The following is a 111,708-nucleotide window of genomic DNA, read 5'->3' on the forward strand; positions in this document are numbered from 1 at the left end:
ATCCGATCGTCTATCGGTTCGATATGTCCAATCCCGACAGCCTGATCGTGGGACAGACTTTCCCCGTCAAGAGCCGCGACGTCATCTACGTGTCGCGCCATCCTTCCGTCGACATCAGGAAGTTCTTGAATCTTATCGGTACGCCGCTAGGTATCGCGTCCCAGGGAGCAGCAACAGCGGTGAATCTGGGACAGTAATCCTGGAAAAATGAAGGGCAGCGGTTCCATCTGGTCTCCTGCGCTCCTATTCGTTGGCAAATGCCGACATCTGTATGATTGTGACGGATCGTGCCTTGTCGGCAACGGAAATTCATCGCGAACTGACTTGTCGAAAACACGACAATCGTCGCAAGCAATAGCTGCGATCTTCGACTTGGATTGAAGGGTGTAAGAGATCGCATATTGCATCGGTTGTTGCGCTGCCGCATATTGGTTGCACACGCAATTTTTTTGTCGATAACAACCACAGATAATAACGTGTGCAGTTGATATTGAATTCGGCCAGTTTGGTGCCCTTCTTTGAGTATTGCTGAGAGAACATGACAGTTGAAATTATCGGACGCGCAAGCGTTGCCCCAGGGGCGAGTTCGATTGAAGAACTGCAGCTTGTCCTCAAGGAGGGGCGTTGTACCGTAAGCCGCATACCAGAGGAGCGCTGGGATCTCGCGCGCTTTTGGCATCCGGCTGTTGGTATTCAGGGGAAGACTTACAGTTTTGCAGCTGGCGTTTTCGATAATGTCTACGCCTTCGATCCCGCGGTTTTCGGCCTTTCCCAGCGCGAAGCGATGCAGATGGACCCGCAGCAGCGCATCCTTCTGAATATAGTCTGGCGCGCTTTGGAAGATGCAAACCTGCCGATCGATGGATTCGAGGGACAGCGCGTCGGCGTCTATGTCGGGGCATCCTCCCTTGAATATGGCAATCTGACGCTGGAAGACCCCGCCTCGGGCAGCCCATATTTCATGACGGGCAATACGCTTTCCATCGTTTCCAACCGTATCTCCCACATATTCGGATTGCGCGGACCGAGCATGACGATCGACACGGCCTGTTCGTCGTCGCTGGTCGCGCTCGATCAGGCAGTGAAGGCGCTGGAGAACGGCGAGATCGATACGGCGATCGTCGGCGGCATCAACATCCTACTCAACCCCATGTCCTTCGTGGGCTTTGCCCAGGCGCGCATGCTATCGCCGGAAGGGCTCTGCCGCGCCTATGACGACAACGGCCGCGGTTACGTCCGTGCAGAAGGTGGCGCGGCGATCGTATTGCGCCGGACGGACGTTGCACTGCGCGAGAAGGACCGCAGCTATGCCAGGATACATGCCGTGGGCGTCAATTCTTCGGGACGAACCAACGGCATCTCCATGCCGTCGCGTGAGGCGCAGGCCGCCTTGCTTCAGTCGATCTATGAAGGGCGCAATATCGACGTCAATCGCATCGCCTTCATCGAAGGGCATGGAACGGGAACGAAGGTCGGCGACCCCGCCGAAATCTGGGCGATCGGCGAAGTCATAGGCCGCAATCGGCGGGCGCCGGTACCGATCGGCTCGATCAAGACGAATATCGGCCATACCGAACCGGCATCCGGTCTTTTCGGGTTGTTGAAGGCCGTGATTGCGCTCGAAAATAATTTCCTGCCAGCCTCGTTGCATTTCGATCATCCGAACGAGTCCATAGACTTCGAGGGACTGAACGTTAGGGTCAACACATCAACAATCGAGCTTCTTCCGGCCAAGCAGGTGCGCTTTGCCGGGATCAATTCCTTCGGCTTCGGCGGAACCAACGCCCACGTCGTCATTAGCGATCCCGATCCGATTGCGCCGCCGGAGCCGCCAATCCGGGGCGAGGGGATTGTTTTTGCCGTCAGCGCTCACACTGCGTCCGCTCTTTCGACATTGCTCGAGGAATACAGGACCCGTCTTGAAACTGCCGAGCCCAAGGAAGCACGTCAGATCGTTGCTTCCGCCGCGGCCAATCGCGAACCCATGCGCCATCGTTTTGCTGCCCGCGCGAGGGACAGCGCGGCCGTGCTTGCCGCGATCGATGCGCATCTCGCAGGCAAAAATTCGGTCGGCGAGGCGGGTGAGGCTCCGGCGCAGGCCGCCAAGATCGCTTTCGTCTTTTCCGGCAACGGTTCACAATGGGCGGGAATGGGTGTCGGTGCCTATCAGGAAAACCGCCATTTCCGGCAATGCTTCCAGTCCTTCAGCGCGCTCTTTGAATATTATCTCGGAGAGAAGCTGACCGATGTCCTGGTCGCTTCCGATCTTACCGCGCGCTTGGCTGATACAAAGATCGCGCAGCCGCTGTTGTTCGCCATCCAGGCTTCCCTTTCGGATTGTCTGTGGTCCATGGGGGTCAAGCCCGATGCGGTCTTCGGCCATTCGGTCGGCGAAATTGCCGCCGCTTATGCCGCCAAGGCGTTGACGGCTGCCGAAGCGGTTGCCATCGTCGCCAAGCGCTCGCTGCATCAGGATCTCCTCGCCGGCGAGGGCAAGATGGCCGCCGTGGTGCTAGGCGAGGATGCCGCGCTGGCCTTTGCGAAATCCAGAGGTCTCGACAACATATGCATCGCGGCGATCAACGCGCCGAATTCGGTAACGATCTCCGGTCCGGCCGATGAGATAGAGGCCTACAGGGACGCAGCGCGCAAATCCCAGATCGTCGCGCATATTCTCGATATCAATTATCCGTTCCATCATCCGATTATCGACCGCGCCAAAGAGGCCTTTTTCGCGGACTTGCCCGATCTCGCACCCGATAGCGGCACGGGGATCTTCATTTCGACGGTAACAGGTGAATTGCGTGACGGGCGCCTGCTGGATACGCAATATTGGTGGCGCAATGTTCGCGATCCCGTGCTCTTCAAGGCCGGTTGTCAGGCCGCGATGGCGATGGGATGCAACCTCTTCATCGAGATTTCGCCGCGCCCGATCCTGTCGAACTATGTGGCGGAGATCGCCAAACAGACATCGGTTCAGGTCATTGCGATACCGACCTTGCTACGGGAGGCGCCCGTCGCTGACCATGATCCGGTTTCGCAATCATTTGCGCGGGCAGTCGCCAATGGAGCGCCTGCGCTGCGTGCTCGCGGCAGCGCCACCCGCAACGCCTTCGTCAAGCTGCCGCCTCTGCCTTTCGAGCCAGTGGAGCTTCGCACCCCTCCGACGACGGATGAGATCGATATCTTCGGTCGGGATCGCAAGAGCCCATATACGCTGCTCGGTTGGCGCGCCGATCTCAATGGTTCGAATTGGAAGAACCATCTCGACGCCCGTCTCTTCCCCGATCTTGCGGAACATATGGTCGACGGCAAGGCAATCATGCCGGGCAGTGGCTTCGTCGAGATCGCGGTAACGGCGGCGCAACGCTATTACGGGGCGGATGAGGTTGAAATCGGCAATCTCGAAATCATCCGGCCGCTCGAATTGTCCCAGGATCGAATGGTCGAGCTATCGACGATCCTGTCGCCGGAGACCGGAGATATCGAGATCCGGTCGCGCGAACGCCTAAGCCATGACGAATGGACGGTTCACGTAGTTGGACGTTGCCGCAAGCCCTTGGCGAGCGAGGGGGACGGCAAGCCCTTCGAGCGATCGGGTACAGAGCGCAAATCGACGTTGACCTCCGATGTGACCTACGAAACGGCGGAACGTTTCGGATTGCATTATGGCCCGCATTTCCAACTTCTGTCGAAAGCCGTGGCCTTTGGTCATCATGCGATCGAAGTGGATCTGAAGCCGGCTACCCCGCCGTCTCATCCCTTCGCCAGCTATAATCTCAACCCGATGTCGGTCGATGCGGCGTTTCACGGCCTCGTAGCATTGTTTGATCAATTCTCCGGCGACGAAACCGGTGCTCCCTATATTCCCGTTCATTTCGGCACAGTGAGAGCTTTCGGCAAGGGAAGACCGATCGTCAAAGCCGTTATCGAGATCGAGCGGTTTAGCGCGAATTCAATCAAGGCCCGTTTCACTCTGTTCGATGCAGACGGCAGGCCGGTCGTCGTTCTTGACGATTGCCGTTTCCGCCGCACGCAGCTGCGCCGCAGGGCAACGCTCGATTCCGTCGCCTTTCATTATGAGGGAGTGCCTTCAGCTCATTTCGCCCGCGGAGACAGACCTAGCGCCGGTACACGGTGGATTTCATCGCATGGCGCCTCCGATGGGAACCATGCACTCAACAATGCAAGTCTTCTTCTTGACGCCGCGATCTATCGGGCCTGCCATGATATCGCGCTGAAGGTTGCGGACCGCAACGGTACTGTCGCATTCTCCGGCCTTCCCGGTGATCCCGAGTTCAGGTCTTTCCTCGTCAATTGCCTTTACATTTTGGAGGACGCCGGCATCGCGGAGACGGGGGACGGCAGGTGGCATGTACCCCTGGAGCCGACGCTGCCGCCGGTGGCGGAGCTGGTGCAGGAAATCTATCGCGAGGACGCCGGGCGCGTAGCCGAGAGTGTCCTCGTTGGCGATGCCTATCGCGAGACGATCGAGCATCTGGCGGTGATACGTCCGCATGTGCTGGGGCGTGAGCCTGTGAGCCAGGGTGCAAATATGCCGGGTGGGGCGACGCTGGAGCATGTGCTTGTTCATTCTCCGTTGAGCCGGAGACGGCTTTCGATGCTGGCAGAGGCATTGGCTTCCTCCATCGAGGCCATTGACAGGCCGATCGGGCACGTTCTTGAGGTCGGCTCGGTATCGGTTGCTTTCAGTCGAAAGCTGGCAACGATCGCTGCGGCCGCAGGCGCATGTCTCGTGATCGCCGAGCCGCGCGAGCAAGCCCGCCGAGCATTGGAGATCGCCTTCGAGCGTGATGTACATGTTATTGTGGCCGATCCAACCAGGCTGAAGGATCGCCCTGTCGCCGACATCGTGATTGCCTCCGGCGATCAGAGCCAGCATTTGATGCGCCACAATGATGATATCAAGCGGATGGTTCGGTCGGTCGCCGCCAGCGGCGCGCAGTTGCTGCTCGCCGATCGCGCGCCGAGCGCCTTCAACGATTTCGTCTTCGGCCTTTCCGCAGGCTGGTTTGCCGATAGCCAGTCGCCCGAATTTCCGGTCGGACGGCTCGGTACACCCCAGCAGATTGCCGATCTCGTCGGAACTCTGGGCTTTGCCAAGCCTCTGATCCATGAACAGACCTTTTCCGAAGGCGCGCTGATTACGGTGTCGGCCGTCTCCGAGCGGCAGCCGGCAGAGGATATTGTCGTGGAAGCCGTCGATCCGATCCTGATCTTGTCGGAGCAGGGCCGGAAGGGTCTCGGCAAGCTGGGCAGGAATATAACGGTGATCGATCTTGGTGCATCGTCTCCGGATATTGTCGACGCTCTCGATACCATTGACCCGGCTACGCGCCGCGTCGTTTATCTTGCGGATATGAAGCGTGGCGATGCAGCGGAACTCTCGTTGTCACGTCTCGCCGCCTTCATGCAATTGGCGAACCTGCTGTCTCAGCACGCCGATGGAACACGGCCTCGACTCGTCATCGTGGCGCCCGGCGGCTCTCCGCTGTCGGCTAGCTCTATCGATGGTGCCAATGCCGGCCTGTGGGCTTTCGGACGCGTCCTTCAGAATGAATACGATGCCTTTGACGTGCACCTGCTGGATGCCGATATGGCTGGCAGTCGAGTGCTATCGGTGATCGATACCCTGATGGTCGCGGAAACGGACAATAGGGAATGGTTGCTGGATCGCGTGACCGGAAGGGTCCGGGAAATCCGGGCTGTGGCTGGTCCCTTCGATGCCATCGAAGCGAGCGGCAGTGATTTCACGGCAGCAACGATCCGCCAGCATGTGAGCGGGCGTCTGGATAGCGTAGCCTGGGAGGAGACGAGCCTTCCCGCGCCCGACCAAGGCGAGGTTGTTGTCTCCGTCGAAGCCACCGGCCTCAATTTCCGGGATGTCATGTGGGCTATGGGCGTTCTGCCCGAAGAAGCATTGGAAGACGGCTTTGCCGGTGCCACCATTGGCATGGAATTCGCTGGGCGAATTCTTGCCGTTGGCGATGCCGTCGATGATCTTAAGCCGGGTGACAAGGTGATGGGGATCGGGCCTGCTGCGTTCTCGACCCATGTGCGTGTTCGCCGCGATGGCGTGACAAAGCTGCCACAGCAGATGGAAACCGTTGCCGCCGCCACCGTGCCGGTGGCCTTTTTGACCGCCTATTATGCGATGGTCGAGCTTGGGCGCATTCAGCCGGGTGAAACCATACTAATTCATGGAGCTGCCGGCGGCGTCGGTCTGGCGGCGCTCCAGATTGCCAAGCTTAAGGGTGCCAAGGTGATCGCCACCGCCGGTACGGTCGAGAAGCGTGGCTTCCTCGAAATGCTCGGCGCCGATCATGTGCTTGATTCCCGCTCTCTGGATTTCGTTTCCGGCGTGCGGCGGCTTACGGGCGGCGAGGGTGTCGATCTTGTTCTCAATTCGCTCTTTTCGGAAGCGATGGAGCGAAGCATCGAGCTGGTCAAGCCATTCGGCCGCTTCCTAGAGCTTGGCAAGCGTGACTATTACGCCGATCGTAAGATCGGCCTGCGTCCATTCCGGCGCAATGTCAGCTATTTTGGTATCGACGCCGATCAGCTTCTGGTCAATGTACCCGACCTGACACGGCGCATCTTCAGGGAGATCGGCCAGCTTTTCGCCGAGGAAAAGCTGACGCCCTTACCATATCGCGCCTTCGCTTATGACGAGATCGGCAACGCTTTCCGGCTGATGCAGAATGCCGGCCATATCGGCAAGATCGTGGTGCGTCCACCTGTTGCGGGTGTCGACAATGTCCTGCGGACACCTGCGAAATCTCTGCGCTTCGATGCCAGGGGCGTTTTCCTGGTTGCCGGCGGCATTGGCGGCTTCGGCCTATCCGCCGCCGATTGGCTTGTTTCCAGGGGTGCGCGCCGCGTAGCGCTGTGCTCGCGCCGAGGCATTGCCGATGCGGAAACGAAAAAGGCGATAGCCGATTGGGCCAGGCGCGGTGTCGTGACGACGCTGCATGCCTGCGATGTCACCGATGCTGTCGCGGTCGAGACGCTGCTTGCCTCGCTTCGCGCCGAAGGCGCGCTGAAGGGTATCGTTCATGCCGCCATGGTTCTGGATGACGCGCTGCTTGCCAACCTGACGCCGGAGCGCAATCGTCCCGTTATCGAGGTCAAGATCCGCGGTGCGGAAAATCTGGATCGCCTGACACGAGATGACAAGCTGGAACTCTTCCTGCTGTTCTCCTCGGCAACGACCATGCTCGGCAATCCCGGCCAGGCGAATTATGTGATGGCAAACGGCTACCTGGAGGGCCTGGCGCGCGCTCGCCGCGCTGCCGGCAAGCCCGCGCTCGCCGTCGGTTTCGGCGCCATTGCCGACAAGGGCTTCCTTGCCCGCAATATCGAGGTCAATGATCTGCTCTCCAAGCGCATCGGTAAGGCAGCGCTGAAGGCGCGCGACGCTCTGGAGCAGGTCGAGCGTTATATGCTGGCGGACAGAGGCGCGGTCGATGCGGCGGCAGTCATGATCGCCGAGATCGATTGGAATGCCGTTCGCCTGCTGCCAATCTCCGGCCGGTCGCTGTTCGAACCGCTGATGCGGCATACAGGCAGCCATCAGGCTTTGAACGAGGGAGATGGCATCGATCTCAAGGAGCTGATCAAAGGGAAATCGGAAGAGGAGGCTCAGGCCGTCCTGCATGCGCTCGTCGCTGCGGAGATTGCCGCCATCCTGCGCGTGACGGAAGACACGGTGACGCCCGACAAGGTTTTGAAGGATATCGGCCTCGATAGCCTGATGGCCATGGAGCTCGGCATGAGCTTCCAGCAGAAGACCGGCTTCGATATTCCTTTGAGCGGCGTAGGCGAGGGCACGACCGTGGGCGATGTCGTCAGCCGCTTGCGTGATCGAGTCATGAATCGCAATGATGATGATGCTAGTGGTGACGCGGCCGGAGACGAGGTGGTCGAGCGTCTGGCGCGCAGCCATGCCTCAGACCAGGAAAAAAGGGCCGTCCAGTGACCACATATGATGCCGATGATGGCAATCCGGCGGAGCAGAAGAAAAGCAAGTTGCTCGAACAGATGCGCCGAGTTGGCGAATCCTCCGGCCGTAATCGAACCGAACGGCTGAACCGGCAGCCGCAGGCACAGCCGCGCCATGTGACGCGCTTCGAGGATCTGCCGGAGTACAAGCGTGTTGCAACGCAACGTACGGCAGGCGAGTTGCTCGGTGTCGCCAATCCCTTCTACCGGTCGCATGATGCCGCTGCCGGCGCGACGACGCGCATCGGCGGGCGCGAGTTCGTCAATTTTGCTTCTTATGACTATCTGGCGACCAATACCGATCCGCATGTCGCCACACGTGCCAAAGAGGCGATCGACCGCTTCGGAATTTCGGCTTCGGCGAGTCGCCTCGTGGCAGGAGAGCGGCCTGGTCACGTCGAGCTCGAACGCAGGCTCGCCTCAGTCTATGGCGTCGATGCTGCCGTCTGCTTCGTCAGCGGCTACCTGACCAATGTCGCCGCGATCGGCTGCCTGATGGGGCCACAAGATCTGGTGATCCATGATGAATTCATTCACAACAGCGCGCTTGCCGGCATCAAGCTTTCCGGCGCGGCACGCCGGCTGTTTCAGCATAATGATGTCGACAGCCTCGAAAATATCCTGAAGACGCTCTCATCGGATTTTCGGCGCGTCCTCGTCATCGTCGAAGGCATCTATTCGATGGATGGCGATATCGCCGATCTGCCCGCTCTGCTGGAATTGAAGACGCGCTACGGTTTTTGGCTGATGGTCGACGAAGCGCATGCACTTGGCATTCTCGGCAAGAGGGGTCGCGGCACGTTCGAGCATTTCGATCTCGATCCGCGTGACGTCGATATTTGGATGGGCACCCTGTCGAAGACGACCTCCAGCTGTGGCGGCTATATTGCCGGCAGCAGCGCGCTCGCCGATATTCTGAAAGCGGAAGCCGGCGGTTTCGTCTATAGCGTCGGTCTTTCACCGGTTCTCGCCGCCGCTGCCATCGCTGGCCTCGATATCCTCAAGTCCGAACCGGAGCGAACCGAACGCCTCAGGCGCAACGGCCACCTTTTTCTTGAAGAAGCAAAAGCGGCAGGACTCGATACCGGCCTCAGCATGGGCCATTCGGTCGTGCCCGTCATCGTCGGCGATTCGCTTCGTGCGGCGCAGCTTTCGAACGACCTGCTCGCCGAAGGCATCAATGTGTTGCCCATCATCCATCCCGCGGTACCGGAGGGCATGGCTCGGCTCCGTTTCTTCATCACCTGCGATCACACCGAGGAGCAGATCCGGCGCGCCGTCAGGCTGACAGCGGAAAAACTCAAGAGTTTGAAGGACCGCAATTTCGGTCTCGCCTCGCTGGATATGGACAAGATGATGCAGCTGCTGCCCCTGGCCCAGGCTCCAGGCGGCTCATAAGTTCGGGCGGTCGTCTCATGCACGTTATCGTCACGGGAGGTTCAAGCGGAATTGGTCTGGCGGTAGCGAAGCTTTACGCGGCGCGGGGGGCTCGAGTTTCGCTCCTTGCTCGCGATACGCGGCGCCTCGAAGACGCACGTGCCGAAATCGCAGCGCTTCCCGGTGTCGACGGCGCCTTTATCCGAACGGCTTCCGTTGATGTGGCTTCGGCCGAGCAGACCACGGAGGCGGTAAAGCTTTGCGAGGCGTCCTTCGGCCCTTGCGATATCCTCATAGTTTCTGCGGGCATCGTCGAGCCCCGCGCCTTCGATGCGATGCCGGCATCGGTTTTCGATGAGCAGATCTCCATCAATGTCCTTGGGACGGCCAACGCGGTTCGCGCTGTTTATAAGGGTATGAAGAGCCGGCGCAGCGGCCGGATCATGATGATCTCCTCGGGCGCGGCCTTGATCGGCATATTCGGCTATACCGCCTATTGCGCATCCAAATCGGCGCTGATTGGCTTTGCCGAAGCTTTGAGCGCCGAGGCTGCCGCTTCAGGCGTAAAGATTTCCATCTGTTTCCCACCCGATACGATGACGCCGCAATATCGTCGGGAAATCTCTCTCAGACCTCGCGAAGCGGACATGTTGATGGGGACCGTCAAACCGTGGAGTGCCGAGGCGGTCGCGGAAAAAATCGTCCAAGGATTGGATCGCGGCAAGCAAAGAATCCATTTCGGATTTTTGCTGACGGCGCTTGCATTTTTCGGACCAGTGATAAAACCGCCGCTACTATGGTGGTTTTCGCGCAAGACGCGAAAAATATTTGGTGGGGAGGGGGATCGCGGTCTTGCCGATACCGCCGAGCAAGGCTTTGATAGCGATAAGTAATACGAAACAACTACCGGTGTTGCGCTGTCGGTGAAACACGTGCAAGAGAAACTAAGTCAGGGAATTGGCGGCCCGTTCCTCGCGGATATGAGAAATGTCATAGAGGCGGCGGGCATTTGGATGGCGCAATCTTGAAGCTTCATGATTTTCCAGTTCTTTTGACGCTTGCCTGCTTCGCGTTTTCCTGCGTCATCGTCCTGCTAACCGATCCTTTCGCCATGCCGGCTGCCGTCACCGCCGAGAATCGCCCGAAAAGAAGCTGGCGGCGGGTAGCTTGCGACTGGGTGGCCAGGATTCCGGTCATCATATTGATCTATGTCGCCTTCTTCGCCATTTCCTGGCGCCCGCTCTACAGCACGCAGGCTGTCATCAGCTTCTTCGTCATCTTCACGGGCATATCGAGGGCGAAGTTCGAGTTTATCCGTGAGCCTCTGGTTTTTTCGGACATCGCGCTGGTCGTGGATGTTTTCAAATACAAGGAGATCTTCTACGCGACCTCGCTGAACATCGTCTTCTGGATTATCGCCTTCGCTTATGTTTTCGGCCTCAGCGGCCTCTATATGTATCTCGAGCCATCGGTTTTGCCGGCGTCGAACCAATTGTTATGGGTTCTGTTGATGTTGGTCGTCGCCTTCGCGCCATGGCTCGCGCTGTTCAGCAGGGTCGTCAGCGAGCCGGTCTGCCGTTTCACACAGAAGTTTCTCGGCAAGGTTGACGTAAAGATCGATACGGTGAGGTTCGGCACCTTCGCCTCCGTCGTCTTTCATTTCGTCATCTGGGTCGGTGTCCGGCGCGAGGCGATCGTCGCGGAATTGTCCGGGCGCTTCATGTCGGCGCTTCAGGAGCTTTGGGAGCATGGTGAAGACGAACCGCTCATCGTCGTCTGGCAATCCGAATCCTTCATCGACCTCAGACATTTCGGTGTCGACAATATCAAGCTTCCCAATCTCGACCGCCTGCGTGAGCAGGCCGCACAATGGGGCCGCATGACCAGTGTCTTCGAGGGTGGCTATACGCTGCGAACCGAATTTGCCGTCTTGAGCGGACTGCTGCCCGAAAATGTGCATATCGATGCCAGCTACCCCTATCTGCGCGCCAGCCACTATAAGGATGTGGTCTGGCCGGCGCGGCTGAAGAAGGCGGGCTGGAAGACGCAGTTCATCCATCCTTACGATAAGACATTCTTCCTTCGTCACAAGGCATTGCCGCAGCTCGGCTTCGACCGGATGATGATGCTGGACGAGTTCGATCACAATCCGGAACGCGATGGCCCCTATGTCAGCGACCTCTCGCTGACGAAGAGCGTGATTCGGACGATCGACGACGATGGTACCGGCAAGAATTTCCTCTTTGTCGCATCCATGGCGAATCACGGCCCCTGGGAGCCGGGTCGCTGCGGTGACCTCGTCAATCCGGTGGATATCTATGGCGAGCTCCTGATGCGCGCCGATCATGCGCTCGGCAATCTCGCCCATCATCTCGACAGGCTGGATCGCCCGGTCTGGCTGCTCTTCTATGGTGATCATGCACCCTTGCTGAAGGCCTTTGCGGATCCGTTCCCCGACCCGCGCACCGATTACGTCATCGTTCCGCTTGGCCGCGCGCGCTCGCACTCCCAAAAGCCACAGCCGCCGCAGGAAGAGGCGCCCTGGAACTTGTTCGGTACGTTGCTGCACTATGCCGGCCTTGCCACCGAGGTTGCGGAGTGATGCTGAGCGGGGAGGGCATCGCCCCCGCGCGCATATTCCTGTTCCTGCAGGGGCCATCCTCGCCATTGTTCGTCGAGATCGCCAGGATTCTGGAGATGGCCGGCAGCCGCTGTATCCGCATCAACCTGAATGCCGGGGACTGGATTTCTTGGCGCCGGCGCGGCGTCTCCAATTATCGCGGCGATTTTGCTGGATGGCGCGCCTATGTCAGACAGCGAATCGAGGCCGAGAACCTCACCGACTTGATTCTGCATGGCGAGGAGCGCCCCTATCATCAGGTTGCCATCGAGGAGGCGCGGCGTGCCGGCGTTACCGTCAATGTCGTCGAGATGGGATATTTGCGGCCGGACTGGGTGACGCTCGAACGGGACGGCCTCTCTTCGAATTCGCACTTTCCGGCCGATCCGGCCCATATATTGAAGGCGGCGTCCAAGCTGCCGGAACCTGATTGGACGCGTCGTTACAACCAGACTTTCCTAGCGGAAGCGCTTTACGATCTCGCCTATTATCTGCCGACGGTTTTTCTGTGGTTTCTCTATCCCGGCTATCGGCGGCATGGGCTCTACCATCCCCTAATGGAATATGCCGGCTGGCTGAGGAAGCTTCCTTCCAGGGGCAGGAGGGCACGAGAGGCAGAGGGTGTGATCAAGGATCTGATTGCCGGCGGCAAACGATTCTTCGTCTATCCCCTACAGCTTCAGACCGATTTTCAGTTGCGAGCACACTCGCCTTTCCATCTGCAGCAGGATGCGATCCGGCTGATTCTCCGTTCCTTCGCGGAGAATGCCGCGCCCGACGCGCATCTCGTCCTCAAGCTTCATCCGCTCGACAACGGGCTCGTGGACTGGCGGACCTATGTCGAGCACATCGGCGCTTCTTACGGATTGCCATCTCGCCTCCATCTGATCGATGGCGGCAGTCTTGACCGGCTGATTGCCGCCAGCCAGGGCATGGTAACTGTCAACTCGACTGCGGCACTTTCAGCGCTGCAGGTGGGAAAGCCGGTCAAAGCGCTGGGAGCGGCGATCTACGATATCGATGGTTTGAGCGATCAAGGCAGCCTGGATCGATTCTGGCTGGAGCCGACGCCACCGTCGTCGGAACTGCGCGGCGCGTTCTTTCGCCTGCTGGCCGCGGCTGTACAGGTGCGCGGCAACTTTTGTTCCAGGGAGGGCGCGCGTGCCGCCGCCGCGCAGATCGCGGAGAGATTACTGTCGCGGACGGTCAATCTGCCAGATGCCTATATAGACCCACCGCCAAGGCGGCGACCGGCGAAGCGCCATGTGCCATAAGGGCGACGAAATACAATGGAAGAAGAACTGTTGTCCCTGCGAGGATCTTCAGGCTGAAATTGACAACGAGGCCACTTACATGTGGACTGATACCGAACTCAGCGCGTCGATTCGACGTTGGGAATGAATGTGGTAACGGTTTGCGGGAGCAAACGGCATGGATGACAGCAAGATGGAACGATTCATGTTGAAGGAGCTGCTGATGATTATCGCAGCCCTCGTACTTGTTTCCGTGGTACTTCTGGCCGTCATTATCCTCGGCAACTACTGAGCCACACGTATTGGTCGCGCAAAGTCGCTCATCGTGATTGCAGCAGCGAACAGCCGGCGATCTCAAACTGACAATTGAATACGTGAAGAATGGTGGGCGATGAGAGACTCGAACTCCCGACATCCTCGGTGTAAACGAGGCGCTCTACCAACTGAGCTAATCGCCCCTCTGCGAAGCGGGTCATTGGCCCGCCGCGTTCGGTGGCCGTGATCTATGCGGAACGACGACAAACCGCAAGAGTGTTTGTGAAGATTTTTTGATTTTTTTGAATTTTACACCTCTCCGATCGTGGTCATCCACATGAGCGGATGGGAGGCCTGCCTAATTATTCCTACGCATATCAGGCTCGAATGAAATGCGTGGGGCGGGAACCTGCTATGTGAAATCGAGGGGATCGAAAACTACGGGAGTGCTCGTCCAAAACAATTCGCATTCTGTCATCGATTTGTATTCAAACCTGCTTGACACCCAAACACGAACCCCGTAGTTAGCCGCTCATCGAACGGCGAGGGCCGCTTTGATGGGTGCGGAAGCATCTGGAATGCTTGAAATGAAATGCGGGTGTAGCTCAGTCGGTTAGAGTGCCGGCCTGTCACGCCGGAGGTCGCGGGTTCGAGCCCCGTCACTCGCGCCATTTCAAGGCAAATTTCAGATCTGCATCGGCTGAAAGGCCAAACAATGCGCGGGTGTAGCTCAGTCGGTTAGAGTGCCGGCCTGTCACGCCGGAGGTCGCGGGTTCGAGCCCCGTCACTCGCGCCATTCTCTCCAAGCCCTTACAATCAAACATCAATTTATTGCGATTGCGAAGGAGCCTTTTCGCGCCAGCGCTGATTTGTCGCGTTGCCGTCGCAACACATTGATATCTACCGCTCGATAGTACCCTAACAGACAGATTCAAAAGGCTTGCGCCCGCGCTCCGGCTGCGCTAACCACGGCTCTGTTGCAACGCTCTTTCGCTTGCTGGGCATTTGCTCAGATGCGCCGCCCCGGCGCTGACGCAAGCAGGGATGGACATGATGACTGGACTGCTCAGTTCCTATATTCCGATAGCGATTTTCATTGGTATTGCCTTGGTAATCGGCCTGGCGCTGTTGATCACGCCGTTTGCCGTCGCCTTCAAGGCGCCTGACTCGGAAAAGCTGTCGGCTTACGAATGCGGCTTCAATGCATTCGATGACGCCCGCATGAAGTTCGATATCCGCTTCTACCTGGTATCGATTCTCTTCATCATCTTCGATCTGGAAGTCGCCTTCCTCTTCCCGTGGGCCGTATCCTTCGGTGCGATCGGCTGGTTCGGGTTCTGGTCGATGATGGTGTTCCTCGCGGTGCTGACCATCGGCTTTATCTATGAATGGAAGAAGGGAGCCCTGGAATGGGAGTAGCCCCAAGCAACACGACGCTCGTTGCGCCGCAGCCGAAGGGGATTATCGATCCCGCAACCGGCAAGCCCGTTGGCAGCAACGATCCGTTCTTCGGCGAGATCAACAACGAGCTCGCCGACAAGGGTTTTCTGGTCACCTCCACCGATGAGCTGATCAACTGGGCCCGCACCGGCTCCCTGATGTGGATGACTTTCGGTCTCGCCTGCTGCGCCGTGGAGATGATGCAGGTTTCCATGCCGCGTTATGACGTCGAGCGCTTCGGCTTTGCGCCGCGCGCTTCGCCGCGTCAGTCCGACGTCATGATCGTCGCCGGCACGCTCACCAACAAGATGGCGCCCGCGCTGCGCAAGGTCTACGACCAGATGCCGGAGCCGCGTTACGTCATCTCGATGGGCTCCTGCGCCAACGGCGGCGGTTACTATCACTATTCCTATTCCGTCGTTCGCGGATGCGACCGTGTCGTTCCGATCGACATCTATATTCCGGGCTGTCCTCCCACGGCGGAGGCGCTGCTTTACGGCGTGCTTCTGCTGCAGAAGAAGATCCGGCGCACCGGCACGATCGAACGGTAAGGCAGGGGACAAGGTATTATGAGTGAAGCCCTGAACGAACTCGCCGCCTACCTCACGGAAGTTCGCAGCGCCCTGATTTCTTCGAGCGAGATCAAGTACGGCGAGCTGAACGTGACGACGACGACCGAAAACGTTATCGCCCTGCTGACCTTCCTGCGTGACGACGCCAAGTGCGGCTTTGTCAACATGACGGATATTTGCGGCGTCGACTGGCCGCAGCGCGCCGAGCGTTTTGATGTGGTGTATCATCTGCTGTCGCCCAAGAAGAACTTGCGCATTCGCGTCAAGGTTCCTGTCGGCGAAGATCAGCCTGTTCCCTCCGCTTGCGGCGTCTATCCCGGCGCAGATTGGTTCGAGCGTGAAACCTGGGACATGTACGGCGTTCTCTTCACAGGTCATCCCGATCTACGTCGCCTGCTGACGGATTACGGCTTCGAAGGTCATCCGCTGCGCAAGGACTTCCCGACGACCGGTTTCGTCGAAGTCCGCTACGATGATGCCGCCAAGCGCGTCGTCTACGAGCCGGTGGAACTGAAGCAGGAATTCCGCAACTTCGACTTCCTTTCGCCGTGGGAGGGCACCGACTACGTGCTCCCGGGCGACGAAAAGGCGAAGGCCTGATTGTTGGCGTGTGGCGGGCTTCGGCCTGCCATCCTCTGAAATTCCGAAAACGCGAGCATCGCCGTCATGACAGAACATAACGTTCGCAACTTCAACATCAATTTCGGTCCGCAGCATCCGGCTGCGCACGGCGTTTTGCGTCTTGTCCTCGAACTGGACGGCGAAATTGTGGAACGCGTCGATCCCCATATCGGCCTGCTGCATCGCGGCACGGAAAAGCTGATCGAGACGAAGACCTATCTTCAGGCCGTTCCTTATTTCGACCGCCTCGACTATGTCGCGCCGATGAACCAGGAACACGCCTATGCGCTGGCCGTCGAAAAGCTGCTCGGCATCGATATCCCGATCCGCGGCCAGCTGATCCGCGTGCTCTATTCGGAAATCGGCCGCATCCTGTCGCATCTTCTGAACGTCACGACGCAGGCTATGGACGTCGGCGCGCTGACGCCGCCGCTGTGGGGCTTCGAAGAGCGCGAAAAGCTAATGGTGTTCTACGAGCGCGCCTCCGGCTCGCGCATGCACGCAGCTTACGTCCGTCCGGGTGGTGTTCACCAGGATCTTCCGGAAAAGCTCGTTCAGGATATTGGCGATTGGTGCGATCCCTTCCTCAAGGCGCTCGATGACATCGACGATCTTCTGACCGGTAACCGTATCTTCAAGCAGCGCAACGTCGATATCGGCGTGGTTTCGCTGGAAGACTGTTGGGCCTGGGGTTTCTCCGGCGTCATGGTCCGCGGCTCCGGTGCTGCCTGGGACTTGCGCAAGGCGCAGCCCTACGAATGCTATTCCGATCTCGAATTCGATATTCCGATCGGCAAGAACGGCGATTGCTACGACCGTTACCTCATCCGCATGATCGAAATGCGCGAATCTGTCCGCATTATGAAGCAGTGCGTCAATCGCCTGCTCGGCGATGCCAGGACCGGACCGGTTTCATCGCTCGATGGTAAGGTGGTTCCGCCGAAGCGCGGTGAGATGAAGCGCTCCATGGAAGCGCTGATCCACCATTTCAAGCTTTACACTGAAGGCTATCACGTGCCGGCGGGCGAGGTTTATGCGGCTGTCGAGGCGCCGAAGGGCGAGTTCGGCGTCTATCTCGTCTCGGACGGCTCCAACAAGCCGTATCGCTGCAAGATCCGTGCGCCGGGCTATGCGCATCTCCAGGCCATGGACTTCATGTGCCGCGGCCACCAGCTCGCCGACGTCGCGGCCGTGCTCGGCTCGCTCGATATCGTGTTCGGTGAGGTGGATCGTTGATGCGAGCCTGGCAGGTCGTCATTCCAGCGCTTCTGGTCGCCTGCGGTGCCTCTGCACAGCAGACCGGCAAGACGCAGGGCCTGCCGAGCATCAACCTGCAGAATTCGAATTCGATCAATTCGAATTCTGCGAAAAGTGGAAGTGAGATTGCGTCGGGCGGAGATTCGACCATGGGTGATCTCCTTTCCCGCGGTTACGAGATCAAGGCCGCTGTGCCGAATGGCGGCAAGTTTGTTGTGTTTATGCAGAAAGACCAGTCGGCCTATGCCTGCGAATTCTCGTCTCTGACGAATACGCGGTGTGGGTCCTTAAACTGAGATAAGGCGTGAAAGATGTCCGTTCGTCGACTAGCCGAAGATCAATTCCAGCCTGCCGCCTTCGCTTTCAATGCGGAGAATGCGGTCTGGGCTGAAAAGACGATTCAGAAATATCCTGATGGTCGTCAGCAATCCGCGATCATCCCGCTGATGATGCGCGCGCAGGAGCAGGAAGGCTGGGTCACCAAGGCGGCTATCGAAACGATCGCCGACATGCTCGATATGGCCTATATCCGTGCGCTCGAAGTCGCGACCTTCTATACGCAGTTCCAGTTGCATCCGGTCGGCACCCGCGCCCACGTCCAGGTCTGCGGCACGACGCCCTGCATGCTGCGCGGCGCCGAGGGACTGATCAAGATCTGCAAGAGCCGGATCAACGATCATGCTTTCGAGCGCAATGCCGACGGCACGCTCTCCTGGGAAGAAGTCGAATGTCAGGGCGCCTGCGTCAACGCACCGATGGTGGTGATCGGCAAGGATACCTATGAAGATCTGACGCCGGCACGTCTCGAAGAGATCATCGATGCATTCGCCGCAGGCAAGGGCCATAAGATTCAGACCGGCCCGCAGATCGATCGCGTTTTCTCCGCTCCGGAAGGCGGTTTGACGTCGCTGCTTTCGGATGAGGCGAAGGCAAAGAGTGTTGCAAGCAAGACGGCCAAGGCCACTGCCGAAGCCGTATCGATCCCGCCGTCGGAAGCCGGCCGCGCGAAAAGCACGGACGCCGAAACCAATCCCAGCCTGAAGACGCCGGCAACGGCGCCGAAGGAAGCAGCCAAGAATGCCAAAGCGGCCGAAACGCAGCCGCTTTCGGGCACTGCAGCTGCGGAGCCCGTTGCGGGCAAGCCGTCGCTCGACGACAAGGATCGGCCCGCAGGTATCGAAAGACCCGCGCAGCCGGATAATCTGCAACTCATTTCAGGCGTGGGCCCGAAGATCGAAGGGACCTTGCACGAGCTCGGTATCTTCACCTTCGCGCAGATTGCCAGCTGGAATGAGGCGGAGCGCCGCTGGGTCGATGGCTATCTGAATTTCAGGGGCCGGATCGAACGTGACGACTGGGTCAGGCAGGCTGAGGCACTCGCTAAGGGTGGCGAAGCGGAATATATCAAGGTCTTCGGCAAGAAGCCGCGGTAAGAGGTGAAGCATGTTACAGGATCAGGATCGCATCTTTACCAATATCTACGGCCTCAAGGATAAGTCTCTGAAGGGCGCGATGTCGCGCGGCCATTGGGACGGCACGAAGCAAATCCTCGAAAAGGGTCGTGACTGGATCATCAACGAGATGAAGGCTTCCGGCCTTCGCGGTCGCGGCGGCGCGGGCTTCCCGACCGGCCTCAAGTGGTCCTTCATGCCGAAGGAAAGCGACGGTCGTCCGCATTATCTCGTCGTCAACGCCGACGAGTCGGAACCCGGCACCTGCAAGGACCGCGACATCATGCGCCACGATCCGCATACGCTGATCGAAGGTTGCGTCATCGCCGGTTTCGCCATGGGTGCCAACACCGCTTACATCTATGTCCGCGGCGAGTACATGCGCGAGCGCGAAGCCCTACAGGCTGCGATCGACGAATGCTACGATGCTGGATTGCTGGGCAAAAACAACAAGCTCGGCTGGGATTTTGATGTTTTCGTTCATCACGGCGCCGGCGCTTATATCTGCGGCGAAGAAACCGCGCTGCTCGAAAGCCTCGAAGGCAAGAAGGGCCAGCCGCGCCTGAAGCCGCCGTTCCCGGCCAATATGGGTCTCTACGGCTGCCCCACGACGGTCAACAATGTCGAGTCGATCGCCGTTGCCCCGACGATCCTGCGCCGCGGCGCCGGCTGGTTCTCCTCCTTCGGCCGCCCGAACAATGTCGGCACGAAGCTGTTCATGCTCTCCGGTCACGTCAACCGTCCCTGCACGGTCGAGGAGACGATGGGCATCACCTTCCGCGAACTGGTCGAAAAGCACGGCGGCGGCATTCGCGGCGGCTGGGACAACCTGCTTGCCGTCATTCCCGGCGGCGCATCTTGCCCGGTCGTTCCGGCCGCCGATATCATCGACTGCCCGATGGATTTCGACGGCCTGCGCGAAGTCAAGTCGTCCTTCGGCACGGCTGCGGCGATCGTCATGGACAAGTCGACCGACATCATCAAGGCGATTGCCCGCATCTCGGCCTTCTTCAAGCACGAGAGCTGCGGCCAGTGCACGCCGTGCCGTGAAGGCACCGGCTGGATGTGGCGCGTTCTTGAGCGCATGGCTCGTGGCAACGCCCAGAAGCGCGAGATCGACATGCTGTTCCAGGTGACGAAGCAGATCGAAGGTCATACCATCTGTGCGCTCGGTGACGCAGCAGCATGGCCGGTTCAGGGCCTGATCCGCAATTTCCGTCCGGAGATCGAAAAGCGCATCGACCAGTACACCGCCAACGCGACGAGCCACGGCGCGGTTCTGGAAGCAGCCGAGTAAGGATCGAAGATGGCGAAGACCAACGATATCAGGCAGGAAAGCGGAGCGGCCGGCAATGCATCGGCCGATTTTGGCCGTGCCGCTGCCGATATGTTTGGGAACGCGCCGATCATGCCGATCCATCCGCTGATGGCCCATCCTGCCGCAGCCATTGCTGCGGTTACTGCGATCGGCTTCGGCTTTACCTCGCAGCTGGCGGGTGCATTCTTCGGTGCTTTCCAAGGCGCCGTTGAAGCGACCACCAAATTGGCCGAAGCCCTGGACGACGAAAAGCATCAGGCTGAAGTTGCTGCGAAGCCGACTGCTGCGAATGGCGGGGCAGGGGACGCAAAGCCTGTAAAGGCAGCGACCGTTGCCAAGGCAGCTGCGCCGAAGCCGGTTGCTGCCAAGCAGAAGGCGGTTGGCGTAAAGAAGGCTGAGCCGAAGCCTGTCGTTGCCGCGCCCAAGGCCGCGACGACAACTGCAAAGAAGACGGTGAAGGTAAAAGTCGCTGCGCCGGCTGCCGCAAAGAAGGTTGAAGTTGCCGCATCAGTTGCAGCCAAGCCCGCCCCTCCGCGCGGTCGCAAGGTGGCTGAGAAGACTGACGACCTGAAGCGGATTTCCGGCATAGGTCCGAAGCTGGAGCAGGTGCTGAACGGACGTGGCATCAAGCGGTTTGCCGATATTGCCGGCTGGAGCGATGCGGATATCGATCGGATCGATGGCGAACTCGGTTTCGAAGGTCGCATCCGGCGCGATGACTGGGTTGGCCAGGCGAAGGCGCTGCTGCCGAAGGGCCGCAGTTGAGGATTTCCCCGGCTGGATCGCGGCCGGGGAGCGTGAATGACGGCGATGGAGACGATGCAGGTGACCCGCATGGCTCGATCGCAAAGCTGGTCTTGCGGGGACAAGGCTCGGCAAAGCTTATTGTGAGCGAACCGGTGCCATCAGGCGTTTGAGCCGCCCCGATGGCAATCCGGTTTGCGATCATGAAATTGTCTGCGGCCAGGTTGGGCTGGAGACGTGACATAGGACTGAGTGGACGATGGCTAAACTGAAGATTGACGGTAAAGAGATCGAAGTTCCGGATCACTACACGCTTATCCAGGCGTGCGAGGAAGCCGGCGCCGAAGTCCCGCGCTTCTGCTTCCATGAACGACTGTCGGTGGCCGGCAATTGCCGCATGTGCCTCGTAGAGGTGAAGGGCGGACCGCCGAAGCCGCAGGCATCCTGCGCCATGGGCGTTCGCGATATTCGCGGCGGCCCGAATGGCGAGCTTCCGGAAGTCTTCACCAACACGCCGATGGTCAAGAAGGCCCGCGAAGGCGTGATGGAATTCCTGCTGATCAACCACCCGCTGGATTGCCCGATCTGCGACCAGGGCGGCGAATGCGACCTGCAGGATCAGGCCATGGCCTTCGGCATCGACAGCTCGCGTTATCAGGAAGATAAGCGTGCCGTCGAAGACAAGTATATCGGCCCGCTCGTCAAGACAGTGATGAACCGCTGCATCCACTGCACGCGCTGCGTTCGCTTCACGACGGAAGTTGCCGGCATTTCCGAACTCGGCCTCATCGGCCGCGGTGAAGATGCTGAAATCACCACCTATCTCGAGCACGCAATGACCTCCGAGCTGCAGGGCAACGTCGTTGACCTTTGCCCGGTCGGCGCGCTGACCTCGAAGCCCTTCGCCTTCACGGCTCGTCCGTGGGAACTGAACAAAACCGAATCGATCGACGTCATGGACGCCCTTGGCTCGGCGATCCGTGTCGACACGCGCGGCCGCGAAGTCATGCGCGTTCTGCCCCGCGTCAACGAACAGATCAACGAAGAGTGGATCTCCGACAAGACTCGCTTCATCTGGGACGGCCTGAAGACGCAGCGCCTCGACAAGCCCTATGTCCGCAAGGACGGCCGTCTGCAGCCGGCAAGCTGGAGCGACGCTTTCGCAGCCATCAAGTCGGCCGTTTCCGCCACCAGCGGCGACAAGATCGGCGCGATCGTCGGCGATCTTGCCTCGGTCGAGGAAATGTACGCTCTTGGCGAACTGCTGAAATCGCTCGGATCGGAAAATCTCGACTGTCGCCAGGACGGGGCGGCGCTTGATCCGTCGCTCGGCCGCGCAAGCTACATCTTCAATCCGACCATTCAGGGCATTGAAGCCGCCGACGCGCTGCTGATCGTCGGGGCCAATCCGCGCTTCGAAGCGGCCGTGCTGAACTCGCGCATCCGTAAGCGCTGGCGCCGCGGTAAGTTCCCGATCGGCGTAATCGGCGAAGCCGCCGACCTTCGCTACTCCTATGATTATCTCGGCGCTGGGCCAGATACGCTGGCCGATCTCGTCAGCGGCTCGCACAGCTTCGCAGACGTGCTGAAGAATGCTCAGAAGCCGATGATCATCATCGGCCAGGGCGCCCTGATCCGCGAAGAGGGTGCCGAGGTTCTGGCAAATGCCGCTAAGCTCGCTGCCGCTGCTGGCGTCGTCAAGGAAGACTGGAACGGTTTTGCCGTGCTGCACACCGCAGCCGCGCGGGTCGGCGGCCTTGATCTCGGCTTCGTGCCGGGCGCAAAGGGCGTCAATGCCGCTGCTATGCTCTCGTCGATGGACGTCCTCTTCCTGTTGGGCGCCGATGAGCTCGACTTCAGCCGCAAGGGCGCGAAATTGACTGTTTATATCGGCTCGCACGGCGACAATGGTGCACAGAATGCCGACGTCATCCTTCCGGCAGCCGCCTACACCGAAAAGTCGGGCACTTGGGTCAACACGGAAGGCCGCGTCCAGATGGGCAACCGCGCCGGTTTCGCGCCGGGCGACGCCCGCGAGGACTGGGCGATCATCCGAGCCCTTTCCGACGTGCTCGGCAAGAAGCTTCCCTTTGATTCGCTGAGAGAATTGCGCGCGAAGCTCTATGCAGCCTTCCCCCATTTCGCCGGCATCGACGAGATTGCCGAAGGCGATAGCGCCCAAATTGCCGCACTTGCGAAAAAAGCCGGCGCGATGGGCAAATCGGCATTTGCTTCGCCGATCAAAGACTTCTATTTGACGAACCCGATAACGCGCGCATCGGCTGTCATGGCCGAGTGCTCGGCATTGGCCCGCAACAATTTCCGCGTTGCGGCAGAGTAAGGGCAGAGGACTATGGATTCATTCGTTTCGACCTATCTCTGGCCGGCGCTGATCATGATTGGCCAGTCCCTGCTGCTCCTGGTCTGCCTGCTGATCTTCATCGCTTACATTCTGCTTGCCGACCGCAAGATCTGGGCGGCCGTCCAGCTACGCCGCGGCCCGAACGTCGTCGGTCCCTTCGGCCTGTTCCAGTCCTTCGCCGACTTGCTGAAGTTCATGTTCAAGGAGCCGATCATTCCGGCCGGTGCCAACAAGACCGTGTTCCTGCTGGCCCCGCTGGTTTCCGTGGTGCTGGCGCTCTCCACCTGGGCCGTCGTGCCTGTCGCGCAGAACTGGGTCGTCGCAGACATCAATGTCGGCATCCTCTACATTCTGGCGATCTCGTCGCTTGAAGTGTACGGTATCATCATGGGCGGTTGGGCTTCGAACTCGAAGTACCCGTTCCTCGGCGCGCTCCGCTCGGCCGCGCAGATGGTGTCCTACGAAGTCTCGATCGGCCTCGTCATCGTCACCGTGCTGCTCTGCGTCGGTTCGCTGAACTTGACGGATATCGTGCTCTCGCAGCAGACCGGCCTCGGCACCAAGCTCGGCCTGCCGGCCTCGTTCCTCGACTGGCACTGGCTGTCGCTCTTCCCGATGTTCATCGTGTTCTTCATTTCGGCTCTGGCTGAAACGAACCGTCCGCCCTTCGATCTTCCGGAAGCGGAATCGGAACTGGTTGCCGGCTTCATGGTCGAATACGGCTCTTCGCCCTACATGATGTTCATGCTCGGCGAATATGCCGCCGTCGTCCTGATGTGCTCGCTGACGACGATCCTCTTCCTCGGCGGCTGGCTGCCTCCGGTCGATATCTGGATCCTGAACTGGGTTCCGGGCATCATCTGGTTCCTGCTGAAGTCGTGCCTTGTGTTCTTCATGTTCGCGATGGTGAAGGCATTCGTGCCGCGCTACCGCTACGACCAGCTCATGCGCCTTGGCTGGAAGGTTTTCCTGCCGCTGTCGCTCGCGATGGTCGTTATCGTTGCATTCGTGCTGAAGCTGACGGGATGGGCATGATGATGTCGATCCTCGCTTCAAGCAGATTTGGAGGTTGAAGATGGCCGGAATTTCCAACGCCGTCAGCTCGCTGTTCCTCAAGGAATTTGTCGGCGCATTCTTTTTGTCGATGCGTTACTTCTTCAAGCAGAAGGCAACGATCAACTATCCCTTTGAAAAGGGGCCGGTCAGCCCGCGCTTCCGTGGCGAACACGCGCTGCGCCGTTATCCGAACGGCGAAGAGCGCTGCATCGCCTGCAAGCTCTGTGAAGCCATCTGTCCTGCCCAGGCCATCACCATCGAGGCCGGGCCGCGCCGCAACGACGGCACCCGCCGCACGGTGCGTTACGACATCGACATGGTGAAGTGCATCTATTGCGGCTTCTGCCAGGAAGCCTGCCCGGTCGACGCCATCGTCGAAGGGCCGAACTTCGAATTCGCCACCGAGACCCGCGAAGAGCTCTACTTCGACAAGGCGCGGCTTTTGGACAATGGCGACCGCTGGGAACGCGAAATCGCGCAGAATATCGCGATCGATTCGCCGTACCGCTGAGCGGAATTTTGAATATGCCGTGACGGGCGGCCAAGCGTTGCCGTCGCGGTTGAATCTAGACCGGGGCTTTGCCGGACATGGGTCCGACCGAGCCCCATCGGGCAGGGGAAACACCTCGCTGCCCGGGGGAAGACGAAAAAGGCACCAACATGGGTCTGCAGGCTCTTTTTTTCTATATCTTCGCCTTTGTCGCTGTGGCGTCGGCGTTCATGGTCATCTCGGCGCGGAATCCGGTCCATTCGGTCCTGTTCCTCATCCTGGTTTTCTTCAACGCGGCCGGCCTCTTCCTGCTGATGGGGGCTGAATTCCTGGCGATGATCCTGCTGGTCGTTTATGTCGGCGCCGTGGCGGTTCTCTTCCTCTTCGTCGTCATGATGCTGGATATCGATTTCTCCGAGCTCAGGGCCGGCATTCTGGAATACGCACCCATCGGCGCTTTGATCGGTGTCATTCTCGCCGCCGAGCTTATCGTGGTGATCGGCGGCAGCGTGATTTCGCCGACCGTTGCCAAGACCGTCGCCATGCCGATCCCGGCCGTGACGCAGCGGACAAACACCGCCGCTCTCGGCGACGTGCTTTATACCAACTACGTTTATTTCTTCGAGATCGCTGGCCTCGTTCTGCTGGTCGCGATGATCGGCGCAATCGTGCTGACGCTGAAGCATCGCACGCACATCAAGCGCCAGAACATTTCCCAACAGGTCGCCCGCACGCCCGCGACCGCCGTCGAGGTGGTCAAGGTCAAGCCGGGGCAGGGCGTCTGAGGCGAGGCACGAGGATCAAAGGAACAACAACATGGTCATCGGACTTTCCCATTACCTCACGGTCAGCGCCATCCTCTTCGTGCTCGGCGTCTTCGGTATCTTTCTGAACCGCAAGAACGTCATCATCATCCTGATGTCGGTCGAACTCATATTGCTCGCGGTCAATATCAACATGGTCGCCTTCTCGTCGTTCCTCAACGACATCGTCGGCCAGGTTTTCGCTCTGTTCATTTTGACCGTCGCTGCGGCTGAAGCAGCGATCGGTCTTGCAATTCTCGTCGTCTTCTATCGCAACCGCGGCTCGATCGCGGTCGAAGACGTCAACGTGATGAAGGGCTGATAAAGCTATGTTTTTATATAAGGCTATCGTCTTTCTTCCCCTGATTGGCGCGATCATAGCCGGCCTTTTCGGCCGTGCGATCGGCGCCAAGGCTTCGGAATATGTTACCACCGGCCTGATGATCATCGCGGCCGTCCTCTCTTGGATCGTCTTCTTCACGGTGGCGCTCGGCCATACGGATGGCCCGATCAAGGTTGAAGTCCTGCGCTGGATCCAGTCCGGCGGCATCGACGTTTCCTGGGCGCTGCGCGTCGACACGCTGACCTCGGTGATGCTGATCGTCGTGAACTCGGTCTCGACCCTAGTTCACGTCTATTCGATCGGATACATGCATCACGATCCGCATCGTCCGCGCTTCTTCGCCTATCTCTCGCTCTTCACCTTCGCCATGCTGATGCTGGTGACCTCCGATAACCTCGCCCAGATGTTCTTCGGCTGGGAAGGCGTCGGTCTCGCCTCCTATCTGCTGATCGGCTTCTGGTTCAAGAAGCCGTCCGCTTCGGCCGCTGCGATGAAGGCCTTCATTGTCAACCGTGTCGGCGACTTCGGCTTCGTTCTCGGCATCGCCGGCGTCTTCGTCCTCTTCGGATCGATCAATTTCGATGTCATCTTCGGCAATGCCCAGAGCTTCGCTTCCGGGCAGGGCGGCCAGCCGACCGATATCGTGCTCAATTTCCTTGGCATGCATCTCGATCGTGGCCACGCGCTGACGGCCGTCTGCCTGCTGCTGTTCATGGGCGCGATGGGTAAATCCGCGCAGTTCCTGCTGCACACCTGGCTGCCGGACGCCATGGAAGGCCCGACGCCGGTCTCCGCACTCATCCATGCCGCAACTATGGTCACCGCCGGAGTCTTCCTCGTCGCCCGCATGTCGCCGATCTTCGAATTGTCGCAGGATGCGCTGACGTTCGTCACCATCATCGGCGCGATTACGGCCTTCTTCGCCGCGACCGTCGGCCTCGTGCAGAACGACATCAAGCGCGTCATCGCCTACTCGACCTGTTCGCAGCTCGGTTACATGTTCGTCGCTCTCGGCGTCGGTGCTTATGGCGCTGCAATCTTCCATCTCTTCACCCACGCCTTCTTCAAGGCTCTGCTCTTCCTCTGCGCCGGCTCGGTCATTCACGCCGTCGATGGCGAGCAGGACATGCGTCATATGGGTGGCCTGCGTCCGCATATCCAGAAGACCTTCTGGATGATGGTCATCGGCACGCTGGCGATCACCGGCGTCGGCATTCCGCTGACCCATATCGGTTTCGCCGGCTTCCTCTCGAAGGATGCGATCATCCTGGCGGCCTTCGCTTCGCACAATGCAGCTGCCGGCTTCGCCTTCACGCTGCTGGTTATCGCGGCGATGTTCACCAGCTTCTATTCCTGGCGCCTGATCTTCATGACCTTCTTCGGCAAGCCGCGCGCTTCGCACGAGGTCATGCACCACGTGCATGAATCGCCGAACGTCATGCTGATCCCGCTTTATCTGCTGGCGATCGGCGCTGTTGCCGCCGGCATGTATTTCAACGCTGACTTCGTCGGCCACGCCTACGAGGAATTCTGGAAGCATGCGCTGTTCACGCTCCCGGACAACAAGATCCTCGAGGAAATGGAACATGCGCCTGTCTGGGTTGAGCTCAGCCCCTTCATCGCCATGCTCCTCGGCCTCGTCACCGCCTGGTACTTCTACATCCGGTCGCCGGAAACGCCGCGTCGCCTCGCTCAGCAGCAGCGCGTGCTCTACGAGTTCCTGCTGAACAAGTGGTATTTCGACGAACTCTATGACTTCCTCTTCGTCCGCTCCGCCAAGGCGCTTGGCCGCTTCCTGTGGAAGAAGGGCGATATCGGGGTCATCGACACCATCGGCCCGAACGGCATTGCCGCCCGCGTCGTCGATGTCACCAACCGCGTCGTGCGCCTGCAGACCGGCTACCTCTATCACTATGCCTTCGCGATGCTGCTCGGTATCGCAGCCCTCGTTACCTGGATGATGCTCGGGAGTTCCCTCTGATGACCGATTGGCCCATTCTTTCAACGGTCACATTCCTGCCGCTGGTAGGTGTCGTTCTCCTGCTGTTTACGCAGGACAATGGTGCCAATGGCCGTCGGAACGTCCTGAACATTTCGCTGGCGACCACCATCGTCACCTTCATCGTGTCGCTGTTCGTCTGGATCTGGTTCGACAACGCCAATCCGGGCTTCCAGCTGGTCGAAAAGCATGAGTGGCTGACGGGCGGCATCAGCTATCACATGGGCGTCGACGGCATTTCCATGCTGTTCGTCATCCTGTCGACCTTCCTGATGCCCTTCTGCGTGCTCGCGAGCTGGCTCTCGGTCGAAAAGCGTCTGAAGGACTACATGATCGCATTCCTCGTCCTCGAGACGATGATGGTCGGCGTGTTCGTGTCGCTGGATATCGTGCTGTTCTACGTCTTCTTCGAAGCCGGCCTCATCCCGATGTTCCTGATCATCGGCGTCTGGGGCGGCAAGGATCGCGTCTACGCCAGCTACAAGTTCTTCCTCTACACGCTGCTCGGCTCGGTGCTGATGTTGCTCGCTATCATGGCGATGTACTGGCAGGCCGGTACGACCGACATCCCGACGCTGCTCGCTTACAAGTTCCCGCCGCAGCTGCAGACTTGGCTATGGCTCGCCTTCTTCGCCTCCTTCGCGGTGAAGATGCCGATGTGGCCTGTTCATACCTGGCTTCCCGACGCGCACGTTCAGGCGCCGACGGCAGGCTCGGTCATCCTGGCAGGCGTGCTCCTGAAGCTCGGCGGCTACGGCCTCATCCGCTTCTCGCTCGGCATGTTCCCGAACGCTTCGGAATACTTCGCGCCGCTCGTTTTTGCCCTTTCGGTCATCGCCATCATCTACACCTCGCTGGTCGCGATGATGCAGGACGACATCAAGAAGCTGATCGCCTATTCGTCGGTCGCCCACATGGGCTATGTGACGATGGGTATCTTTGCGGCCAACCAGCAGGGCGTCCAGGGTGCGATCTTCCAGATGCTGTCGCACGGCATCGTCTCGGGCGCGCTCTTCCTTTGCGTCGGCGTGATCTATGACCGCACCCATACCCGCGAAATCGCGGCTTACGGCGGTCTGGTCAACAACATGCCGAAATATGCCGTCGCCATGATGGTCTTCACCATGGCGAACGTTGGTCTGCCCGGTACCTCCGGCTTCATCGGCGAATTCCTGACCCTTATCGGCGTCTTCCGCGCCAATACCTGGGTTGCGCTCTTTGCGGCGACCGGTGTGATCCTGTCGGCAGCTTATGCGCTCTGGCTCTACCGCCGCGTGATTTTCGGTGCGCTGGAAAAGGAAAACCTGAAGAAGCTTCTGGATCTGTCGCCGCGTGAACAGCTGATCCTCTATCCGCTGATCGCGCTGACGATCCTCTTCGGTGTCTATCCGGCTCCGATCTTCGATGCCACGGCGGCTTCGGTGGATCTGCTGGTGAACAACTATACCGCTGCCCTGCACGCTGCGCAGAATGTTGCGCTGTCGATGAATTGATGACGGGACCTATTCGACATGACTGCTGACACAATTCTTGCAAGCCTGCATCTTTCCATTCCGGAGCTCATCCTCGCGGTCGGTGCACTTGCGTTGCTCATGATCGGCGTCTTCTCGGGCGAGCGGTCTGGCCCCACAGTCACCGGTCTTGCCATCGCGGTCCTCGCGGTGGCAGGTCTCTGGATCATATTCGTGCCGGGCGAGGGCCTCGCCTATGGCGGCGCCTACCTTGCCGACGGCTTCTCCCGCTTCATGAAGATCGTCGCGCTGGTCGGCTCGATCGTCGCCATGTTCCTCAGCATTGGCCAGGCGCGCGAGCAGCAGCTCGATCGCTTCGAGTTCCCGGTGCTCCTTTTGCTCGCGACCCTCGGCATCCTGCTGATGATCTCGGCGCATGACCTGATCTCGCTCTACCTGTCGCTGGAACTGCAGTCGCTGGCCCTTTACGTCGTTGCCGCCATCAACCGCGACAGCCTGAAGTCGACCGAAGCCGGCCTGAAGTATTTCGTCCTCGGTGCGCTGTCCTCCGGTATGCTGCTCTACGGTATGTCGCTGGTCTATGGCTTCACCGGGCACACGACCTTCGAAGCCATCGCGACGGCGCTCAGCGCCGAGACCCGCTCGCTCGGTCTCGTCTTCGGTCTGGTCTTCGTGCTTGCCGGTCTAGCCTTCAAGATCTCCGCCGTACCGTTCCACATGTGGACGCCGGATGTCTACGAAGGCGCTCCGACGCCGGTTACCGCCTTCTTTGCGGGGGCGCCGAAGGTTGCGGCCATGGCGATCCTCACTCGCATCGTCGTCACCGCGTTCCACCCGGTGCTTGCCGATTGGCAGCAGATCATCGTGTTCATCTCTATCGCTTCGATGCTGCTCGGCTCGTTCGCGGCGATCGGACAGCGCAACTTCAAGCGACTGATGGCCTATTCCTCGATCGGTCACATGGGCTATGCGCTCGTTGGCCTCGCCGCCGGCACCAAGACGGGCGTCTCCGGCGTCATGCTCTATATGGTCATCTACATGGTCATGACGCTCGGCTCCTTCGCCATCATCATGGCGATGCGCCGCAAGGATGGCCGTCAGGTCGAAAACATCGACGATCTCGCCGGCCTTTCGACGACCAATCCTTTCATGGCGGTCGTCCTGACGGCGCTGATGTTCTCGCTGGCCGGCATTCCGCCGCTCGCAGGCTTCTTCGGAAAGTATTTCGTCTTCGTCGCTGCCATCCAGGCGCATCTCTATGCGCTCGCCATCATCGGCGTTCTGGCTTCGGTCGTCGGCGCTTACTACTATCTGCGCGTCATCAAGGTGATGTGGTTCGATGAAGCCAAGGATGAATTCGCACGCACCGCTGGTTCGCTGCGCCTCGTCTTCGGTCTCTCCGGCCTGTTCGTCATCGCCTATGTCTTCTTCGGCGGCGCAATCGGTGGTGCTGCCGATCTGGCCGCCGCGACGCTGTTTTGATGGCGTCTGACATGAATAACCGGAAGTCGCTCGCCGACTTCCGGCACGATGCTCTTCAGGAAACCTCGTCCACAAACAGCATCTGCCTCGAACGGGCGCGTGCAGGCGACCCGGGAAATCTTTGGGTGACCGCCGAACGCCAGACGGGTGGACGCGGCCGCCGCGGTCGCGCCTGGGCGTCGGAAGCCGGCAATCTCTACGCATCTCTCCTTCTGATCGACCCCGCTCCCATGGACCGTCTCGGCTCTCTGCCGCTCGCGGTCGCGGTCGCCGTGCATCAGGCGGTACGCGGCGTGCTGCCGCTCGCCGCCGAGCCGGTCGAGATCAAATGGCCGAACGATATCCTGATCGGCCGCAAGAAGACCTGCGGCATTCTGATCGAGGGCGAGGCGCTGCCGGATGGCCGGTATGCGCTTGTCATCGGCATCGGCATCAACATTGCCGTCGTGCCTGACAATCCGATGTATCCCGTCACATGCCTGAGACAGCAGGGTTCCATGGTGTCGCCGGAGGAGTTGTTTGCCCATCTCTATGCCGCGATGTCGGAGGCACTCGACGTCTGGAGCCGCGGCAAGGGCGTTCGGGAAATCACCGCGCGCTGGCGTGAATTTGCGTGCGGCATCGGGGAAAAGATCACGGTAAACTTGCCGGATCGCTCGATTTTGGGCCATTTCTCGGGAATCGATGATAATGGCTTGTTGATGCTCGAAACCGAGGACGGCAGGATCATGCCGATCGCGGCGGGCGACGTTTTCTTTAGATAATGGTTGGGGATCACATGGCGAAACAAGACGAACTAGTGTTTCTGCCACTCGGCGGCGTCGGCGAAATCGGCATGAACCTCGCGCTCTACGGCTACGGTCCGGCGGAGCAGCGCCAATGGATCATGGTCGATTGCGGCGTCACCTTCCCAGGGCCGGATCTGCCGGGTGTCGATCTCGTTCTGCCGGATATCCGTTTCCTCGCCAAGGAACGCAAGAACCTCAAGGGCATCATCATCACCCACGCGCACGAGGATCACTACGGCGCGCTGAATGATCTTTGGCCCGGGCTGAACGTTCCGATCTACGCCTCCGCCTTCACCGCGGGCCTTCTCGAAGCCAAGCGCGATTACGAGAAATCGATGGGCGAGATCCCGGTGACGCTGTTCAAGGCCGGCGACCGCATCAATGTCGGCCCCTTCGAGATCGAAGGCGTGGCTGTCAACCACTCGATCCCCGAGCCGATGTCGTTGATGATCCGCACGCCGCTCGGCAATGTCGTTCATACCGGTGACTGGAAGATCGATCACGAGCCGTCGCTTGGGCCGCTGACCGACGAGGCCCGCTTCCGCCAGCTCGGCGAAGAAGGCGTTTTGGCGCTGATGTGCGATTCCACCAACGCGCTGCGCGACGGCGTTTCGCCTTCGGAAAAGGATGTGTCGGAAAGCCTGCGCAAGATCATCGAGGATGCCGAGGGCAGGGTGGCAATCACCACTTTCTCGTCGAATGTCGGCCGCATCCGCACCATTGCCGAGGCCGCCGAGGCTGCAGGTCGCGAAATACTGTTGCTCGGCAGCTCGCTGAAGCGTGTCGTCGACGTCGCCCGCGATATCGGCATCATGGAAGGCATCAAGCCTTTCATCGCTGAAGACGAATATGGCTATATCCCGCGCGACAAGGTCGTGGTGATCCTGACCGGCAGCCAGGGCGAGCCGCGCGCAGCGCTTGCCAAGCTTTCCAGGGACGAGATGCGCAACGTTGCATTGGCGGCTGGCGATATCGTCGTCTTTTCCTCGCGCGCCATTCCCGGCAATGAGAAAGCGATTCAGGACATCAAGAACGGCCTGATCGAACAGGGCGTGCATGTGGTGACGGACGCAGAAGCGCTTGTGCATGTCTCCGGCCACCCCCGGCGCAACGAATTGCAGAAGATGTACGAGTGGACGCGCCCGAAGGTCGTCATCCCCGTGCACGGCGAAGCGACGCATCTGACCGCGCACAAGGAACTGGCCGAGCAAAGCGGCATTGCCACCGTGCCGCGCGTGCGCAATGGCGATGTCGTGCGCCTTGCACCGGGTCCCGTCGAGGTGATCGGTGAGGCGCCGCATGGACGCATCTTCAAGGATGGCATATTGATCGGCGATTTCGACGAAATGGGCATCGGCGAGCGCAAGAAGCTTTCCTATGTCGGCCATGTCGCCGTTAACGTCGTGCTCGATGCCCGTTATGATATCGTCGGCGATCCCGACCTCGTGCCGATCGGCCTGCCGGCCTATGATGATGAAGGCGAGGAGATGGAGGACACGCTCTTCGACGCCATCGTCAGCGCCATCGAGAGCATTCCGCGCGCCCGCCGCAAGGATCTGAATATGCTGCAGGAGGCTGTACGCCGAGCAGTGCGCGCCGCTGCCAATCAGGGCTGGGGCAAGAAGCCGATGGTGACCGTATTCGTCACGCGCACCGGCAGCTGAGATCTGATCGAGGAGGAGAGAGCCATGTTGGGACGCATCAATCACATCGCGATCGCCGTTCCCGATATCGCCGTGGCTTCCCGAGCCTATCGTGAAATGCTTGGCGCAACTGTATCTGCGCCTCAGGCGTTGCCGGAACACGGCGTAACCGTCGTTTTCGTCGAGCTGCCGAACAGCAAGGTCGAGCTGCTCGAGCCCTTGGGCGAAGCTTCGCCCATCGCCTCCTTCCTCGCCAAGAACCCGGATGGCGGCATGCACCATATCTGTTACGAAGTCGCGGATATCCTTGTGGCTCGCGATCAGCTGGCTGCCGGGGGCGCGCGCGTGCTTGGTAACGGCGAGCCGAAGATCGGCGCGCATGGCAAGCCCGTGCTCTTCCTGCATCCGAAGGATTTCTTCGGCACGCTTATCGAGCTTGAGCAGGTGTGACATCAGAGCCGGATGATTTTTGGCGGAACTGGTCTAAAATCTGAATCTGCTTTAAGTGCGCTGATCGGCGCTTTGAAAGGTGACTGCTTTGCCCCTATAAGCAGTTTGGAAGAGGAGGGGGCGAGCAGGCTCGTCTCGAAGGGAGCACAATGGCACAGCAGATTGCCGCCGGTTTCGCCGTCTATTTCGTCATCTGGTGGATTACGCTTTTCGCCGTCCTACCCTTTGGCCTGCGCACTCAGGCCGAGGATGAGCATGTCATCCTGGGTACGGTCGAAAGCGCGCCGACGAAATTTCGTGCGTGGAGGGTCGTGCTCGTTACGACGCTGGCATCGGCCCTTATTTATGGCGCCTGGTATATCGCCTCGCGTTATTTCGGGCTGAGTATAGATTCCATTCCGCAGATCGTTCCAAGCTACAAGTGATCTATGAAAACTGTAGATTAAAGGTGCCTGGAATGCGGGCGCCTTGTGATCGCCATCAATTCTTCACACGCTTGTCATGAGCGTGGCGCAAAGAATTTACAGTCTGTGTATATTATTTCAGCAGAAGCATGAGCCGAGTGTTCCGGGCAAATCCGTAGACGGTCGAGGCTGAGCTGAGAAAGCAAAAAAAAACAAGGCTATAAGCCTTGTTTTAAAGTATCGCGTGATCCTTATCCGTTACCGGGGCAGCGAACGAGCGCGCCTAAGATCTGATCCTCCCAAGACTTGACCGCGAAACGACAAGAATTTAGCCTTCCTGCCTCTTTTGTGAGCTAAAATTAGCTCAAACATTGAGCTTTGTCATCCTTTTTTTTGCTTTTTTGCTACAGTCGCGCAGAATTTTTCTGTTGGCGAATTTCCGTCGTAAATCCTTATAAACGTGCGCTTTTTCGAAACATCGAAAATAGTCTCTATCCCCTGTATTCTCAGGCTTTTATCAAATTCTTCTATTGAAGAATGCGGGTTTCCTTCCTGCGCCGAAGCAGTTATGAACTGCCTCCAGTACATAATTTGCTAACGATTCCGCCGCGAGCGGAACGTCAAACCATCTGGAACAAGCGTCATGCGTCTGTCTCGTTACTTCATGCCCATCCTGAAGGAAAATCCCAAGGAGGCTGAAATTGTTTCCCATCGGCTCATGCTGCGCACCGGCATGATCCGGCAGCAGTCGCAGGGCATCTATTCCTGGCTGCCATTGGGCAAGCGCGTGCTGGACAAGGTCAACAAGATCATCCGCGAAGAGCAGAACCGCTCCGGCGCCATCGAGCTGTCGATGCCGACGCTGCAATCGGCTGAGCTCTGGCAGGAAAGCGGCCGTTATGACGCCTACGGCAAGGAGATGCTGCGCATCAAGGATCGGCAGGATCGGCCCATGCTCTATGGCCCGACCAACGAGGAAATGATCACCGACATCTTCCGGTCCTACATCAAGTCCTACAAGGATCTGCCGCTGAACCTCTATCATATCCAGCTGAAGTTCCGTGACGAGATTCGTCCGCGTTTCGGGACCATGCGCTCGCGCGAATTCATGATGAAGGATGCCTATTCCTTCGATCTGACGCAAGAAGGTGCCGTGCACTCTTATAACAAGATGTTCGCCGCCTATCTGCGCACCTTCAATCGCCTCGGCCTGAGGGCAATCCCGATGCGCGCGGATACCGGCCCGATCGGTGGCAATCTCAGCCACGAATTCATCATTCTCGCCGACACCGGCGAGTCGGAAGTTTTCTGCCACAAGGATTTCGTCAATTTCGACATTCCCGGCGAAGACACCAATTTCGATGATGTCGCCGGCCTGAAGAGGATTTTCGACAAGTGGACCTCGGTCTACGCCGCCACCTCGGAAATGCATGACGAAGCCGCCTTCAACGCGATCCCCGAAGGTGAACGCCTGTCGGCGCGCGGCATCGAGGTCGGCCACATCTTCTATTTCGGCACGAAATATTCCGAGCCGATGGGTGCCAAGGTACAGGGTCCGGACGGCAAGGAACATGCTGTCCACATGGGATCTTACGGTATCGGCCCGACACGCCTTGTTCCCGCCATCATCGAAGCATCGCATGATGAGAACGGAATCATCTGGCCGGCTTCGGTCGCGCCTTTTGACGTCGTTGTGATCAACATGAAGGCTGGCGATCAGGCCTGCGACGAGGCTTGCGAAACAGTCTATGCCGCGCTGTCGAAGGCTGGCAAGGACGTGCTGTATGACGATCGCGACGAGCGCGCCGGAACGAAGTTCGCGACCGCCGATCTGATCGGCGTGCCCATGCAGATCATCGTCGGGCCGCGTTCGATCGCGGCCGGCGAAGTGGAAGTCAAGGACCGTAAGACCGGTGCTCGGGAGACGATGACGGTCGAGGCAGCGATCAATCGGCTGGCAGGCTGATTGACGATACAAAGGATGAAAGGCGAATGGCGGTGAGCGCGGCAGTAGAACAGCAGGAAAATTCGTTCAAGGCCGGCCCATCGTCTCGCCCGTTTTCCGGTTTCGAACGGCTTGTGGCCTGGCGCTATCTGCGCTCCCGACGCAAGGAAGCTTCGATTTCGGTGATCGCCGGCTTCTCTCTGGTTGGCATCATGCTCGGCGTTGCGGCGCTGATCATTGTCATGGCCGTGATGAATGGGTTCCGTGCCGAACTCTTCAAGCAGATTCTCGGCTTCAACGGTCATGTCGTTGTTCAGCCGATTGATTCGCCATTGAACGACTATGCCGATCTGGCGAAGAAATTTTCAGCAGTTCCCGGCGTCACGATGGCCTTGCCGCTCGTGGAGGGCGAAACGCTCGCCTCCGGTCGCGGCGGCTCCGGCACCGGTGCATTGGTGCGCGGCATCCGCGCGGAAGATCTGACCAAGCTCAAATCGGTCTCGGATCACGTCGTTTCCGGAGATATAGTCGGCTTCGCTTCGGGACAGGGTGTTCTTGTCGGCAGTCGGCTGGCCCGGCAATTGGGTCTGACGGTCGGCGATCAGATCACGCTCACGGCGCCGGATGGCGACGTCACGCCCTTTGGTGTCAACCCGCGCGTCAAAGCCTATACGATCTCCGGTATCTTCGAAGTCGGCATGTCGGAATATGATTCCTCCGTCGTCTTCATGCCGCTCGAAGAAGCGCAGGTTTTCTTCAATGCTGAAGGCATTGTCGAGAAGATCGAGCTCTTCATCACCAATCCGGATGACGTCGATCAGCTGCGCCCGAAGATCGAAGAGGCGGCTGGCCGGCAGATCTTCCTGACGGACTGGCGGCAGGTCAACGCCACGTTCTTCTCGGCCCTGCAGGTCGAGCGCAACACGATGTTCATGATCCTGACGCTGATCGTTCTCGTCGCCGCGCTGAACATCATTTCCGGCCTGATCATGCTGGTGAAGGACAAGGGCAGCGATATTGCCATCCTTCGCACCATGGGCGCGACATCGGGCGCGATCATGCGCATCTTTTTCATGACAGGCGCGGCGATCGGCGTCGTCGGAACGCTCGCCGGCGTCATCCTCGGCGTTCTGGTTTGCCTCAATATCGAATCCATACGCCAGTTCTTCTCCTGGATTTCCGGCACCGTGATTTTCAATCCGGAGGTTTATTTCCTCAGCAAATTGCCGGCCCAGATGAATCTCAGTGAGACCATCTCCGTCATCGTAATGGCGCTCACCCTGTCCTTCCTTGCCACCATCTTTCCGGCCTGGCGAGCCTCGCGGCTCGATCCGGTGCAGGCGCTGCGCTACGAATAAGGATATTTCATTTGATGAAACGCAACGTCGTTCTCCAGCTCTCTGGCGTGGAGCGTCATTACGGGCAGGGAGAGACGAGCCTGTCGATCTTGAAGGGGGCGGATTTCACCCTGCACAGCGGCGAGATCGTTGCGCTCGTCGCGCCGTCAGGCACGGGTAAATCGACGCTTCTGCATGTGGCGGGGCTGCTGGAGCATCCGGATGGAGGCGAAGTGCTCGTCAACGGTCAGGCCTGCGAAGGCTTATCCGACGACAGGCGTACAGCCGTGCGCCGCAGCGAGATCGGCTTCGTCTATCAGTTCCACCACCTGCTTCCGGAATTCTCGGCGCTTGAGAATATCATGATGCCGCAGCTCATTTCCGGGCTCTCCCGTAAAGATGCGAGCGAGCGCGCTGCTCAGCTTCTCGACTACATGCGCATCGGCCATCGCGCCGATCACCGTCCCGCCGAGCTCTCCGGCGGCGAGCAGCAGCGCGTCGCAATCGCCCGTGCCGTCGCCAATGCGCCGCTGGTGCTGCTGGCGGATGAGCCCACGGGCAACCTCGACCCGGCAACGGCGCATTACGTCTTCGATGCGCTGGAAGCACTGGTGCGTCAGTCAGGCCTCGCAGCATTGATCGCCACGCACAATCACGAACTCGCCGCCCGCATGGATCGCCGTGTCACCTTGAGCGAAGGCAAGGTGGTCGAAGTCTGATCGCCCCGTCATGGAACGATCAGGCCACCGCGATAATCCAGCTCATAGGCTTTGTGCTCTTTCACCATGATGGCTTCGTGCCCGATAAAGTGGTCGCATGATCCGGTGCTGCGGTCGATATAGCGGCCGTAGACATGTTCGAATTCGAAGCCGCCTAAAAAGCGTTTTTCATCCTGATAGAGGCGCAGAAGTGCAGCCTTGATGACCATGCCGGCGCGCGTTCCGTCGATCAGATCGGGCTCAACGATATGGCCGAAATAGTTCATGGCCCATACCGGCTGGTCGTCATGCCAGACGAGTTCCTGCCCCGCGAAATCTGTGCCGCCGAAATAGCTGTCGAGATAGCGCCAGCGGTCGCTCGTATAACCGATGTCATGCGAGCCGCTTCGGCATGACGGCAGCCTCTCGCCGTCACCGACATAGGTCTCGGCTTTGGCGGCGACAATAAAATCGTTCAGCTCGGCAAGATCCGGCATGACCCTCTCCATTTTGGTGAGCGGCCAAGATGCCATTTAACGCGAAATTTGTAAAGAACAAAAAGAGAACATATGCTAGCGATGGCTGCTTTCGCAGGCCTTCTGACCGATATCATCCTGCCAGTCCTGTATACTGACGGTCTTGGCATCGGCCTTCAGCGTCTTGTCGTCCTTGGTTACCCTGCCGGTCAGAACGTTGTAATCGCAGCTATAGCTGTTACCGGCTTCGAGGTTGTCACGAAAATCGTAGCCATAGCCGGCAACCAAAAATGCGCTGTTGCGGTAGGCGAGCGTCAGCGTTTGATGCCATCGGTCGCGCCCGATAGCATCGTTCTGCGAGGTGATCGCGATTGAACCGTTCGGCAGTGCGGCGATCGATGGTTCCTGGCCGTAGATGCCATCAGGCTCAGCGCGGCCCCATACCTTATCAGGGGCGGCGGCGGCCAACTTGAGCAGCTCATGTTCCTTGTCGCGGAGATAGATATAGATCCCGATCTCATAATCGGCATGGTCATTCGGCGGCATCGTCACCAGTAACGCAAGGTCCGGCTTACCGTCCTTGTTCCAATCGCCGATCGCCGCGTCAATGATGCGGTCGGAAGCAATGGTCTCTTCGGCGCGAGCCGCGATTGCGGTCAAAAGAAGAATGAGAGCGCAGCCAAGTGACTTCATCGTGATCTCCCGGTTTGCCTTTGCATAGCGCCCGGCCGCGCCGGCGTCCATTGCAGGCTAAAAAGTCGCCTGATGAAATTTCTTGATCCATCTATTGACTCTCGAACAAAAATAGAACAAAAAAGAAACATAACGAGTAAGGAGCGCCTAAATGACCGACATTATTCGAGACGTTGCAGCATTCACTTCCATCGTCATGTTCGTTGCCAGCTTTTCCCTCATCATGATGGCAATGTAAATTTTATCCCCCGTTTGCACATGCTGTTCCCATATTTGATGGGAGCAACTTCTGGACTTTACGGTCCGCAATGCCGAAAATGTCGCTGATTCATTCAGGCGTGCGGAAAGGTATGAAATGGCGGATGCAGGTGGCAGCGGCGCGGCAGCGCCGGTCGGCGAAATGCCGGAATTCGTGCACCTCAGGGTTCATTCTGCCTATTCTCTGCTAGAGGGCGCATTGCCGCTCAAGAAGATATTGGCCAAGGCGGCTGGGGACAGTCAGCCGGCCATTGCCATCACCGATACCAACAATCTGTTCGTTGCTCTGGAATTCTCGCAGAAGGCGATGGATGAGGGGCTGCAGCCGATCATCGGCTGTCAGGTATCGATCGATATGGAGGATGGCGGCGAGGGCGAGAAGCGTGGGCCGCAGCAGGCTTTGGCGAAGCTGCCGTCCATCGTGCTGCTTGCCGCCACCGAACAGGGATATGAGCGCCTCGTCGATCTCGTCAGCCGTGCCTATCTCGGCGGCGAAGGTAACCATGCCGTTCACATTACAGCCTCATGGCTGGACGAGATCGGTACGGAAGGATTGATCGCGCTCACCGGTTCGCTGACCGGCCCAGTCGATATGGCGTTGAAGGAAGGCCATGCGCCGCAGGCGCTTTCCCGGCTTTTGAGGCTGAAGCAACTGTTCGATGACAGGCTCTATCTCGAATTGCAGCGTCATGGCACCTATGATCGTCGCCACGAGCAGAAGATGATCGCGATGGCTTACGAGCATGAGATTCCGCTCGTTGCCACCAACGAAGCCTTTTTCCCGGCGCGCGACGATTATGATGCGCACGACGCCTTGATGGCGGTGGCCCACAATGCCATCGTCTCGGACGATACGCGGTTCCGCCTGACGCCGGATCATTATCTCAAGAGCCGTGCCGACATGGCGAAGCTCTTCGCCAACTTGCCGGAAGCGCTTGAGAACACGGTCGAGATCGCCCGTCGGTGCTCCTTCGTGTTGAAGACACGCTCTCCGATCCTCCCGCGCTTTACCGGGGCGACGGACGATCCCGAAGAGGCTGGACGCGCTGAGGCGGCCGAGTTGCGCGCCCAGGCAATCGAGGGTCTCGAGCAGCGTCTCGCCTCGCTCGGCATGGCGCCGGGTTACGAGGAGAAGGAATATCGCGACCGCCTGGAGTTCGAACTCAGCGTCATCGAACGCATGAAGTTTCCCGGCTACTTCCTGATCGTTGCCGACTTCATCAAATGGGCCAAGCGTCATGATATCCCCGTCGGCCCAGGCCGCGGTTCCGGTGCGGGTTCGCTGGTCGCCTATGCTCTGACCATCACGGACGTCGATCCGCTGCGCTTCTCGCTGCTGTTCGAGCGCTTCCTCAACCCGGAACGCGTCTCGATGCCGGACTTCGATATCGACTTCTGCCAGGATCGGCGCGAAGAGGTGATCCGCTATGTGCAGGCCAAATATGGCCGCGAGCAGGTGGCGCAAATCATCACCTTCGGTTCGCTGCAGGCGCGTGCCGCCTTGCGCGACGTTGGCCGCGTGCTGGAAATGCCCTACGGCCAGGTCGACAAGATCTGCAAGCTGGTGCCGAACAATCCCGCCAATCCGACGCCGCTGAGCAAGGCGATCGAGGAGGAGCCGCGCTTGCAGGAGGAGGCGGACAAGGAGCCGGTCGTCGCCCGTCTTCTCGATATCGCCCAGAAGATCGAAGGTCTCTATCGCCACGCCTCGACACACGCCGCCGGTATCGTCATCGGCGACCGTCCGCTGTCGAAGCTCGTACCGATGTATCGCGATCCGCGCTCCGACATGCCGGTCACCCAGTTCAACATGAAATGGGTGGAGCAGGCTGGGTTGGTGAAGTTCGACTTCCTTGGTCTTAAGACGCTGACCGTCCTCAAGACCGCCGTGGATTTCGTTGCCAAGCGCGGCATCTCGATCGATCTTGCCGGCATACCGCTCGACGACAAACCGAGCTATGACATGCTCTCGCGCGGCGAGACGGTCGGCGTGTTCCAGGTGGAAAGTGCGGGCATGCGCAAGGCGCTGATCGGCATGCGTCCTGACTGCATTGAGGATATCATCGCGCTGGTTGCCCTCTATCGTCCCGGTCCGATGGAGAATATCCCGGTCTATAACGCCCGCAAGCACGGCGAGGAAGAGATCGAGTCGATCCACCCGAAGATCGACTATCTTCTGAAGGAAACCCAGGGCGTTATCGTCTACCAGGAACAGGTGATGCAGGTCGCCCAGGTGCTTTCCGGCTATTCGCTCGGCGAAGCGGATCTTCTGCGCCGCGCCATGGGTAAGAAGATCAAGGCGGAGATGGACCAGCAGCGCGAGCGCTTCGTCGACGGCGCCATCAAGAACGGTGTGTCGAAGGGGCAGGCCGACGTTATCTTCGATCTGCTCGCCAAGTTCGCCAACTACGGCTTCAACAAATCGCACGCCGCAGCCTACGCCATCGTCTCCTACCAGACCGCCTATATGAAGGCACATTATCCGGTGGAGTTCCTGGCCGCGTCGATGACGCTCGATATGTCCAATACCGAGAAGGTCAACGACTTCCGCCAGGATGCCAAACGGCTGGGCATCGAGGTCATCGCCCCCTCTGTGCAGACTTCGTTCCGCCATTTCGAGACCGGCGACAATCGCATCTATTATGCACTGGCCGCCATCAAGGGCGTCGGTGAATCCGCCGTCGACCATATCGTCGAGGTGCGTGGCGACCAACCCTTCGCCGGCATCGAAGATTTCTGCCTGCGCATCGATCCCAAGCAGATCAACCGCCGCGTTCTGGAAAGTCTGATCTGCGCCGGCGCTTTTGATTGTTTCGAGATCGACCGCGCCCAGCTGATCGCCGGCCTCGACCGCATCATGGGCTATGCCCAGGTGGCACAGGAAAATAAGCGCAGCGGCCAGCATGATATGTTCGGAAGCGCGGCCTCCGGCCCGGAAAAGATCGTGTTCCCGCCCTATACGCCCTGGCTCGCCTCGGAGCGTCTGCTGCGAGAATTCCAGGTGCTCGGCTTCTATCTGACGGCACATCCGCTCGATACCTATAAGAGCGTGCTCGACAAGATGCGCGTGCAGCCTTTCGCCGATTTTTCCGCCGCGGTGAAGCAGGGTGCCAGCAACGGACGTCTCGCTGGTACTGTCATCTCGAAGCAGGAGCGCAAGACGCGCACCGGCAACAAGATGGGGATTTTCGTCTTCTCTGATGCTTCAGGCCAGTTCGAAGCCGTGCTCTTCTCGGAAACGCTCAACCAGTATCGCGACGTGCTCGAAGTCGGCAAATCCTTCGTGATCACGGCCCAAGCGGACGAGCGCCCGGAAGGCATCAGCCTGCGCCTGCAGACGGCACAGTCGCTGGAGGAGAAGTCGCTGCAGATGCAGAAGGCGCTGCGCGTCTACGTCCGCGATTCAGGCCCGCTGAAAGCCGTTGCCGCGCATCTGAACACGAAAGGCGACGGCCTCGTTTCCTTCATTGTCATCAAGGAAGAGGGCTTGCGAGAGGTCGAGGTGGCACTGCCGGAGAAATATCGCATCACGCCTGAAATCGCCGCTGCCTTGCGCACGGCACCCGGCGTGATCGACGTGGAGCTTGTTTAACCTTTTTTACCAAGCGCACCGTTGTTGGTGATCGTAATGAAATCGGTCTCGTTGCCCGTTTCCGGTCCGACGCCGGTATCGGAAATCGTCAGCGACGATCCCGCGGTCAGCAGATCCTCGATGCGGTGACGGATATCGTCAGGAATGGTGATGCGATTAAGCGCCTGTCCCGCTGCGTCGAACGATTGCGATTGTTCCTCGCTGGTGATGCCGTAGCGCTTCTTCGTCTGCTTGCTCAGATCTTCCTCGAGCGTCATGCCGAACCAGTCGGCCTTGCCGCTGATCCGGTCGATCGCGTTGGCGGTGAAGAAATGCACGCCGAGCGCCTCCTGCGGCTCGGCAATGATGGCCGGTCCTTCGAAGAGCGGCTTGAAGTTCTGCCGGACCATGATCGCGCCGTTCGGCGGTTCGCCTTTGCCGGCCGCGGCATAGACTGCCTTCATCAGCGCGGGGCTGACGAGGCCGCCCGTCGTCTTGATGTCATGCGCCTTCTTGAAGTCCTCGATCGCCTGCACTGTCGCAGGCCCGAGCATGCCGTCGGGTGTTCCGGTGATAAAGCCCATGCCATTCAGGATTCCCTGCAGGTCGCGGACGTTTTCTCGCAGACCACGTCGGGTGATGAGGATGCTGAGCGGCGCGGGATCGGCTGGCAGCGCCATGGTTTCCTGCGCCTTCGGTATCTGGATCGAGGTTACGTCGTTCGTCGCGACCTGCAGCTGTTGTGCCTGCGGCAGGAAGCTCGCGGTCATCGGACGAAGTTCGATGCCGGAAAACAGCGCCGGCGGCGGGGCTGGCAGCGGCTGGAACAGCATCGAATTTTCGAAGGGCTGCGGCACCAGCGGCTGATTGGCGATGACGACATGCACGCCGCGCTCGGTCATCTGGTAGAGCATCTTGGCAAAGGCCTTCGGCATGCGCACGCAGCCATGGGATGCCGGATAATTCGGCACCGAGTTTGATTCGTGCAGGGCGATTCCCGACCATGTCAGCCTCTGCATGAAGGGCATGGGGGCGGCCGAATAGAGATTGGACTCGTGGTAGACCTTCTTTTCCAGAATGGAGAAGATACCGCTCGGCGTCGTGTGGCCGCGCTTGCCGGTGGAAACCTTCGAGGTCGCGATCACCTTGTCACCGTCATAAACCGCAAGCGACTGTCTGTCTTTCGACACCACGATCTGCAAGGTGCGGGCATCCGGCGCGGCAAAGACGGGATGGTAAAGGGCGGTGGCTGACACCAGCGCGAGCCCCAGCAACAAAAATGGCTTCATAGATACAACCAAAACGCAATACACGTTGTACGTGAGGTTAGACTTCGAAGTTTAAGGAAGACTTGCCGAAACCTAATGCCTTCCCGCGTCCATGAAAGCATGAGTTTGCCGAACGCTAGCCCAATGCGGCATCGCCGAAGCGGAGCGTTCAAACTCTGCTTCGGCGATGATTGAAATCTTGAACTAAAAGCGAATCAGTGGACGCTGGAGGCTACCCAGTTGTGCCAATCCTGCTCGCTGCCGTGAAAGGCGTTGAGGTCGATCCTGCCTTCGACGCCATGGGATACACCGGAGCCGGAATATTGCCAGAACAGCCATTTGCGGCCGGGATAGACCTTGGACGGATGTTGAGCCACGGCGCGCAGCCAGAAGGGATAGTCGAGCAGCTCGCCGCTCAGATTGTCGCGATAGAAATCCGGAGCGGTGTAGACGATCGGGCGCTGGCCGTAATGTTTTTCCAGCTTGTCCATGAACACCTGCATCTTGGCGAGAACCTGCTCACGCGAAGGACGCCGCTTGCAGCTCGACTCGCCGTTCCATTCGACGTCGATGACTGGCGGAAGAGCGCCGGCCTCCTTCGGAACATTGCGGATGAACCAGTCGGCCTGCTCTCCGGCAGTCCGGCACCAATAGAAGAAATGATAGGCGCCATGCTTCAGGCCGGCCTGCTGAGCGGCCCGCCAGTTCTTCTTGAACATGGGATCGAGATGATCGCCGCCATCGGTCGCCTTGATGTAGACGAAGTTCGCACCCTGGGTGCGCAGCGTATCCCAGTCGATCTCGCCCTGCCAGCGCGAGACGTCGACGCCATGGACGGCGAGCTTCCGGGGCGAGGTTGATGTACCGAAGTTGATAGGCTTGGCATCGCGGAAGCGATGGCTGTAGATCTGCATCGGCTGCTGCCGCAGGGCGCGGGGCACCGGATTCGATGGCGAGAGCATGGCGAGCGGCCGTTGCAGCGGGACTGGTGCGTCATCGTCTCCACTCTGGTCGGAGGGCATAAGTCCCTCAGGCCGGAGATTCGTCGGCATCGCGACCGCGAGCGCTTGCTGCCGCTCGACACGCGAAACGGTTTCGCCGATTTCGACCGAAGGCACGACCCTACTGGTCTTTGTGATGGAACCGGTCAATTCTTTCGAAGGCGGGGCGGCTTGCGCGGCTTCGCGCTCACCTCGGGCGGCGCAGCCTGAAATCGTCAGGCAGGCGAGAAAAATGGTCGATACAGCCGATAGACGCATAGGAACCCGTACGCAAAACACCAGAGGCGACGAGTTCACGCCGCCGGAAAGTTACAGAATCCAAGTCCTAATGGAAATTTACCAAAAAAGTTTGAATCCGAGCTTTCTCGCGCGAAAGAAACGCGCGCGGGCTGCAATTATTTGGGCCACTGCCAAAAATCTCCATCTGGTGACTTGTGTTAAATAATTGTTATTTATGGTTTTTGTCGCCAAACGTGTAGCCGGTTTCGACAGTCTTGTTGCCGAATTTTTCTCGCAGCTTGTCCATGGCTGCTTCCGCAGCGGCCCGTCGCGTGGCCTGAACGTCGATAAGATCGGGCGGATCTGCGCGCCCGGCATCGCCAAGATCGGTGACGCCGATACCGATGAGACGGAATTTCGTGCCGTCCGTTTCGGGTTCGAGCAGCCTCAGACCGGTGCGGAAAATCCGGTCCGCCAGTTGGGTCGGATCTTCCAGCCGACGATTGCGTGTGCGAATCTTGAAGTCCGAGGTTTTCAGCTTCAGCACGACTGTCTGGCCGGCAATGCCGCTGCGCTTCAGACGCCGGGAAACCTTCTCGGAGAGGTCGCGCAGGATTGGCACGAGATCCTCATGGCGCCAGATGTCTTCGAAGAAGGTGGTTTCGGAAGACACGCTTTTCGCCGCTTCGTTTGGATGCACAGTTCGGTCGTCGATCCCGCGCGAGAGGCGGAAAAGCCGTTGGCCGATCACACCGTAACGGCGCATGAGGTCACCTTCCTCCATGGCCTGCAATTGACCGATGGTGCGAATGCCGTCGCTTTCGAGCGTAGCGGCAAAGGCCTTGCCAACTCCCCAGATGGTCGTGACCGATCGTGGCTCCAGAAAGGCGAGGGCCTCTTCCTTGCCGATGACGGAGAAGCCGCGCGGCTTCTGCAGGTCGGAGGCCACCTTGGCAAGGAACTTGCAATAGGAAAGCCCGACCGAGATTGTGATACCGATTTCCCGCTCCACCCGCTTGGCGAACTTGGCGAGGATGCGGGCTGGCGGATCGTGATGTAGCCTCTGCGTGCCGTCTAGCTCGAGAAAGGCTTCGTCGATCGAAAGTGGCTGAACCAGCGGCGTCAGCTCCTGCATCATGCCCCGAACCTCGCGGCCGACGCGGACGTATTTTTCCATGTTTGGACGAATGACGATGGCTTGCGGGCAAGCTTCCAGCGCCTTGAACATCGGCATGGCGGAACGCACCCCGTGGATGCGGGCGATATAGCAGGCGGTAGAGACGACGCCGCGCTTGCCGCCGCCGATGATGACAGGCTTGTCGGCGAGCTCCGGATTGTCACGCTTCTCGATCGACGCATAGAAGGCATCGCAATCGATATGCGCCAGCGTCAGCGCGTAAAGCTCCCGGTGGTAAACGAGGCGAGGGCTGCCGCAGCTCCGGCAGCGCGTGCGCGTGGCCGATTGCTCGCTCAAACAATCGCGACAGAAGCCGGAGATATTGTCGGGCGCATGGGTCATCGAGCGAGAACAAAAATTGAACATCGCCACTTTATGATCTAAGCTCACGAGTCTCAAGCTGGAAAACCGCCGGGGAGGCGCGAGTGCAGAACTTATTCGTGCAGCCATTGACTTCGGATCGCTGGAACGATTTCGAGGCGCTCTTTGGACCAAGCGGCGCCTGTTATGGCTGTTGGTGCACCTATTTCCGTGTCCCGACATCGCAGCGCAAGACGATGGACGCAGCAGCAAAGAAGCAGTTGATCCGCGAGCGAATCTCGATCGGGCCACCGCCCGGTCTTCTGGGCTACAAGGATGGGCAACCAATCGCCTGGGTGCAGGTTGGTCCGCGTGCAGAGTTGCCGCAATGGAACTCGCCGAAAACGGTGTCTCGTCCGCTCGATCCAGCCGATGCGGAAGATAGTTCCGTCTGGGCGGTGAGCTGCTTCTTCATAAATTCGAAGGATCGTGGCAAGGGGCATAGCCATCGCATGCTGTCGGAAGCCGTGAATTTCGCCCGCGCCTCCGGCGCACGGCTGTTGGAGGGCTGTCCGATCGAGCGTACGAAGCAGTCGAAATCCGTAGGCCTCTATGTCGGTTCGCAGCGCATATTCGAGGCCGCCGGATTTTCCGAAGTTGCGAAGCGGAAAGATGGCAGGCCTCTGATGCGCCTGATCCTTTGAAAGGTGATGGTTCCGGTGAGGTCAGCGCGCGATGTGAGCCTGGATCAGCGGCGCTGCCTGGCCCCATTCATTGGCTTCCGGAATACCCGCGGCGGCGGCCGGCGCCATGCGGTGGACAATGGAATCCGGTTTCAAATTGATGAGGAGGCACTCCGGAACATGCTCGCTGACCGAATGCAGGTTGTGGGCCATGTCGTCGACGAAGGCGACGGGCATCTCTCGCTGTCGATGCAGCGAACGCACGATCGGCCCCTTCGGCCGCAGCGACGCGAGCAACGGATAGGCAAGCTCGAGTCTGTCGAGGAGCCGCCGTCTCTGCTCCCAGAATTGCGGTGGCATGGCCGTGAGGAAAACGATGTCGGCGTCTTTCGAGAATTCGCCGAGCGTATCGACAACGCGATCAAGCGGTGTCTGCCATTGTTCCTGCGCCTCGAAGAAAGCCTCGATCAGCCGGTGAACGTCCTTTTCTTCCAGCGCGGAACCATTGGCCTTGGAGACGATGTTGCCCGTCAGCCGGAAGGAACGCGGCAGGAATTCATGGCCTTCGGCGTCGATGAAGGTCAGGAAGGGCGCAAAGAAATGCAAGACGACATCGTCGACATCGCAAACGATCAACGGCCGCTCCTGCAGCCGGATATGCGATACGTCGAATTCGATCGGGGCATCCATGATCAGTATTCTCCAGAGGCAAGGCCGGGCGGCGAAAAATGCGCCGATGCGGTAGCGACGGCCTCCGGCGGAATGCCGCTGGCCTCGCAGAAGGCCAGCAATGTCGGTTCGTGGTTCATGAGGAAGTCGAGCATGCCGGCAAGAAAGGCGGGCTCGTTGATGGCGTTACGCACCTGTGCCGGCTCTACGCCGGTCAACGACAGGAAGCGGCCGAACATATCCGGTTCATTGGCAAGCCAGCCGAGTACGGCAATGGCAGTCTCTTGCGGGTCGGCCGCGCTCTTCTTCGGGTTCTTGAAGTTACTTTGCATTTTGAAGGGTGAGTTACCTATTTTTCAACCAAATGCCGGTAGTTTGCGATTCAACTATTTCTGGAATCGGTTCCTCGCGACCCTATATTTCGAGAGAATGGATGCAATACCGGATGCAGGGACAGCTTTCCATGCCTAAGCAGGTAATGATTGTAGAAGACAATGAGCTGAATATGAAGCTCTTTCGCGATCTGATCGAGGCGTCCGGCTATACGACGATCCAGACCCGCAACGGCATGGAAGCGCTCGATCTCGCTCGCAAGCATCGCCCGGACCTGATTCTCATGGATATCCAGCTGCCGGAGGTTTCCGGCCTGGAAGTCACCAAGTGGCTGAAGGAAGACGACGACCTGCACCTGATCCCTGTGATCGCGGTCACGGCCTTCGCCATGAAGGGCGATGAGGAGCGCATTCGCCAGGGCGGGTGCGAGGCCTATGTCTCGAAACCGATTTCGGTGCCGAAATTCATTGAGACCATAAAGACCTATCTGGGCGACGCCTGATGATGGGGAAGAGCTGATGACCGCACGCATTCTGGTAGTCGACGATATTCCGGCCAATGTGAAGCTTCTGGAAGCGCGGCTGCTTGCCGAATATTTCGAAGTGCTGACAGCCGAAGACGGCGTAAAGGCGCTCGCCATTTGCGCGAGTACGCAGGTCGATCTCATTCTTCTTGATATTATGATGCCCGGCATGGATGGTTTTGAGGTGTGCGAACGCCTGAAATCCGATCCCCGCACCGCCCATATCCCGGTCGTCATGGTGACGGCGCTCGATCAGCCCGCCGACCGTGTGCGTGGCCTCAAGGCCGGTGCCGACGATTTCCTGACCAAGCCCGTCAATGACCTGCAGCTGATTTCGCGCGTCAAGAGCCTGCTTCGCTTGAAGACATTGAGCGACGAGCTGCATATGCGCAACGAGACCGCGCGCAATTTCGGTATCGACGATCTGATGCGAGCTGGCGACGGCCGCACCGAGGAAACCGGTCAGGTACTGCTGGTCGATGGCCGAGCCAATTCGCAGGAGCGCATTATCCGCACGCTCAAGCCGATTGCCCAGGTCGTCGCGATGCCCGATCCGCAGGCCGCCCTGTTCGAGGCCGCCGAACGGCCGTTCGAATTGGTCATCGTCAATTCGAATTTCGACGACTATGACCCGCTACGGCTTTGCTCGCAGCTTCGTTCTCTGGAGCGCACGCGTTTTCTGCCCGTGCTGCTGGTGACGGAGCAGGGCGCAGACGACATGATCGTCCGCGCCCTGGATCTCGGCGTCAATGACTATATCGTCCGGCCGATCGATCCGAACGAACTTGTCGCACGCTGCCTCACGCAGATACGCCGCAAACGCTATAATGATCGCCTGCGCGCCAGCGTACAGCAGACGATCGAGCTTGCCGTCACCGACGCGCTCACCGGGCTGCATAACAGGCGCTATCTCGACAATCACCTCAAGGTGCTTTTCGACCGCTCCTTGGCACGGGGCCGGCCGCTCTCGATACTGATTACCGATATCGATCGCTTCAAGACCGTCAACGACACCCATGGCCACGATGCCGGCGATGAAGTTCTCAAGGAATTTGCGGCGAGAATCCGTTCCACGGTGCGCGGCGCAGATCTCGCATGCCGTTATGGAGGCGAGGAGTTCGTTGTGGTCATGCCGGATACGCCGGCCGATACGGCCGCCGCAGTCGCGGAACGCCTACGCGCTTCGGTAGAAAATATGCCGGTGAAATTACGCGAAAACGGTGTTGCGCTTAACATCACTGCATCCTTCGGAATTTCGTGCCTTTTGGAGACAATCGAGACGCCGGAGCAGTTGATGAAGCAGGCGGACCTTGCGCTTTACGAGGCCAAAAGAGCAGGACGCAACAGGGTTGTAGCTTCGGCCGCCTAAGCTGAATGGCGGAAAAATGCGGCTACCCATGAATATTGAGGGTATTTTTCAAGTTTTGAACAACAATTCAAATTTTTTTGTTTCTTATCCTGCGAGCATGACTACATAGCCCCGTTTTAAAGAAACGCTCCATACTTATACTTTTGAATTTCATAGATGCGTTCGCTTTTAGGGTACCTTCGAAATATTTCTGTTGTGTCGGTATATAGTTTTGTTTTTTTGGCGGCTTGTTGATGCGATGTCCGTTGGAAGGTGACGAATTAACTGAATGTAATTTGTATATGCAAATGCTCTTGAATATCTGTATTCGATCTTTTCTACCAAAGGAGGCGTTATCACTTTATTCTTGATGGTTTCTTGAGTTTATTTCACTAAGACTATTGGATATTCCTTTCCACCAAAGTCATGAATTTTAACCATCCGAGCAGACAAGCATTTTTTATCATTAAGAATTTGTTGATTTTCTTTCGATTTCGCGCGAATTTAGTCTCGTACATGGACAACCCGCAAGGGCTCCGAGATACCCCATGATGCTCAGGTCCGCCGCATCTCCTGGGTCGTGGGGTCGGTCGGCTGGCAGGCAGAAGATAACGGTTCCTCGTGCCGTTTTGCAGGCTAGCCGGCCCCCAATTTTAAAACGCCGCCCTTCGTTCATCGGAGGCGGCGTTTTTCTTTTCCGTCGGTATGGCAGGCTATTGCTCAACTTGGGAATTTTCCGACTGATGTCGCAAAATCGGACGTAGAGCGAGGCGATACCGACAAAACAAAAAAAGGCGCCAACCCTAGGGTTTAGCACCTTTTTGTAACCTGAAGTTTAGGAAACTTACTTGATCTTCGTTTCCTTGAACTCGACGTGCTTCTTAGCAATCGGGTCGTACTTCGTCTTCGTCATCTTGTCCGTCATCGTACGGCTGTTCTTCGTCGTGACGTAGAAGAAACCGGTGTCGGCCGTCGACAGCAGCTTGATCTTGATGGTGGTAGCCTTGGCCATGGTCGTCCTGCCTTTAATAAAAATGAACGCCGTGGACGGCCAGTGCGGAGGTCCACGGCGAATTCTGGCGCGAAAATACAAATCGCGCCCGAAAAGTCAACCTCTGTTGCCCATGAAAAGCAGGCGTATCCCCGAAAGCAGGACATAAAGACCGAAGAAAAACGCCACAGCCCAGGCAAAGCCGCTGGGATTGGCGAGATCCATAGCCGTACCGATCGTCGGCGGGCCGAGAACCATGCCGACGGCGTAACAGAAAACGAAGGCCGCATTGGCGGCGACGAGATCGACGCCGGTCAATCGCGTGCCGAGGTGACTGAGGCCAACCGTATACATGCCGGAAACGCAGCCACCCCAGAAGAGCAGGATGATGGCAAGAATGATCCAGTTCGATGACAGGGAGGGCAGTAGAAGCGCGCCAACAAGCCCGATGGTCGCCATGATCGACAAAAGCGGACGCTTGTCGCGCATCCGGTCGGCAAGCAGGCCTAGCGGGATCTGGAACACGAAATTGCCGACGCCCATGACGGTCAGCAGCAATGCGGCCTGTGATTCGTTGAAGCCGAGACGTGTCGCATAGCTGGTGAAGAGCGAGCCGCCGCCGACAGTGACTGCGCCGAACACGAACACCGCGGCCGTCGCCGTTGGCACCAGGAAGATGTAGCGCACGAAATGCAATTCCGGCTTTTCGTCGACGATCGGGCTCTCATTGCGGGCAATGAAGATCGGAATGGCGGCCGCCAGGATGATGCAGGCGCCGACGATGAAGGGCAGCAAGCCCTCGCTGCCGACCACGGAGAAGAGCAGGGGGCCGGCCGCAAAGCCGAGCGAGAACACCGTGGAATAAAGGCCGAGCACGAAGCCGCGCTTGGAAGGCGGCGAGGCCGCGTTGATCCAGAATTCCGACAGGATGAAAAGGGTCGTGGTCGCACCATGGAAAACGATGCGCAGCGGGAACCATAAAAGCAGGTTCTCGGCATAATAGAAGCCGAGTGAGCTTAACGCCGAGAGAAAGACCGCACAGATCATCGTCTGTACGACGCCGAAGCGGTGCGCGAGCTTGGTCGTGATGACCGCGGCCAGCATCGAGGCTACTCCCATCATCGCCGTGTTGAGGCCGATCAGGCTCGAGGGAATGCCACGCTTTTCAAGAATGATGCTGAGAAGCGGCAGGCCCAGCCCGATGGCGATGCCGACGGCCGACACGGAGGCAATGGCCGCGACGAGCGACGGCCAGTGAATTTCTTCGACATGGCCGGCCTTGTCGTTCGTCGGTTCAAGCATAAACTAAATCCTGGAGCATGAGGCAGGCGAATCGATCCGGATGCGCAACATAGAAAGGCACGGCTCGGCCAAATTCAGGTGACGGGTCGGCTTTCATGAGATCGGTCAAACCCTCCGGAACAGTCCCCTTGACGCGCGGCATGTTCAGACAAGAAATGCTGCCGATGTCAAGCCGTTGCTGATGAACGAGCTCGCGCGAATGGCGAATGTCGGTCGAATCGGCGACGATTCCCGATAGAAGGGTGAGATGTCGCAAGACAACTTCGGCCATGGGCGCTGGCCGGCTTCGGGGGCGGGCATCTATCGTCACGAACGATCGTTCCCTTGATCCCATTCCTCTGGGCTGTCGTCATGGCCGCCGAAGCCATGCATGCGCAGCGCCCATTGTAGGCCGATGACGCCGCCCTTAATCGGCTGGATGATGATAAGCGCCGCGATAATAGTGATGGGTGCCCAGATGGCGAGATGCGCCCAGAGCGGCAGCTTGAAGGTCATATCCGTCAGCATGTAGCCGCCGACGATGAGGTGGCCGAGAACGAGGATCACCAGATAGGGTGGCAGGTCGTCGGCACGTTGATGAGAGATATCTTCGTCGCAGACCGCACAACGGTCGACGGGCTTCAGGAAAGCGCGAAAGAGCTTGCCGGTGCCGCAGCGCGGGCAGCGGTTCAGCATGCCGCGGGAAATCGACCGTCCGAGCGGACGTTCGCTCTCGTCTGAACCGCCGAAACGGATGGGAGAGTCGGATGGGCTGCCCGTCATGAATACGCTTCCTCCGTGCCGGCAGCCGTGTTTTACCTGCGGCCGCGCGGCGGTCTCGTGCCCGGCGCCTTGCGCGCCTGGCTCTTGTTGCGGCGGGCCGCCTTGTGGAAGGAGCGCACCGCCGTCGGCATAGGCTTGCCGTCGCTCAGCATTTCGAAGCGCAGGGCTCCGGCAAGCGGAACGGCTTCCGCCAGTCTCACCGTCACATCGTCGCCGAGGCGATAGCCGAGCCCCGTTCTTTCACCCGTCAGCGCCTGATGCGCCTCGTCATAAATGAAGTAATCGGTGCCGAGCGTAGATATAGGAATGAATCCGTCGGCGCCATAGTCCGGCAGGGTGACAAAGAGGCCCGACTTGGTGACGCCGCCGACGCGCGCCTCAAATTCCGCGCCGACCCGGCCGGCGAGGTGGTGGGCGATGAGCCGGTCCACCGTCTCGCGCTCTGCGGCCATGGCACGGCGTTCAAAGGTCGAGATCTCAGCTGCAATATCGTCGAGCGATGCTTCTTCGTCCGGCGTGATCCCGCCTTCGCCGAGGCCGAGCGAGCCTACGAGTGCGCGATGCACGATCAAGTCGGCATAGCGACGGATGGGCGAGGTGAAGTGGGCGTATTTCATCAGATTCAGGCCGAAATGCCCGATATTGTCAGGGCTGTAGATCGCCTGGCTCTGCGAGCGCAGCACCATCTCGTTGACCATGGTCTGATGCGCAGTGCCCTCGGCCTTTGCCAGGATGCCGTTGAAGCTGTTGGCGCGCACGTTGCCGCCCTTGGCAAGCGATATGCCGAGGGTGGCGAGGAATTCGCGCAGCACTTCCTGCTTGGCGAGCGTCGGGCCATCGTGGATACGATAGATCAGCACCTGCTTGCGCTTTTCCAGCGTTTCGGCAGCGGCTACGTTCGCCTGGATCATCATTTCTTCGATGAGCTTATGCGCGTCGAGGCGAGGCGGCACGAAGACACGATCGACGGTGCCGTCAGGCTTCAACAGGATCTTGCGCTCCGGCATGTCGAGTTCGAGCGGCTGGCGCCGGTCGCGGCCCTTTTTCAAAATCTCATAGGCGTGCCAGAGCGGCTTGAGGATCGGCTCCAGCATTGGTCCTGTCTTGTCGTCGGGCTGGCCGTCGATCGCCGCCTGCGCCTGCTGGTAGGAAAGCTTGGCAGCGCTCTTCATCATGACCCGATGGAAGGTATGGCCGGCCTTGCGGCCTTCCTTGGAGAAGATCATTCGAACCGCGAGGGCAGGCCGATCGACGCCCTCCTTCAGCGAGCAGAGATCGTTGGAAATGCGCTCGGGCAGCATCGGCACGACGCGATCGGGGAAATAGACCGAATTGCCACGCTTTAGCGCTTCGCGGTCGAGCGGCGAGTTCGGGCGCACATACCAGGAGACGTCGGCGATGGCGACGGTGACGATCACGCCGTCCGGATTGTCGGGCGAAGGGTCCATTTCGGCGTAGACGGCGTCGTCATGATCCTTGGCGTCGGCCGGGTCGATTGTTATCAGCGGCAGGCTGCGCCAATCCTCGCGATGGGACATGGTCGCCGGCTTGGCGGCATCGGCCTCCGCAATCACGGGAGCCGGAAATACATGCGGAATTCCATGCGCATGGATGGCGATCATCGAGATCGCCTTTTCCGAGGCGACGGAGCCGATGACCGACAAGACCTTGCCACGCTGCAGGCCGAAGCGGCCGAGACGTGCCACTTCGACTTCGACCAGATCACCGTCCTTGGCGCCACCGGTATAATCGGGGTCGATCACCATCTCCTCGCCGCGCCGTTCGATCGGCATGAGACGGCCGCCGCCGCCCGGCGTTTCGCGGAAGACGCCCATGGAGGCGCCCTGCCGCTTGTCGATGACCTTGATGATGCGGGCCGTATAGGCCGGGCCACCACGATCCACGGCCGAGAAGATCTTCGCAAGAATGCGGTCACCCATGCCGGCGACGGGTGCCTTACCCTTGCCGTTGCGGCCAGCCGGCGAGGAAGACTGCTTGATCAACACGGCAGGCGCGACGCCATTTTCCTCAGCCCATTCCGCGGGGCGGCCGATCAGCATGCCATCTTTGTCGCGAGTCGTGATGTCGAGAACGGCAATCGGCGGCAGCGCGCCGGGGCGGATGAGCGACTTGCGGCTCTTCTGCACCATGCCTTCTTCTTCGAGTTCGCGCAGTAATTCCTTCAATGCGACGCGGCTCTCGCCCTTCAGGCCGAAGGCTTTGGCGAGCTCGCGTTTGGACGCCTGCTGCGGATGATCGGCGATGAAGCGCAGGATGACCTCGCGTGGCGGTAACTCGCCGTGGATGATCGCCATCATCGGTTCGGCGTTCTCACCCCGCTTGGTCGCACGACCAGACTTGCCGGGGCGTCGCTCCGACGATGAAATCCTGCCGCGGGGTTCTCTGCTCACTCTGCACTCTTCTTTTTCGCTGCCGTCTTCGCCGCAGGCTTCTTTGCAGCAGCCTTCGGCTTGGCGGTCGTTTTCGTCGCTTTGGCGCCGGCAGCCGCGGTCTTTGCCTTGGCGGGTACCTTCTTGGTGGTGCCGCCGCTCTTGCCGGCCTTGGCGGCGATCAAAGCGAGAGCTTCCTCGACGGTGATTGCTTGCGGGTCCGTACCCTTCGGCAGGGTTGCGTTGACCTTGCCCCAATTGACATAGGGGCCATACTTGCCGTCGCGAACGGTGATCGACCCGCCGCCATCCGGATGCGCGCCGAGATCCTTCAACGCTGCGGGCGTCCCGCCGCGCGCTCCACCGCCTGCCTTGCTCTGCTTTTCGGCAAGAACGGTGACGGCGCGGTTCAGACCGACGGTGAAGACATCCTCGACGCTTTCGAGATTAGCGTAGCTGCCGTCATGCAGCAGGAAAGGCCCATAACGGCCGATGCCGGAAGAAATCATCTTGCCGGTCTCGGGGTGCTTGCCGATGTCGCGTGGCAGCGAGATCAGCGCCATCGCCTTTTCATAATCGATATCCTCCGGCTTCCAGCCGCGCGGCAGCGATGCACGCTTGGCATCCTTGCCGTCGCCGCGCTGGATATAGGGACCGAAGCGGCCCGAACGCAGCGTCAGCTCTTCACCGGTCACCGGATCGGTGCCGAGCGCTTTCGGTTCGTTCAATCCGTTGGATTCGGCCTCTGCGCCGCCTTCCGACGAAAGCTGGCGGGTATAATTGCATTCCGGATAGTTCGAGCAGCCGACGAAGGCGCCATATTTGCCGAGCTTCAGCGAGAGGTTACCCGTGCCGCAAACCTGGCAGATGCGCGGATCGCTGCCGTCTTCGCGCTTCGGGAAGACAAGCGGAGCCAGCGCGTCGTTCAGTGCATCCAGAACATTGGTGACGCGCAGTTCCTTCGTGTCTTCGATCTGGGCAAAGAAATCGCGCCAGAAATCGCGAAGCACGTCCTTCCAGTTCAACTCACCGGCGGAGATGCGATCAAGCTTCTCTTCCAGATCGGCCGTGAAGTCGTATTCGACATATTTGGTGAAAAAGCTTTCGAGGAAGGCTGTGACCAGCCGTCCCTTAGCCTGCGGCACGAGCTTGCGCTTGTCGATGGTCACGTAGTCGCGGTCGCGCAGGGTTGCGAGCGTCGCGGCATAGGTGGAAGGACGGCCAATGCCGAGCTCTTCCATCTTCTTGATTAGTGAAGCTTCCGAATAGCGCGGCGGCGGTTCGGTGAAATGCTGGGTCGAATTGATCTTCTGCTTGGCGAGATTTTCGCGTGCGTTGATCTCGGGCAGGCGACCGCCTTCTTCGCTGTCGTCGCTCTGCTCGCCGTCTTCCTTCTGGTCGGTATAGGCGGCGATGAAGCCATCGAAGCGGATGACGGAGCCGACGGCGCGAAGGCCAGCCTTCTTACCGGCGTTGTCGGCCAGGATCTCGACGGTCGTACGCTCGATTTCGGCCGATGCCATCTGGCTGGCTATGCCGCGCTTCCAGATCAGATCGTAGAGCTTGAGTTGGTCATCATCGAGGAACTTGCGGATGCGGTCCGGCACGCGGTCGAAGTCGGTCGGGCGGATCGCTTCGTGCGCTTCCTGGGCATTCTTTGCCTTGGTGGAATAGAAGCGCGCCTTTTCCGGCAGGTAGCGGTCGCCGAACTGGTTGGCGATGGCGTGGCGTGCCGCATCGATCGCTTCCGGCGCCATCTGCACACCATCGGTACGCATATAGGTGATGAGGCCGACAGTTTCGCCGCCGATATCGACACCCTCATAGAGCTTCTGCGCCACCTGCATGGTTCGCGACGCCGAGAAGCCAAGCTTCGACGACGCGGCCTGCTGCAGTGTCGAGGTCGTAAAGGGCGGGCTCGGATTGCGCTTGACCGGCTTTGCCTCGACTGTGTCGACGACATAGGAGGCGCCTTCGAGCAGGGCCTTCAGCTTGCCGGCTTCTTCGCCGTTGCCGATCGCGCGCGGCTGCAGGCGCTTGCCGTCGGCAGACACCAGGCGCGCTTCGAATTCATCGCCACGCGGTGTCTTCAGGATCGCCGAGAGATTCCAGTATTCTTCCGAGATGAAGCGTTCGATCTCCGACTCGCGATCACAGACGAGGCGAAGGGCGACGGACTGTACGCGACCGGCCGAGCGGGCGCCGGGCAGCTTGCGCCAGAGAACCGGCGACAGGTTGAAGCCGACGAGATAGTCGAGGGCGCGGCGGGCGAGATAGGCATCCACCAGCGGCACGTCGATGTCACGCGGCTCGGCCATTGCGTCGAGCACGGCCTTCTTGGTGATGGCGTTGAAGACGACGCGCTTCACCGGCTTGCCGTTGATGACGCGCTTCTTGTTCAGCACATCGAGCACATGCCAGGAAATGGCTTCACCCTCGCGATCCGGGTCGGTCGCGAGAATCAGGCCGTCGGAGGTTTTCAGCGCATCGGCGATGTCCTTGATGCGCTTTTGCGAGGCACCATCGACTTCCCATAGCATTTCGAAATCCTGATCCGGCAGCACCGAACCGTCTTTGGCGGGCAGGTCACGCACATGGCCGAAGGATGCAAGAACCTTATATCCGGGTCCCAGATATTTATTGATTGTCTTGGCCTTGGCAGGCGATTCCACCACTACAACGTTCATCATCAAGTCTCTGAATACGAGGTCGCGCCGGTATAAGACGCGGGAGATACCGGGTTTTTCCGTCTTCCCGGCCTTCCGACATGGACAGGGAAATCGTCGCGGTCAAGAGGCTACTGCATAATTCCTTAAATCGGAATCGATTGAAGCATAAAATTATGCAGCACCTTTAACGTGCTACAGCGACCTTTGCGCGTCTTATGTGACGCGCGGCGCTGTAATGCGATTTTTGCGCTTGGCGCGACGATGCGATGCTTAGAATCGGTACGCGTGTCACAGTTTTCAATCCAGCATGGAGATCGACACCAGTCCGCCGGGATGCCGATGCAGCCGGCCGGCCATGTCGAGTTCGAGAAGAACGGAGTGAACGGCCGATATCGGCAGGCCGGTATGGCGGACGATATCGTCGATCTCGACCGGTGTCGGCCCGAGCACTTCGACGATGTGGTCGCGCTCGGCATCATCGGGCGGCATGGAGAGCGGCTTGCTTCTTTCGATGGGTGCCGTTGCGGGGCGCGGGCGAAAAAGGTCCGGCTCGGCGAGCGGCCGCAGCGCGTCGACGACATCGTCCGGCGTTGTTACGATCATCGCGCCATCTTTCAGCAGGCCATTCGTCCCTTCGCAGCGCGGATCGAGCGGCGAGCCGGGAACGGCAAAGACAAGCCGGCCGAATTCTCCGGCAAGGCGCGCCGTGATCAGCGAACCGGATCGCGTTGCCGCCTCGACGACCACGACACCGAGCGATATACCTGCAATAAGTCGATTGCGGCGTGGAAAATCGCGCGCCCGAGGTTCCCAGCCGAACGGCATCTCGCTGACGGCAAGCCCGTTGCCATCCCAGATGTCGTTGAGCAGGCCGATATTCTCTGGTGGGTAGGGCTGGTCGAGCCCGCCGGCCATGGCGGCGATCGTGCCGGTTGGAAGACTGGCGCGGTGGGCTGCTGTATCTATTCCACGTGCCAGGCCGGAAACCACCGTATAGCCGGCCTCGCCGCAGATGCGCGCAATCATGGCGGTGAATTTGGAGCCGCTGATCGAGGCATTTCGCGAGCCGACCATGCCGATGGCCGGCCTCGTCGCTACGGACATGTTGCCTTTGACGGCAAGCAGTGGCGGCGCGCCATCGATCTCGCGAAGGGCAGGGGGATAATCCGGTTCGCCGATGCCGACGAAACGCGCCCCGAAGCGGTGTGCCGATTCCAGCTCCCGCAGGGCGTCCCGTTCATCGGCAATGCGGATCGCGCGCGTCGAGCCGCCGCGCTGCGAAAGCTCCGGCAGCGCGGCCAGAGCTGCTTCGGCCGAACCATAGTAATTGATGAGATCGCGGAAAGTGGAGGGACCAACGTTGTCGGAGCGGATGAGCCTAAGCCAGGCGATCCTTTGTTTTTCGGTCAGCGCAACCCCGGTCCGTCTTGCGCTGCCTGTGTCCATTATCCCTTTGCTCCGATCTTGCCTTCCGTTCCCGCAGTCAGCCGGGCAATGTTGGCCCTATGCTTGTACCAGGAGATGACGGTCATCAGCGCCATGACGGCGGCGATCTTATCGGCGCCCAATATCCACAATACAACCGGGATGGCAAGAGTTGCAACCAGCGCGGAAAGCGAGGAATAGCGTGTGGTAAAGGCGATCGCCAGCCAGACGATGGCGAAGATCAGGGCCATCAGCGGTGCAAGCCCGAGCAGGATACCGAGATAGGTGGCGACACCCTTGCCGCCCTTGAAGCCGATCCAGACCGGGAAGATGTGGCCGATGAAGGCGGCAAAGCCGGCAAGAACGCCGGCATCCTCGCCAAAGAAATGCGCGGTGATCAGCACGGCGGCCGTGCCCTTGAAGGCATCGAGCAGCAGGGTTGCGGCTGCAAGCCCCTTGTTGCCGGTGCGCAGCACGTTGGTCGCCCCGATATTGCCCGAACCGATGTTGCGCACGTCACCGAGCCCGGCCATGCGCGTCAGCAGGAGGCCGAACGGGATGGCGCCGAGCAGATAGCCGATGACCAGAGCTGCCAGCGCGGTCTGCAGGGTAAGCTGCCAAGTCCAGAAATCAGCCATCGCGTCTCATTCTCCGTAAACCCTGGCGCTTGCCTTAGAGACTGTGAACCAGCTTGCCGGCGACATAGGTTGCAACCGCCCGGCCGCTCATTCTCGCATCTTCGAAGGGCGTATTCTTCGAGCGCGACAAAAGCATGTCTTTTGCGACAAGCCAAGGCTCGTCGAGATCGACGAGAGCGATATCCGCTTTGGCGCCGGGCTTCAGTGTGCCGGCGGGCAGCCCGAAGATCTGCGCCGGCCGCGTCGAGAGCGCATCGATGAGCCGCATCAGGCTGACTTGGCCACTATGATAGAGCCGGAGCGCTGCCGGAAGCAGCGTTTCCAGCCCGACCGCACCGTCCTCTGCCTCGCCGAACGGCAGGCGTTTCGTATCGACATCTTGCGGATCATGCGAGGAGACGATGATGTCGATCGTGCCGTCGGCCAGCGCCTCGATCATGCCTGTGCGGTCATCCTCGGAGCGCAGTGGCGGATAGAGCTTGAAGAAGGTCCGGTACTCGCCGATATCGTTCTCGTTGAGCGCGAGATTGTTGATGGAGATGCCGCAGGTGACCTTGGCGCCGCGCGAGCGGGCGAGGCGAATTGCCTCCGCCGATTCCGGCACTGAGATCATAGCAGCGTGGTAATGGCTGCGCGTCAGTGTCGCAATGCGGAGGTCGCGCTCCAGCGGGATCAGTTCGGCTTCTTTCGGAATGCCGGAGAGGCCAAGCCAGCTTGCCAGAAGGCCTTCGTGCATGACGCCGTTGGCGCCGAGATATTTGTCGCGTGTCTCGCAGGAAATCACGGCGCCAAATTCGCGCGCATAGGTCATGATGCGGCGCAGAACCTGACTGTCATGGACACTGGAATGCGCGTCGGTGAACACGACAGCTCCGGCTTCGCGCAGCAGGCCGATTTCCGTCATCTCTTCGCCGGCAAGTCCCTTGGTAAGGGCCGCTGCGGGATAAACATTGACGACGGCCGTATCGCGTGCCGTCTTGCGGACGAATTCGACGAGGGCAATATCGTCGATAACCGGGTCCGTGTCCGGCATCATGATGAAGGAGGTGACGCCGCCGGCCGCAGCCGCGCGGCTCGCCGAGGCGATCGTTTCGCGATGTTCACCGCCAGGCTCGCCGACATGCACGCGCGCATCGACCAGACCGGGAATGGCGACGAGCCCATTGCAGTCGCGAACGGTCGCGCCTTTGGGAGTGCCGTGGCTCTCCGCATCCTTGCCGGAGGCTACGATCACACCGTCTTCGACGACGATCGTGCCGATCTCATCGAAATTGCGCGAGGGATCGATGATGCGGACATTCTGAAGGACGATCGAGTTGGTCATGCGCCCACTCCCTCGCTGCGAGGCCCCTGGTTCTGCGAAACGAGCAAGGTCTCCATCACGGCCATGCGGACTGCGACGCCCATCTCCACTTGTTCGGCGATGACGCTTTGCGGACCATCCGCCACCTCGGAGGCGATCTCTACCCCGCGATTCATCGGCCCTGGGTGCATGACCAACGCATCCTCCTTGGCGACCTTCAGGGTCTCGGCGTCGAGCCCGTAAAAGTGATAATACTCCCGCACCGAAGGCACGAAGGCCCCTGACATGCGCTCGCGCTGGAGCCGCAGCATCATCACAACGTCGGCATCCTTCAGCCCTTCTTTCATCGAATGGAAGACTTCAACGCCCATGTCGGCGATGCCGGCCGGCAGCAGCGTGGCGGGTGCGACGACGCGGACGCGTGCGCCCATGGCGTTGAGAAGCAGGATATTGGAGCGGGCCACGCGCGAATGCAGCACGTCGCCGCAGATCGCGACGATGATGCGCGAGAGCTTGCCCTTGGCGCGGCGGATCGTCAGCGCGTCGAGCAGGGCCTGAGTGGGATGCTCGTGCTGGCCATCGCCGGCGTTGACGACGGCGCAGGAAACCTTCTGCGCCAGGAGTGCTGCAGCGCCCGCGCTCGAATGGCGGATGACAAGCACATCAGGCCTCATGGCATTCAGCGTCATCGCCGTGTCGATCAGCGTCTCGCCCTTTTTGACCGAGGAGTTGCCGACCGACATGTTCATCACATCGGCGCCTAGCCGTTTTCCGGCCAGCTCGAAGGAGGATTGCGTGCGCGTCGATGCTTCGAAGAAGAGATTGATCTGCGTGAGACCGCGAAGCGTCGATGTCTTTTTCTCGCGCTGGCGGCTGATCTTGACCGCCTCGTCGGCCTTGTCGAGAAGATAGGTGATATCCTGCTCGGTGAGGCCCTTGATGCCAATGAGGTGGCGGTGGGGAAAGAAGACCATGAACCTGCCCTCTGGATTTCGTCAGGCGGTCTATAAAGAGGGAGCGCCGATGGGGCAAGCGGGGGTATGTGCCGAGGCCGTTTGTTCCCCATGCAATTTCGCCCGAATCCCACTACAGGAGCGATGCCGGTGGGAGACGTAACTTCCAGTTTCCCTTTGCAACCCACTTGTTCTACAAGCGATTCATGACCCAAGCGACCCGGACTGACGACCCCTTTGCCGACCTGAACCAGCCGAGCCTCTGGACCGGCATCAATGCCTATCGTTCCGATCCGCTGATCGTCGATCTCACCTCCGGCCTGCCGCGTCCGATACGGGAAGAGCTGGAGCAGCATGGTCGTTTCGTCACCTCGCACGAGGCCCAGGAACTGGCGCGCATGGCGAACCAGGGCACGCCGCAGCTGCGCACCCACGGCCCGCGCGGCGAGCGTCTCGATGTCGTCGAGTTTCACCCCGCCTGGCACGCGCTGATGCGTCGCTCCATGGCGATGGGCCTGCATTCCTCGATCTGGGATGCGCAGGCTGACCCTGAAGCAAAGGGTCATTCCCACAAGGTGCGCGCCGCCCGCTTCTATCTGACTGCGCAGCTCGAATGCGGCCACCTCTGCCCGCTCACGATGACCAGCGCTTCGGTCGCCGCCATGATGGCTTCCCCAGCGGTGCAGAAGGATTGGGCACCGAAGATTCTCTCGCGTAAGTACGACTCGTCCAACAAGCCCGCCATGCAGAAGAGCGCCGTCACCATCGGCATGGGCATGACGGAAAAGCAGGGCGGCACGGACGTGCGCGCCAACAAGACGAGCGCCGACAAGGTAAGCGAAGGTATTTACCGGCTCTCGGGCCATAAGTGGTTCATGTCGGCGCCGATGAGCGACGCCTTCATCATGCTCGCTCAGACCAAGGACGGCATGGGCTGCTTCCTGGTGCCGCGTCTTTTGGAGGATGGCTCGGCCAACGGTCTGCATTTCCAGAGGCTGAAGGATAAGCTCGGCAACCGCTCGAATGCCTCCTCCGAAGTCGAGTTCACCGATACGTTCGGCTTCCTGCTCGGCGCACCGGATGCCGGCATCCGCACGATCCTCGACATGGTGACGCTGACGCGGCTCGACTGCGCGCTGGCCTCTGCCGGCATCATGCGTGCCTCGCTCGCCGAGGCCGTGCATCATGCGCGCGGCCGCAGCGTCTTCGGCAAGATGCTGGTCAACCAGCCAATCATGACGCGCGTGCTCGCCGATATGGCGCTCGATGTCGCTGCCGCAACCGCGCTCGCCTTCCGCCTGGCCGAAGCCTTCGACAAGGCAAGCGGTAGCTCGGAGGATGCGGCCTATGCCCGCGTCATGACGCCGGTCGCCAAATATTGGTGCTGCAAGATCGCGCCGGCGCTGATCTATGAAGCCATGGAGTGCATCGGCGGCAGCGGCTACATCGAAGAGCGTCCGATTGCCCGCCACTACCGCGAGGCCCCCGTCAATGCGATCTGGGAAGGCTCCGGCAACGTCATGGCACTCGACGTTCTGCGCGTGTTGAACCGAGGCAAGGACCTGTTCGAAACAGTCTTTGCCGGCCTTGCCCGCGATCTCGGCCCTGCCGGCAAGAAGACCATCGACGTCCTGCGTGCCGCCATGGCGCTTTGCGAACAGGATGAAGGCGCCGCCCGTTTGCTGGTCGAACAAATGGCGCTCGCAGCCGGTGCGGCCGAGCTTTATCGCCTCGGAGCCGGCAAGATCGCCGATGCCTTCATCGAAACCCGTCTCGCCGGTGGCTGGCGGGCGACCTACGGCATGCTCGATTCACGCTTCGACGCGAGCTACATCGTCGATCTGCTGTATCCGCCGGCGACATAGCACTGCGCCAGCGGTTCTGTCGCGGTATCCTTGATTGATGCGATACCAATATTTATTATCTATTGGTATCGGCAAGGAGGGCTTCATGGCTCGCAACACATCCGTCTCGCTGGGAGATCATTTCAGCGCCTTCATCGAGGCACAGACAAAGACAGGCCGGTATGGCTCTGCCAGTGATGTCGTTCGCGCAGGTCTGCGGCTGCTTGAAGAGCACGAGGTAAAGGTCAAAGCCCTGCAGAATGCGTTGATCGCCGGTGAGGAATCCGGGGAGGTTGCTTCCTTCGATAACGCGGCGTTCCTCAAGCGAATGCGCGCGACCTATGGTGAATAGGCCTCGCAAGCACGGTCTTTCCCCGCTTGCGGTGGCCGATCTTGAAGGTATCTGGCGATATACGGTCGAGAACTGATCTGTAAGGCAAGCCGAGATCTACCATGCCGAAATCGTCGAGGCTTTCGAGGGATTGGCATCCGGCCTGAAAAACGGTCGTCCTGCTGACATCCGTGATGGCTATTTCAAATATGCCGTAGGGTCCCATGTGATCTACTATCTTTTACGGGATGGTGAAATCGCGATCATTCGCATATTGCACCGGCGAATGGATGTCGGCCGGCACCTTTGAAGAGATGTCTGGCGTCCGAAACGACAGTGTGGTTTGGTCAGTTTCTCTAATCTGTGGATTCGCGCGGTTTGGGGGACACGAGACCTGACGGTTTTGTTGTTCGCGGCGATTTGGCTTGCTATTCACCGCTCGGTGACAGATTGGAGTCGAGTCGATGGCCGTCGCAAACGCTGCTGTTAAAATCCCACTGGAAGTGCCTGTCGTGGAAAAGCGCGTGCGCAATCGCGCCGCCACGGAGCAGGCAATCCTCGATGCCGCCAAACGCCTTCTGGCGGAGGAGGGGTTCCAGAATTTCGGTATCAATGCGGTCGCCCGCGGTGCCGGCTGCGACAAGCAGCTGATTTACCGCTATTACGGCGGCTTGAACGGCCTCGTGGAAGCCATCGGGACCGATCTCGGCAGCTGGGTGACGGATCGCATTCCTGACGACACCGGCGGCATGTTTCTTTTGACCTATGGCGATCTGATGGAGCGGCTTTCGATGCTGTTTCTCGATGCTTTGCGCGCCGATCCGCTGATGCGCCGCATCGTCGCCTGGGAAGTCTCCGAAAATAGCCAGCAGGTGCGCCGGCTGTCCGAGGCCCGATCCAAGGCGCTCGCCGGCTGGATCGAGCGCATGCGCGGCTCGCTCGTGCCGCCCAAGGGCGTCGATGCCCAGGCGGTCAACGCCATGATCTTTGCCGCCATCCAGCATATCGTCCTGGCCGCCGCTGTCAGCGACCAATGCGCCGGCCTCGTCTTGAAGAACGGCAAGGATTGGGAGAAGGCGGCAACGGCCTTGAAGCGGATCGTGCGCGGGGTCTACGGCTGATATCGACCATCGGGCAGGGGATATCCACAGGTCCGCCTCGCTGTTAACCTTAACAAATGGTTTACATTGCGCCGCAGCGGTTAACTCGTCACTGTTGGAAGACGATTAGTTAACCATCAAGCGTGCAGCCATGGCGTTAAAACCCGCTAAATTAGTGTTTCTCGTTACGGCGGTGATGTTCTTTGCCGTGCTCGCACTAGATATCACGCTGCCGACAATGGTGTTGAGCGCTATGGCGCTGTCGAACTGGTTTGTCCTTTCGGCTGGCACGACGCAATTTCAGCGTCGAAGAGGTACCGCATGAAGTGGTTGTTGATTTGCTGGGCTGCCCCTGTCTCGTTCCTCGGGGCATGGTATTATCTATCGTATTACGACATGAGCTTCGGCATCTTCATGCTGACGCGGCAGATGCACGATCTGGTGTTCGATATCTACGGTAACGTTCTCGGCATCCCGCCGGAAACCATCCCGCCGCTTGTGGCGCGCGCCATCGCTTTCGACAGCCTGCTGGTCTTTGCAATCTATGGCTTTCGTCGTCGGGCGGCCATCATCGGATGGTGGAAACGCCGTCAGGAGGCGTCTGGATTGAGCAAGGCGGCCCTGCCGAGCGCCGACAACCTGTCCAATGCTCCCTGAAGAATGAAGCTTGCCGCCGCCGAGTCGATGCGCTCGGCGCGCTTGGCACGCGAGACGTCCATTTCCAGCAGTGCCCGCTCGGCCGCAACGGTCGAAAGTCGCTCATCCCAGAAGACGAAGGGCAGGGCAGTCTTTTCCGACATGCTGCGCACGAAGGCGCGCGTTGCCTGAACGCGCGGTCCGGCAGAGCCATCCATATTCATTGGGAGCCCTATGACGAAGGCTGCGACCTTTTCCTTCTCCGCGAAAGCGAGCAGCGTTTCGGCATCCTGCGTGAATTTCACGCGCTTGATGACGGGGCGAGGCGTGGCAAAACGCCGCCCGAGATCCGACATGGCCAACCCGATCGTCTTCGTGCCGAGGTCGAGACCGGCTATCGGCTGGCCGGGCAGGAGCATCACGGCTAGATCTTCGATGGTCAGCGTCGTCATCAGGGTCGTGCTCCTGTCAAAACAAATTGAAGTCCTAACCGCTTTTCTTTGCTGCGGTTTGAGATATCTCCTAGAGCATTTCCAGCAAAAGCGCACAGCGGTTTTGCGTCGGGAAATGCGGAAGAACAAATGGATAGAGCGTTTCCACTGGAAATGCTCTGGACACCAGCCTACCATTTCAAATCAAGTCATAAGGAGAAATCCAATGAAGATCACCTGGCTCGGCCACTCCGCTTTTCGCATTGAAACGGCCAAGGCAAAAATACTGATCGATCCATTTCTGTCTTACAATTCCTCCTTTGCCGCCGCCGGTCTCAACATCAAGGACGTTGCGCAAGGCGTCACCCATATCCTGCTGACGCACGGCCATGCCGACCACGTCGGCGATGCGGTTCAGATCGCCAAGGATACTGGCGCGGTCGTTCTCGCCAATGCCGACCTCGCCTCCTGGCTCGGCACCAAGGGCGTCGATAAGCTGGAAATGGGCAATACCGGCGGCACAGTCGGCCTCGGCGGCTTCTCGGCCACCTTTACCAATGCGCTGCATTCCTCCGCCCAGATCACCGAAGATGGCGTTTCCCACGCGCTCGGCAATCCGAATGGCCTGATGCTGCATTTCGATGACGAGCCGACGCTGTTCCATATGGGCGATACCGACATCTTCTCGGATATGGCCCTCATCAACGAACTGCATCAGCCCGATATCGGCATCCTGCCAGTTGGTGACCGCTTCACCATGGGCGGTGCGGTGGCGGCGCTCGCCTGCCAGCGCTTCTTCAACTTCAAGACCGCCATTCCCTGCCATTACGGCACGTTCCCGATCATCGATCCGACGCCGGAAAAGTTCATCGCCGGCATGGAAGGTTCGAAGACTGCGGTTGCCGCGCCGAAGGCAGGCGAGAGCATTTCTGCCTGACGATACCCGTTGCGTATGGCGGGCATGGCCTTTATAGCGTGAAGCAAATCCACTTTTGGTGGATAATCTTGCTATCCGGAGAATGCCATGTCCGTCGATCTCGCTACTGTCAAACGCGTCGCCCATCTTGCCCGCATCGCCGTCAATGAAGACGAAGCGCAGCGGATGATGGGCGAGCTGAACGGCATTCTGGGCTTCGTCGAGCAGCTCTCCGAAGTGAATGTCGATGGCGTCGAGGCCATGACCTCCGTCACGCCGATGGCGATGAAGAAGCGCACCGACGAAGTAACGGACGGCAACAAGGCTGCCGACATCGTCGCCAATGCGCCGAATACCGATCAGAATTTCTTCCTGGTGCCCAAAGTCGTCGAATAACGGTTCCTTCGAGCCTTTTCCGACCCGTTGCCCAATCCCAGATCTGAAGCGAAACAAAATGAGCGAACTGACCAGCCTGACCATTGCCGAAGCCCGCGACAAGCTGCGCGCCAAGCAGATTACCGCCACTGAACTGACCGAGGCCTATATCTCGGCGATCGAGGCGGCCAATGCTCAGCTTAATGCCTATGTGAAGGTGACGCCGCAAAAGGCGCTGGCAATGGCCAAGGTGTCGGACGCTCGCCTTGCGGAAGGCAAAGCCGGTGCGCTGGAAGGCATTCCGCTCGGCATCAAGGACCTGTTCGGCACGGAAGGCATTCATACGCAGGCCTGCAGCCACATCCTGGACGGTTTCGAGCCGCACTATGAATCGACCGTTACGCAGAACCTCTGGAATGACGGCGCCGTCATGCTGGGCAAGCTCAACATGGACGAGTTCGCCATGGGCTCTTCCAACGAAAGCTCCTACTACGGCCCGGTGATCAACCCCTGGCGCGCCAAGGGTTCGAACCAGCAGCTCGTTCCCGGCGGCTCGTCTGGCGGTTCGGCCGCAGCCGTTGCCGCACATCTCTGCGCCGGCGCGACAGCCACCGATACCGGCGGCTCCATCCGTCAGCCCGCTGCCTTCACCGGCACTGTCGGCATCAAGCCGACCTATGGCCGCTGCTCGCGCTGGGGCATCGTCGCCTTCGCCTCGTCGCTCGACCAGGCCGGTCCGATCGCCCGCGACGTGCGCGATGCTGCCATCCTGCTGAAGTCAATGGCCAGCGTCGACCCGAAGGATACGACCTCGGTCGACCTGCCGATACCGGATTACGAAGCCGCGCTCGGCCAGTCGCTGAAGGGCATGAAGATCGGCATCCCGAACGAATATCGCGTCGATGGCATGCCGGAAGAGATCGAGACGCTCTGGCAGCAGGGCATCGCTTGGCTGAAGGACGCCGGTGCCGAGATCGTCAACATCTCCCTGCCGCACACGAAATATGCGCTGCCGGCCTACTACATCGTCGCCCCCGCCGAGGCATCCTCGAACCTCGCCCGCTATGACGGCGTCCGCTACGGCCTGCGCGTCGACGGCAAGGACATCGTCGACATGTATGAAAAGACGCGCGCTGCCGGCTTCGGCCAGGAAGTGAAGCGCCGCATCATGATCGGCACCTACGTTCTGTCGGCCGGCTACTACGACGCCTATTACCTGCGCGCTCAGAAGGTCCGCACGCTGATCAAGCGCGATTTCGAACTGGCCTTCAACGCCGGTGTCGAGGCGATCCTCACGCCCGCGACCCCATCCTCGGCCTTCGGCATCGCCGACGAAGATCTCGCTTCGGATCCGGTAAAGATGTACCTCAATGACATTTTCACGGTGACGGTCAACATGGCCGGTCTCCCCGGCATCGCCGTTCCCGCCGGCCTCGACCCGAAGGGTCTGCCGCTCGGCCTGCAGCTCATCGGCAAGCCGTTCGAAGAAGAAACCCTCTTCAAGACCGCTCACGTCATCGAGCAGGCCGCCGGCAAGTTCACGCCGGCGAAGTGGTGGTAAGCACCCACAACGGCACGAGCAGCTTGATGAACGATCTCGTCAAGTTTCGCGGAGTTTAAAGCCAATAGAAAAAGGGGTCGTCCGGAAATCCGGACGGCCCTTTTTCATGTGCCAATATTCCGCCCGCGCGCCATCACATTTTGGACCGAAATACGATCATAAATTGCAGAGAGCCGCTTGGTCTCGTCCTCTGCAACCGAATCGGAAGGTCTCTTCATGCTCAAGCAAGTCACGACGATCCTGCTCCTCAGCGTGTCATCTCCAGCGATTGCGCTGGCGGCCGACAATGGGGCCATTCGATCCATTATCCTGTCTTCGGGCGGCCTGGCCCAGGTTTCCAGATCGGCCGATATCAATACTGACGGCGTGATCCGGATCGAGGTTCCCCTTGATCGGGTCGACGACATCCTGAAGAGCCTCGTGGTCAACGGGTCCGCTGGTTCGGTGGCCGGCATGTCGCTGGCCGGGCCGCGGCCGTTGCAGGAAACCTTCAAGGGCCTGCCGTTCAGTCTGGAAGCGCTCTCGTCCGTGCCGTCGCTTCTGACATCGCTGCAGGGCGGCAAGGTGGCGGTCACCAGCGGCGGCAAGACTGTTGAGGGAAACATTCTCGGCATCGAGACGAGGAAGGTCGACGAGAAAACGACGGTGCCCTTGTTGACCGTCATCGACAAGGATGGCGCGGTCGAGACGCTGGCGCTCGGCGAGGATGCCTTTGTCCGGTTTGAGGATGCCGAACTGAGAGCGAAGATCGCCAAAGCTGCGGCAGCCATCGCTCGCGGCAAGAATGATGGCACCCGCGCCATCGATATCAAGGTGAATGGTGCGACGAACAGCGGCGATATCGGCCTGACTTATGTCGTCCCGTCTCCGATCTGGAAAACGGCTTACAAGGTCGTCATCGATGGGCATGACAAGGCGCGTCTGCAGGCATGGACGGTGCTGGAAAATGCCAGCGGCGAGGATTGGAAGGGCGTCAAGCTGACGCTGACCTCGGCCGAGCCGGTCACGCTGAAGCAGGGTCTGCATCAACTCTATTGGCGCGAGCGGCAGGAAGTGCCTGTCAACACTGCGTCGAACAATGTGCCCGATCCCGACAGCGGCGATCTTTCCAACCGGCAGCGCCTGCCGGCGAATTTCGAGGAACGGGCGGCACCGGCGCCTGCGAAAGCAATGTTGGGCGACGTCAGCCGAAAGGCGGCAGTAGACACGGCTGACGAGCTGGAAAGGCCGGCGGCGCCCATGCAAGTGGCCGTGGCCGATCCCACCACTGCGACCGAAAGCGATATCTCCGCCACTTTCGAGCTCCCAGGCACTTACGATCTGGCCAATGGCGATACCTTGTCGGTGCCGATCATGGATGCGGATGTGGAAGCCGACATGGTGGACATGTATCGAGCAGGCAGCAGCTTGCGCAATCCCATCGCCGCCGTGATGCTCAGGAACAGCACCGGCGTCAGCATGCCGGCGGGGATTCTGACGCTATACGACAGCAAGACCGGCTATATCGGCGATTCCCAGCTATCGGCATTGCCGAAGGACGACATGCGCCTCGCCAGCTTCGCGACCGATCGTAAGGTAACGATCAGCGAGCAGCAGACGCCGACCGAGGAGATTGCCTCGCTGAAAGTTGCCGACGGCGTGATGAATGCCACCGTCAAATATCGCCAGACGACGACATACACCGTATCGGGCGCGCTGGACGGCGAACGGACTGTTGTCATCGAGCATCCGATTAGGGACGGCTGGTCGTTCTCGTCGGCTGAAGGCTTCGGCAAGACGGCAACGCATCAGCGGCTCAAGGCGGTCGTGTCGGCAGGCACGGAGAAAGTGCTGACAGCGGTCGACGAGCAGCTTCAGAGCAGCAGTTATGCTTTGGTCGATACCGATCCGGACATGCTGCTCGGGTGGTCGGCCTCGACCCATGACAAGGCTCTGACCGACAAGCTCGCAAATCTCGCCGACGCGCGCAAAAGGCAGATTGCGATCCAGAACGAACTGGCGAGCCTCGATAGCGAAATCGAGAAAACCGTCAATGAGCAGGAGAGGATAAGGCGCAATCTTGGCGCCGTGCCTGACAACAGCGATCTGAAGAAACGCTATTTGAAGGCCTTGGCGGATAATGAGGATCAAATCGCCGCAATGAACGAAAGGCGAGATACGGTGCAGCAGGAAAGCGATCGTCGGGGCGACCATGTGACCGACATCATCAGGACGTTCTGATCGCCGCGCCCTCACATCAATCGCGAGAGCCGCCCGATAGGGGCGGCTCTCAGGCCTTTTCTATCGATTGTTCAACTGCGCCCTCACCAGCCGCAATCCTTTTTCGCTGATGCGATAGGGATGGCCGTCGGTGGATTTTATCGCCTTGAGGCGCTTCAGCCGTCGGAAGAGGTCGAGGTCGAAATCAGGGTAGACCCAGCCGTCTCGCGTGAAGCAATAGACGGTCTCGATCTTCTTGTTATCGCTACGTTCGAGTTCGATGCGCCCGCCCTGAGCGAGCAGGTGGAGAATGCGCTGTTCCGCGCGGGAAATGTCCATTGTTGTCAGAATCCGTATAGCGCCAAAGGGCGCGCAAAAACGATCCGAGCCTTCCCTTGGGGAAGTCGGGGCTTCGTTTCTCAGGCCCGGCACGCAAGAAGACTTGCGAGCGGGGCCTCTACCGGGACTGACAAAAGTTAGACATCAAAACTCCATTGATGCGTCTCTCTAAAACAGGTTGTGCTCCGCAGTCAAGCTTCAACCCGGCTTCGCCTTTTTACCACCCGCTAAAATGATGAATCTCGCCGCTGGCAAAAGCCTTTCGCGGGTGCTTTACTGTCTCCAAATGGCGGGGGCCAGATGATCCACATTCGCAATGCCCATGAAGGTGAAACGGCAGTATTGGCGAGCATCGGCCTGCGCTCCTGGCAGCGGGCCATGGGTGCCATCGGCGGCACGGGCGAGCTGTTGGAAAGCGCAAGCGAAGCCTTTACGAATTTCACCCGCAATCTATGGCTGACGATCACTGTGATAGAGTTGAATGGCGAGGCTGTGGGATGGGCGGCACGCGAGGCGCTGGACGAAGCGATTTCCGATTTCTGGATTGATCCGGATTTCGTCAGACGCGGCCTCGGCTCGGCGCTTCTGGCGCGGATCGAAGCAGATGTTCGCGGGCAGGGGCTGGAGAAGGTTTCGCTGCAGAGCCATGCGGGCAACACCGATGCCATCGCCTTCTTCAGGGCACGCGGCTACGAAATCCGCTGGCTGTCTATCGTCTATTCCCCGAAGCTCGACAGCGACGTGCCGACGGTCGGGCTTTCGAAATCGTTGATCGATGACAGCGACGGCGCCTATGGCCCGGGCATATAGCAAGCGCCGACGCCGAAAGCCTTGCGCCGCCTCGCCAATTGCTCTACCTCACCAAAGCAGAAAACAGCATTATACAAGAGCTTCCTATGACCATTGTCGACGTCCGTACGCCTGATCCGAAACGCTTCATTCCCGGTGCCACCGGTGATTGGGAAGTCGTTATCGGGATGGAAGTCCACGCCCAGGTGCTGAGCAAGTCCAAGCTCTTCTCCGGCGCCTCGACGGAGTTCGGCAGTCCTCAGAATTCCAACGTGTCGCTCGTCGATGCCGCCATGCCCGGCATGCTGCCTGTTATCAACGAGGAATGCGTCAAACAGGCCGTGCGCACCGGTCTCGGCCTGAAGGCGCAGATCAACAAGCGTTCGATCTTCGACCGCAAGAACTATTTCTATCCCGACCTGCCGCAGGGCTATCAGATTTCGCAGTTCAAGGACCCGATCGTCGGTGAGGGCAAGATCGTGATCTCGCTCGGCCCGGATCGTCAGGGCCAGTTCGAGGATATCGAGATCGGCATCGAGCGCCTGCATCTGGAACAGGATGCCGGCAAGTCGATGCACGATCAGCACGCCACCATGTCCTACGTCGATCTTAACCGCTCCGGCGTCGCGCTGATGGAAATCGTCTCCAAGCCGGATATCCGGTCGTCCGACGAGGCCAAGGCTTATATGACCAAGCTGCGCTCGATCGTGCGCTATCTCGGCACCTGCGACGGCAACATGGACGAAGGCTCTATGCGCGCCGACGTCAACGTCTCGGTCCGCCGTCCGGGCGGCGAGTTCGGCACGCGCTGCGAAATCAAGAACGTCAACTCCATCCGTTTCATCGGTCAGGCGATCGAATATGAAGCGCGCCGGCAGATCGGCATTCTGGAAGACGGCGGCACCATCGATCAGGAAACCCGCCTGTTCGATCCGAACAAGGGCGAGACGCGGTCTCTGCGCACCAAGGAAGATGCGCATGACTACCGCTATTTCCCCGATCCAGATCTGCTGCCGCTCGAATTCGACGACGCTTTCGTTGCTGAGCTTGCCGAGCATCTGCCTGAGCTGCCCGACGACAAGAAGGAGCGTTTCGTCCGCGAGCTCGGCCTCTCGATCTACGACGCGTCCGTGCTCGTCTCGGAAAAGGCGATTGCCGATTATTTCGAAGCCGTTGCCGCTGGCCGCGATGGCAAGATGGCGGCCAACTGGGTCATCAACGACTTGCTGGGCGCTCTGAACAGAACCGGCAAAGACATTGAGGAGACTCCGGTTTCGCCCGCCCAGCTCGGCGCGATCATCGATCTCATCAAGGCCGAAACCATATCCGGCAAGATCGCCAAGGATTTGTTCGAAATCGTGCTCAACGAAGGCGGCGATCCGGCCGAGATCGTCGAGGCGCGCGGCATGAAGCAGGTCACCGACACCGGCGCCATCGAAAAGGCCGTCGACGAGATCATCGCCGCCAACCCGGATCAGGTCGCCAAGGTCAAGGCCAAACCGACGCTTGCCGGCTGGTTCGTCGGCCAGGTGATGAAATCGACCGGCGGCAAGGCCAATCCGCAGGCCGTCCAGGCGCTGGTCAAGGCCAAGCTCGGCATCGAAGAGGAATAAGCGGTGTTCTTCGTCCGCACCGCCAGCGAGCAGGACCTGGAAAAGGTCCGCGCTCTGCTTGGCGAAACTTGGCATGCGACCTATGACCGGATCTACGGGCCGGAAAAGGTCAGCGAACTGCACGCCTCCTGGCATTCGCCGGCTTCGCTGAAGGCGCGGCTGGCGAACAAGAACTCGGAATTCCTCGTTGCCGATGACGGCAGGACGATCGGCGGCATGGGCTACGCTGCCATGTCCAAAGAGATGACGAAAACAGTCATGCTCTACATGCTCTATGTCAGCCCCAAGCATCAGCGAGAGGGCATTGGTCGCGATATCTTTGCGGAACTGGAGACGTGCTTTCCGGATGCGGAGATCATGCGTCTCGAAGTCGAGCCGCAGAACGAACCCGCGATCGCTTTTTATCAAGCTCATGGCTTTGTCGAGGTCGGCCGCACGGAAAACTGCGGCAACGGGCAATCGGGCATTCCGGCGCTGATATTCGAGAAGCCATTGGCGGCCCACTGAAATAATAGACGAGACCGTTCATGGAAGACGCCTGCCTGGTGATCCGCGAAGCGAAGGAAGCCGACCTTCGTGCTCTGATCGGCCTCTTTGCCGCCGACGCCGTGGGTGGCCATGGAGATACGACCGACGCCTCTGCCTATGACGAGTACCTCCGTGCGTTTCGCACCATCGCGGCGTCGCCCGAGCAGACGCTCTATGTCGCCGAACGCGCCGGCGAAGTAGTCGGGACGTTCCAGACAATGATCGCGACGACGCTGACCGGGCGAGGTAGTTCCGCCATGATCATCGAAGCAGTCCAGACGCGAGCCGATATGCGCGGGCAGGGGATCGGCGCCGCGATGATCAATTTCTGCATCGACGAGGCAAAAAGCCGCGGCATGCGGATGGTGCAGCTGACCTCGAATGCGGCCCGCAAGGATGCGCACCGCTTCTATGAAAGACTTGGTTTCAAGCCAACGCATCTGGGCTTCAAGATGCTATTGAAATGAAGCTTTTTGCCCGCTGGAATCACTGGACAAGCAGGCCCGGTGGCGGCATAAGCAAACTATCGAATTCTGGTATCGCTCGCCCCTCAGCGGGTATCGAGGAAAAGACATGTGGAATTTCATCGTACAGACATTTACTTGGTGGAACGGTCAGACCATGGGCACGCGCTTCGCGACCTGGCGTTTTGGCAAGCGTGTCGGCGAGGATGAATTCGGTAACGTCTATTACGAAGGCGGCACGTCCTCCTATGGCCTTCCGAAGCGCTGGGTGATCTACAAGGGTTATGCCGAAGCTTCAGCCATTCCTCCGGGCTGGCACGGCTGGATGCATCATCGCACCGACGTTCCTCCGTCCAAGGAGAATTACGTCGCCAAGGACTGGCAGAAGGAACACCGCGCCAATCCCACAGGCTCGCCGCAGGCCTATCGCCCGCCGGGCTCTCTCGCCGTTGCCGGCGAGCGTCCGCGCGTGACCGGCGACTACGACGCCTGGACCCCGGGCAACTGAGCGCGCAGCCGGCTCGTCCTTTGGCCACAATTGGGCTTTAGGCGCGACATAGGCCGGCTTTTGCTCGGCGCCTTGACCGAGACCAAGCGGAGAGTGGCGGATATGATGTTTTTCACGCGGAGCGCTTCTTTGCGTGCAGTGGCTGTAGTGGGCACTGCTCTCTTCGTCGGCATCATGGCAGCCTCCACCGCCGAGGCTGCCCGCATCGCAAATCCCGTCGCCGTTTTCTCCGGCCTCGACAAGATCACCGGCCGCATCACCACCTTCGATGTCTATGTCAACGAAACCGTGCAGTTCGGTGCATTGCAGGTGACGCCGCGCGCCTGCTATTCGCGAGATGATACCGAGCAACAGAAGGTGGACGGTTTCGTCGAAGTCGACGAGATCACCCTCGATCGCCGTATCCGCCGCATCTTCACCGGCTGGATGTTCGCCGACAGCCCCGGCCTCAACGCCGTGGAGCATCCGATCTATGACGTCTGGCTGAAAGAGTGCAAACAGAAGTCGGACGTCCCGGCGCCGGATACCGCTGGCGCGAAGTAATCGGTTTCGAAACATTCACAGTAGGATCATGCGGCCCGCAGAAGCTTTGCTTCTGCGGGCATCGTTTTAACCGCGATCCGAATTGGCGGCGGCTTCACCTATCGCCTGACGATCGGCAACCTCCGATAAGTCGAGAATGATCCTCATGCCGTCTTTGACCTTATGACGAAACACTTCGCTGTGGTCCGAATGGATTCTCAATCTGCCTCCATCGCGAAGGGCCTGAAGCCGCGAGCGCGAGATCACCAACTCCGATGCAAGCAGCCGATCAAGACGCAGGTTTATCGGGAATTGGGCTGATATCTCGATATCAAGCAAAGTCCAGCCGCTTGCCGCACGTATCGCCTCCTTCTGGATGATAACGTCGGGCGGCTCGTCGATACGTTTTACTTTCCGCTTCAATCCATCGAGGTCGAATTCCTGCGCTCGCACCCACTCTGGATCGCTGCGTTGCAGTGCCTCGAGTGTGGACGGGGCAAGGCCGTGAACGGTCCGGCGCTCGAAGAGCGTTCGGTTCCATGTCTTGTCGCAATCGATGCACTTATAGACGAGCCAGGCATCGAGGCGCTTGCCATTGGCGTTGAGCCTGATCTTGCCGCTCGATCTGAAGGGTTTTGGAGATCCCGCAGCCGCTGCAGGCGATCCATGGCTGAGGCGATGTTTTGGGCGTAAGGGTCCAACGGACCTGAAGAATATTGCACATACCGTCTTGGTCTTCCGTCTGGAAGTCCACCAAGCTGGCGGTGAGACAAGCCCGTCAGGGCGCGGTATGGCGATGTTGCGGGACGGCTGAAGAGCTGAGACAGCGGTAGCTGCATTAGGCGTGTTTTGACAATGCCAAACCGGTCTCAGGCCATCACCCGATGGACATGAACATGCATCGGACGGCGCTGCGCCGCCCCGATGCACTGGGTGATTTGGATGAGACCGGTATTTACGACGGCAAAGTGGAACCTCTATGCACCCACGCTCTTCAACAGGAGGGATAGCAGACCACAATCAGAATTTGAAGCCGCAAAAGACTTCAGGCGTGGATTGCTTCAGGCGTCCGTATTCCCCTTGCGGCGAAACAGACCCAGGATCTTGCGACCGGCTGCGACGACACCCGCCAGCACGACGATGAGGCCTTTCTTCAACGCCAGAAGAGCAACGCCAAAACTCTTGAAGAAGCCGAGAACGACTGCAAGCAGACCAAGCTTTGCCGCAACCTTCACGCCCGCACCGGCAGCAATCATGCCTGCCATGCTGTAAGCGGCGATCTTGTCGCCATTGGTGAAGTCGGCATAGCGCTTGCCGCTATCATATTGGACGGTGTTGATGACGTTAGGGATAGCGGCGTTGATTTCCTGCAACTGATCCAGTCCGGCAACGAAATCTAGCTCCGTGACGCCTTCGCGCCCCAGCACGCGCACGGAATAGTTCAGCGTGTGGCCGGCATTGGGATCCTTGCCGAAAATCAGATCGCGCGCCCAGTGCAGGGCATGGGTCGCCTTGTCGTAATGTGGCGGTTCTGCCCAGCCGACCAGCGTGATCGGATCGAAACCCTGCTGTTCGCGTTCGGGATTCGCTTCCTTGATCGCGTCCTGGATCTTTTTCAGCAGATCGTCGTAATCGGTCGATGCGGCATCCTCATCGGAGACATAGCCACTGCCGTCATAGTCGATGACGGAACCCCAGGAATGTGGGTCGGTCGGCGGGTATTTCACCGGGAAGATCATGCCGAGCGGATTGCCGACCGAACTTTCCGGATTGCCCCAGAGCTCGACCAGCACCTTCTTCGAATCCTGCGGATTGAGATAGTAGAACTGGTCAGAGACATTCAGCGTGGCATTGGCGGTGGGGATTTTGATCGCGCCCTGCTGGAAATCCAGCGTTTTAAGCACGGCGCCTTCGTCACCCGCCGGCGGCTCGGTTCCGAACATGTCGTGGAATGATTTGGCATTGGCCTGCGTCGCGATGGTCAACGCGGTGAGAAAGAAAATTGCAATATGGCTCTTCACGATTCTACCCTCGGCTGTCGTGCCGAACTTAAGGCAGTCCTTTTCGGAATCAATTCATTTCGGGCAGATTTCCACCGTCGGTGAAGCTGAGATTGGGCGATTCCATCGCCTTCTCCAGCATCTTGGCATAGGCGTCCTTCGCTACGTCGATCGCACCGAATGTCTTCAGGTGCTCCGTGGTGAATTGCGTGTCGAGCAAAGTGAAGCCACGTTCGCGCAGACGCTCTACCAGATAGACGAGACAAATCTTGGAGGCGTCCGTACGGCGGGAAAACATGCTTTCGCCAAAGAAGGCCGATCCCAGCGAAACGCCATAGAGACCGCCGACCAACCGGTCACCTTCCCAGGCTTCGACGGAATGGGCATGGCCGATATCGTGCAGGGTGGCGTAGAGCGTGCGGATCGTGTCGTTGATCCAGGTACTGGGGCGATCGCTCGTCTCTTCAGCGCAGGCGGCGATGACCGCCTCGAAATCGGTATCGAAACGAATGTCAAAGGGGTGTTGGCGGATCTTCTTGGCGAGGCTCTTGGAGACGTGAAACGTATCCAGAGGGATGATGCCTCGCAATTCCGGCTCGACCCAGAAGATTTCCGGATCGTCTGCCGATTCGGCCATCGGGAAAAGCCCGATGGAATAGGCGCGCAACAGGATCTCCGGGGTAATGCCGGGATGTCTGCCGCGCGCTCCGGGCATCGCTAGGCCGATGTTTTCGCCAGGTAGTTTTCCAGCCAGTGGATATCGTAATCGCCGTTGGCGATATCCTGGTTGGAAACCAGATCCTGGAAGAGCGGCAGGGTGGTCTTGATGCCGTCCACTACGAATTCGTCAAGCGCACGCCGCAGGCGCATCATGCATTCGACGCGGGTGCGGCCGTGCACGATCAGCTTGCCGATTAGACTGTCGTAGTAGGGGGGGATCTTGTAGCCCTGATAGGCGCCGGAATCGATGCGAACGCCAAGGCCGCCGGGAGCATGGAAATGCGTGATCGTGCCGGGCGAGGGGACGAAGGTACGCGCGTCCTCGGCATTGATGCGGCATTCGATGGCATGGCCTTGGAAATGCACCTCGTCCTGCGTCACGGAGAGACCGCCGCCGGAGGCAACGCGGATCTGTTCGTGCACGAGATCGATACCGGTGATGGCTTCCGTGACCGGATGCTCCACCTGCAGGCGGGTGTTCATTTCGATGAAATAGAACTCGCCGTTCTCGTAGAGGAACTCGATGGTGCCGGCGCCGCGATACTTAAGCTTCTTCATCGCGTCGGCGCAGATCTGGCCGATCTTCATGCGCTGCTCGACGTTGAGGGCCGGAGAATTGGCCTCCTCCCAAACCTTCTGGTGGCGACGCTGCAGAGAGCAGTCGCGCTCGCCGAGATGGATGGCATTGCCTTCGCCGTCACCGAAAACCTGGATCTCGATGTGGCGGGGCTTGCCGAGGTACTTTTCCATGTAGACGGATTCGTTGCCGAAAGCGGCTGCGGCCTCCGTGCGGGCCGTCGACCAGGCCTCGATCAGGTCTCCTTCGGTGCGGGCGACCTTCATGCCGCGGCCGCCGCCGCCGGCGGTTGCCTTGATAAGCACCGGATAGCCGATCTCGCGCGCCGTCTTCAGCGCATCCGCCTCGGTCTTCACTTCGCCGTCGGAACCGGGGACGACCGGAATGCCGAGCTGCTGTGCCGTGGTCTTGGCGGTGATCTTGTCGCCCATGATGCGGATATGCTCCGCCGTCGGGCCGATGAAGGTGATGCCGTGCGCATCGAGAATATCGGCGAACTTGGCATTTTCCGACAGGAAGCCATAGCCGGGATGCACGGCGTCCGCGCCGGTGATTTCACAAGCGGCAACAATCTGGTGGATGTTGAGATAGCTGTCGCGCGACGGCGGCGGGCCGATGCAAACGCTTTCATCTGCCAGGCGCACATGCATCGCATCGCCATCAGCGGTCGAATGCACCGCAACGGTCGCAATGCCAAGCTCCTTGCAGGCGCGCAGCACGCGCAGAGCGATCTCTCCGCGATTGGCTATGAGAATCTTCGAAATAACGGGCATGGGCCGACCTTACTCGATGACGACCAGGGCTTCGCCGTACTCGACCGGACGGCCATCCTGAACGAGGATTTCAGTCACCGTACCGGACTTCGGCGCGGGAATCTGGTTCATCGTCTTCATTGCTTCGATGATGAGCAGCGTCTGGCCTTCCTTGACGGATGCACCGACCTGGATGAAGGCTGCAGAGCCCGGTGCCGGCGCCAGATAGGCGGTGCCGACCATCGGCGCGCTGACGACGTTGTCGGGATTGCGGGTCTGGCCTGCGGGGGCAGCGGCTGCCGGCGCTGCTGCAGCGGCAGCAGGCGCGGCGTAAGCGACTGGAGCGCCAATCGGCGCCTGAACGTACTGCGTCGTGCCGGCGCGCGACACGCGGATACGCAAATCTTCCTGCTCGACTTCGATTTCGGTGAGATCCGTGTCGTTAAGAATGTTGGCGAGATCGCGAATCAGCGCCTGGTCGATACCCGATTTCTTTTCAGCCATTGGATTTCTTGCCCTGTATTTTTGTTATTGGGTGATGGATTTCAGCGCTTGAAGCGCCAGGATGTAGCTATGAGGTCCGAAACCGCAGATCATGCCCTTTGCGGCGGGCGCGATCATCGATTTGTGCCGGAATTCTTCGCGTGCGTGGATATTGGAGATATGCACCTCCACGACGGGAATGGAAATGGCGCGGATCGCGTCATGCAGCGCGATCGACGTGTGACCATAGGCGCCGGGATTGATCGCGACACCGGCGGCCTTGTCGCCGGCTTCGTGCATCCAGTCGACCAGCACGCCTTCGTGATTGCTCTGGCGGAAATCGATGATGAAGCCCAGGCTTTCACCTGCGGCCTTGCAGTCGGCTTCGATATCCTTGAGCGTCTTGCCGCCATAGATGCCCGGCTCGCGCTTGCCGAGAGCATTTAAATTGGGTCCGTTCAGGACGAAAATAGTTTGCGCCATCAGTGGTTCCGTCAAAGTGCAGCGCAACCTATAGACTCCCAAGGCTCTGTAGGAAAGCCCTGGTGAGAAGGTTGCGTGTCTCTAGGTGTGGAAACGCCGTGATTTTGGCATTTTTGCGCCATGCCATGCCACGGCGCCGTTCCGAAGCTCTTAAAAATGGATAGGCCCTTTGCTTACCCGTTTTTGAGGGTCGAATTTTGCGCTGTTCAGCAGCTCGTTTTGCCGCAGCTGCGAACGTTGGCGATCTTCTCCTTGATGGCATCGAGCCCGATCGCGCCCGAAACCATCTCGTTGCCGATGACATAGGCGGGCGTGCCATTGACGCCAAGATCGGTGGCAAGCTGGTAGGTGGCCTTGATCATGGCGGTATTCGGCGCTTTTGCCATTTCAGCGCGGATAGCAGCTTCGCTGACACCAAGCGAGGTGGCGACATCGATGGCGGTATCTTCGGAAGCGCGGCCGTCGCTGCCCAACAGCTTGTGATGGAACTCGGCATATTTTTCCGGCGCGAGCAGACGGAACGCGCCGGACACCCGGGAAGCGGCAACCGAATCCTGACCGAGGATCGGGAATTCCTTCAGCACGAAACGAACATTCTTATCCTGCTGCAGGAGCTTGTCCATGTCCCCCAGCGCATGCCGGCAATAGGTGCAGTTATAGTCGAAGAACTCGACAACGGTGATATCGCCCTTCGGATTGCCGATGGCCATGTCATCCTTGGAGTTGAAGATCGCATCCTTGTTCTGGGTGATCACCTCGGCCGACTGCGCAATGCGAGCTTCGTCCTGCTTCTTTTCGAGCGCGGCCTGCGCATCCAGCAGCACCTCCGGATGCTCGACGAGATATTCCTTGATGAAATCCCCGATTTCCTTCTTCTGCTGGTCGTCCAGCGCGGCGGCCGGCTGGATCGTGGCGAAGGATGCTGTCAGGGCAATCGCCGAAACCGTCAGCAGGCTTTTGAGAGAAAAGGTCATTGGGTCCTCGTTTGGATCTGGGCGGAGACGTCATTCTCGGATGCGCAATAACATCGTCGGGTTAACATCCGCAAATAGGCATCGACAATTTACGGTGCGTCCTTACTTCCAGAAACAGGAATTTTCACGACAAAGCCGCAATCGCAGGATTGTGAACGAGCCGATATTGCGGCAAATGTCGATCGCCAATCCGATCCGAAAGAGAATTGACCTTGTTTTCCCTATCCAAGCGCAGCGATGTCGAACCCTTCCATGCCATGGATGTGCTGGCGGAGGCGACGCGACGCCGCCAGGCCGGGCACCCGGTCATTTCGATGGCGGTCGGGCAACCCTCGCATCCAGCACCCCAGGCAGCATTGGAGGCGGCGCACGCAGCCCTCGGCCATGGCCGCATCGGCTATACGGACGCGCTCGGCACTCTGGCTCTGCGGCAGGCGCTTTCCGCCCATTATAAGGCTCGCCACGGCCTCAGCATCGACTCGAAGCGGATAGCCATCACCACCGGATCGTCGGCCGGATTCAATCTTGCCTTCCTGACCTTGTTCGACGCCGGCGATAGCGTTGCGATCGCACGGCCCGGCTATCCGGCCTATCGCAACATCCTTGCCGCACTCGGCCTCGATGTCGTCGAAGTGCCGGTCACGGAGGAGACGCAGTTTACGCTCACGCCTGAGAGCCTGGAGGCGGCGCAGGCTGAAAGCGGCAAGCGGCTGAAGGGCGTGCTTTCGGCAAGCCCAGCCAATCCCACAGGCACGGTGACGGGCAGGGCGGCGCTGAAGGCGCTGGCCGATTATTGCGCGGATCGTTCCATCGCCTTCATCTCCGACGAGATCTACCATGGGCTGACCTTCGTCGGCGAGGAGACGAGTGCGCTGGAGTTGACCGACGAGGCGATCGTCATCAATTCCTTCTCGAAATATTATTGCATGACCGGCTGGCGCATCGGTTGGATGGTTTTGCCGGAGCGGCTGGTTCGCCCCATCGAACGGGTGGCCCAGAGCCTTTACATTTCCGCGCCGGAATTGTCGCAGATTGCCGCCGAGGCAGCGCTCAGCGCTGGCGCCGAACTGGATGTCTATCGCGAGAGCTACGGCCGCAACCGCGATTTTCTCATGCGTCGGCTGCCGGAAATCGGCTTTCGCATTGCCTCGCCGATGGACGGCGCTTTCTACGCCTATGTCGATGTCAGCCGTTTCACGAACGACAGCATGGTCTTCGCACAAAAGATGCTGGCCGAAATCAATGTCGCCGCCACGCCCGGCCTCGACTTCGATCCCGTGGAAGGACATCGGGCGATGCGTTTCTCCTACGCCGGCTCGAATGCCGAGATCGAGGAAGCCACCGAACGCATGGCGGCCTGGCTGAAATAGAATCCGCGATCAACAGCTTGTCCCAGCTTGTGAAAGTGCTTTCGCAAGCCGAAGGGCTGTATGCGCTTTGGCCCCTCGATCTGTTTGGTACTTCGGCATGACAGGCGAATAAATCGAGTGCCGGAAACGAAAAATCCGGCCGTGTCGCCACGGCCGGATTTTGAATTCATCACGAATTGATCTTCTTAGAAGAAGCCGCGGCGCTGCCACCAGCCGGCCTTCTTCGGCTTGGTCGGCTCTCCGTCGCTTTCGCCACCTTCATTGGCTCGAGTGGATTTCACTACCGGAGCGGAGGAGGAAACGTTGGATTCGCGGTTGGCACGGGCCGGCTTTGCTGCATCCTCAGTCGCTTCGGGTGTTGCCGTTTCCGTCGAATTGTCCAGAGCTTCGGTGGTCTCGGCAACGGCCTCGACTTCAACATCCGCTGCGGGTGCTTCCTCGACGGCGGGCGTCTCGACCGGCGATACCTCGACAGTCTTTGCCTTGCGGCGACCGCGGCCCTTGGCGGGCTTGACGTCTTCGGTGACGACGGCTGCCGTTTCGACCGCTGCCATGGCAGGCTGCGCCTCGACGGCTGCTTCGCCTTCGGCAACCGCGATCTCGGCCACCGTTACGGCTGCTTCGTCGCCGTCTTCGGCATCATTCTCATCAGCTTCGCCGAAACCGGCTTCTTCGCCTGCAGCGATCTGTTCGCTGCCTTCGTTTTCACGATTGCGCCGGCCACCACGCTTGCCGCGGCGACGGCGCTTGCGCTTCTGCTGCGCGTCATCGTCACTGCCGGCGGATACGGCATTTTCTGCGCCGGCATCATCCTCGTCATCGTCGCCTTCGTCTCCATCTTCGGCGGCATTGGCCGTGGAGCCATCTTCGGAAGCAGCAACGGCTTGGTTATCATTGCCGCGGCCACGACGCCGGCGACGGCGCTTGCGCTTGCGGTTGCCGTCATTGCCTTCGGAGCGAGCGACAGGCTGCTGCTCGGCGCTCGCAGCCTTTTCTTCCAGCTCTTCGTCTTCCTCCTCGTCCGCTTCGATGACGATATCGTCGTCATCATCGTCCGGGATGGCTGCGAAGTTGAACAGGCTTTCGATCTTCACTGGATTGGCGACCGGTTCGCCGCGGTCGATCGCGAAATGCTGCGTGCCGACGGCATTGTCGGCATCGATGACGATCGCGACGCCGAAGCGGCTTTCATAGTCGATGATCGTCTGGCGCTTGTGGTTGAGCAGATAGAGCGCAATGTCCGGCGTCGTGCGCACGGTGATGTCATGCGTCGTGTTCTTGAGCAGATATTCCTCGATGCCGCGCAAGACATGCAGGGCGACGGAAGACTGCGAGCGGACGTGACCCGTGCCGCCGCAATGCGAGCAGATCTGCGTCGTGCTTTCGAGAACCGAAGCACGGATGCGCTGGCGCGACATTTCCAGAAGGCCGAAATGCGAGATGCGGCCAACCTGGATGCGGGCGCGGTCGTTCTTCAGGCATTCCTTGAGCTTCTTCTCGACGGCGCGGTTGTTGCGCTTTTCTTCCATGTCGATGAAGTCGATGACGATCAGGCCCGCAAGGTCGCGCAGGCGCAGCTGGCGCGCGATTTCCTCGGCGGCTTCCAGATTCGTCTGCAGCGCGGTGTCCTCGATCGAATGTTCGCGGGTCGAGCGGCCGGAGTTGACGTCGATCGAAACCAGCGCTTCCGTCTGGTTCATGATCAGGTAGCCACCGGAACGCAGCGTCACCTGCGGCTGGAGCATGCGGTCGAGCTGCGCCTCGATGCCGGAGCGCGAGAAGATCGGGTGAATGTCGCGATAGGGCTGAACCACCTTGGCGTGGCTCGGCATCAGCATCTTCATGAAGTCTTTTGCTTCACGATAGCCTTCTTCGCCGGCAACGATGATCTCGCTGATATCCTTATTGTAAAGGTCGCGGATCGAGCGCTTGATCAGGCTGCCTTCTTCGTAGACGAGGCACGGCGCGGTCGAAGCCAGCGTCAGCGTGCGGACGTTTTCCCACAGACGCATCAGATATTCGAAATCGCGCTTGACCTCGACCTTGGTGCGGTTGGCACCGGCTGTACGCAGGATGACGCCCATGCCCTGCGGCACTTCGAGCAGCTTGGCGATTTCCTTCAGGCGCTTGCGGTCCTGCGGATTGGTGATCTTGCGGGAGATACCGCCGCCGCGCGCCGTGTTCGGCATCAGGACCGAATAGCGGCCTGCGAGCGAGAGATAGGTGGTCAGCGCCGCACCCTTGTTGCCGCGCTCTTCCTTGGCCACCTGCACCAGCAGGATCTGGCGGCGCTTGATGACTTCCTGGATGCGGTACTGCTTGCGCGGCTTGCGCTGGGCGCGATCGGGAACTTCTTCCATCGCGTCTTCGGCGCCGACGGATTCGATCACTTCCTCTTCGTGGTCATGATCGTCATCATCGTCGTCGTCATCGTGGCGGCGCTTGGAGGTTGCGACGTCTTCGGAGATCGAATCGGTTTCGACCATCGCAGCCATTTCGCCGGACGGTCCTTCTTCTTCCTCGCTTGGCGCATCGACGGCAGCCGTTGCTTCGGGAGCGGGCGTCTCTTCGGTGGACGCGTCCGCTACTGCCTTTTTGCGGCTGCGGCGCGGTTTTGCCTTCTTGGCCGGAGCTGCTTCTTCGGCGGACGCGGTTACCTCTGCGGCAGGGGCTTCTTCGCCGATCGCAGCCGGCACCTCGGCTTCTTTGCCTTCCTTCGCCACGATGCCGATATCGGGCTGTTCCTGCTGCGAAAGATCGAGCGCCGTCTCGACATGCTCGACGTCGTCGTCGCGGCGATGCTCTTCGGCCTCGGCCTTCAGAAGCGCCTGCCGGTCGGCGAGGGGGATCTGGTAATAGTCGGGATGGATTTCGGCAAAGGCCAGAAAGCCGTGCCGGTTGCCGCCGTAGTCAACAAAGGCGGCCTGAAGCGAGGGCTCGACCCGCGTTACTTTTGCAAGATAGATGTTGCCGCGGATTTGCTTCTTGTGCTGGGACTCGAAGTCAAATTCTTCTATGCGGTTCCCGCGAACGACAACGACGCGCGTCTCTTCCTCGTGAGACGCATCGATAAGCATTTTGTCTGCCATGAAAGCTGTGCTCCTCGGCGCAGACAATCGGATGGGGGCCTGCCTGTCGTAGGGACAGGCCGGACATGATCCGCAATTGTTGCACCGGATAATGAAAGTCGCGATTGGTTCGGCGATGACAGCATCCAGACGGCAGCCGGGGCATCAGTTCCCTGGGGTCTGTTGACTTTCTGAAAAAGCTGCTGCGGTAACATCCGTAACCAAGCGAGATCGACTATGCCTTAGACCCACAAATGAGTCCGATGAATGTGCTCTCTAAAGAGCGTTTGGTGGCTCTCCACCGATGAACTTCCCGTGTGAAACCGGAAATTCAGATATCCACTGTTTCGAGTAGAAGTACTGCAGACGGCGGATGAATGCCGCTTATTGGCGCCTGGTACTCGAGGCGGCTGCCTTTGCGACGACTCTATCCCGTCAACACTTCTACCCTAATATGCGTTGTATGTTTTATCTGTCACAATAGCAAGGGAAAAGCCAAGTATGCCATAATATTGATGGATTCGTCGGATGATGAGGACGCGGGAGGGTGTCTTGTCGATTCGTTTCCCGGCGCATCACCGATGCAGCCATCAGATCAAACCTGGTTCCCGTTATTGGGACTTCAAAAACAACGTCGAAACCAATATGGGGCGCGTTGGGCACTTGGTAAAGGGATTGCGGCATGTGGCGGAGATTGGCGTGAAGGCTTTGCGATTGGCGGCAGCGGCCTTCACCCTGGTGATTCTGGTTTCGGTTTCTGCCCTTGCGCCCGCAGCAGCAGCGGATGATTCCGTACTCGCCTATGGTGCCCGCATTGCCGGTGACGATGCCCGCACGCGTATCGTCATCGATATGGACCGGGCTCCCACCTTCACGGTTCACTACCTTGACAATCCCGTCCGTGTCGTTGTCGATCTCCCATCAACGGCATTCGGTTTCCCCGCCGGCAGTCTCAAGCCGACCGGTCTTTTCAAGGATATCCGCTATGGCACGATGGATGCGGACAGCGCCCGCATCGTGCTGACGGCAAAGAAACCGGTAAAGCTGGTTACAGCCAAGGTTCAGGCCGATGAGAGCGGCAAGGGCCAGCGCCTCGTGCTGGATGCCGAGATGCTGCCTGCTGAACAATTTGCCGAATTGGTGAAGAAACAGAACTGGACGAGCGGCGATACCGCCAAGGATGTCGGTCCGGTCGAGCCGACGCAGAAGGCCGATCCAAATGTGTTCCTCGTTGCAGTCGATGCCGGTCATGGCGGTATCGACGCGGGCGCGACCGGTACGGACGGCGTCACGCAGGAAAAGGACATCACTCTCGCGTTTGCGAAGATGTTTGCCGACAAGCTGAATGCGCAGCCCGGCATCAAGGCTTTCCTGACGCGCGACAAGGATCAGTATCTATCCCTATCCGAACGTGTGACGATCGCCCGGCAGAATCGCGCATCGCTCTTCATCTCGCTGCATGCCGATACGCTGAAGCAGAAGGATATTCGCGGCGCGACCGTCTATACCATCTCGGACAAGGCGTCGGACCGGCTCGCCAGCGAAGTGGCGGATCGTGAAAACAACTCCGATCAGATTGCCGGCACCGAGGCTCAGACGCAGCCGGCCGCCGTCAACGACATTCTGATGGACCTGACGCGCCGCGAGACTCAAGCCTTCTCCATTTCGCTGGCGCAGGATGTCCTGTCCTCGTTCAACGGCCAGATATCCATGATCAACAATCCGCATCGCCATGCCGGTTTCCAGGTTCTGACGGCGCCGGATGTGCCCTCGATTCTGCTCGAACTCGGCTTTCTCTCCAACAAGGAGGACGAGAAGCTGCTGCTCGATCCCGACTGGCGGCAGAAGGTCGCCGACCGGCTGACGGAGGCGGTGAAGCAATATCGCGTATCGATTATCGCAAACGGCGGCTGAGCGCGCCGGATGGGACGATCGGCAGTGGCTTCCATGTAACAGCGATGCATTTTAGAATTGGATGAAATTGGAATACCGACGGCGAGCCCTATTTTGCTCACATTCCCGCCGTTACAGCGAAGTATCATTTGCTCGCGCATGAAGCACGGCTCTGTCCTATTGCCGTCTTGCATTCACGCCGCGAGCGTGCAAAACGCCCGTGATTATGCGATGATCTCGCGCACGTGCCGCATGAAGAACAAGCACCGGTAGTATCAGATGATCAGACTGATTGGATATTTCTTTGGCCTCGGCTGCCTCCTGTTCCTAGGTGCAGCGGCTGCGGCTGCCATCTATCTGAGCGTGGTCTCGAAGGAACTGCCCGATTACGAGGTGCTTGCCAAATACGCGCCGCCGGTCACGACGCGCATTCACGCCGGCAACGGCGCGCTGATGAAGGAATATTCGCGCGAGAACCGGCTTTTCGTGCCGATCCAGGCCATTCCCGATCGCGTCAAGGCGGCCTTCCTGTCGGCGGAAGACAAGAATTTCTATAACCATCCCGGCGTCGATGTCGGCGGTCTCATCCGTGCCGTCGCCGTGAACCTGCAGAATATCGGCTCCGGCCGCCGCTTCGTCGGCGCGTCCACCATCACGCAGCAGGTCGCCAAGAACTTCCTGCTCTCCGCCGACCAGACCTTCGACCGTAAGATCAAGGAAGCGATTCTCTCCTTCCGCATCGAGCAGGCCTACAGCAAGGACAAGATCCTCGAGCTTTACCTGAACGAAATCTATTTCGGCCTGAATTCCTACGGCATCGCCGGCGCTGCGCTCACCTATTTCGACAAGTCGGTCAACGAGCTGACCATCGCCGAATCGGCCTATCTGGCATCGCTCCCGAAGGGGCCGTCGAACTACAATCCCTTCCGCCGTGCCGAAGCAGCGCTCACCCGCCGCAACTGGGTGATCGATCGCATGGTCGAGAATGGCTATGTCAGCCAGAGCGACGGTGAAGAGGCGAAGAAGCAGCCGCTCGGCGTCGTGCCGCCGAAGAGCGGCCCGTCGCTCTTCGCATCCGATTATTTTGCTGAGGAGGTTCGCCGTCAGCTGATCGACCAATATGGCGAAAAGACCCTTTATGAAGGCGGCCTTTCCGTTCGTACGTCGCTCGATCCGCAGATGCAGCTCGAAGCCCGCAAGGCCCTTCAGGATGGTCTGATCGATTATGACGAGCGCCGCGGCTACCGTGGCCCGCTCAAGCAGATTGCCACCTCGCAGGATTGGGGCGTCGAACTCGCCAAGGTTCCAAGTCTGAGCGACGTGCCGGAATGGCGGGTCGCCGTCGTCCTTTCCGTATCAGATCAAGGCGTCGATATCGGTCTGCAGCCGCGCGTCGATGCGGCTGGCAAGGTATCGGCGGAGCGGACGCGCGGCACGATCGCTCCCGCCGACATGCGCTGGGCTTATCGCTCGGCCGGTGGCAAGTCGGTCAAATCGCCAAGCGGCGTTTTGAGCCCCGGCGACGTGATTTACGTGCAGAAGAGCGGCAATACTGATTCGAGCAGTTATCGCCTGCGTCAGCCGCCGAAGGTGCAGGGCGGTCTCGTTGCCATGGACCCGCATACCGGCCGCGTACTCGCCATGGTCGGCGGCTTCTCCTACGCGCAGTCCGAGTTCAATCGCGCCACGCAGGCTAAGCGTCAGCCGGGTTCGTCGTTCAAGCCCTTCGTCTACGCTGCCGCCATGGACAACGGCTATACGCCGGCCTCGGTCATTCTGGACGATCCGCTGCAGATCACGCTTAGCAACGGCGATGTCTGGAAGCCGACGAACTACGAGGGCGAGGGCGGTGGCGTCCATACGCTTCGGTTTGCGATCGAACACTCGCGCAACCTGATGACGGTCCGTCTTGCTTCCGACATGGGTATGCCGCTGGTTGCCGAATATGCCGAGCGCTTCGGCATCTACGACCATATGAACCCCGTGCTCGCCATGTCGCTCGGTGCCGGCGAAACGACGGTGCTGCGCATGGTTTCGGCCTATTCGGTCATGGCCAATGGCGGCAAGCAGATCAAACCGACGCTCATCGACCGTATTCAGGACCGCTATGGCAAGACCATCTTCAGGCATGAGGAACGCGTCTGCGACAATTGCAACGTCAGCGCCTGGCAGAATCAGGACGAGCCCGTCATCGCCGACAATCGCGAACAGGTGCTCGATCCGATGACGGCCTATCAGGTCACGTCGATGATGCAGGGCGTCATCATCCGTGGTACGGCCGCCGGCAAGATCAAGCTCAATACTGACGTCGCCGGCAAGACGGGCACCACCAACGATGAGAAGGATGCCTGGTTCGTCGGCTACACGCCGAGCCTCGTCGCCGGCCTTTATATCGGCTACGATACGCCGGCCACGCTCGGCCGCGGCGGCACGGGTGGCGCGCTTGCCGCGCCGATCTTCAACGAATTCATGCAAGCCGCCACGAAGGATGAGGCGCCCGAGAAGTTCCAGGTTCCGGCCGGCATGACGATGGTTGCGGTCAACCGCGCGACCGGCATGGCCGCGCAGCCCGGCGAGCCGAATGCCATCATGGAAGCCTTCAAGCCCGGCACCGGCCCGGCCACCAGCCTGCAGGTCATTGGCGGCGGCGATGCCGCGGCGCAGGTGGCGCCTGAGGAAATCCTCAGAACATCGCCGCAGGCGAACCAGGCGGTCACGTCCGGATCCGGCGGTCTCTTCTGATCCGACCCAATTTGTCTGACCGACATGCCGCGGGGCTTTACACCAGCGGCATGTATATCTATGTCACCAGCACTCTTTGAATTGGATGACCGCTTATCTTGAGCGGTGAACTGAAGAAGTGGGATTATGCGAGCCGAAATCGAGAAAGTAGTCGATGAAACCAAGCAGGCTATCACCCTGCTGAGGAGGCATCTTTGACTGGGACCAGGCGATAAGACGACTGGACTGGTTAAACAACAAGTCAGAGGATCCGACCCTCTGGAACGACGCTGCCGAAGCACAGAAGCTGATGCGCGAGCGCCAGCAGCTTGACGATGGCATCAGTGGCGTGCGCGCGCTGGAGCAGCAGCTTGCCGACAATGTCGAGCTGATCGAGCTCGGCGAAGAAGAGGGCGACGCCGATGTCGTCCGCGAGGCTGAAGAAGCGCTCAAGGGCTTGAAGGCGGAAGCCGCGCGTCGGCAGGTGGAAGCCATGCTATCGGGCGAGGCCGACGGCAACGATACCTACCTCGAAGTCCACTCCGGCGCCGGCGGCACCGAGAGCCAGGACTGGGCGAACATGCTTCTGCGCATGTACACCCGCTGGGCCGAACGGCAGCGCTTCAAGGTGGAGCTGCTGGAAGTCCATGACGGCGAAGAAGCCGGCATCAAATCCGCGACGCTGCTCGTCAAGGGCCACAATGCCTATGGCTGGCTGAAGACCGAATCGGGCGTGCATCGCCTGGTGCGTATTTCGCCCTATGACAGCAATGCGCGCCGTCACACCTCGTTCTCGTCGATCTGGGTCTACCCGGTCGTCGACGACTCGATCCAGATCGAGATCAACGAAAGCGATTGCCGCATCGATACCTACCGCTCGTCGGGCGCCGGCGGTCAGCACGTCAACACAACCGATTCGGCCGTGCGCATTACGCACATCCCGACCGGGATCGTCGTGCAGTGCCAGCAGGAACGCTCGCAGCATAAGAACCGCGCCAAGGCGTGGGACATGCTGCGCGCCCGCATGTACGAGGCCGAATTGATGAAGCGGGAAGAGGCTGCCAATGCCGAAGCCGCCTCGAAGACGGACATCGGCTGGGGTCATCAGATCCGCTCCTACGTCCTGCAGCCTTACCAGCTGGTGAAGGATCTGCGCACCGGCGTTTCCAGCACGGCGCCGAGCGACGTTCTGGACGGTGATCTCAATGAGTTCATGGAAGCAGCCCTTGCGCATCGTATTAGCGGCGCCGCCGATGCCGTCGTCGACGACGTCGAATAAGGTTGCATCCGTTCAAGCATGAAAAAGCCCTGGAGACGGGGCTTTTTTTCATGGTGCATCCTGCCTGGCTGCTTCCGGCCTTTGGGGCTGACGCAGAATCTCTCTCAATCCGAAAACTGTTCCGCCAGGATCCTGTCCGACCATGACCTGTCCGGATCGGAGAGGATACGAGCCGTCGTATCCTCGCTCTGGCGGATCTGAATGCCGAGGACCGACTTGACCTCCGTATTGTCGGCGGCGGCGTTGACGGGGCGCTTATCCGCTTCGAGCACGGTGATGTCGACGGTCACCTTGTTCGGAAGGAGCGCGCCGCGCCAACGGCGGGGACGGAAGGCGCTGACGGGCGTCATGGCAAGCAGCGGCGCTTCCAGAGGCAGGATGGGGCCATGGGCTGAAAGATTGTAGGCGGTGGAGCCGGCTGGCGTCGTCACCATCAGCCCGTCGCAGATCAGTTCCGGCAGGCGAACCCGCCCGTCGATCTCCACCTTCAGCTTTGCCGTCTGATAGGATTGACGAAACAGCGAGACTTCATTGATGGCGAGCGCGACGCAGGAGCTGCCGTCGGCATTGCGCGTGGTCATCTGCAGGGGGTGAAACGCGTTTTCGACAGCTGCTTCGATGCGCTCGGCCAAGCCATCCGTGCGGTAGTCATTCATCAGGAAGCCGACGGAACCGCGATTCATCCCATAGACGCGTTTGCCGGTATTCATCGTCTTGTGCAGCGTCTGCAGCATGAAGCCATCGCCGCCGAGAGCCACGATGATATCCGCATCTTCCTGCGAGGTTTGGCCGTAGAGGCGAGTAAGCTCTTCCTGCGCCGCTTGAGCCTCTGACGCGGTGGAGGCGAGAAAACAAACGGATTGAAGATTGCGCGACATGCAATGTCCTCTGAATAGCGATTCTTCGTAATGTTATTCCCTTGCCGCGACAAGACGTTTCGCGCGAACTGGTGAATCGGTCGATCCCCAGCTTTGACGCCGATCGACCGATTTTCCCTTTACAGGATTTCAAAGTCTGTTATTTGGCATGCCCATACGCCCTTGTAGCTCAGTTGGTAGAGCACCTGATTTGTAATCAGGGGGTCGCGGGTTCGAACCCTGCCGGGGGCACCATCATCGCCTTAGTTTATAGGGCTTATAATAGATTTCTCATACATCGCATTTTACAGCATCATCCGCATTTTACAGATTAGCCTCGATTCGTTCCCTTGCTGATCGCGTCCACAATATCCTGCCCAGCCAGGTAATGACGCCTGATAATTGCCTCAGCATCCTCCTTCGAATGGCCGGAAATCTCAGCGATCAACTGAATTTTATCCTCATGTGACCGATCCAAGTTGGCATAGGCGAAGGTAATCGCCGTTCCTCTCAGGTCATGGAACGTTACCCCCCTTATCTTCAGTCGGGCCATCTCCTTCCGCCATGATGCCCGAAAGCCGCTTGACGTCCAGTTCTGCCCGAACGAGTTGACCAGAACTCTTTGGCGTTTTGCTTCCTTGGCGTCCTTCAGCACTGGCAGGATATCCGGCGCAGCGACGACACGCACCCTTGCTCCAGTCTTACCCTGCTTGATCGAAACCCGCTCTCCGTCGAAGGCTAGGACAGGCATTGTCAGGATATCTTTCTGCCGTTGCATTGTCCAAAGGGCTATCATCGCGACGTTACGGAGGTGCGGAACGGCATCATTAAGAAGCTTGTTCAGTTGCTCGTCACTCCAGATTATATCGCGACGGCTCCCCTCATGAAGCCTCTCCACTCGCTCCAGCGGGTTGCGAAGAATGGTCTCATTGTCCTTCGCCCATGCGAAGACACGCGCCAGCAGCCCCAGATGCATGTCAGCAGAACGGGGAGCTTCCTTCATGGTGTCTCGCCAAGTCAGAAAGCGCCGTCGGCTTCCACGGGCTTCTATGGCGGCGATAGGGAAGGTTTCATACTCGGCCCGGATAACCCCGAACATCCGCTCGTAATCTTTGCGAGTTGCCGCAGCCAATGCCTTATATTTTGCTGTGGCGCGAAACTCGTCGATAAGGGATCCTATGGTCCCAGCGGCGGCATGGACCGGCCGGTCGCGTGTCAGCCGCACATATTCCTGAGTGAAAGCCTTCGTCCCCGGCTTGGCGTTGATCCGCGGTGCGCCTTTGCCGCGCCAAGCATAGTAATAAATGGCCTCTGAGCCATCAGCCAACTTGACGCTGACCCTATGCACGCCCACGAGCTTTCCTTCCATTCTCCCAGTCCCTCAAAGCTTTCTCTGCGGTGTCTTCTTCACGATCAACCACAGCAAAGCTCTTCGGCGCGAATTCGATTTCGCCGGACGGGTGCATGATGACCCGGACGTTGTTCGATGCTGCGGCGGCTGCAGCATCAGAGATTTCGGCCTTGGTGTAAGTGCGGGCTCGGCTCATGTGCGACTATCCACATTGTTTCCACAGGCGGCCGTGGGTTTACCCTCCTTGCCATCGTTGGCATTTTGTTCTTGCAATAAAGAAGGGGTGGAGTCCGAAAGGGACCGTATGGACGATGAAAGATCACGAAGCAGATCCTTGATAAAGGCTCGCGCGTGCGTGATATCGCCGTCAGATCGGTTCAGGACGCTTCGGAGGCTATCAACCTTGAGCGCAGCCTCTTCCAAAGCCTCTCGTCTGGCAAACTGCTCGGCCCGTCGCAATTCATCGCGCATCCGCTTCATGCTATATCGAGGCATGAGATCAGAGCCTTGGTCATCAAGGCGGCGAGCCTCATCAAGATCGGCCTTTGAATACTCAGTCATGACGCCATCTCCAACGCTTCGACAGCATCACGCAAAGCCCTAAGCCTGATCTGGCATGCCGCAGCTTCTATATGGGAGTTTCTGGCCTTGTGAAACTTAAGCCAGGATTCGGTTTGGGAGATGAGGGCGAGGATCTGGGTCATTGTCCCACCTCCAGCAGCATAGACCGCGCTTTCTTGTAGCGCTGACGGCGTGACGGCCCATTCGGGTCTGACGCGATGATCCGAGCCGGATCAAGATTGTCGGCTATATCGGCTAGCTTTACGCGCCGTGCGATAGGATTGGCGGCGGCTCGGCGGACGAAATCGAAGTAATCCTCGCCATCCTGACGGGTGAGCGCCTGAACTGCGTCCCTGACTTCTGCCGAGAACTTGTGCGCCCGCAGATCATCGGGCTTGAGGTCCGTATCCTCAAGGATATCGTGAAGCACTGCGACGATCTTATCCGTTGGATCTTCCATAGCCAGCATGACGCGCAGCGGATGAAGGATATAAGGTGCGCCCCCCTTGTCTACTTGGCCTTTATGCCAGTAGGCGGCGAGCTGGATGGCTTTTGAGAGCATGTCCGTCACTTCCGCACCTCATCGTTAAGAACGGCGCGGCCCGATCTGTAAAGGCGGATGCAGTTTTTGCATGCCTGCGCGAGAGGAAGATTGATCGTCATCCGATACGATCCGGTGAAAGCCGTCGTCTTGCATAGCGGCGCACTCAGATGTCCGGCACGAATGATGTTTCCATAATAGGACTCACCCGTCTCGCAGACGAGATGAAGTTTTGCGCCTGATTTGATTTGGGCGTATCGCATCACAGCCCCTCCAGCTTAGATAGGAGGGCGCGGCCGTTTTCCTGGGCGGCGTAAAAAACGCGATCAATGATCGATGCGCACAGATACTTGCGACGCGGTGACAACCCATCCCAGAAATCCATGGAGCCGCCATTCTGGGCAGCATATTCATCGCTCCAGATAGCCATGGCGAGTGCGGCTTCGGCGTGTGGTTTCAGATTGCGGTCAGTCATTGGTGTTTTCCAATTTAGAGAGGAGAGACCGACCAGCGTCGGTGATTATCCAACCATCTTCGCCGGCCGCCGCCTTTCGAATTAATCTGTCTTCCTCCAGCTTTTGGAGCGCTTTATGGGGGCGATTATAGGTTTCGCCCCGATCAGACAGTTCCAGGATATCCAGTAGGATGAAATGGGGTACGGTAGCCTTCTTCATGACTGGTGGTCTCCCAGCTTAGAGAGGAGGGCGCGGGCAGCCCTCAGTTCCGGCGCTTCGTTTCCATCGCCATCTTGCGTTTCGGCGTAGTTGGTCAGAAAGGCGCGAACAAATGTTGCCGTCTCTTCCATGATCTCCGCAATGCGGAGGCGTTCGGCCGAAAGAGCCATAGCGATGCTCAAGACGTCTTCGCGCTTGTCGTGATCGGAAAGATTTTCTCTGGAATCGTTCGCCCACAATCCGGAATACAACGTGCGGGCGCGCTCCATGATATCGTCCGGTATCTTGCTCATTGCAGGGATTCCTTGTTCTTGCGGATCGCGTTCCGGCTCGTGACCATCGTGTAGCCATCGGCGAAGCGGACGCAGCAGCTATTCATGGTGCCGCGCGCCAGAACCTCGCATGGCTGGCCTTTGCGGCCCTGGCGATCCCAACGGTAAATGTAGGGAAGTGGCGCTGTGCTCATTGCAGCGGCCCTCCGTTGGCAATGCCTTCGGCTTGAGCCCGCGCCTGAGCAACATATGAGGTGACGAAGGCCTCAAGCTCATCATGTGCCTCTGCCGTATCGATGACCATAGAATGCAGGACGCCCATGAGCGCGGTCAGAATGCCGCCGGTCATCACTTCGGCTTGCTGATTAATGCCAAGCGCCCTGAAATCGGGATGATTGAAAATGTGAAGCGCAAGGGAGACGACCATGCGCCTGATCTCATCAGCTACGGCGTCCGTCTTGCTTGTGGGGTCGAAAGGTTTCATTCCCCCCTCCCATCGCTAGAGCTGATGGGGGGAGGCGGAGGAAGAGGACGCCAGTGGGTCGGTTGCCAGTTGCTGAGAGAGCTGCGCCATGATCCCCGGGCGGGATTTTTGTGGTAACCCCATCGAACAATATTATAAGCTACCCATCCTTTCCCAACCATTATGCCGAGAATTTCGGGACCATGACCATATGGCTCTGGCCTCCCTTTCGGAGCCGTTTCGATCGGCAGCCACCCGTCGCCGTCACCGGCTTCTATAGGTTCATGGAAATAGTGGATCTGGTGGCCGTACTCGCGGGCCTTTTCCTCTTCGAGAGCGACGTTCAGGCTCATGTGAAAACAGCCGGTGCTGTCCTCGTACCAGGCGCCGACCGGCTCCTTCAAGCAAACCACTCCGCCTATAGAGGAGAGGTAAGCCGAGATGACACGGTGCATTGCGTCCTGCGGTAGAGCATAGTGCTGATCATGCATGACATTGGCGAGTTCTTGCTCTGCGGCTTCGAGAGCGCGTTCGTGCGGTGTGGTCATTGGGAGGAGTCCTTATCTAGCTCGCGCCGTATCGCCTCGCGCTCAAGCTCAATGGTGTTGCGGCAATTGCGGATTGCGGTTTGGACAATTTCGGGAAGGTTAATGCTGGCGAAAGATGAGAGAATTTTCTCAGCCTCTTTGGCCCCGGCAAGGGCCGATGCAAAGTTTAGATGCACCGACAATGATGCTTGGTCTCGATCTCGGCCCGTAAGCTGTGTGCCGTACTGTAGAAGCCATTCAAGCGCCTTTTTGTTCTCGCTGATGGCTTTGGCGGCGGATTCTATACGTGCGGTGTTCATGGTCACGCCCCCTTGCCAGAGAGGGCAGCATCCTCTTCAAGCATCCGCTGCCAGCGATGAAAGCCGTTCAGCTTACGGTCGGCTCGGCTTTCGTCGTAATCGTCGCCGATCAGCTCGCGCAGCCATTGGACCGCCGCGTCCAGATCAGCGATCTCTTCAAACAATGCCTGACGGTTCGGTTTGCCGCTGACAGGTTCGCTCTGGTCGAGGCCCTGGATTAAGCAACGGGCAAGGATAGTCGCAAGCTCGCTGGCTTCCTCGCATGCTTTTCCGAGAGCTTGGTGGATAAGCACGTCCGGCTCGGGTTTCCAAAGGGTTATGCTCACTTCCCGTCCCCCTTCTGAGAGAGGGCGGCGGACGTTACGATAAGTGCTGAGGCGATATATGTGATGCGTTTCATTGATCTTCTCTTTCCCGAAGACGGCCGGCTGTTGCCAGGCGCTGATTGATGATTGCGGCTGCAAAAGGTTGAGCGTCATCGCCCATGTCGGACCAGAGGCCGAATATCGTCAGGGCGAGAATGTGAGGATCGATCCCGGCACGCCGCCAGAATTCCATTTCGTTCATGGAGTGCTGGATGCGGTGCTGTTCCGGTAAAAGTGGGAGTGCCCAGCGGTCGGGAGCCTTCGAACCTTTCCCGCGACCATAATGGCCGAATTGCGGGAAAGCTGACGAAAGGTGTGCGGCTTCGACGCCGTACTCTCCAGAGACGCAGCACGGCAGGCTATGGATGAAAGACAGATAGCTCTTCGACTTCGTTGCCTTCCGCTTCGGCGTGGGCTCGAAATTGGTGTTGGCGATACGGAAGGCTGTCATGCTCGCCTCCCAAGCCAAGACACAACCCGATCGAGGATCGACTTGCGAGCAGGAGCGACGACCGGATTCCGCGCGGCTATTTCCTTCTTTAGCCGTTCGGTCGTCTCGGCTCGCTTCTCGATATAGGCGAGGGTGGATTGACGGGCGTGGGGATAGCGGCGGAGATGTTCGTGGGCGGCGCTCACACGGCACCTCGCGCATAAAGATCGCAGATCTGACCAGCATTGAAGAGATCGGCACGAAGCTCGGCAATGCGGCCAACGAGCTCGGGGATCTGATCAGGCCAAACCCACCAGACCGGAAACGTGCCTTCGTCCTCGGCGCGCTGAAAGTCGCTGCCTTGTCGGACGCGCCGCCCAAGGCTGTCGAAGCACATGGCGGTGAAATGATGGCCGCGCCATCCCTTCGTGTCGCCATGCTCGGCGTTGTTGTATTTCGGATGGCGGGTAAGCCAGGATTGGGCCTTGTTCACCCACTCTTGCTTGCTGGTGAATTGCTGGTCTTCAAAGGGAGGCGTGAAACGTAGTTCGGTCATGCTACCCTCCCAATGTCATTGATGATGCGATAGACCCGGCGAGCCTCGTCGACGCTGCGAATTTCAGCAGTGTGGTATTCCTCGATGCCGAGGACATGGGCGATCATCGTGTAGAGCTCGCGCCTGCCATACCGTCCAGACTTCCAAAGCGGGTCGAGGATGCGGTGAATGTGCTGGCGAGCTTCCTTGATTTCGCGGGTAGGAATGCAGCCGAGCGGGTTTGTGCGGTCCTTGGTCTTATGGTGGCAGCCGACGAAGTTGCCGCAGGCATCGCATTTCCAGAATGGATGCTGTGCTAGGTCGCCGCGGTGCGGATAGATTTCCTTGCCGTCAGTGAGGCGAACCTGAACGTCGACTTGGCAGCCGCAGCAGAAGATTGAGCGCGTCTTACTCATTCTACACCGCCTTTCGGCGGCCAGATCGTGACCGTCTCGCCGTTTTCCATAGCCTCTCGGACCAGCCAGACGATCTCCTCATCGCTATTGAACGGAACATGGGTGCGGCATAGATGGCCGTCGGCATCGCGGGTTTCCGCTTGCCAGCCAGCTTTACGAACGTCTTCGGGCGTTTGTAGGTTGACGGGATTCGGGTTCTTCATGCCGCGCTCCTGTCATTCGCGCCTTCATGGAAGCCGCCGCGGATTGTCTCGGTGAGGTGGATTCCGTTCGTGTCGCAGAAGGCGATGGCGTAGGTAATAAGGCTCGCCGCCCGGGCGACAGACATTTGCGCCGTGCTTTCGCGAATGTTGACGAACTCGCCTTCCAAGCCCGGGACGAATTCAACTTCGCCAGCCGTGGCTTTGGTATGGCCGGAAACGAGAAGAACCTTCCATTCATCTGCATCGCGGCGCCTGCCAGCCCATGTCATGTGAGACTTGGCAATGTCGGTGCAGATCGCATGGAACTTGGCATTCTGATCGAGGCTGCGTGTCGCCGGCCCGATCGTCATGGCGCTGCCTTCCGGCGCAGACCGAAGGGCGGAGATAGCATTCTCGCGCACTCGGTCGTTGATAAGGATGAAACGTTGCTTCTTCTGGGCCATGTCGATCATCCCGCCATAAGGGGATGGCTTTGCAGAGCCTTATCGACATTCGCCGGCCGCTTTTGCCGAGCAGCTTCGAGCCGCTTTTTCAACTCCAGTGCATCGCCGGGGTGACGAGCCCAAAAAATCTGCAGGCTGGCCCGGTTCGCGTCTTCCCATTTCGCCACCGCGATGGGGTCGAGGTTTGCAATGTGCTCGACAACGGCGTCGAAGAATTTGCCATCAGGCACATTCTCGAGAGCAAAGCCATCGCCCCACCAGATGGTGAGCGCATCCTTGCCGCCGATCGCGCGGAGCCGATTGTCCTGCTGCTCCTGAATGACGATTTCGGAAGCCGTAAGGTCCAAGACCTTGGCGCGGTCCATCTCGGCTTCGTCATAGAGGCCGGTGAACTGCTCCGGCCATCCGGCGCGCAAGGCCTGCATTTCCGCGCACTTGGCGATCATCAGGCGGGGCATGCGGCACCAGTTTCCGGAATCGTCCAGCGTCTGCTTGCCGGTTTTGTAGCTCTTGCCGTTGTCGTTTTTAGCCCATTCGTCCTTTATCGGGGCGAATTCATCCCAAAACGCCTGACCGGCGACTTCGTACCAAGTCCCGTCCTTCTGGTCCTGTTTCCAGAGATAAACAGTCGCCGAGACAATGCCCTGAGGGTTGAGTGGGCTGATTAGATTCTTGTCGATCTCATAAGTCGGCGGCTTGCTGGCAGGTCGATAGTCGCCACAGCGCTGCGCAATGACGCGTTGGCCGTCGCGGCTGATGATGATCGTCATCTTACGCTTCGCGGCGTCATTCTTCGAAAAGACCATTGGGATGATCTGCCCGAGGAACGGATCAAGGCCCTTGGCCTTAGCAACCTCCATATAAAGATTGAATTCGTCGTCGTTGGTATCCCTGGCGACCGTAGATTTGACGAGCGCGATCTGACGGGGGCTCATGTCGAATTTCGTGATGGCGTTCATAATCACTTCCTCCGTACGGAAAGGCTGCGGCTGCCGTTGTCGAGAGTGGCGCCGGGAACGGAACCTCCGTCGAGCGCAGCCCTGAGGGCTTTCTTGTCGAGCTTCGGAGCAGGGCGCTCTTGCTCGATCCAGAACCTTGTCGGGATATCGGCCTCGTTGAGGACGATAAGGCCGGGCGCGCGCTTCGTCAGAGTCAACGTTGCCGTCGGCAGGCGAAAACTATCCTGCTCTGTCGCGATCATGGCCTGTTCGATCGTGGCCCGGATGCGCTCGGCTCTCTCTTCCATCCGGCGGCGCCGGTCGGCAAACTCGGTTTCCTTGGCCTTGAGCCCGACGATCTGGATCTCGCACTCGTCAATCTCGTCGAGCGCAGTCTGTATCGCCTCAAGAAGATTCGTCTCGCCTTCTATCGTGTCGGCAACCAACTCTTGGTCGTCATCGACGCCCTGAGCCCGAAGGTTGGTCATGAGACGCTTCGCGGCCTCGGCCTGCCGCGCGACATTGAATTCAGCGTCGTGCGACATGGACGGAACTCTCCTGATTTCTAAGCTGCTGGACGCGAAGGGCTTCGTTGGCGCTGGAAAGAGCGCCCCAGCCGATCGCAGTGAAAAATCCGATGAGCATCAGCATCGCGAAGAGCTGCTGGACCGCCGTGAACCGGATAACCGGGGTATCCCGAAGGTCGAGCATCGGGGCGACGGCGCATTCGCCGGCGGTGCAATGGCATTCTCGATATATTTTTAGGTCGCATCGTTGCATTTCGGACCTCGTTGGAAAGATGATTTTCGAAATCCCGCGTTTGACGGCGGGATGCCGAATGCCATCGGCTTAGTCGGCGACCCTGCGGGCCAGTTCTGCATAGGGATCGAATTCGCGATCGGTCCGGAACATGATCTTGTCGCCGGGCTCGAAGGCATGGGGAGCATGTGTGTCATGGCCTCGAAGATGTTCGAGCTTTCCAGGGCTTTCGAGGATCGCGTAAAGGATCGTCATTCCCTGCGGCGCATCGGGATCGGCGAAGACCGCGACGCGTTCGGCTTCGAGAACGTGATGGTGTCCGGTTTCGCTGTGACCGATGATGAACTTGCCTTTTTCCTTTTCGACCGGCTTGGCCGAAGCGGGGATTTCGTCGACGCGGAACATCCGGATTTCGCCCTGTGCTCCAAGAGTTTCGATAATGCGCATGCGTAGTTCCTTTCCGTTTCAGGTTCTGATGGTTGGAAATTCGAAGGATTCGACCGGAAGGCCAGTCAGCCACGCTTGAGCTGACTTCACGGTGTTGCATTCAGGGGGAACCCCGATCGCAAATTCGCGGTTTGTGCCGCAGCGTGCATGGATAAAGCGGCTCTTGCGGTCGAGATCGGGAAGCTGGGCTTCAACGAGAGCGCCGCAAAGCGGATCCGGATGCTCGTCTATGACCTTAGCGTTCAGTTCGCGGAGAACATTGTGCCAGCCTACGATTTCCAGAGCAGCACGGCGCTGTTCGATGTTCGTCCAGGTCAAAGCCGTTTTGGCCGTCAGGCTTTCCCTATCCTCGATCCACTCAGCCGGGATCTGGACCCCGTGCCAGTAATAAAGGCACCAGCCATCACGCCAGCGATGTGACGGGCCGTTCTCGCAGTGCGGCCGGTTTTGGTCGTCTACCTTCAGGACTTGGGGAAAATCCGACACAAGGCAGAATTCCTCGTGCATGACACGAAAGCCGCCGTGGATTGCTGCCTGTTCCCAATGCGCATAGCCTTCATGCTGGCGCAGCTCAAGGCCGAGAATGTCTCGGCAGGCCGTCAGATAGCAGTCGTAGCCGGCCCACATGTTGCCGCCTTGATACGAATTGTACCAACGCGGCGCGCAACTGATCCCGAGATCGCCGCCAAGATCTCGGCATACGCGCGCCGCTGCGCTCTCTGCGAGAGCTTTCGCGCCTTTGGCGTGAGACTTTTTTTCGGCATCCGTCGCGGCATCCGTCGCGGCAAGCGTCGCGGCATACGTCGCGGCAAGCGTCGCGGCAAGCGTCGCGGCATCCGTCGCGGCAAGCGTCGCGGCATACGTCGCGGCATGCGTCGCGGCATGCGTCGCGGCATGCGTCGCGGCAAGCGTCGCGGCAAGCGTCGCGGCATCCGTCGCGGCATGCGTCGCGACATCCGTCGCGGCATGCGTCGCGACATCCGTCGCGGCATCCGTCGCGGCATCCGTCGCGGCAAGCGTCGCGGCATACGTCGCGGCATACGTCGCGGCAAGCGTCGCGGCATCCGTCGCGGCATTTTGTTTTCGAGCGTACCAAATCGCGGCAGAAGCACCGTAAGCGAATGCCATGACCAGAGGCGACGGAACGATGACGATACGCGGCGTCTTCAGGCCTGCGACCTTGTAAAGCCCCTCGATCGCAGGAATGATCTTCTCCGGCTCGATTGGATCAGTGCGCATGGCGCGGCTGATCCAGAGCTTCGAATGTTCATCCATTCGAGCCTTTTCTTCCAGCGTGATGCCGCCTTCGGCTCTGTTCTTGGTACGAACGATGTTTACCATTTACGGTATTCCCTCTCAAAATATTGGATGGCTGATGATCAACGGCCGATGGAGATTTCCGGAATGCGGGTCGTCGAATAGGACAGGGGCATGGCGGCACGCCGGCGGAAGACGGGAGCCTCGACATTGCCGGCGACCGCATCGCTCCATTCCCGAGCGGCGGCCGCGCCGATTGGCGTCTTGTCGCTTTCGATCTGGTTGGCAATTTCGTTGAAGAAGAAATTGTCGACGACGTGCGCCGAATTGATTCGGCTCGGACGCGTCAGGACGCGATTGCCGATCTCGATAGAGGCGACGTAGAAATAGCTATCGTCCTCGCAATCACTTTCGAGGGTTGCCGTCCCGTAAAGCAAGATGCCTTCGCCGTAGCCAGGGAGCTTCACTTCGTCGAAACTGAATTCAAGCGTTGTCATTGCCATCATCCTCTGATGCCGCTGCGTCAGGCGCAAAGCTGCTGAATGTCGGAAAGCTTGGTGCGGAGGGTTTTCACCTCGGCCAGAAGAGCCGGCTTCTCGATGCTTTCGCTGCGCCCGAAATAGACGCCGAGCAAATCCATGGGATCGATGTGCAGGACGCGGCAGATTGCAACGAGCGACCCAACCGAGACGCGGTTCGTGCCCTTCTCGTATTTCTGGACCTGTTGGAAGGTGACGCCGAGTGCGTCGGCTAGACCGGTCTGCGTGACGCCACGGATCTTGCGGAATTCCTTGATGCGGGCGCCGACTTCGATGTCGATATTTTCAATGCGCTTTGCCATTTCCGTTCCTCATCTTTCGCAACCGTTTCTTCGTGCCATGGCAGATCAGTCGGTGCGGTGTTGATGAGATTATGAAAGCATATCTTTCAAACGGCTGCAAGCGAAAAAAGAAAGCATTGCTTTCAAAAATGCGTGGTGACGCAAAATAAAAGCCCCAGAGGCGAATCAACACCTCTGGGGCAGGAATGGATCAGGCGATAATTTTGGTTATTCGCCGCTCCGAAGAACGTAATGAACGCTCTTAACTCGATGACCCTCAAATCTCAGCGTTTTAGGCGGGTTGAATTGCTCTAGGACAAGTTCTTTATCGGTTCGCTTCACAAGCTTTTTAATGTAGGCGAGCGGAGGCTCATGCTCCTCAATATGAACTTCGGCAATAACGTAGTCGCCTTTGACGGGGCGGCGATTGGGATTGACGAAAACAGTTTCGCCATCCTCATAGCGCGGCTCCATCGAGCTTCCTGAGATCTGCACTGCGTAGGCATTCGGAATGCCGCTCAAGCTTGGCGGTGCAAAGATGTCATCTAGGCGGTTACCATTCAACACAAACTCGCCATCCTCTCCACCCACTGCAGACCCATATTGGGGAACCTTAACCAGGCTGCGGGCAAATTCGCCTGTTATCCTGGCATTCGCAGGCTCTCTCGGCCCTGTAGCAGAAGATAATAGCTTCTCGCCCTCGTTGTAGGCAAGCCATTCTATTCGCACGCCTGCGATGCGTGACAACACCGTGAGAGCATCGAGCCCTACTTCCTTGCCAAGCTCCCAATTGCCAACAGCACCCCGCGTCACCTCTTTACCTTCTCGTGTAAGGAGATCAGCGAGTGCCTGTTGTGATCGCAGCTTCAGAATGTCGGCGCGCAGGTGCCGAATTCTTTCGCCTCTTTCGGGGTCAATTTTGCGTGCAACTGTCATGTCGGGAATATGCATGAAGAAAGCCGATCTTTCATCGAAAGAGATGCTTGCGCTTTTGTGAAAGATATGCTTTCAATGGGCGCATGGAAAACGTCTGCGACATCGCCAAACTGAAAGCCGGTGGCCCCGCCGCCCTAGCAAAAGCCTTGGGTGGCGTCACCTCCCAGGCCGTATCCCAATGGAAGAAAGTACCGGCTGAGCGCGTGCTTGATGTCGAGCGCATCACCGGTATTTCGCGGCATGAATTGCGGCCGGATGTCTTCGGAAGTGCGGAGACCGCAGCATGAGCGCCGAAGCCCAGATCATTCCCGAAGACATCCACGATGCCGCTGTCCGCGCGGTTGATGCCGATCGAGAAGATTTTCTGCTCGCAAAGGTGTCTGACAATCAAATGAACCTTCGGAAGGTAGCAATCGCCTGCGTCGAAAAGGCGATCCTGGCCGAGCGCGAGCGAAGCGCCCAGCCGCGCAAGAAGATCATCGAGGCAATGTGCGATCTGCCTCACTCGATTAACGACGACAGAGTTGAATTTCGCTTCGACAGTCGGCGTTCCGGCAACAACGCACTCGATCAGCTTCTGACCGCCCTTGAGCACCGCTTCGGCGCTGCGAAAGGCGGTGCGTGAATGATCTCCCGTACCTCTCTCGCCAACGAGATCGATGAATACGATCAGCAGATTGCCGATATGAACACCGGCAAAAGGGATTGCTTTGATGCCTATCGGGCGCAACTCGTTGCCGGCGGCATGGACAAGACAAACATCAAGACCGAAATCGAGGCCGTCAAGGCTGCGATCAAGCGTCGTCGCGCTGCCAAGAAAGACCCGATGGCCGTCGAGGAAAAAGACGCGCTGATCGACGAGATTTTTGAGGAGATCACGACGTCGCCTCGTGCGCCGCGCGCCACGCGAGAAAACATTGAGAAATTTGACCGCGAAACAGGCGAAATCCTTGACGACAATTCCGAGACGGTGGGCGGCTTTCCGGTTGCTGCAGCGCCGACCAATGCGGAGGAAACCGGCGCCACTCAGCAACGCGACAACGAGGCTGACGAGGTACCGCATCATCTGGAACCAACTCGTGGTGATGATGACGGGATCGCTGATAGCGATAGAAGGAGCCACGGGCAGGCAGCTGGTCGCTACCCTGAGAGCCAGACGGACGGGAACGGAACCGTGACAGTTGTCGGTACCGAGAGCGGAACCGTCGCCAGTCCGAAGGTGCTCGACGGACGCTCCCCGGTCGCAGGGGAAAGCAGGCACCATTGCGACGTGTCGGAAGACGAAGCCGGTCAGACCCTCACCGGCAACCCTATTCCAGAGTTCGATCCGACTGAGGATCGCAACCTCCCTAATCCCATTTTGAAGCTGAGGCCGCACTGCCTTCACCCAGGCGGAGATGACTGCGGCGGCTACGGGAAAAATCATTGCCGTGACTGCCTCAGAGCAATGGAGGGCGCGGTATGACCTCTGCGTGTGCCAATCGCCTCGTTGCTGCGGTCGAAGACATTCGCGCACGTCGCTGTCGCTCCATCACGGTCACAGAAGACGGCACGGTCATCATCGTCTGTGCCGAAACGGGAAAATCTGCCTCGGGCCGGACGGTCCGCGAGGCCAAGGAAAACTTTGAGAGGGCAGCATGAGCACCGCCGTCGCCTGCTTCCTCATTGCCATCATCACCGGAGCCTTCTTCGGAACTGGCATTTTGCTCATCCGACGCATCAAACCGAAAGCTCCAGATTCCACAAACACAGGTGCCGTCGAAGGTGATGATCGGAGCTTCCGAGATCCCAACGACGGCGATTGATTTTTGAATGGGTGCGGTGGCGCTCACAGCGCTGCGCCCAGAGCTGGTCCCGACTATTCCTCCTCTCCTCCCGTAGTCGGGGCCAGCATTCTTAGACGGAGACGATTATTCGCCAGTCTCATGACCAGGGCTTGAGTAGCGTCCCCGATTTGAATGAAGGCGGCCGGGTCCTGGCGGGGATCACCGGCCGCAGCAGAAGCCGAAATAGCGGCGGATCGGCTCTGCGGAAATGGAATAACGGTTGGCCCGAGCGGCGGACCAGACGACGGGACCCCAGTCCCTGCAAGGATTTCAGTCCCGTCGTCATCGATATCGGTCCTGCGCATCTCTGTAGCTCCCTGAACAAGAGCGAAGATGAACCAAGCGGAGCCGGAAAAAATGGAAATCTCGTCCAGAGATTCGGAGAAACTGAAACAGGAAGAACGCAAGCAAATGTCTGATGTAGCTACTGCAAATTTCTTGGTCGAGCAGATCGGAAACAAGCGGCATATCGGCGACATGCTTCACACGGCATGGCGCGAACTCAGCCGCCGCTTCCCGCATTGGGATGATCCAGAAAATAGATGGACCGAACGCCGGCTCAAGGCCTGGCGCAACAACGAAAGCCAGATCGTGAAGCATTTCCAGATGATGGAGCTTTTCGAAACTGCGGAAGCACTGAGGAGCGCGAGGGAAGCCCATGCCGAATTCAAAGCCAAGACCGAGCATCTTCGTAAGATGGCTAAGCTTCGAGCGGCGGGAAGCAATCGCGATCTGGCTTCGCGATAAGGCGGCCGGCCTGGCTGAGTGGGTATGCCCTGAATTGAAGGACGGTGAAGGCGAATGAGTATCTACGTCTTGCGTTCAGCAGAGCTTGTGAAGATCGGATACAGCGCCGACCTGCGCCAGCGAGTATCGTCGATCATTGCCTCCATCCCCGTTCCCGTTGAGTTCGTCGGCCACATGCCCGGCGATCGAGACCTCGAAGCTCATCTTCATGAGCGCTTTGCGGCAACTCGGTTCTCCGGAGAGTGGTTTGTCGAGACCGATGAGATGCGGCAAGTCTTCGCCGTCATCCTAACGCCGAAGCTGCCCGAGACGAAGAAGATCACCAGCGGCTCTATAAAGCGAGCCCGCGACCATTCAGCCGTCAGCGTCATGCAGGAGCAGCTTCGTCGCGCAGCTGCACATCGTTTCCCTGAAAGTAGCCACGGCGATCGCATCACATCGCTGGCTGATCTCCTGAAGTGGCCAAGGAGCAGAGTGAAGGACGTCTATTACGGAGATAAGCGGGTTTCGCTGCGCGCCGCAGAAATCGACGATTTGGCCTACGCAATCGCGCCTGAGATCCGGGAGGACAAAGGATGATGCAGCAGCTTTCCATGCTCGATCTGTTGATGCCGCAGCCTACGCCGATCGTAAACGAGCCCTTTTGGCTTCAGACCAATCTCGACAAGAGCGGTTGGAGTTGGGGCAAGATCGGCATCATGGCGAACGGCGATGGAACTTGGTCCATCAGCACCTCGGACAGCATCGGCGGTTATTGCGGCCATGGTGGGCCATTCTGCGGCGAGCACGGCAACTTCAAGGAAGCTCTCACTGCCGCTGTCCGGATGATGCATAGGCAATGGGCCGACATTTCTATCCGGATGAACGATAGCTGCTGCCAGGAAAGCCATCGCCGCGTTGCCCGGAAGGGTCTGGAATGGCTCGCGGGGATCGAGGCTGAATACGGAGTGTCGCACTGATGTCCGAAGCCGATCTCCTCCGCGAAGAAATAGCCGAGCTAGACGCTCAAATCTTCCGGCTCAAGGGCTCAATGAACAAGGGCGACAATGGCGTGAAGCTTTCGAAGCTCGCGATCATCACCCGTCTTCGTGACCGGTGCCGACGTTCGTTGGCTGCGCTTGACCGTCGTAACGGGGAAGGGGCGGCGGCATGAACGCACCTGTTTCGGCTCGTGGCCTATTTCGCGCCACCGGGAAGAAGTCAAAGCCGGTGGTCATCCGCGATCTTGAAGGCAACCTCGTCAAGGCGGACGCACTTGAGCGGGAGGAGAACGAATTCTATCCGACACCAGTCGATCCGATCAGGTCATTCATCCATGCCGAGATAGATGCGCTTCGCGCATTCCAAACCATATGGGGCCCGGCGTGTGGGACGGGCGTCATTGGTCGTGAGCTGCGCATCCATGGTTTCAAGACGATCGACAGCGATCTAATAGATCGAGGCTGCGGTGCGGAGATCAAGAATTTCTATGATTTCGACACGGCTCCCGCCAACGCGATTGTCGAGAACCCGCCATTCGCTGAATGCGGCTGGGAAAATGGGAAAGCGCGTTGGCTTTATCATGCGCTCGAGACGCTAGACGTTGATTACATGGCGCTCCTCATGAACTGGGGCTTTCCCGGTGCGGGTGGCCTCGCACCGTTCTGGTCGAAGTACCCGCCAGCTCGCGTCTACCTAATGCGCTGGAAGATCGATTTCACCGGGCAGGGCGCTCCGCCCATGCTCAACGGATGGTTTGTCTGGGACAAGCGCCACATCGGGGAAACGGTCCTTCGCATGCTTGATCGTCGGGATGCGCGGCAAGGGGAGATGAACCTTTGACCTTCCTCGAAGCCTTTACCCTTCACGGTCCTGATGTTGAACGCATAGCTCGAGACCTTGGCATAACTCCACCGGAAGCCGACCGCCTCGTCAATGAGGAAATGAACCGCCGGCATGAAGAACGTCGCGAGAAGCGCCTCTCATACCATCGTGGCTACAATCTCCGATCCCGAGACCAGTTGCGCGAAATCCGCGCCGGGAGGGGCGTATGACCGTCACGATGACCCGACAGGAGTATCAGGCCGCTATCGCCAAACCAAAACGTGGCAACAAGTTCAAGGCAGAAAGAACGCTGGTTGACGGCATTTGCTTCGATAGCAAAGCCGAGGCGTCGTACTATGCCCACCTCAAGCTCCGCGAGCGCGCTGGCGAGGTGACGGACGTTGAACTCCAGCGTCCCTATGCCTTGACGGTCAATGGCATCTTAGTCGCCACCTATCGGGCAGATTTCGTGTTCTGGGATAACCTTGCCCGCCGTCGGCGCGTGATCGACGTGAAAGGCGTTTCCACGCCCGTATTCCGTCTCAAGCAAAAGCTCATGCGCGCTTGCCATGGCATCACGATCGAGG

Annotated in this window: 116 protein-coding genes and 4 tRNA genes (2 of these 120 only partly in view); 66 read left to right on the forward strand and 54 right to left on the reverse strand. The window is 59.2% G+C overall.

Annotated elements, in window-relative coordinates:
- The 6 genes from PH562_RS16055 to PH562_RS16080 all read left to right on the forward strand — a co-directional run.
- Positions 1 to 197, forward strand: the final stretch of a protein-coding gene (locus PH562_RS16055; RefSeq protein ID WP_113229652.1) for a polysaccharide biosynthesis/export family protein. Its footprint begins 982 nt before the window's first position; only the last 197 of its 1,179 coding nucleotides appear in the window; its start codon lies off the left edge, out of view; it ends in the stop codon at positions 195 to 197.
- 341 nt (positions 198 to 538) lie between these two features.
- Positions 539 to 7,999, forward strand: a complete 7,461-nt coding sequence (locus PH562_RS16060; protein ID WP_285174131.1) for a type I polyketide synthase — start codon at positions 539 to 541, stop codon at positions 7,997 to 7,999.
- Positions 8,000 to 8,061: 62 nt separating this feature from the next.
- A complete protein-coding gene (locus PH562_RS16065) occupies positions 8,062 to 9,420 on the forward strand; it encodes an aminotransferase class I/II-fold pyridoxal phosphate-dependent enzyme (RefSeq protein ID WP_285174247.1) in 1,359 nt (452 codons plus the stop codon).
- Between the two features lie 17 nt (positions 9,421 to 9,437).
- A complete protein-coding gene (locus tag PH562_RS16070; protein WP_285174132.1) occupies positions 9,438 to 10,292 on the forward strand; it encodes an SDR family oxidoreductase in 855 nt (284 codons plus the stop codon).
- 131 nt (positions 10,293 to 10,423) lie between these two features.
- The gene (locus tag PH562_RS16075; protein WP_285174133.1) at positions 10,424 to 12,001 is read left to right on the forward strand and encodes an LTA synthase family protein; all 1,578 of its coding nucleotides are present in this window, start codon (positions 10,424 to 10,426) and stop codon (positions 11,999 to 12,001) included.
- Positions 12,001 to 13,293 (forward strand): capsule biosynthesis protein, encoded by a 1,293-nt coding sequence (locus PH562_RS16080; protein WP_113229656.1) that lies wholly within the window; start codon positions 12,001 to 12,003, stop codon positions 13,291 to 13,293. Before PH562_RS16075 ends, PH562_RS16080 begins: the two co-directional genes overlap by 1 nt.
- Positions 13,294 to 13,654: 361 nt before the next feature.
- Here PH562_RS16080 and PH562_RS16085 read toward each other — a convergent pair.
- Positions 13,655 to 13,730: transfer RNA gene (locus PH562_RS16085), tRNA-Val, on the reverse strand.
- Positions 13,731 to 14,121: 391 nt separating this feature from the next.
- On the opposite strand from PH562_RS16085, the gene PH562_RS16090 reads away from it, so the two are divergent.
- The 25 genes from PH562_RS16090 (at position 14,122) to PH562_RS16210 (ending at position 38,223) form a co-directional block, all read left to right on the forward strand.
- A tRNA-Asp gene (locus tag PH562_RS16090) sits at positions 14,122 to 14,198 on the forward strand.
- Between the two features lie 48 nt (positions 14,199 to 14,246).
- Positions 14,247 to 14,323 (forward strand) — tRNA-Asp (locus tag PH562_RS16095).
- Between the two features lie 257 nt (positions 14,324 to 14,580).
- Positions 14,581 to 14,946 (forward strand): NADH-quinone oxidoreductase subunit A, encoded by a 366-nt coding sequence (locus PH562_RS16100; protein WP_034489570.1) that lies wholly within the window; start codon positions 14,581 to 14,583, stop codon positions 14,944 to 14,946.
- Positions 14,937 to 15,518 (forward strand): NuoB/complex I 20 kDa subunit family protein, encoded by a 582-nt coding sequence (locus tag PH562_RS16105; RefSeq protein WP_113233049.1) that lies wholly within the window; start codon positions 14,937 to 14,939, stop codon positions 15,516 to 15,518. The genes PH562_RS16100 and PH562_RS16105 overlap by 10 nt, the downstream gene beginning before the upstream one ends.
- 18 nt (positions 15,519 to 15,536) lie before the next feature.
- Positions 15,537 to 16,139 (forward strand): NADH-quinone oxidoreductase subunit C, encoded by a 603-nt coding sequence (locus PH562_RS16110; RefSeq protein WP_069614978.1) that lies wholly within the window; start codon positions 15,537 to 15,539, stop codon positions 16,137 to 16,139.
- A 66-nt stretch (positions 16,140 to 16,205) separates the two neighbouring features.
- Entirely contained in the window at positions 16,206 to 17,396 is a 1,191-nt protein-coding gene (locus tag PH562_RS16115) for an NADH-quinone oxidoreductase subunit D (protein ID WP_015339506.1), read from the forward strand.
- Positions 17,396 to 17,713: a hypothetical protein gene (locus PH562_RS16120; RefSeq protein ID WP_285174134.1), complete on the forward strand. Its 318-nt coding sequence runs from the start codon at positions 17,396 to 17,398 to the stop codon at positions 17,711 to 17,713. Before PH562_RS16115 ends, PH562_RS16120 begins: the two co-directional genes overlap by 1 nt.
- 15 nt (positions 17,714 to 17,728) lie before the next feature.
- The gene (locus tag PH562_RS16125; RefSeq protein WP_285174135.1) at positions 17,729 to 18,850 is read left to right on the forward strand and encodes an NADH-quinone oxidoreductase subunit E; all 1,122 of its coding nucleotides are present in this window, start codon (positions 17,729 to 17,731) and stop codon (positions 18,848 to 18,850) included.
- A gap of 10 nt (positions 18,851 to 18,860) precedes the next feature.
- Positions 18,861 to 20,165 carry an NADH-quinone oxidoreductase subunit NuoF gene (gene nuoF / locus PH562_RS16130; RefSeq protein ID WP_095434513.1) on the forward strand — a complete coding sequence of 435 codons (1,305 nt, stop codon included), beginning with the start codon at positions 18,861 to 18,863 and terminating at the stop codon, positions 20,163 to 20,165.
- A gap of 9 nt (positions 20,166 to 20,174) precedes the next feature.
- Positions 20,175 to 20,951: a 5' DNA nuclease gene (locus PH562_RS16135; protein WP_285174136.1), complete on the forward strand. Its 777-nt coding sequence runs from the start codon at positions 20,175 to 20,177 to the stop codon at positions 20,949 to 20,951.
- A gap of 238 nt (positions 20,952 to 21,189) precedes the next feature.
- Positions 21,190 to 23,271, forward strand: a complete 2,082-nt coding sequence (gene nuoG, locus PH562_RS16140) for an NADH-quinone oxidoreductase subunit NuoG (protein ID WP_285174137.1) — start codon at positions 21,190 to 21,192, stop codon at positions 23,269 to 23,271.
- A gap of 12 nt (positions 23,272 to 23,283) precedes the next feature.
- A complete protein-coding gene (gene nuoH, locus PH562_RS16145; protein ID WP_034507519.1) occupies positions 23,284 to 24,327 on the forward strand; it encodes an NADH-quinone oxidoreductase subunit NuoH in 1,044 nt (347 codons plus the stop codon).
- 40 nt (positions 24,328 to 24,367) lie between these two features.
- Complete coding sequence (gene nuoI / locus PH562_RS16150; RefSeq protein ID WP_113233043.1) at positions 24,368 to 24,859, forward strand: NADH-quinone oxidoreductase subunit NuoI; 492 nt, start codon at positions 24,368 to 24,370, stop codon at positions 24,857 to 24,859.
- Positions 24,860 to 25,008: 149 nt separating this feature from the next.
- Positions 25,009 to 25,623, forward strand: coding sequence for an NADH-quinone oxidoreductase subunit J (locus PH562_RS16155; RefSeq protein ID WP_285174138.1), 615 nt, complete (start codon positions 25,009 to 25,011; stop codon positions 25,621 to 25,623).
- 31 nt (positions 25,624 to 25,654) lie between these two features.
- Positions 25,655 to 25,963, forward strand: a complete 309-nt coding sequence (nuoK, locus tag PH562_RS16160; RefSeq protein ID WP_007689961.1) for an NADH-quinone oxidoreductase subunit NuoK — start codon at positions 25,655 to 25,657, stop codon at positions 25,961 to 25,963.
- A gap of 7 nt (positions 25,964 to 25,970) precedes the next feature.
- The gene (gene nuoL / locus PH562_RS16165) at positions 25,971 to 27,965 is read left to right on the forward strand and encodes an NADH-quinone oxidoreductase subunit L (protein WP_015339515.1); all 1,995 of its coding nucleotides are present in this window, start codon (positions 25,971 to 25,973) and stop codon (positions 27,963 to 27,965) included.
- The gene (locus PH562_RS16170; protein WP_285174139.1) at positions 27,965 to 29,476 is read left to right on the forward strand and encodes an NADH-quinone oxidoreductase subunit M; all 1,512 of its coding nucleotides are present in this window, start codon (positions 27,965 to 27,967) and stop codon (positions 29,474 to 29,476) included. Before nuoL ends, PH562_RS16170 begins: the two co-directional genes overlap by 1 nt.
- Before the next feature lie 18 nt (positions 29,477 to 29,494).
- The gene (gene nuoN / locus PH562_RS16175; RefSeq protein WP_285174140.1) at positions 29,495 to 30,937 is read left to right on the forward strand and encodes an NADH-quinone oxidoreductase subunit NuoN; all 1,443 of its coding nucleotides are present in this window, start codon (positions 29,495 to 29,497) and stop codon (positions 30,935 to 30,937) included.
- A complete protein-coding gene (locus PH562_RS16180; RefSeq protein ID WP_285174141.1) occupies positions 30,937 to 31,701 on the forward strand; it encodes a biotin--[acetyl-CoA-carboxylase] ligase in 765 nt (254 codons plus the stop codon). The genes nuoN and PH562_RS16180 overlap by 1 nt, the downstream gene beginning before the upstream one ends.
- 14 nt (positions 31,702 to 31,715) lie before the next feature.
- Entirely contained in the window at positions 31,716 to 33,389 is a 1,674-nt protein-coding gene (locus PH562_RS16185) for a ribonuclease J (protein ID WP_285174142.1), read from the forward strand.
- A gap of 24 nt (positions 33,390 to 33,413) precedes the next feature.
- Positions 33,414 to 33,818 carry a methylmalonyl-CoA epimerase gene (gene mce / locus PH562_RS16190; protein ID WP_113233038.1) on the forward strand — a complete coding sequence of 135 codons (405 nt, stop codon included), beginning with the start codon at positions 33,414 to 33,416 and terminating at the stop codon, positions 33,816 to 33,818.
- Between the two features lie 149 nt (positions 33,819 to 33,967).
- Complete coding sequence (locus tag PH562_RS16195; protein WP_113233037.1) at positions 33,968 to 34,243, forward strand: DUF1467 family protein; 276 nt, start codon at positions 33,968 to 33,970, stop codon at positions 34,241 to 34,243.
- A gap of 622 nt (positions 34,244 to 34,865) precedes the next feature.
- Positions 34,866 to 36,188, forward strand: a complete 1,323-nt coding sequence (gene proS / locus PH562_RS16200; RefSeq protein ID WP_285174143.1) for a proline--tRNA ligase — start codon at positions 34,866 to 34,868, stop codon at positions 36,186 to 36,188.
- A gap of 26 nt (positions 36,189 to 36,214) precedes the next feature.
- Positions 36,215 to 37,525 carry a lipoprotein-releasing ABC transporter permease subunit gene (locus tag PH562_RS16205; protein ID WP_285174144.1) on the forward strand — a complete coding sequence of 437 codons (1,311 nt, stop codon included), beginning with the start codon at positions 36,215 to 36,217 and terminating at the stop codon, positions 37,523 to 37,525.
- Positions 37,526 to 37,539: 14 nt separating this feature from the next.
- Entirely contained in the window at positions 37,540 to 38,223 is a 684-nt protein-coding gene (locus PH562_RS16210) for an ABC transporter ATP-binding protein (RefSeq protein WP_285174145.1), read from the forward strand.
- A gap of 8 nt (positions 38,224 to 38,231) precedes the next feature.
- Here PH562_RS16210 and PH562_RS16215 read toward each other — a convergent pair whose 3' ends face one another.
- Together PH562_RS16215 and PH562_RS16220 are read right to left on the reverse strand one after the other, a co-directional pair.
- Complete coding sequence (locus tag PH562_RS16215; protein ID WP_113233033.1) at positions 38,232 to 38,699, reverse strand: DUF5680 domain-containing protein; 468 nt, start codon at positions 38,697 to 38,699, stop codon at positions 38,232 to 38,234.
- A gap of 75 nt (positions 38,700 to 38,774) precedes the next feature.
- Positions 38,775 to 39,371, reverse strand: a complete 597-nt coding sequence (locus PH562_RS16220) for a hypothetical protein (protein ID WP_113233055.1) — start codon at positions 39,369 to 39,371, stop codon at positions 38,775 to 38,777.
- Positions 39,372 to 39,726: 355 nt separating this feature from the next.
- Here PH562_RS16220 and dnaE point away from each other — a divergent pair, with 355 nt between their 5' ends.
- Positions 39,727 to 43,221, forward strand: coding sequence for a DNA polymerase III subunit alpha (gene dnaE / locus PH562_RS16225; RefSeq protein ID WP_113233032.1), 3,495 nt, complete (start codon positions 39,727 to 39,729; stop codon positions 43,219 to 43,221).
- Here the strand turns inward: dnaE and PH562_RS16230 are convergent.
- From PH562_RS16230 to PH562_RS16240, 3 genes are all read right to left on the reverse strand, one after another.
- The gene (locus PH562_RS16230) at positions 43,218 to 44,489 is read right to left on the reverse strand and encodes a L,D-transpeptidase family protein (protein ID WP_285174146.1); all 1,272 of its coding nucleotides are present in this window, start codon (positions 44,487 to 44,489) and stop codon (positions 43,218 to 43,220) included. The two genes, dnaE and PH562_RS16230, sit on opposite strands and share 4 nt — an antisense overlap.
- Positions 44,490 to 44,683: 194 nt before the next feature.
- Entirely contained in the window at positions 44,684 to 45,727 is a 1,044-nt protein-coding gene (locus PH562_RS16235; RefSeq protein ID WP_113233030.1) for a glycoside hydrolase family 25 protein, read from the reverse strand.
- 190 nt (positions 45,728 to 45,917) lie between these two features.
- Positions 45,918 to 47,207: a DNA polymerase IV gene (locus tag PH562_RS16240; RefSeq protein ID WP_285174248.1), complete on the reverse strand. Its 1,290-nt coding sequence runs from the start codon at positions 47,205 to 47,207 to the stop codon at positions 45,918 to 45,920.
- Between the two features lie 83 nt (positions 47,208 to 47,290).
- Here PH562_RS16240 and PH562_RS16245 point away from each other — a divergent pair, with 83 nt between their 5' ends.
- On the forward strand, positions 47,291 to 47,869 hold the full coding sequence (locus tag PH562_RS16245) for a GNAT family N-acetyltransferase (protein ID WP_285174147.1): 579 nt from the start codon (positions 47,291 to 47,293) through the stop codon (positions 47,867 to 47,869).
- A 21-nt stretch (positions 47,870 to 47,890) separates the two neighbouring features.
- Here PH562_RS16245 and PH562_RS16250 read toward each other — a convergent pair whose 3' ends face one another.
- Positions 47,891 to 48,538 (reverse strand): hypothetical protein, encoded by a 648-nt coding sequence (locus PH562_RS16250; RefSeq protein WP_285174148.1) that lies wholly within the window; start codon positions 48,536 to 48,538, stop codon positions 47,891 to 47,893.
- Positions 48,539 to 48,540: 2 nt separating this feature from the next.
- Positions 48,541 to 48,849: a DUF3572 domain-containing protein gene (locus PH562_RS16255; RefSeq protein ID WP_285174149.1), complete on the reverse strand. Its 309-nt coding sequence runs from the start codon at positions 48,847 to 48,849 to the stop codon at positions 48,541 to 48,543.
- 131 nt (positions 48,850 to 48,980) lie between these two features.
- Between PH562_RS16255 and PH562_RS16260 the strand changes: the two genes are divergently transcribed.
- Positions 48,981 to 49,352, forward strand: coding sequence for a response regulator (locus tag PH562_RS16260; protein ID WP_285174150.1), 372 nt, complete (start codon positions 48,981 to 48,983; stop codon positions 49,350 to 49,352).
- A gap of 16 nt (positions 49,353 to 49,368) precedes the next feature.
- Entirely contained in the window at positions 49,369 to 50,742 is a 1,374-nt protein-coding gene (locus tag PH562_RS16265; RefSeq protein ID WP_285174151.1) for a PleD family two-component system response regulator, read from the forward strand.
- An 823-nt stretch (positions 50,743 to 51,565) separates the two neighbouring features.
- On the opposite strand, the gene rpmG is transcribed toward PH562_RS16265, so the two are convergent.
- The 10 genes from rpmG to PH562_RS16315 all read right to left on the reverse strand — a co-directional run bounded on the left by rpmG (position 51,566) and on the right by PH562_RS16315 (position 63,175).
- Positions 51,566 to 51,733 (reverse strand): 50S ribosomal protein L33, encoded by a 168-nt coding sequence (gene rpmG / locus PH562_RS16270; RefSeq protein WP_003587245.1) that lies wholly within the window; start codon positions 51,731 to 51,733, stop codon positions 51,566 to 51,568.
- A gap of 96 nt (positions 51,734 to 51,829) precedes the next feature.
- The gene (locus PH562_RS16275; RefSeq protein ID WP_113233025.1) at positions 51,830 to 53,014 is read right to left on the reverse strand and encodes an MFS transporter; all 1,185 of its coding nucleotides are present in this window, start codon (positions 53,012 to 53,014) and stop codon (positions 51,830 to 51,832) included.
- Positions 53,007 to 53,285, reverse strand: coding sequence for a hypothetical protein (locus tag PH562_RS16280; RefSeq protein ID WP_285174152.1), 279 nt, complete (start codon positions 53,283 to 53,285; stop codon positions 53,007 to 53,009). The genes PH562_RS16275 and PH562_RS16280 overlap by 8 nt, the downstream gene beginning before the upstream one ends.
- Positions 53,286 to 53,320: 35 nt before the next feature.
- Complete coding sequence (locus PH562_RS16285; RefSeq protein WP_285174153.1) at positions 53,321 to 53,776, reverse strand: DUF983 domain-containing protein; 456 nt, start codon at positions 53,774 to 53,776, stop codon at positions 53,321 to 53,323.
- Between the two features lie 32 nt (positions 53,777 to 53,808).
- Complete coding sequence (gene rnr / locus PH562_RS16290) at positions 53,809 to 56,187, reverse strand: ribonuclease R (protein WP_285174154.1); 2,379 nt, start codon at positions 56,185 to 56,187, stop codon at positions 53,809 to 53,811.
- A complete protein-coding gene (gene topA, locus PH562_RS16295; protein WP_285174249.1) occupies positions 56,184 to 58,853 on the reverse strand; it encodes a type I DNA topoisomerase in 2,670 nt (889 codons plus the stop codon). Before topA ends, rnr begins: the two co-directional genes overlap by 4 nt.
- Positions 58,854 to 59,132: 279 nt before the next feature.
- Positions 59,133 to 60,281, reverse strand: a complete 1,149-nt coding sequence (gene dprA / locus PH562_RS16300; protein ID WP_285174155.1) for a DNA-processing protein DprA — start codon at positions 60,279 to 60,281, stop codon at positions 59,133 to 59,135.
- Positions 60,281 to 60,898, reverse strand: a complete 618-nt coding sequence (gene plsY / locus PH562_RS16305) for a glycerol-3-phosphate 1-O-acyltransferase PlsY (RefSeq protein ID WP_285174156.1) — start codon at positions 60,896 to 60,898, stop codon at positions 60,281 to 60,283. Before plsY ends, dprA begins: the two co-directional genes overlap by 1 nt.
- A 34-nt stretch (positions 60,899 to 60,932) precedes the next feature.
- Positions 60,933 to 62,222, reverse strand: a complete 1,290-nt coding sequence (locus tag PH562_RS16310) for a dihydroorotase (RefSeq protein WP_285174157.1) — start codon at positions 62,220 to 62,222, stop codon at positions 60,933 to 60,935.
- Positions 62,219 to 63,175, reverse strand: coding sequence for an aspartate carbamoyltransferase catalytic subunit (locus tag PH562_RS16315; protein WP_285174158.1), 957 nt, complete (start codon positions 63,173 to 63,175; stop codon positions 62,219 to 62,221). The genes PH562_RS16310 and PH562_RS16315 overlap by 4 nt, the downstream gene beginning before the upstream one ends.
- Positions 63,176 to 63,360: 185 nt before the next feature.
- Here PH562_RS16315 and PH562_RS16320 point away from each other — a divergent pair, with 185 nt between their 5' ends.
- From PH562_RS16320 to PH562_RS16340, 5 genes are all read left to right on the forward strand, one after another.
- Positions 63,361 to 65,019: an acyl-CoA dehydrogenase family protein gene (locus PH562_RS16320; RefSeq protein ID WP_285174159.1), complete on the forward strand. Its 1,659-nt coding sequence runs from the start codon at positions 63,361 to 63,363 to the stop codon at positions 65,017 to 65,019.
- A gap of 85 nt (positions 65,020 to 65,104) precedes the next feature.
- Positions 65,105 to 65,350 carry a type II toxin-antitoxin system ParD family antitoxin gene (locus tag PH562_RS16325; protein ID WP_285174160.1) on the forward strand — a complete coding sequence of 82 codons (246 nt, stop codon included), beginning with the start codon at positions 65,105 to 65,107 and terminating at the stop codon, positions 65,348 to 65,350.
- A gap of 94 nt (positions 65,351 to 65,444) precedes the next feature.
- Positions 65,445 to 65,639, forward strand: coding sequence for a type II toxin-antitoxin system RelE/ParE family toxin (locus tag PH562_RS16330; RefSeq protein WP_374817072.1), 195 nt, complete (start codon positions 65,445 to 65,447; stop codon positions 65,637 to 65,639).
- Positions 65,640 to 65,793: 154 nt separating this feature from the next.
- Entirely contained in the window at positions 65,794 to 66,450 is a 657-nt protein-coding gene (locus PH562_RS16335) for a TetR/AcrR family transcriptional regulator (RefSeq protein WP_285174161.1), read from the forward strand.
- A 300-nt stretch (positions 66,451 to 66,750) separates the two neighbouring features.
- Complete coding sequence (locus PH562_RS16340; protein WP_113233016.1) at positions 66,751 to 67,086, forward strand: DUF6105 family protein; 336 nt, start codon at positions 66,751 to 66,753, stop codon at positions 67,084 to 67,086.
- Here PH562_RS16340 and ruvX read toward each other — a convergent pair.
- Entirely contained in the window at positions 67,020 to 67,517 is a 498-nt protein-coding gene (gene ruvX / locus PH562_RS16345) for a Holliday junction resolvase RuvX (protein ID WP_285174162.1), read from the reverse strand. The two genes, PH562_RS16340 and ruvX, sit on opposite strands and share 67 nt — an antisense overlap.
- 205 nt (positions 67,518 to 67,722) lie before the next feature.
- Between ruvX and PH562_RS16350 the strand changes: the two genes are divergently transcribed.
- The 4 genes from PH562_RS16350 (at position 67,723) to PH562_RS16365 (ending at position 72,568) form a co-directional block, all read left to right on the forward strand.
- Entirely contained in the window at positions 67,723 to 68,433 is a 711-nt protein-coding gene (locus tag PH562_RS16350) for a metal-dependent hydrolase (RefSeq protein WP_285174163.1), read from the forward strand.
- An 87-nt stretch (positions 68,434 to 68,520) separates the two neighbouring features.
- A complete protein-coding gene (gatC, locus tag PH562_RS16355) occupies positions 68,521 to 68,808 on the forward strand; it encodes an Asp-tRNA(Asn)/Glu-tRNA(Gln) amidotransferase subunit GatC (protein WP_015339557.1) in 288 nt (95 codons plus the stop codon).
- 58 nt (positions 68,809 to 68,866) lie between these two features.
- Entirely contained in the window at positions 68,867 to 70,348 is a 1,482-nt protein-coding gene (gene gatA / locus PH562_RS16360) for an Asp-tRNA(Asn)/Glu-tRNA(Gln) amidotransferase subunit GatA (RefSeq protein ID WP_285174164.1), read from the forward strand.
- A gap of 216 nt (positions 70,349 to 70,564) precedes the next feature.
- Positions 70,565 to 72,568 (forward strand): DUF4139 domain-containing protein, encoded by a 2,004-nt coding sequence (locus PH562_RS16365; protein WP_285174165.1) that lies wholly within the window; start codon positions 70,565 to 70,567, stop codon positions 72,566 to 72,568.
- A 60-nt stretch (positions 72,569 to 72,628) separates the two neighbouring features.
- On the opposite strand, the gene PH562_RS16370 is transcribed toward PH562_RS16365, so the two are convergent.
- Positions 72,629 to 72,886 (reverse strand): YjhX family toxin, encoded by a 258-nt coding sequence (locus PH562_RS16370; RefSeq protein WP_285174166.1) that lies wholly within the window; start codon positions 72,884 to 72,886, stop codon positions 72,629 to 72,631.
- Positions 72,887 to 73,186: 300 nt separating this feature from the next.
- On the opposite strand from PH562_RS16370, the gene PH562_RS16375 reads away from it, so the two are divergent.
- The 6 genes from PH562_RS16375 to PH562_RS16400 all read left to right on the forward strand — a co-directional run bounded on the left by PH562_RS16375 (position 73,187) and on the right by PH562_RS16400 (position 77,331).
- A complete protein-coding gene (locus tag PH562_RS16375; protein ID WP_285174167.1) occupies positions 73,187 to 73,696 on the forward strand; it encodes a GNAT family N-acetyltransferase in 510 nt (169 codons plus the stop codon).
- A gap of 86 nt (positions 73,697 to 73,782) precedes the next feature.
- Positions 73,783 to 75,288: an Asp-tRNA(Asn)/Glu-tRNA(Gln) amidotransferase subunit GatB gene (gatB, locus tag PH562_RS16380; RefSeq protein ID WP_113233010.1), complete on the forward strand. Its 1,506-nt coding sequence runs from the start codon at positions 73,783 to 73,785 to the stop codon at positions 75,286 to 75,288.
- 3 nt (positions 75,289 to 75,291) lie between these two features.
- The gene (locus PH562_RS16385; RefSeq protein WP_285174168.1) at positions 75,292 to 75,795 is read left to right on the forward strand and encodes a GNAT family N-acetyltransferase; all 504 of its coding nucleotides are present in this window, start codon (positions 75,292 to 75,294) and stop codon (positions 75,793 to 75,795) included.
- 20 nt (positions 75,796 to 75,815) lie between these two features.
- Complete coding sequence (locus tag PH562_RS16390; RefSeq protein ID WP_285174169.1) at positions 75,816 to 76,283, forward strand: GNAT family N-acetyltransferase; 468 nt, start codon at positions 75,816 to 75,818, stop codon at positions 76,281 to 76,283.
- Between the two features lie 106 nt (positions 76,284 to 76,389).
- Positions 76,390 to 76,788 (forward strand): NADH:ubiquinone oxidoreductase subunit NDUFA12, encoded by a 399-nt coding sequence (locus tag PH562_RS16395; protein ID WP_113233007.1) that lies wholly within the window; start codon positions 76,390 to 76,392, stop codon positions 76,786 to 76,788.
- Between the two features lie 102 nt (positions 76,789 to 76,890).
- Entirely contained in the window at positions 76,891 to 77,331 is a 441-nt protein-coding gene (locus PH562_RS16400; protein ID WP_285174170.1) for a DUF2155 domain-containing protein, read from the forward strand.
- Positions 77,332 to 77,397: 66 nt separating this feature from the next.
- Here PH562_RS16400 and PH562_RS16405 read toward each other — a convergent pair whose 3' ends face one another.
- From PH562_RS16405 to PH562_RS16435, 7 genes are all read right to left on the reverse strand, one after another.
- Positions 77,398 to 78,240, reverse strand: coding sequence for a DUF1062 domain-containing protein (locus tag PH562_RS16405; protein ID WP_350223776.1), 843 nt, complete (start codon positions 78,238 to 78,240; stop codon positions 77,398 to 77,400).
- A 131-nt stretch (positions 78,241 to 78,371) separates the two neighbouring features.
- Positions 78,372 to 79,331, reverse strand: a complete 960-nt coding sequence (locus tag PH562_RS16410) for a DUF2167 domain-containing protein (RefSeq protein WP_285174171.1) — start codon at positions 79,329 to 79,331, stop codon at positions 78,372 to 78,374.
- Between the two features lie 49 nt (positions 79,332 to 79,380).
- Complete coding sequence (aat, locus tag PH562_RS16415) at positions 79,381 to 80,025, reverse strand: leucyl/phenylalanyl-tRNA--protein transferase (protein WP_113233003.1); 645 nt, start codon at positions 80,023 to 80,025, stop codon at positions 79,381 to 79,383.
- Between the two features lie 2 nt (positions 80,026 to 80,027).
- Positions 80,028 to 81,380, reverse strand: coding sequence for an acetyl-CoA carboxylase biotin carboxylase subunit (accC, locus tag PH562_RS16420; protein ID WP_113233002.1), 1,353 nt, complete (start codon positions 81,378 to 81,380; stop codon positions 80,028 to 80,030).
- A gap of 9 nt (positions 81,381 to 81,389) precedes the next feature.
- Positions 81,390 to 81,863 carry an acetyl-CoA carboxylase biotin carboxyl carrier protein gene (accB, locus tag PH562_RS16425; protein ID WP_285174172.1) on the reverse strand — a complete coding sequence of 158 codons (474 nt, stop codon included), beginning with the start codon at positions 81,861 to 81,863 and terminating at the stop codon, positions 81,390 to 81,392.
- Between the two features lie 24 nt (positions 81,864 to 81,887).
- Positions 81,888 to 82,325: a type II 3-dehydroquinate dehydratase gene (gene aroQ, locus PH562_RS16430; protein ID WP_184701896.1), complete on the reverse strand. Its 438-nt coding sequence runs from the start codon at positions 82,323 to 82,325 to the stop codon at positions 81,888 to 81,890.
- Positions 82,326 to 82,531: 206 nt separating this feature from the next.
- Positions 82,532 to 83,299 (reverse strand): DsbA family protein, encoded by a 768-nt coding sequence (locus PH562_RS16435; RefSeq protein WP_285174173.1) that lies wholly within the window; start codon positions 83,297 to 83,299, stop codon positions 82,532 to 82,534.
- Positions 83,300 to 83,511: 212 nt separating this feature from the next.
- On the opposite strand from PH562_RS16435, the gene PH562_RS16440 reads away from it, so the two are divergent.
- On the forward strand, positions 83,512 to 84,669 hold the full coding sequence (locus PH562_RS16440; RefSeq protein ID WP_285174174.1) for a pyridoxal phosphate-dependent aminotransferase: 1,158 nt from the start codon (positions 83,512 to 83,514) through the stop codon (positions 84,667 to 84,669).
- 185 nt (positions 84,670 to 84,854) lie between these two features.
- Here PH562_RS16440 and PH562_RS16445 read toward each other — a convergent pair whose 3' ends face one another.
- Positions 84,855 to 87,758: an Rne/Rng family ribonuclease gene (locus tag PH562_RS16445; RefSeq protein ID WP_285174175.1), complete on the reverse strand. Its 2,904-nt coding sequence runs from the start codon at positions 87,756 to 87,758 to the stop codon at positions 84,855 to 84,857.
- A gap of 624 nt (positions 87,759 to 88,382) precedes the next feature.
- Here PH562_RS16445 and PH562_RS16450 point away from each other — a divergent pair.
- The 3 genes from PH562_RS16450 to prfB all read left to right on the forward strand — a co-directional run bounded on the left by PH562_RS16450 (position 88,383) and on the right by prfB (position 93,630).
- Complete coding sequence (locus PH562_RS16450; protein ID WP_483315358.1) at positions 88,383 to 89,651, forward strand: N-acetylmuramoyl-L-alanine amidase; 1,269 nt, start codon at positions 88,383 to 88,385, stop codon at positions 89,649 to 89,651.
- Positions 89,652 to 89,909: 258 nt separating this feature from the next.
- Positions 89,910 to 92,372: a penicillin-binding protein 1A gene (locus PH562_RS16455; RefSeq protein WP_285174176.1), complete on the forward strand. Its 2,463-nt coding sequence runs from the start codon at positions 89,910 to 89,912 to the stop codon at positions 92,370 to 92,372.
- A gap of 126 nt (positions 92,373 to 92,498) precedes the next feature.
- Positions 92,499 to 93,630 (forward strand): peptide chain release factor 2 gene (gene prfB, locus PH562_RS16460; protein WP_113232995.1). Its coding sequence is split into 2 segments (ribosomal slippage): positions 92,499 to 92,567 and positions 92,569 to 93,630, totalling 1,131 coding nucleotides; the frame shifts between segments, so codons are not numbered across the junction.
- Between the two features lie 104 nt (positions 93,631 to 93,734).
- Here the strand turns inward: prfB and PH562_RS16465 are convergent.
- Positions 93,735 to 94,508 carry an NAD kinase gene (locus PH562_RS16465; protein ID WP_113233719.1) on the reverse strand — a complete coding sequence of 258 codons (774 nt, stop codon included), beginning with the start codon at positions 94,506 to 94,508 and terminating at the stop codon, positions 93,735 to 93,737.
- Positions 94,509 to 94,666: 158 nt separating this feature from the next.
- Here PH562_RS16465 and PH562_RS16470 point away from each other — a divergent pair.
- Positions 94,667 to 94,742: transfer RNA gene (locus PH562_RS16470), tRNA-Thr, on the forward strand.
- Positions 94,743 to 94,818: 76 nt separating this feature from the next.
- Here the strand turns inward: PH562_RS16470 and PH562_RS16475 are convergent.
- From PH562_RS16475 to PH562_RS16595, 25 genes are all read right to left on the reverse strand, one after another.
- Positions 94,819 to 95,856, reverse strand: a complete 1,038-nt coding sequence (locus PH562_RS16475) for a tyrosine-type recombinase/integrase (protein WP_285174177.1) — start codon at positions 95,854 to 95,856, stop codon at positions 94,819 to 94,821.
- Positions 95,828 to 96,034: a hypothetical protein gene (locus tag PH562_RS16480; protein WP_285174178.1), complete on the reverse strand. Its 207-nt coding sequence runs from the start codon at positions 96,032 to 96,034 to the stop codon at positions 95,828 to 95,830. The genes PH562_RS16475 and PH562_RS16480 overlap by 29 nt, the downstream gene beginning before the upstream one ends.
- Entirely contained in the window at positions 96,031 to 96,399 is a 369-nt protein-coding gene (locus PH562_RS16485) for a hypothetical protein (protein WP_285174179.1), read from the reverse strand. The genes PH562_RS16480 and PH562_RS16485 overlap by 4 nt, the downstream gene beginning before the upstream one ends.
- 139 nt (positions 96,400 to 96,538) lie before the next feature.
- On the reverse strand, positions 96,539 to 96,961 hold the full coding sequence (locus PH562_RS16490) for a GTP pyrophosphokinase (protein WP_285174180.1): 423 nt from the start codon (positions 96,959 to 96,961) through the stop codon (positions 96,539 to 96,541).
- A 241-nt stretch (positions 96,962 to 97,202) separates the two neighbouring features.
- Positions 97,203 to 97,415, reverse strand: a complete 213-nt coding sequence (locus PH562_RS16495) for a hypothetical protein (protein WP_285174181.1) — start codon at positions 97,413 to 97,415, stop codon at positions 97,203 to 97,205.
- On the reverse strand, positions 97,408 to 97,614 hold the full coding sequence (locus PH562_RS16500; RefSeq protein WP_285174182.1) for an eS19 family ribosomal protein: 207 nt from the start codon (positions 97,612 to 97,614) through the stop codon (positions 97,408 to 97,410). Before PH562_RS16500 ends, PH562_RS16495 begins: the two co-directional genes overlap by 8 nt.
- Positions 97,611 to 97,907: a hypothetical protein gene (locus tag PH562_RS16505; RefSeq protein ID WP_285174183.1), complete on the reverse strand. Its 297-nt coding sequence runs from the start codon at positions 97,905 to 97,907 to the stop codon at positions 97,611 to 97,613. The genes PH562_RS16500 and PH562_RS16505 overlap by 4 nt, the downstream gene beginning before the upstream one ends.
- On the reverse strand, positions 97,904 to 98,080 hold the full coding sequence (locus PH562_RS16510; protein WP_285174184.1) for a hypothetical protein: 177 nt from the start codon (positions 98,078 to 98,080) through the stop codon (positions 97,904 to 97,906). Before PH562_RS16510 ends, PH562_RS16505 begins: the two co-directional genes overlap by 4 nt.
- Complete coding sequence (locus tag PH562_RS16515; protein ID WP_285174185.1) at positions 98,077 to 98,370, reverse strand: hypothetical protein; 294 nt, start codon at positions 98,368 to 98,370, stop codon at positions 98,077 to 98,079. The genes PH562_RS16510 and PH562_RS16515 overlap by 4 nt, the downstream gene beginning before the upstream one ends.
- Positions 98,367 to 98,897 carry a hypothetical protein gene (locus PH562_RS16520; RefSeq protein ID WP_285174186.1) on the reverse strand — a complete coding sequence of 177 codons (531 nt, stop codon included), beginning with the start codon at positions 98,895 to 98,897 and terminating at the stop codon, positions 98,367 to 98,369. The genes PH562_RS16515 and PH562_RS16520 overlap by 4 nt, the downstream gene beginning before the upstream one ends.
- A complete protein-coding gene (locus PH562_RS16525) occupies positions 98,894 to 99,196 on the reverse strand; it encodes a hypothetical protein (RefSeq protein ID WP_285174187.1) in 303 nt (100 codons plus the stop codon). Before PH562_RS16525 ends, PH562_RS16520 begins: the two co-directional genes overlap by 4 nt.
- Before the next feature lie 2 nt (positions 99,197 to 99,198).
- Positions 99,199 to 99,675: a nucleoside triphosphate pyrophosphohydrolase family protein gene (locus PH562_RS16530; RefSeq protein WP_285174188.1), complete on the reverse strand. Its 477-nt coding sequence runs from the start codon at positions 99,673 to 99,675 to the stop codon at positions 99,199 to 99,201.
- The gene (locus PH562_RS16535) at positions 99,593 to 100,012 is read right to left on the reverse strand and encodes a DUF968 domain-containing protein (protein ID WP_285174189.1); all 420 of its coding nucleotides are present in this window, start codon (positions 100,010 to 100,012) and stop codon (positions 99,593 to 99,595) included. The genes PH562_RS16530 and PH562_RS16535 overlap by 83 nt, the downstream gene beginning before the upstream one ends.
- 181 nt (positions 100,013 to 100,193) lie before the next feature.
- Positions 100,194 to 100,547 carry a hypothetical protein gene (locus PH562_RS16540; protein ID WP_285174190.1) on the reverse strand — a complete coding sequence of 118 codons (354 nt, stop codon included), beginning with the start codon at positions 100,545 to 100,547 and terminating at the stop codon, positions 100,194 to 100,196.
- The gene (locus tag PH562_RS16545) at positions 100,544 to 100,942 is read right to left on the reverse strand and encodes a zinc-finger-containing protein (protein WP_285174191.1); all 399 of its coding nucleotides are present in this window, start codon (positions 100,940 to 100,942) and stop codon (positions 100,544 to 100,546) included. Before PH562_RS16545 ends, PH562_RS16540 begins: the two co-directional genes overlap by 4 nt.
- Positions 100,939 to 101,145, reverse strand: a complete 207-nt coding sequence (locus PH562_RS16550) for a hypothetical protein (RefSeq protein ID WP_285174192.1) — start codon at positions 101,143 to 101,145, stop codon at positions 100,939 to 100,941. The genes PH562_RS16545 and PH562_RS16550 overlap by 4 nt, the downstream gene beginning before the upstream one ends.
- Complete coding sequence (locus PH562_RS16555) at positions 101,142 to 101,588, reverse strand: recombination protein NinB (RefSeq protein ID WP_285174193.1); 447 nt, start codon at positions 101,586 to 101,588, stop codon at positions 101,142 to 101,144. Before PH562_RS16555 ends, PH562_RS16550 begins: the two co-directional genes overlap by 4 nt.
- Positions 101,589 to 101,593: 5 nt before the next feature.
- Positions 101,594 to 102,547, reverse strand: coding sequence for a phage recombination protein Bet (gene bet / locus PH562_RS16560; RefSeq protein WP_285174194.1), 954 nt, complete (start codon positions 102,545 to 102,547; stop codon positions 101,594 to 101,596).
- A gap of 2 nt (positions 102,548 to 102,549) precedes the next feature.
- Positions 102,550 to 103,071: a siphovirus Gp157 family protein gene (locus tag PH562_RS16565; RefSeq protein ID WP_285174195.1), complete on the reverse strand. Its 522-nt coding sequence runs from the start codon at positions 103,069 to 103,071 to the stop codon at positions 102,550 to 102,552.
- The gene (locus tag PH562_RS16570) at positions 103,055 to 103,237 is read right to left on the reverse strand and encodes a hypothetical protein (RefSeq protein ID WP_285174196.1); all 183 of its coding nucleotides are present in this window, start codon (positions 103,235 to 103,237) and stop codon (positions 103,055 to 103,057) included. The genes PH562_RS16565 and PH562_RS16570 overlap by 17 nt, the downstream gene beginning before the upstream one ends.
- Positions 103,238 to 103,375: 138 nt before the next feature.
- On the reverse strand, positions 103,376 to 103,732 hold the full coding sequence (locus tag PH562_RS16575) for a hypothetical protein (protein WP_285174197.1): 357 nt from the start codon (positions 103,730 to 103,732) through the stop codon (positions 103,376 to 103,378).
- A gap of 18 nt (positions 103,733 to 103,750) precedes the next feature.
- Positions 103,751 to 105,073, reverse strand: coding sequence for a DUF6745 domain-containing protein (locus PH562_RS16580; protein WP_285174198.1), 1,323 nt, complete (start codon positions 105,071 to 105,073; stop codon positions 103,751 to 103,753).
- Between the two features lie 38 nt (positions 105,074 to 105,111).
- Complete coding sequence (locus PH562_RS16585; RefSeq protein ID WP_285174199.1) at positions 105,112 to 105,486, reverse strand: hypothetical protein; 375 nt, start codon at positions 105,484 to 105,486, stop codon at positions 105,112 to 105,114.
- Between the two features lie 26 nt (positions 105,487 to 105,512).
- Positions 105,513 to 105,830, reverse strand: a complete 318-nt coding sequence (locus PH562_RS16590) for a helix-turn-helix domain-containing protein (RefSeq protein ID WP_285174200.1) — start codon at positions 105,828 to 105,830, stop codon at positions 105,513 to 105,515.
- 207 nt (positions 105,831 to 106,037) lie between these two features.
- Positions 106,038 to 106,760: a S24 family peptidase gene (locus PH562_RS16595; RefSeq protein WP_285174201.1), complete on the reverse strand. Its 723-nt coding sequence runs from the start codon at positions 106,758 to 106,760 to the stop codon at positions 106,038 to 106,040.
- A 68-nt stretch (positions 106,761 to 106,828) separates the two neighbouring features.
- On the opposite strand from PH562_RS16595, the gene PH562_RS16600 reads away from it, so the two are divergent.
- The 11 genes from PH562_RS16600 to PH562_RS16650 form a co-directional block, all read left to right on the forward strand.
- Positions 106,829 to 107,032, forward strand: coding sequence for a transcriptional regulator (locus PH562_RS16600; RefSeq protein ID WP_285174202.1), 204 nt, complete (start codon positions 106,829 to 106,831; stop codon positions 107,030 to 107,032).
- Positions 107,029 to 107,370, forward strand: a complete 342-nt coding sequence (locus PH562_RS16605) for a hypothetical protein (protein ID WP_285174203.1) — start codon at positions 107,029 to 107,031, stop codon at positions 107,368 to 107,370. The genes PH562_RS16600 and PH562_RS16605 overlap by 4 nt, the downstream gene beginning before the upstream one ends.
- Positions 107,371 to 108,210, forward strand: a complete 840-nt coding sequence (locus tag PH562_RS16610) for a hypothetical protein (RefSeq protein WP_285174204.1) — start codon at positions 107,371 to 107,373, stop codon at positions 108,208 to 108,210.
- Positions 108,207 to 108,386 (forward strand): hypothetical protein, encoded by a 180-nt coding sequence (locus PH562_RS16615; protein WP_285174205.1) that lies wholly within the window; start codon positions 108,207 to 108,209, stop codon positions 108,384 to 108,386. The genes PH562_RS16610 and PH562_RS16615 overlap by 4 nt, the downstream gene beginning before the upstream one ends.
- Positions 108,383 to 108,550 (forward strand): hypothetical protein, encoded by a 168-nt coding sequence (locus tag PH562_RS16620; RefSeq protein ID WP_285174206.1) that lies wholly within the window; start codon positions 108,383 to 108,385, stop codon positions 108,548 to 108,550. The genes PH562_RS16615 and PH562_RS16620 overlap by 4 nt, the downstream gene beginning before the upstream one ends.
- A gap of 354 nt (positions 108,551 to 108,904) precedes the next feature.
- Complete coding sequence (locus PH562_RS16625) at positions 108,905 to 109,318, forward strand: hypothetical protein (RefSeq protein ID WP_285174207.1); 414 nt, start codon at positions 108,905 to 108,907, stop codon at positions 109,316 to 109,318.
- 54 nt (positions 109,319 to 109,372) lie between these two features.
- Positions 109,373 to 109,897 carry a GIY-YIG nuclease family protein gene (locus PH562_RS16630; RefSeq protein ID WP_285174208.1) on the forward strand — a complete coding sequence of 175 codons (525 nt, stop codon included), beginning with the start codon at positions 109,373 to 109,375 and terminating at the stop codon, positions 109,895 to 109,897.
- Entirely contained in the window at positions 109,894 to 110,277 is a 384-nt protein-coding gene (locus tag PH562_RS16635; protein WP_285174209.1) for a hypothetical protein, read from the forward strand. Before PH562_RS16630 ends, PH562_RS16635 begins: the two co-directional genes overlap by 4 nt.
- Entirely contained in the window at positions 110,277 to 110,471 is a 195-nt protein-coding gene (locus PH562_RS16640; RefSeq protein ID WP_285174210.1) for a hypothetical protein, read from the forward strand. Before PH562_RS16635 ends, PH562_RS16640 begins: the two co-directional genes overlap by 1 nt.
- Positions 110,468 to 111,139, forward strand: a complete 672-nt coding sequence (locus PH562_RS16645) for a hypothetical protein (RefSeq protein ID WP_285174211.1) — start codon at positions 110,468 to 110,470, stop codon at positions 111,137 to 111,139. Before PH562_RS16640 ends, PH562_RS16645 begins: the two co-directional genes overlap by 4 nt.
- 208 nt (positions 111,140 to 111,347) lie before the next feature.
- On the forward strand, positions 111,348 to 111,708 hold the 5' portion of the coding sequence (locus PH562_RS16650) for a DUF1064 domain-containing protein (RefSeq protein WP_285174212.1). The gene runs 11 nt beyond the window's last position; 361 of the gene's 372 nt are visible here — the first part of the coding sequence; it begins with the start codon at positions 111,348 to 111,350; its stop codon lies beyond the right edge, outside the window.

The sequence above is a fragment of the Rhizobium centroccidentale genome (assembly GCF_030182565.1).
GTDB lineage: Bacteria > Pseudomonadota > Alphaproteobacteria > Rhizobiales > Rhizobiaceae > Rhizobium.

Coding starts and splice junctions, on each gene's coding strand:
- nuoN (WP_285174140.1), top strand. CDS start 29,495: ATGACTGCTGACACAATTCTTGCAAGCCTGCATCTTTCCATTCCGGAG.
- PH562_RS16605 (WP_285174203.1), top strand. CDS start 107,029: ATGAGCGCCGAAGCCCAGATCATTCCCGAAGACATCCACGATGCCGCT.
- ruvX (WP_285174162.1), bottom strand. CDS start 67,517: ATGACGACGCTGACCATCGAAGATCTAGCCGTGATGCTCCTGCCCGGC.
- PH562_RS16500 (WP_285174182.1), bottom strand. CDS start 97,614: ATGAAGAAGGCTACCGTACCCCATTTCATCCTACTGGATATCCTGGAA.
- PH562_RS16240 (WP_285174248.1), bottom strand. CDS start 47,207: ATGACCCATGCGCCCGACAATATCTCCGGCTTCTGTCGCGATTGTTTG.
- PH562_RS16475 (WP_285174177.1), bottom strand. CDS start 95,856: ATGGAAGGAAAGCTCGTGGGCGTGCATAGGGTCAGCGTCAAGTTGGCT.
- PH562_RS16350 (WP_285174163.1), top strand. CDS start 67,723: ATGAAGATCACCTGGCTCGGCCACTCCGCTTTTCGCATTGAAACGGCC.
- PH562_RS16215 (WP_113233033.1), bottom strand. CDS start 38,699: ATGCCGGATCTTGCCGAGCTGAACGATTTTATTGTCGCCGCCAAAGCC.
- PH562_RS16365 (WP_285174165.1), top strand. CDS start 70,565: ATGCTCAAGCAAGTCACGACGATCCTGCTCCTCAGCGTGTCATCTCCA.
- aat (WP_113233003.1), bottom strand. CDS start 80,025: ATGCCCGGAGCGCGCGGCAGACATCCCGGCATTACCCCGGAGATCCTG.
- PH562_RS16630 (WP_285174208.1), top strand. CDS start 109,373: ATGAGTATCTACGTCTTGCGTTCAGCAGAGCTTGTGAAGATCGGATAC.
- PH562_RS16485 (WP_285174179.1), bottom strand. CDS start 96,399: ATGACTGAGTATTCAAAGGCCGATCTTGATGAGGCTCGCCGCCTTGAT.
- PH562_RS16520 (WP_285174186.1), bottom strand. CDS start 98,897: ATGACCACACCGCACGAACGCGCTCTCGAAGCCGCAGAGCAAGAACTC.
- PH562_RS16370 (WP_285174166.1), bottom strand. CDS start 72,886: ATGGACATTTCCCGCGCGGAACAGCGCATTCTCCACCTGCTCGCTCAG.
- rpmG (WP_003587245.1), bottom strand. CDS start 51,733: ATGGCCAAGGCTACCACCATCAAGATCAAGCTGCTGTCGACGGCCGAC.
- PH562_RS16535 (WP_285174189.1), bottom strand. CDS start 100,012: ATGACAGCCTTCCGTATCGCCAACACCAATTTCGAGCCCACGCCGAAG.
- PH562_RS16120 (WP_285174134.1), top strand. CDS start 17,396: ATGCGAGCCTGGCAGGTCGTCATTCCAGCGCTTCTGGTCGCCTGCGGT.
- aroQ (WP_184701896.1), bottom strand. CDS start 82,325: ATGGCGCAAACTATTTTCGTCCTGAACGGACCCAATTTAAATGCTCTC.
- bet (WP_285174194.1), bottom strand. CDS start 102,547: ATGAACGCCATCACGAAATTCGACATGAGCCCCCGTCAGATCGCGCTC.
- PH562_RS16280 (WP_285174152.1), bottom strand. CDS start 53,285: ATGGCCGAAGTTGTCTTGCGACATCTCACCCTTCTATCGGGAATCGTC.
- PH562_RS16275 (WP_113233025.1), bottom strand. CDS start 53,014: ATGCTTGAACCGACGAACGACAAGGCCGGCCATGTCGAAGAAATTCAC.
- PH562_RS16390 (WP_285174169.1), top strand. CDS start 75,816: ATGGAAGACGCCTGCCTGGTGATCCGCGAAGCGAAGGAAGCCGACCTT.
- PH562_RS16570 (WP_285174196.1), bottom strand. CDS start 103,237: ATGCTCGACCTTCGGGATACCCCGGTTATCCGGTTCACGGCGGTCCAG.
- nuoF (WP_095434513.1), top strand. CDS start 18,861: ATGTTACAGGATCAGGATCGCATCTTTACCAATATCTACGGCCTCAAG.
- PH562_RS16125 (WP_285174135.1), top strand. CDS start 17,729: ATGTCCGTTCGTCGACTAGCCGAAGATCAATTCCAGCCTGCCGCCTTC.
- PH562_RS16400 (WP_285174170.1), top strand. CDS start 76,891: ATGATGTTTTTCACGCGGAGCGCTTCTTTGCGTGCAGTGGCTGTAGTG.
- PH562_RS16135 (WP_285174136.1), top strand. CDS start 20,175: ATGGCGAAGACCAACGATATCAGGCAGGAAAGCGGAGCGGCCGGCAAT.
- PH562_RS16540 (WP_285174190.1), bottom strand. CDS start 100,547: ATGACCGAACTACGTTTCACGCCTCCCTTTGAAGACCAGCAATTCACC.
- PH562_RS16495 (WP_285174181.1), bottom strand. CDS start 97,415: ATGACTGACCGCAATCTGAAACCACACGCCGAAGCCGCACTCGCCATG.
- nuoH (WP_034507519.1), top strand. CDS start 23,284: ATGGATTCATTCGTTTCGACCTATCTCTGGCCGGCGCTGATCATGATT.
- PH562_RS16210 (WP_285174145.1), top strand. CDS start 37,540: ATGAAACGCAACGTCGTTCTCCAGCTCTCTGGCGTGGAGCGTCATTAC.
- PH562_RS16060 (WP_285174131.1), top strand. CDS start 539: ATGACAGTTGAAATTATCGGACGCGCAAGCGTTGCCCCAGGGGCGAGT.
- PH562_RS16515 (WP_285174185.1), bottom strand. CDS start 98,370: ATGAAACCTTTCGACCCCACAAGCAAGACGGACGCCGTAGCTGATGAG.
- PH562_RS16610 (WP_285174204.1), top strand. CDS start 107,371: ATGATCTCCCGTACCTCTCTCGCCAACGAGATCGATGAATACGATCAG.
- PH562_RS16455 (WP_285174176.1), top strand. CDS start 89,910: ATGATCAGACTGATTGGATATTTCTTTGGCCTCGGCTGCCTCCTGTTC.
- PH562_RS16645 (WP_285174211.1), top strand. CDS start 110,468: ATGAACGCACCTGTTTCGGCTCGTGGCCTATTTCGCGCCACCGGGAAG.
- dprA (WP_285174155.1), bottom strand. CDS start 60,281: ATGGACACAGGCAGCGCAAGACGGACCGGGGTTGCGCTGACCGAAAAA.
- PH562_RS16285 (WP_285174153.1), bottom strand. CDS start 53,776: ATGACGGGCAGCCCATCCGACTCTCCCATCCGTTTCGGCGGTTCAGAC.
- PH562_RS16480 (WP_285174178.1), bottom strand. CDS start 96,034: ATGAGCCGAGCCCGCACTTACACCAAGGCCGAAATCTCTGATGCTGCA.
- gatC (WP_015339557.1), top strand. CDS start 68,521: ATGTCCGTCGATCTCGCTACTGTCAAACGCGTCGCCCATCTTGCCCGC.
- PH562_RS16065 (WP_285174247.1), top strand. CDS start 8,062: ATGCGCCGAGTTGGCGAATCCTCCGGCCGTAATCGAACCGAACGGCTG.
- PH562_RS16620 (WP_285174206.1), top strand. CDS start 108,383: ATGAGCACCGCCGTCGCCTGCTTCCTCATTGCCATCATCACCGGAGCC.
- PH562_RS16555 (WP_285174193.1), bottom strand. CDS start 101,588: ATGGCCCAGAAGAAGCAACGTTTCATCCTTATCAACGACCGAGTGCGC.
- PH562_RS16115 (WP_015339506.1), top strand. CDS start 16,206: ATGACAGAACATAACGTTCGCAACTTCAACATCAATTTCGGTCCGCAG.
- nuoL (WP_015339515.1), top strand. CDS start 25,971: ATGTTTTTATATAAGGCTATCGTCTTTCTTCCCCTGATTGGCGCGATC.
- PH562_RS16195 (WP_113233037.1), top strand. CDS start 33,968: ATGGCACAGCAGATTGCCGCCGGTTTCGCCGTCTATTTCGTCATCTGG.
- PH562_RS16435 (WP_285174173.1), bottom strand. CDS start 83,299: ATGACCTTTTCTCTCAAAAGCCTGCTGACGGTTTCGGCGATTGCCCTG.
- PH562_RS16525 (WP_285174187.1), bottom strand. CDS start 99,196: ATGAACACCGCACGTATAGAATCCGCCGCCAAAGCCATCAGCGAGAAC.
- PH562_RS16545 (WP_285174191.1), bottom strand. CDS start 100,942: ATGAGTAAGACGCGCTCAATCTTCTGCTGCGGCTGCCAAGTCGACGTT.
- PH562_RS16170 (WP_285174139.1), top strand. CDS start 27,965: ATGACCGATTGGCCCATTCTTTCAACGGTCACATTCCTGCCGCTGGTA.
- accB (WP_285174172.1), bottom strand. CDS start 81,863: ATGGCTGAAAAGAAATCGGGTATCGACCAGGCGCTGATTCGCGATCTC.
- PH562_RS16230 (WP_285174146.1), bottom strand. CDS start 44,489: ATGAAGCCATTTTTGTTGCTGGGGCTCGCGCTGGTGTCAGCCACCGCC.
- PH562_RS16450 (WP_483315358.1), top strand. CDS start 88,383: ATGGGGCGCGTTGGGCACTTGGTAAAGGGATTGCGGCATGTGGCGGAG.
- proS (WP_285174143.1), top strand. CDS start 34,866: ATGCGTCTGTCTCGTTACTTCATGCCCATCCTGAAGGAAAATCCCAAG.
- PH562_RS16510 (WP_285174184.1), bottom strand. CDS start 98,080: ATGAGCACAGCGCCACTTCCCTACATTTACCGTTGGGATCGCCAGGGC.
- PH562_RS16625 (WP_285174207.1), top strand. CDS start 108,905: ATGAACCAAGCGGAGCCGGAAAAAATGGAAATCTCGTCCAGAGATTCG.
- dnaE (WP_113233032.1), top strand. CDS start 39,727: ATGGCGGATGCAGGTGGCAGCGGCGCGGCAGCGCCGGTCGGCGAAATG.
- PH562_RS16100 (WP_034489570.1), top strand. CDS start 14,581: ATGACTGGACTGCTCAGTTCCTATATTCCGATAGCGATTTTCATTGGT.
- PH562_RS16255 (WP_285174149.1), bottom strand. CDS start 48,849: ATGCAAAGTAACTTCAAGAACCCGAAGAAGAGCGCGGCCGACCCGCAA.
- PH562_RS16335 (WP_285174161.1), top strand. CDS start 65,794: ATGGCCGTCGCAAACGCTGCTGTTAAAATCCCACTGGAAGTGCCTGTC.
- PH562_RS16575 (WP_285174197.1), bottom strand. CDS start 103,732: ATGCGCATTATCGAAACTCTTGGAGCACAGGGCGAAATCCGGATGTTC.
- nuoG (WP_285174137.1), top strand. CDS start 21,190: ATGGCTAAACTGAAGATTGACGGTAAAGAGATCGAAGTTCCGGATCAC.
- PH562_RS16155 (WP_285174138.1), top strand. CDS start 25,009: ATGGGTCTGCAGGCTCTTTTTTTCTATATCTTCGCCTTTGTCGCTGTG.
- topA (WP_285174249.1), bottom strand. CDS start 58,853: ATGAACGTTGTAGTGGTGGAATCGCCTGCCAAGGCCAAGACAATCAAT.
- PH562_RS16340 (WP_113233016.1), top strand. CDS start 66,751: ATGAAGTGGTTGTTGATTTGCTGGGCTGCCCCTGTCTCGTTCCTCGGG.
- nuoK (WP_007689961.1), top strand. CDS start 25,655: ATGGTCATCGGACTTTCCCATTACCTCACGGTCAGCGCCATCCTCTTC.
- PH562_RS16585 (WP_285174199.1), bottom strand. CDS start 105,486: ATGACAACGCTTGAATTCAGTTTCGACGAAGTGAAGCTCCCTGGCTAC.
- PH562_RS16260 (WP_285174150.1), top strand. CDS start 48,981: ATGCCTAAGCAGGTAATGATTGTAGAAGACAATGAGCTGAATATGAAG.
- PH562_RS16490 (WP_285174180.1), bottom strand. CDS start 96,961: ATGCTCTCAAAAGCCATCCAGCTCGCCGCCTACTGGCATAAAGGCCAA.
- PH562_RS16445 (WP_285174175.1), bottom strand. CDS start 87,758: ATGGCAGACAAAATGCTTATCGATGCGTCTCACGAGGAAGAGACGCGC.
- PH562_RS16550 (WP_285174192.1), bottom strand. CDS start 101,145: ATGAAGAACCCGAATCCCGTCAACCTACAAACGCCCGAAGACGTTCGT.
- PH562_RS16205 (WP_285174144.1), top strand. CDS start 36,215: ATGGCGGTGAGCGCGGCAGTAGAACAGCAGGAAAATTCGTTCAAGGCC.
- PH562_RS16565 (WP_285174195.1), bottom strand. CDS start 103,071: ATGTCGCACGACGCTGAATTCAATGTCGCGCGGCAGGCCGAGGCCGCG.
- PH562_RS16220 (WP_113233055.1), bottom strand. CDS start 39,371: ATGAAGTCACTTGGCTGCGCTCTCATTCTTCTTTTGACCGCAATCGCG.
- PH562_RS16080 (WP_113229656.1), top strand. CDS start 12,001: ATGCTGAGCGGGGAGGGCATCGCCCCCGCGCGCATATTCCTGTTCCTG.
- PH562_RS16465 (WP_113233719.1), bottom strand. CDS start 94,508: ATGTCGCGCAATCTTCAATCCGTTTGTTTTCTCGCCTCCACCGCGTCA.
- plsY (WP_285174156.1), bottom strand. CDS start 60,898: ATGGCTGATTTCTGGACTTGGCAGCTTACCCTGCAGACCGCGCTGGCA.
- PH562_RS16530 (WP_285174188.1), bottom strand. CDS start 99,675: ATGACGCTCAACCTTTTGCAGCCGCAATCATCAATCAGCGCCTGGCAA.
- PH562_RS16180 (WP_285174141.1), top strand. CDS start 30,937: ATGGCGTCTGACATGAATAACCGGAAGTCGCTCGCCGACTTCCGGCAC.
- PH562_RS16265 (WP_285174151.1), top strand. CDS start 49,369: ATGACCGCACGCATTCTGGTAGTCGACGATATTCCGGCCAATGTGAAG.
- PH562_RS16110 (WP_069614978.1), top strand. CDS start 15,537: ATGAGTGAAGCCCTGAACGAACTCGCCGCCTACCTCACGGAAGTTCGC.
- PH562_RS16250 (WP_285174148.1), bottom strand. CDS start 48,538: ATGGATGCCCCGATCGAATTCGACGTATCGCATATCCGGCTGCAGGAG.
- PH562_RS16315 (WP_285174158.1), bottom strand. CDS start 63,175: ATGGTCTTCTTTCCCCACCGCCACCTCATTGGCATCAAGGGCCTCACC.
- PH562_RS16235 (WP_113233030.1), bottom strand. CDS start 45,727: ATGCGTCTATCGGCTGTATCGACCATTTTTCTCGCCTGCCTGACGATT.
- accC (WP_113233002.1), bottom strand. CDS start 81,380: ATGCCCGTTATTTCGAAGATTCTCATAGCCAATCGCGGAGAGATCGCT.
- nuoI (WP_113233043.1), top strand. CDS start 24,368: ATGGCCGGAATTTCCAACGCCGTCAGCTCGCTGTTCCTCAAGGAATTT.
- PH562_RS16600 (WP_285174202.1), top strand. CDS start 106,829: ATGGAAAACGTCTGCGACATCGCCAAACTGAAAGCCGGTGGCCCCGCC.
- PH562_RS16185 (WP_285174142.1), top strand. CDS start 31,716: ATGGCGAAACAAGACGAACTAGTGTTTCTGCCACTCGGCGGCGTCGGC.
- PH562_RS16595 (WP_285174201.1), bottom strand. CDS start 106,760: ATGCATATTCCCGACATGACAGTTGCACGCAAAATTGACCCCGAAAGA.
- PH562_RS16325 (WP_285174160.1), top strand. CDS start 65,105: ATGGCTCGCAACACATCCGTCTCGCTGGGAGATCATTTCAGCGCCTTC.
- gatA (WP_285174164.1), top strand. CDS start 68,867: ATGAGCGAACTGACCAGCCTGACCATTGCCGAAGCCCGCGACAAGCTG.
- PH562_RS16105 (WP_113233049.1), top strand. CDS start 14,937: ATGGGAGTAGCCCCAAGCAACACGACGCTCGTTGCGCCGCAGCCGAAG.
- mce (WP_113233038.1), top strand. CDS start 33,414: ATGTTGGGACGCATCAATCACATCGCGATCGCCGTTCCCGATATCGCC.
- PH562_RS16320 (WP_285174159.1), top strand. CDS start 63,361: ATGACCCAAGCGACCCGGACTGACGACCCCTTTGCCGACCTGAACCAG.
- PH562_RS16395 (WP_113233007.1), top strand. CDS start 76,390: ATGTGGAATTTCATCGTACAGACATTTACTTGGTGGAACGGTCAGACC.
- PH562_RS16635 (WP_285174209.1), top strand. CDS start 109,894: ATGATGCAGCAGCTTTCCATGCTCGATCTGTTGATGCCGCAGCCTACG.
- PH562_RS16375 (WP_285174167.1), top strand. CDS start 73,187: ATGATCCACATTCGCAATGCCCATGAAGGTGAAACGGCAGTATTGGCG.
- PH562_RS16615 (WP_285174205.1), top strand. CDS start 108,207: ATGACCTCTGCGTGTGCCAATCGCCTCGTTGCTGCGGTCGAAGACATT.
- PH562_RS16590 (WP_285174200.1), bottom strand. CDS start 105,830: ATGGCAAAGCGCATTGAAAATATCGACATCGAAGTCGGCGCCCGCATC.
- PH562_RS16070 (WP_285174132.1), top strand. CDS start 9,438: ATGCACGTTATCGTCACGGGAGGTTCAAGCGGAATTGGTCTGGCGGTA.
- PH562_RS16505 (WP_285174183.1), bottom strand. CDS start 97,907: ATGAGCAAGATACCGGACGATATCATGGAGCGCGCCCGCACGTTGTAT.
- gatB (WP_113233010.1), top strand. CDS start 73,783: ATGACCATTGTCGACGTCCGTACGCCTGATCCGAAACGCTTCATTCCC.
- PH562_RS16580 (WP_285174198.1), bottom strand. CDS start 105,073: ATGGTAAACATCGTTCGTACCAAGAACAGAGCCGAAGGCGGCATCACG.
- PH562_RS16310 (WP_285174157.1), bottom strand. CDS start 62,222: ATGACCAACTCGATCGTCCTTCAGAATGTCCGCATCATCGATCCCTCG.
- PH562_RS16640 (WP_285174210.1), top strand. CDS start 110,277: ATGTCCGAAGCCGATCTCCTCCGCGAAGAAATAGCCGAGCTAGACGCT.